A 106981-nucleotide genomic window follows, 5' to 3' on the forward strand; every position below is an offset into this window, starting at 1 on the left:
GTCTTGGCGTGGTCCGGGCTGCCGAAGCGCAGCGCGTTCATGTTCGCCACCGGCCGCGCGCCCATGGTGAACACGTCGCGCAGGATGCCGCCGACGCCGGTCGCGGCGCCCTGGTACGGCTCGATGAAGCTCGGGTGGTTGTGGCTCTCCATCTTGAAGATGGCGGCCTGGCCGTCGCCGATGTCGATCACGCCGGCATTCTCGCCGGGGCCGCAGATCACCCAGGGGGCGGTGGTCGGCAGCTGCTTCAGCCAGCGGCGGGAGGATTTGTAGGAGCAGTGCTCCGACCACATCACCGAGAAGATGCCGAGCTCGGTCAGCGTCGGCATCCGGCCCATGATCTGCTGAGTCAGGGCGAATTCGTCGGCGGTCAGGCCGAATTCGGCCGCCAGCGCCTGCGTGACTTCCGGTTCCGCTGGGAGGTTGGGGGCGGGGGCGTTGGACGGTGCGGTCATGAAAGGATCTGCGCCAGGCTTTCGAACATGGCGCGGCCGTCGGTGTTGCCGTGCTCCGGCTCCGCGGCGCGCTCGGGATGAGGCATCATGCCGAGCACCCGCCGGTTCTCGGACAGGATGCCGGCGATGTCGTTCAGGCTGCCGTTCGGGTTGCCGCGGCCGTCCTGGTCGGCGATGTAGCGGAAGGCGACGCGGTCCTCGTCCTCCAGCCGCTTCAGCGTGTCCGGATCGGCAAAGTAGCAGCCGTCATGGTGCTGGATCGGGATGCGCACCGTCTGCCCGGCATTGTAGCCGCGGGTGAACGGGCTGTTCGAGGTCTCGACCCGCATCGCCACCGGACGGGAGACGAATTTCAGCCCGGCGTTGCGCAGCAGGGCGCCGGGCAGCAGCCCGGCTTCGGTCAGGATCTGGAAGCCGTTGCAGATGCCGACGGTCGGCACGCCGCGGGCCACCGCCTGCCGGATCGCGCCCATGATCGGCGACTGCGCCGCCATGGCGCCGGAGCGGAGATAGTCGCCGTAGGAGAAGCCGCCGGGGATGGCGATCAGGTCGGTCGGCGGCAGCTCGGTGTCGCGATGCCAGACCATGTGGGTCGGCCGTCCGGTCGCGTGGGAGAGTGCCACGGCGAGGTCTCGGTCGGCGTTCGATCCCGGGAAGACGATGACGGCGGCTTGCATGCGCGGGATGTAGCGGTCCCGCCGGGCCTTGGCAAGGGCGCCGCGGGCTGTGCTGGCATGCAGGGCATCGCAATCTCGGACCGGTGCCGCGCGGGCAAGAAAAAACCGGCTCCGCAGGGGCGACGGAGCCGGCCGGCAGGCCAGTCGCAGGGACGAGGCTAGAGGCTACAGGCGGAGAGGCGCGAGGCGGAGAAGCAGGTCGCGTGGGTCATTGGCGGGAGCAGGCCCGTCGACGCCGATGTCGCGCAGCATGTGGTCGTCCAGCGCCTCCACCGGCAGCCTGGGGCGGCGGCGGGCGCGCAGCGTGGCCGCGGCGGCGCCGATCAAGGCCCGCAGCCCGGAGCGGCTGGTCGGCAGGCTGGCGCGATGCTGGATGTGGTCGGTGCAGGCGGTCGTCATGGCATTTCCCTTTCCGGCAGGGCGTTCGATCGGTCATCGGGAACACCATGAGGATCGCGTTCTGGAGAACAAACCGCAAACAGGATATTCTCGTGGATGGGATAAGAGAATCTTTCGACCCGGTGAGGGAACCATGCGCCGTCGCCTGCCGCCGCTGAACGGTGTCCGTGCCTTCGAGGCCGCCGCCCGCCACGAGAGCTTCACCCGTGCCGCCGAGGAGCTGGCGGTGACCCAGGCCGCCGTCAGCCAGCAGGTGCGCCGGCTGGAGGACTGGCTGGGTGCCAAGCTGTTCGACCGCACCGAGGGCGGGCTGGAGCTGACCGACACCGGCCGCAGCTACCTGCCGGTGCTGCGCGACGCCTTCGACGCCATCGCCGAGGCCACGGCCCGGATCCGGCCGCCGCCGCATTCCGGGATTCTCACCGTGTCGGCGATCCCGTCCTTCATCCGCAAATGGCTGGTGTCGCGGATGCCGTCCTTCAACGAGCAGCAGCCGGAGATCGACGTCAATCTCGACGCCGAATCCCGGCTGGTGGACTTCAGCCGCGACCGGGTCGACTGCGCCATCCGCTTCGGCAGCGGCGCGTGGGAGGGGGTGGTGGCGGAGAAGCTGTTCTCCGAGGACACCTTCCCGGTGTGCAGCCCGGCGCTGGTCGAGGCCGGGCTGTGCCAGCTGGAGGATCTGCGCCGCTTCCGTCTGCTGCACGACGAGACGCTGGTGCAGTGGAAGCACTGGCTCCGCGCGGCGGGGATGGAGGATCTCGGCTGGGTCCGCGGCCCGCGGACGCAGGATTCGGCGCTCCTGATCCAGATGGCGATCGAAGGCCAGGGCGTGGCCCTGGCGCAGCGGGTGCTGGTGATGGACGACCTGCGCGCCGGCCGGCTGGTGCGGCCGTTCTGGCTGTCGCTGCCGATCGACCATCTGAAGAGCGACTACGCCTATTATTTCGTGGCGCCGCCGAATGCCCTCAACCGGCCCTTGGTGCGGGCGTTCCGCGACTGGCTGTTCGCCGTGGCCGCGGAGGCCGAGGCGTCGCCGGAGGAGCCGATGGCGCTGCCGGCGGCGTGAGCGCCGCCGGCACGGGCTATGCCAGCGCCTCGTCGAAGAAGGTCAGCAGCCGCTTCCAGTGCCGCTCGGCGCCGGTCTCGTTGTAGACGCTGTGGTCGGGCACCGCCCAGCCATGGGCCATGCCGACATAGGTCTCGATGATGTGGTCGACGCCGCCGCGCCGCAGGGCTTCGGCCAGCCGGGCGGACTGCTCCGGCGGGAAGCTGTTGTCGACCTCGGCGACGCCGACATAGACGCGGGCCTTGATCCGGTCCGCCAGCAGATGCGGGCTGTCGGACGCCTCGCTGGCCAGATTGCCGCCATGGAAGCTGGCCGCTGCCCCGATCCGGTCGGCATAGGCGGCGGCTGCGGTCAGCGCGCGGGCGCCGCCCATGCAATAGCCGACGACGCCGATCGGGCCCTCGACCTTCTCCGCATCGAAGACGTCGAGGAAGGCGGCCGTGTCTCGCCGCGTCATCTCCTGGCCGGTCTCGCGCAGCATCGTCAGGATCTGGGCGCGCGCGGCCTCATCGCCGAAGGAGGCGCCGGTGAACGGCCCATACGAACCGAACCGGTAGAACAGGTCCGGCAGCAGCACGACATAGCCCGAATCGGCCAGCCGCTGCGCCATGCCCGCCAGCGACGCCCGCGGGCCCATCGCATCCATGTACAGGATGACGCCGCGCGGCGCCTTGCCCGGCGCGGCGGCGCCATCGGGGTGGAACAGCGCCGCCTTGGCCGTCCCGTCCGAGGTCTTGATCTGAAGGTCTCGCCTCATCTGCCGATCCCTGGTGGCTCGCCCCGGCCGCGGGAGCGCAATCGAGAGGGGCGGCCGTGCCGGGAGCATAGCCCTCATTCCCGCCAGAACGGCTTGCGGCGCATGGTCTCGACCTGGTCGCGGCGCAGGCCGAGGTCGAGCAGGGTTTCGTCGTCCATGCGCTGCATCCGGCCGCGCGCTTCGATCCGGGCGCACCACAGCGCCGGCAGGGCCGCGACGCGGCGGAGCAGGGACAGGATTGGGGAAGGCCGCTTGCTGGGTGCAGAACGGCGCTCGTCGATGCAGAAGCTGGTCATGATACGGTCCTGATCGAGGGTTGAAGATCAGGGGTCGACCCGTGCCTTCAAGATCGGTCCTGGCGGGCGCGGCCGCAAACGGGATAGTCTGGCCCTAGACCAACAAAAACTTGGCCTGGGAGCTCGGAATGGGATGGCGTCTGCCCCCGCTGAACGGCGTGCGGGCCTTCGAGGCGGCGGCGCGGCACCGCAGCTTCACCCGCGCCGCGGCCGAGCTGTCGGTGACCCAGGCGGCTGTCAGCCAGCAGGTGCGCCGGCTGGAGGACTGGCTGTCGGTCAGGCTGTTCCATCGCCGCGAGAACAGCCTGGATCTGACCGAGGCCGGCCGCATCTACCTGCCGCTGGTCAGCGGGGCCCTGGCCGGCATCGCCGACGCCACGACACAGATCGCGCCGGGCCGCGCGGCCGGCGTGCTCACGGTCAGCACCTCGCCGTCCTTCGCCGCGAAATGGCTCACCTCGCGCCTGCCGCAATTTTCCGCCGCCCATCCAGATGTCGATGTCAACGTCACTGCGTCGCTGGCCCTGGTCGATCTCGACGGCGGCGAGGCGGATTGCGCCGTCCGCTGGGGAAGGGGCGGCTGGGACGGGCTGGCGTGCGACCGGCTGTTCGCGGAGGACAGCTTTCCGGTCTGCAGCCCGGCGCTGCGCGACCAGCTGCGCACGCTCGACGACCTGCGCCGGCACACGCTGCTGCACGACCAATCCCTGGCGCCGTGGCGCGACTGGCTGCGCGCCGTCGGCATGGCGGATGTCGACTGGGTGCGCGGGCTGCGAGTCAGCGACTCCGCTCTGACCATCCAGGCGGCGGTCGAAGGGCAGGGAGTGGCGCTCGTCGTGTTCTCCCTGGTAGCCGACGATCTGGCGGCGGGGCGGCTGGTGCGGCCGCTCGATCTCTCCATTCAGAACCAGGCCAGCTACCACTTCGTCGCCACGACGCGGTCGCTGCGCCGGCCGATCGTCCGGGCCTTTCGCGACTGGATCGTCGCCGCCGCGGCCGAGACCACCCTGGCGCCGCGGGAACCGGTCGCGTCATCGCGCCCGGCCGATTGAGCCTCGCCCGGCCTTGTCGGGCGCCGTCGGCCGGACCATCTGCCTTCCGATACAACGATTGGAGGAGAGGCGCGTGATCGATCCGAAGAAGCTGTTCGAGGACTTCCTCGGCGGCGGTGCGAAGCAGCCTGGCGGCAAGGGTTCCGGCCTGTCCGGCAATCTCGGCACGCTGGCCACCGGCGCGGTCGGCGGCGGGTTGATCGGCCTCCTCCTGGGCTCGAAGAAGGTCCGCAAGTTCGGCGGCAGCGCGCTCGGCTATGGCGGTGCCGCGGTGCTCGGTGGCCTGGCCTACAAGGCTTGGCAGGACTGGTCGGCCAACCGGGCGCCGGCCCCGGCCCAGCCGCCGGCACAGCAGCCGCTGGCCCTGCCGCCACCGCGCAGCCCGTTCGACCTGGAGACGCAGAGCGCCGCCGGCGGCGGTGACGCGCGCATCGCCGTGGTGCGGGCGATGATCGCCGCGGCCAAGGCCGACGGCCATATCGACGCGACGGAGCAGCGGGCCCTGTTCGACCGCATCGGCCAGCTTGAGCTGGACACCGAGGAGAAGGCCTTCGTCATGGACGAACTGGCCAAGCCGCTCGACGTCGCGGCGATCGCGGCCCTGGCGGCGACGCCGGAGCAGGCGGCGGAGATCTGGCTGGCGTCGCGCCTGGCGATCGATGCGGACGACCCGCGCGAGAAGGCCTATCTCGACGACCTGGCGACGCGGCTGAAGCTGCCCGAGGGGCTGGCGGCCCATCTCGAGGCGCAGGCGGCCGCAGTCGGGTGACATCGTAGGTTGGGTTCGCGGCACGCGAACCCAACATCGATCCGCCGAAACGGCGCAAGCGTTGGGTTCGCGATGCGAACCCAACCTACATCGGGGGCGAGCCCCTCAGGCGACCAGATCGATCGTGTAGCTCTCGGTGACCGGGTTGGCCAGCAGCTTGCGGCACATCTCGTCGAGGCGCGCCTTGGCCTCGGCGGCGTCGGCGGCGGCGATCTCGACCTCGATCACCTTGCCCTGCCGCACCTCGCCGACCTCGCCGAAGCCGAGGCCCTGCAGGGAATGACCGATCGCCTTGCCCTGGGTGTCCAGGACACCGGGCTTCAGCATGACATGGATGCGCGCTTTCATGGGGCGACCTGGCTCTCACGGATGTCGACGACACTTCCCTCTGGCAGGATGCCGAGGCGCCGGGCCACTTCCTGATAGGCCTCGAGGACGCCGCCGAGATCCTGGCGGAAGCGATCCTTATCGAATTTCTCGTTGGTCTGCACGTCCCACAGGCGACAGTTGTCCGGGCTGATCTCGTCGGCCAGGACGATCCGCATCTCGTCGTTCTCGTCGTACAGGCGGCCGAATTCGAGCTTGAAATCGACGAGCTTGAGGCCGATGCCGAGGAACAGGCCGGTGAGGTAGTCGTTCACCCGCAGCGACAGCGAGACGATGTCGTCGAGGTCCTGGGCGTTGGCCCAGCCGAAGGCGGTGATGTGCTCCTCCGACACCATCGGGTCGTTGAGCTCGTCCGACTTCAGATAGTACTCGATGATCGAGCGCGGCAGCGGCGTGCCCTCGGGCACGTTGAAGCGCTTGGAGAACGAGCCGGCGGCGATGTTGCGCACCACCACCTCGAGCGGGATGATCTCGACCTCGTGGATCAGCTGCTCGCGCATGTTCAGGCGGCGCATGAAATGCGTCGGCACGCCGATCTCGGACAGCCGGGTCATCAGGTACTCGGAGATGCGGTTGTTCAGCACCCCCTTGCCCGAGATCACCGCCTTCTTCGTACCGTTATGCGCCGTCGCATCGTCCTTGAAGTACTGGACGATCGTGCCCGGCTCCGGCCCTTCGTAAAGGACCTTGGCCTTGCCTTCGTAGATGCGCCTGCGGCGGCTCATGTGGACGTGTCCATGGAAGGGTGATGCCAACAGCAAAAAAGGGTCGGGACGTCCTGGAGAGGTCGTCCACGCCCGCGCACATATAGCAAGCGCGGCTCTGGTAAACAATTGCGCGCTCCCGTCCGCCTCCGGGCGTGACCAAGGCGGCCGGAGACGCTATATCCTCCGCTATGGGGATACGTCCGCGATTGCGGGCAGGTGGAAGGACACGGGATGACGACGTTCGACTCGCGGGGCCAGGCATTCGAGGCGGAGTTCCAGCACGACCAGGAGCTCCTGTTCCGGATCCAGAACCGGCGCAACAAGCTGCTGGGGTTGTGGGCGGCCGAGCTGATGGGCCTGACCGGCGCCGACGCCGAGGCCTATGCGAAGGAGGTCGTCATGTCCGACTTCGAGAAGCAGACGGACGAGGACGTGCACGACAAGGTCTATGCCGACCTGAAGATCCACGACGTCGACCTGTCCGACCACCGGCTGCGCAAGAAGATGGACGCGCTTTTGGCCGTGGCGCGGCAGCAGATCATGACCGAGGCGACGCCGAAGTAAGCCGGTGTCCTCGATGAACGGAAAAGGGCGGCCTCGGCCGCCCTTTGTTTTTACCGAACGCTCGGTCAGCCTTTGACCGCCCCGGCCGTCAGCCCGCTGGTCATTGCGTTGCGGAAGACATAGTAGATCACCGCCGGCGGCACGGCGTAGATCAGCCCGGTCGCCATCAACAGGTTCCACGGGGAATCGTCGGCCGACAGGAACATGCCCAGCCCGACCGACAGCGGCGCCGCCTGCTCGCTCGACAGCAGCAGGAAGGCGTAGAGGTACTCGTTCCAGGCCAGAATCAGCGCGTAGATCCCGATCGCCACCAGCGACGGGCGCATCAGCGGCAGATAGACCATGCGGAAGATCTGCAGCGGCGTGGCTCCGTCCATGATCGCCGCCTCGTCCAGCTCGCGCGGCAGCTTGTCCGAGGCCTGCTTCAGCACCCAGATGGCATAGGGCGAAGCCAGCGCGATCATCGCCAGAATCAGCGCGGCCTGGGTGTTCAGCAGGCCGTAGGAGCCCATGGTCTTGTACATCGGCACGGCCAGGAAGGCGGCCGGGATCAGATACGTGGCCAGCGCCAGGTTCATCACCTGGCGGCCGCCCCGCGCCCGCAGCCGGCTGATGGCGAAGGCGGCGCAGGTGGCGACGAACAGGGTCGCGACCCCGGTGGTGACCGCGATGAAGAAGCTGTTGCCGAGCTGCAGCCAGAAATTGCTGAGATAGTAGTGCTGCTGCCGGAACACGGTGAGGAAGTTGGAGAAGGTCGGGTGCTCCGGCCACAAAGTGCCGGCCAGGACCGCGTCCTGCGGCGAGATCGCCAGGACGAACAGGTGGTACAGCGGCACCATCGTCCACAGCACCACCGGGACGGCGATCAGGACCAGCACCGCTTCGTTGAACCAGCGCTTCATGCCTCGCCTCCCTTGGACAGGCGCTTCACCATGACGAAGACCAGCGGCAGGACCAGCGGCATGGCGACGATGATCGAGGCGACGCCGAGGTCGAGCGCGTTGTTGCGCAGATAGCGGATGCCGAGCGTGGCCAGCACCTGGGTGCTGTCGTTCGGGCCGCCGCCGGTCAGCAGGTAGACGCTGTTGAAGTCGCCCAGCGTCCAGATCGTCGACAGGATGGTCGAGGTGACGTAGAGCGCCACCACCGACGGCCAGGTGACGAAGCGGAAGCGCTGCCAGCGCGAGGCCCCGTCGACCGCGGCGGCCTCGTAGAGGTCGCGGGCGATGGCGAGGCGCCCGGTCAGGAGGATCAGGGTCCAGAACGGCAGCGACTTCCAGATGTGGACCACGACCGTGCCGAAGAAGGCCAGCCACGGGTTGGTCAGCCAGGGCGGGCCTTCGAAGATGCCGAACAGCTGGAACAGCTGCTGGTTGATCATGCCGGTCTCGGGATTGAGCATCACCCGGAAGGACAGGATGGTCGGGATCGACGGCACCGCCCAGGGCAGGATGAACAGCACCAGCAGCAGCCGGATCCACCAGCGCGGCACGGCGAAGAAGCCCGACAGGCCGAGCGCGATCACCATCTTCACGTTCACCGCGATCAGCAGGAACAGGATGGTGTTGACCGCCGCGGTCGTGAAGATCGGGTCGGCGAACAGGCGCCGGTAGCTGGCCGGGTTGGCGCCGAGATAGAGGCCGTAGCCGACCGGATAGGCCACCAGCACCAGGAACACGGCGATATAGGGGGCGAGCAGGATCGCCCCCCAGGTCGCCCAGGTGCGGCGGTGGCTGCCGCCGGCGGCGGCCGGGATCGCATGGACCGTGGTCGCGGTCATCGGCTGGGTCCTCTCCGAAACGGGCTATGGCCCGGTTCCGCGCGCCGCACGGAACCGGGCCGGCAGGTCAGTCCTTAACCGGCGATTTCCTTGATCCGGGCGATCATCTCATCGACCGCCTGGTCGGGCGAGACCCCGTCCTGGACCACGCGGTTCAGCGCCTTGGCCCAGACGTTCTCCGCATTCACCGTGGTGAAGTGGTAGTTGTAGACGAAGGGGAAGGGCACGGTGCCCTCGGTGAACTGCTTCGACACCACGGCGCGGTGCGGGTCGCTGCCGTCGGTCCAAAACGGCCGGGCGGCGCCGGACTTGGTCACCGGGTACCAGCGCCCGACCGAGCCCTCGACGAAGGGCGTCAGATTCTCGTCCTTCATCATGAAGGCCATGAACTCCTTGGCCTGGGCCTTGTTCTTGGAATCGGCGAAGATCACCGCAGTCTTGGTCGCCGCCAGGTTCGGCAGCGTCCCGCCGTCCGGCTTCTTCGGGAACAGGGTGGTGCGGATGTTCTCCTCGTAGTTCTTCTTCGCCTGGGCCCGCTGCTCCTCGGTCAGCGACGGGTTGGTCGAATCGTCCAGATGCTTGCTGGGGATCGAGATCGTGGCGTTGTGGGTTAGGATCGTGGTCTTGTTGTGGAAGTTGACGTTGTTGTCGGTGTCGAGCCAGTTGACCGAGGAGGGCGGGGTGCAGCCGCGGGTGAAGATCGAGCTGTAGCCCTTCACCGCCTCGATCATCGCCGCCCGGTTCTCCGGCTGGTCGAGCACGATCTTGCCGTTCTCGTCGACGATCTTGACGTTGTAGGCGTTGGCCCAGGTCAGGAAGCTGAAGAAGGTGTCGGAGGCGGCGACGCTCATCGGATGGCCGATGGCGTAGATGCGCTTGCCCTTGGCACGCAGGCCGGCCTGAACCTTGTCGCACCAGAAATCCCAGTACTCGTTCCAGGTGCCGGGGATATCGGCCTCGCTGAAGCCGGCGTCCTGCAGCATGTCCTTCCAGTAGAAGATATGCATGGTCTGGCGTTCGATCGGGAAGGCGTAGTAGGCCTTCTGCCCGGTCTTGCCGTTCGCCAGGAAGGTGGTGGCCAGGGCGTCGGGCTGGAACTGGTCCTTGATCGGGGTGAGGACGTCGCTGACATCCTCCAGCCGGCCCTCATAGGCCCACTGGCCGGTGGTGCGGAAGTCGAAGGTGGTGCAGTAGCCGACATCCGGCGGCGTGCCGGCCTCGACCGCGGCGACCGACTTCACGATGCAGTCCTCGGTCGAGTACAGCGACAGCTCGACCTTGACGCCGGTCGCCTTCTGGTACCGGTCTATCAGGGCCAAGAGGGCGTCGTCCTCGCCCTTGTAGAAGCCCTTGGTGAACCAGACGGTGAGCGTGTCCTGCGCCTGGGCGGGCGCGACAGCGGCGAGGCCGAGGGCCAGGGCACAACCCGCCGTGAGATGGCGGAGACCGATCTTGGGCATGGAACTTCTCCCAGAACTGTGGATGGGGCGGCGGCTTGTGCCGTCTTGGTGGTGGCTTCCGGGCGGCCGGAAGCGGGCTGTCAGCCGGGGCGGGGCCTCCTGGCGGTGGAGCCTCGTTCGACGATCTCGAACCCGACATCGATCACCCGGGGCGGCGCCGGGGCGTCGCCCTCGGCCTCGAGGATGCGCAGCAGCAGCTCGCCGACCCGGCGGCCGATATCCTCGGCATCGATCCGCACGGTCGACAGCGCCGGCACGCATTGCCCGCCGATCTCGAAATCGCCGAAGCCCAGGATCGAGACCTGCCCCGGCACGGCGATGCCGCGGCGGTGGCACTCCATCAGGGCGCCGACGGCGGCGAGGTCCGAGACCGCGAACACGGCATCGATCGGCCCGGCGGTGTCGAGCAGCTGGGCCATGGCGGCGGCCCCGCCGGCGAAGGACAGCGGCACCTGGCCGCGATGGACGACGGTGTCGGCCGGCAGCCCGGCTTCGCGCAGCACCTCGGCGAAGCCGATCAGCCGGGCCTCGCCGCGGAAGTCGTGGGAGTCGCCGTGGATCGCCGGGCCGATGCCGCCGATGTGGCGGTGGCCCAACGCGATCAGGTGCCGCGCCGCGGCCCGCCCGGCCTCGATGTTGGAGAAGCCGACGGCCCGGTCGATCGGGGCGGCCGCGCCGCAGTCCCAGATCTCGACCACCGGGATGCCGGCGCTGCGCAGCATGGTCCGCGCCGCTTCGGTGTGGTGCATGCCGGCCAGCACGATCGCCTCGGGCCGGCGCTCCAGCATCGCCCGGACCAGCGCCTCCTCCTCGCTCATGCGATAGAGAGTATAGCCGATCAGCAGCTGATAGCCGGTCCGGCGCAGCGCCTCCGACAGCCCGTGCGCGGTGTCGGCGAAGTTGGAGTTGGTGATGGTCGGCACCAGCGTGGCGATGAAGCCGGTGCGGCGCGACGACAGGGCGGCGGCGACCTTGTCGTCGACATAGCCGAGCTGCTCGATCGCCTGGCGGATGCGGTTGCGCGTCTCCGGCGCCACCCGGCTGCTGCCGGCCTGCACCCGGGACACGGTCATCGGCGAGACCCCGGCGAGACGGGCGACGTCCCGCATGGTCGGCCGGAGGGAACGCTTGGGCATGGCTTGCCTCTCGATCGGCCGCGCGGCGGTCCTGCGCCCGGCCGCACGCCGGCGGGGCCGCGCATCCCGGCGCGTCCGGACCGCGGGGGCAGGGCAGGGCCGCGCGACAGCGCGGCAGGCCGCGAAACACGTCATCGGCGGGACCGGACGGTCCCTGCGCTCGGGCGGGTGAGATCGGTGGCAAGCATGGTGTCGGCCCTCCCCTGGCCTGAAATCGATTTGTCGTTCTTATTGATGTGACCGGTAACATGGACGGCCATGGGCGCGCAAGAGCAAGGCAGTGGAGGAGGGCGGTCCTCCCGGCGGTTGCATCCCGCCGCCCGATCGACGCAGAGTGCGGCGATGATCGAGACGCGCAGACGCCGGCCGGCCGCGGCCGAACCAGGGGCGGCCAGGCCGCGGACCAAGCCGTCCGAGGTGCGCCGGCGCGAGCTGCTGGACGCCGGCGAGGCCCTGGTGCTGAAGAAGGGCATCGCCGGCACCAGCATCGACGATATCGTCGCCGCGGCCGACGTGGCCAAAGGCACCTTCTATCTCTACTTCCCCGGGAAGGAGGCGCTGGTCGAGGCGCTGCGCGCACGCTTCGCCGAACGGTTCGGCGCCCGCATCGCCGCCGCCCAGGCGAAGCGCGACCCGGCCGACTGGTCCGGCCGGCTCGCCGCCTGGCTGGAGGGCGGCGTGCACGGCTATCTCGACCAGGTGGAACTGCACGACGTGCTGTTCCACACGCCGGACTTCCTGCCGCGCCAGCGCCGCGTCGACGGCCATATGGAGCCGGTCCGCGGCCTGGTCGATCTGCTGCGCGACGGCGCCGCGGCCGGTGCGTGGGAGGTGACCGATCCGGAGATGACGGCGGTGCTGCTGTTCTACGCCTTCCACGGCGGCGTCGATCACGCCATCGCCGACGGCCGCACGGGCGACGTCGCCGGGCTGGTGGCCGAGCTGCAGGCCTTCGTCCGCCGGGCGCTGGGGCTAAGTGCGTAGGTTGGGCTCGCCTCCGGCGAACCCAACAGGGTAACCGGCGGCCCTTACCGCTCGACCGTCCGGTTCCAGCGGTCGTTCCACTCCGGCCGGTGGGCGTTGATCTGGTCCCAGTCGACCGTGACCGCGTGCTCGAGATAGCCGCGCATCTCCTTCACCATCGCCGCCGTCTCCGGCGTCGGGCCGTCGACCTTGGCGTTGGACGGGATCTGGTTGCCGTATTGCAGCGCCTTGGCCTGCGCCTCCGGCGTCAGCAGGTACTGCGCCAGCTTCTGCGCCAGCGCCGGTTCGGAGTTCCCGGCGACGACGCATTCCGCCACCATCAGCACCACCGCGCCTTCCTTCGGCTGGGCATAGGCGACCGGGATGCCCTTGTCCTTGAAGCTGGCGACGGCGGTCGGCGTCAGCGGGAAGACCGCCGCCTCGTCGGTCTGCACCATCTCCGACAGCTTGGCCGAGCTCGGGATGTATTCCAGCACGTTCGGGCCGACGGTCTCGCCCCATTTGGCGAAGCCCGGGTCGACGTTCTCCTCGCTGCCGCCCTGGATGCGGTTGAACATCAGGAAGCCGTGCAGCCCGTAGGTGCTGCTGGACAGCGACTGGAACACGACCTTGCCCTCGTATTTCGAGTCCGCCAAGTCCATCCAGGAGGTCGGGGCGGTCCAGCCCTGCTCCTCGAACATCCTGGTGTTGTAGGCGAGGCCGGTCACGGTGACGGTGACGCCCAGCGCCATGTCGTCCTTGATCCGCGCGGCGGGGTAGAGGTCGGCCATCACCGGCGCCGTCTCGGTCTTCTGGCACAGCCCCATGCCGATGGCGCGGACCATGACGCCGTCGTCGAGGAAGGCCAGGTGCATCTGCGGGTTGTCCTTGGCCGCCTGCAACTTGGCCAGCACTTCCGAGGAGGTGCCGGGGACGACCACGACCTTGACGTCGTTCGCCTTCTCGAAATCCGGGAAGACGTACTGGCTGTAGGCCTTCTCCATGTCGCCGCCGTTCATGCCGATATAGAGGGTCTTGGTCTCCGCCATCGCCGCGCCCGAGGCCAGCAGCGCCGTCGTGGCCAGCAGCGTGATCCGTCCGTTCATGTCGCTCTCTCCTGTTGCCTGTTGTTGATGCTCAGGCCGCCGCTGTTGCGGTGAAGCGGCCGATGTCGAAGGCCTCGATCGGGGTGGGGCTGCGGCCGTCGCGCGCCAGCTCGGCCAGCACCTCGCCGACGGCCGGCCCGATCTGGAAGCCGGCGCCGGAGAAGCCGAAGCCGTGGATCAGCCCCGGCGTGGTCCGGCTCGGTCCCAAGACCGGGTTGCGGTCGGGCGTGTCGCCCTCGACCCCGCTCCAGAACCGGATGACCTGGGCGCTGCGCAGGGCCGGGAACAGCTCCGCCGCCTGGCGCAGCAGCGACCCGATGGCGCTGCGGCCGGGCCGGGCGCGGTCGGCGTCGAGCCCGATGCCGCGGCCGCCGCCCATGACGCAGTTGCCGCGCTCGACCTGGCGGGCGTAGATGCCGCCGCCCTCGACCCCGACATTGACGTCCATCAGGCGCGGCAGCGGCTCGGTCACCGCCATGTTGGGATGGGCCGAGACCAGCGGCACCGGCTCGCCGAAGTCGGCGGCGAAGCGGCCGGACCAGGCGCCGGCGCAGTTCAGCAGCAGGCGCGACCGGACCTCCAGCCCGTCGCCGGCCAGGAGACGGAAACCGTCGCCGTCGCGCATCGCCTCCTGCACCGCGGTATTCTCGCGGATATCGGCTCCGGCCTTGCGCGCGGCCCGAGCGAAGCCGGGCGACACCAGCCGCGGATTGGCATGGCCGTCGGCCGGGCACCATGACCCGGCGAGGGCACGGTCGCCCAGCCAGGGCCAGCGGGCGCGGAAGGCGTTGCCGGCGACGATCTCGAGCCCGAGGCCGAAATCGCGCACCCGGTCCTGGTAGGCCTCCAGCGTTGCCAGGTCGGCCTCGCTGCGCGCCAGCTTGAGGTGGCCGGAGCGGATGTATTCGCCGTCGATGCCGATCGTCTCCGGCAGGCGCTGCCAGATCGCATGGGCGCGCTGCGACAACGGGATCTGCTCCGGCGGCCGGCCCTGGCGGCGCACGCCGCCATAGTTTACGCCGCTGGCCTGGGCGCCGCAGAAGCCGCGCTCCAGCAGCAGCGCCGTCATCCCCATGCGGCGCAGGGCCAGGGCCGCGGCCGCGCCGGCGATGCCGCCGCCGATGATGGCGACATCGGTGTCGATCCGTTCGGTCGCGTTCATGCCGCTTCCTCCGGCGCGCCCTCGATCGCGACCGGGATCGGCTTGACCGGGGCCTGGCCGCGCAGCCGCCCCACCGCCTCGACCGGAACGCCGCGATGGGCGGCCAGGATCTCCGCCGCCGCGGCGCCGCACATGCGGCCCTGGCAGCGGCCCATGCCGACCCGGCACAGGGCCTTCAGCCGGTTCAGCTCCGGCGTGCCCCAGCGGGTGGCGGTGGCGCGCAGCGTGCCGGCCGACACTTCCTCGCAGCGGCAGACCACGAGGCCGTCCGGCGCCTGGGCGGCCCAGTCGGCGGGGAAGGGGAAGGCGCGCTCCAGCCCCTGGCGGAATTTTCCGATCGCGGCCAGCTTGGCCTCCAGCCGCGCGGCGCGGGCGCGGTCGACCGGCCGGCCGAGATCCTCGAGCAGGGCCAGGGCCGCGCGTTCGCCGGCCAGCTCGGCGGCATCCGCCCCGGCGATGCCGGCGCCGTCGCCGGCCAGATAGACGCCGGGCACGCTGCTGCGGCCGGCCGCGTCGCGCTCCGGCAGCCAGGCGCGGTTCAGCGGGTCGAAGCGGAAGCGGCAGCCGGCCAGGTCGGCCAGCTGGGTCTCGGACCGCAAACCGGTGCCGAAGGCGACGGCGTCGCAGTCGACCCGCTGTTCGCGCTCGCCGTCGTGCCAGGCCAGCCCCTCGACCCGCTCCGTTCCCAGGATGCGCAGCGGCCGGGCCCCGTGCCGCACCGGCATGCCGCCGGCCTTCAGCGCCGCCAGCAGGCGCAGGCCCTTGGCCAGGACGGCCGGGCCGCGCAGCAGCCCGGGCAGGGCCGCCAGCTTGTCGGCCAACCGGGCGGTGTCCAGGACGGCCACGACCTCCGCCCCGGCCTTCCGATACTGCGAGGCGACCAGCGGCAGCAGCGGGCCGGTGCCGATGAAGGCGACGCGCCGGCCGATGCCGCAGCCCTGGTATTTCAGCGCCACCTGCGCCGCGCCCAGGCTGTAGGCGCCCGGCAGGGTCCAGCCCGGGATCGGCAGGATGCGGTCGGTCGCGCCGGTGGCCAGGATCAGGTGGCTGCAGGGCAGGCGCTCCGCCTGGCCGTCGCGCAGCAGGTCCAGCGCCCCGGCCTCGATGTTCCAGACCAGGGTCTGCGGCCGGTGGTCGATGGCCAGCCCGTCGATGATCCGGTGCAGCGCCTCGGCCTTGGCCGCCTCGGTGCCGTAAAGGGTCTTGGCGTCGCGAGTGAAGCCGTCCGGCTGGCGGCGATAGATCTGGCCGCCGCCCTTGGCGGCCTCGTCCACCACCACCGGCCGCAGCCCGGCCGCCGCGAGGGCCTGGGCGGCGCGGATGCCGGCCGGGCCGGCGCCGACGATGACGGGACGGGCCTCGCCGCTCATGCTGCCTCTCCCGGGCCGGTGACCAGGCGCATGCCTTCGGCGATGGCGGTGGAGCAGGCGCGGAAGCGCTGCCCGTCCTCGGTCGCCACCCAGCAATCCTGGCAGGCGCCCATCAGGCAGAAGCCGGCACGAGGGCGGCCGCCGAACTCCGATCGCCGCAGCCGGTCGGCCGAGGTCAGGATCGCGGTCAGCACCGTGTCGCCGGCCAGGGCCGTGGCCGGGCAGCCGTCCAGGCGGAAGCGGATCTCGGGCCGGCCGGTCTCGGCCAGGCGGGTCAGGATGGGCATGACAGGGGTCCGGTCACTGGCGGCCGACCAGGATGCGGTCGAGGCCGTAGATGCGGTCGAGCACGACCATGGCGACGGCGGTGACGGCGACCATCAGGGCCGAGACGGCGGCCATCATCGGGTCGATCGATTCTGTCGCGTACATGTACATCCGCACCGGCAGGGTGACGGTGGCGGGCGAGGTGACGAAGATCGACATCGTCAGCTCGTCGAAGCTGTTGATGAAGGCCAGCAGCCAGCCGCCGGCGACGCCGGGCAGGATCATCGGCAGGGTGATGCGGCGGAACACGGTGAAGGCGCCGGCCCCCAGCGACGCCGCCGCCTGCTCGGTCGACCGGTCGAAGCCGACCAGGGCGGCGATCACCAGCCGCAGCGCATAGGGCGTGATCACCACGCTGTGCGCCAGCACCAGCCAGAAGAAGCTGCCGGCGGCACCGAGCCGCGAGAACAGCTGCAGCAGCGCCACACCCAGGACCAGATGCGGGATCAGGAGCGGCGACAGGAACAGCGCGTTCAGAGCGTCGCGGCCGCGGAACGCGTAACGGGTGGTGGCGATGCCGGCCGGCACGGCGAGCGCGGTCGACAAGGTCGCCGACAGGGTCGCCAGCCACAGGCTGTTCCAGAAGGACTGCAGGAAGTCGGGGTGGTCGAACACCGCCTCGAACCAGCGCAGCGAGATGCCGGCGGTCGGCAGGCTCAGCGTGCTCTCCGGCGTGAAGGCGACCAGGCAGACGATCGCCAGCGGCGCCAGCATGAAGATCACGACCAGCGTGTGGAAGACCAGGGCGAGGGGGCCGTTGCGGCTCATTTTCGCCTCACCCGAGGGTCTTCCGGTACCGTCCTTCGACGATCCGGTTGTAGCCGAGCATGATGGCCAGGTTGGCGACCAGCAGGATCACCGCGATGGCGGCGCCCAGCGGCCAGTTCAGCGAGCTCAGGTATTCGTCGTAGACCACGGTCGCGACCATCTTCAGCCGCCGCCCGCCGAGCAGGCCGGGGATGGCGAAGGAGCTGGCGGCGAGGCCGAACACGATCAGGCTGCCGGACAGGAGGCCGGGCAGGATCTGCGGCAGCACCACCCGGCGCAGCACGGTGGCGTGCGACGCGCCCAGCGACAGCGCCGCCTGCTCGGCCGCCGGGTCCAGCTTCTGCAGCGAGGTCCAGACCGGGATGACCATGAAGGGCAGCATGATGTGGACCAGCGCCACCACCACGGCGGTCTCGGTGTAGAGCAGCCGGACGCGGCCGAGGCCCAGCGCCTGCGTCGCCTCGTTCACCAGCCCGGTCGGGCCCAAGAGCATGCTCCAGCCGAAGGCGCGGACCACGACCGAGACCAGCAGCGGCGCCAGCACCACCAGCAGGAAGACCGACCGCCAGGGGCTGCGCATCCGGCTCAGCACATAGGCCTCGGGCGCGCCGACCACGATGCAGATCAGCGTGGTCAGGGCCGACAGGCGGAAGGTGCGCAGGAAGATCTCGTAATAGTAGGGGTCGGTCAGCACCGTCAGGTATTGGCCGATGGTCCAGGCGTCCTGCACGCCGGTGGCGTGGTCGTAGACAAGGAAGGACAGGATCAGGGTCAGCGCCAGCGGCGTCAGCACCAGCCCGGCGAACAGGACCGTCGCCGGCAGCACCATCGCCGCCGGGGCCAAGCGCCCCTCGGCGCTCATAGGATGGCCTCGGCGGCCTCGGCGTCACGCAGCACCCGGACCATGTCCGGCGCCCAGTCGATGCCGGCCCGGGCGCCCTCGGCCAGCGGCTCGCCGCCCAGGTTCGGCGCCGCCGCCAGAAGCTCGCCGGCCGGGCTGTCCAGGTGGTACAGCCACTGGCTTCCCAGGAAGTAGCGGCGCGATACGGTTCCGGGCAGCCGGCCGGTGCCGGGCGCGCCCAAGGCCAGCTTCTCCGGCCGCAGGCACAGCAGCACGCGGGCGCCGGCGGGCAGGCCGTCGCCCGGCACCTCCAGCGTCGCGGCGCCGACCGTTACCCGCGCCACCGCGCCGGCCTGGGCCACGACGCCGTCCAGCAGGTTGGCCTTGCCGACGAAGTCGGAGATGAAGCGGCTGCGCGGATGCTCGTACATCCGGTAGGGCTGGTCGATCTGGGTGATGCGGCCGCGCTCCATCACCACCACCCGGTCGCTGATCGACAGCGCCTCGGCCTGGTCGTGGGTGACCATGATCGTGGTGGTGCCGGTGCGGCGCTGGATCTGGCGCAGCTCGAACTGCATCGCCTCGCGCAGCTTGGCGTCCAGGTTGGACAGCGGCTCGTCCAGCAGCAGCACCGGCGGCTCGATCACCAGGGCGCGGGCCAGGGCGACGCGCTGGCGCTGCCCGCCGGACAGGGCGCGCGGATAGCGGCCGGCGAGGTGGTCGAGATGCACCAGCGCCAGCGCCTCCTCGACCCGCTTCGCCCGTTCCGGCTTGGCGACGCCGCGCATCTCCAGGCCGAAGGCGACATTGTCGGCCACGGTCATGTGCGGGAACAGGGCGTAGCTCTGGAACACGACGCCGAGGCCGCGGCGGTTCGGCTTCACCCGGGTCAGATCCTGCCCGTCCAGCAGGATCCGCCCGGCGGTGGCCGGGACGAAGCCGGCGACCATCTGCAAGGTCGTGGTCTTGCCGCAGCCGGAGGGGCCGAGCAACGACACGAACTCACCGCGCTCCACGGTCAAATCGAGATCGGCGACGGCCGCGACGTCGCCATAGAGCTTCGAGATCCGCTCGAGACGGAGGAAGGTCACTGCAGTCTCCCTGGCATCCCTGTCGATCGCCGTTCCGCGCTGCCGCGCATCGGCCCCGCCGGTCTTGCTTCCGTGGAACGGAAGGCGCCAGCGCGTCTCTTCACAACACCGTTTCGAAATGAGGAGTCAAGGAGACATTCCGTTTTGCCCGGAGTATTCTGATCAGAGTTCCGGAATACGGAATCGGAACGTGCAATATCGATCTGGAGCTTCCGGAAATGGCGAAAGAGAGCGAAGCCCCGGGCAAGAGCCTGCAGCGCGGCTTCGCCATCCTGCGGGCCCTGGCCGAGGCGGGCGGCGAGGGGGCGAAGCTGATCCGCATCGCCGAGGCCACCGGCCTGACTCAGGCGACGGTCCACCGGCTGCTGCAAGCCCTGCTGGCCGAGGGGGTGGTCGAGCAGGACGGGTGCAGCCGGCTGTACCGGCTCGGCATCGACTTCTTCGCCCTGGCGGCGCGGGCCGGGAACCCCGGCAACCTGCGCGACCTGTGCCGGCCGGTGCTGCAGCGCCTGTCAGCGATGCTCGGGGACACCGTGTTCCTTTTGGTGCGCAGCGGCTTCGATGCGCTGTGCCTGGACCGCTGCGAGGGGCCGTTCCCGATCCGCTCCTTCACCGGCGACATCGGCGGCCGGGTGCCGCTCGGGGTCGGGCAGGGGGCGCTGGTGATCCTGGCCTTCCTGCCGGAGGCGGAGCGTGAGGAGGTGATCCGCTTCAACGTCCCGCGCTTGGTCGGCCAGGGCTTCATGGACGAGGTCTATCTGCGCGCCGAGATGGCGAAGGCGCGGGAGGCCGGCTTCGCCGCCCGACGCGACTTCGTGCTGCCCGGCATGGGCGGCGCGGCGGTGCCGATCCTGGACCGGGAAGGCCGCGCGGTGGCGGCGCTCAGCATCGGCACGATCTCGGAGCGGCTGGGCGAGGACCGGCTGCCGACCGTGGTCGAGATCCTCAAGCGCGAGGCGGCGGCGATCGGTCCGCGCCTGAACCCCTTCGACCCGGCGCTGCGCCGGCCGGCGCAACTGCTGGGCAGCGCCTCGCGGAGCGGGTGAGGCTTCCGTTTTCGACGTCGATATGCCAGGGAGGGCCGGCATGACCGACGATCCCGCGCTCGACACCCTGTTCCTGCCGTTCCACAGCGGCACCTTGGCCTGGCCGGCGGAGGGCCGCGCCCTGGTGCTCGGCGCCCGCGCCGGTGCCGCCCTGGCCGAATTCGCCTCGCCGGCCCTGGTCTGCGAGCAGAGCTTCCGGCCGCGGGCCGCGGCGCTGGAAGCGGCGGGGTTGACCGTGTCGACCCGGGCCGAGGGCCGGTTCCCGCTGGTGCTGGTGCTGCCGCCGCGGCAGCGCGAGGCGGCGCGGGCGCTGCTGGCCCGGGCGCTGGGCCAGGCCGAGCCGGGCGGGACGGTGGTGGTCAGCCTGGCCAACACCGACGGCGCGCGCTCAGCCGAGGAGGATTTCTCGCGCCTGGCCGGTCCGATCGAGCGCCTGTCGAAGAACCGCTGCCGTGTGTTCTGGGCACGTGCCGGCGCCGGCGATCCGGCCCTGCAGGAGGAATGGGCGGCGCTGGACGAGCCGCGGCCGGTGGCCGACGGCCGCTTCCTCAGCCGTCCCGGCCTGTTCGCCTGGGACCGGGTCGATCCCGGGACGGCCCTGCTGGCCGCGCATCTGCCGGCGGATCTGAAGGGGCAGGGCGCCGATCTGGGCGCCGGCTTCGGTACCCTGTCGGCCGAGGTCCTGGATCGCTGCCCGGAGGTGGCGGCGCTGGATCTCTACGAGGCCGAGGCCCGGGCGCTGGAGCTGGCGCGGCGCAACCTGGAGCCCTATGTCGGTCGGGCCGAGCTCGACTATCTCTGGCACGATGTCGCCGCCGGGCTGCCGCCGGGCCGGCGCTACCATTTCGTCGTCACCAACCCTCCCTTCCACGAGGGCGGGCGGGCCGACCGGCACGATCTCGGCCGTGCCTTCATCGCCGCAGCGGCGGCGGCGCTGCGCCAGAAGGGCCGGCTGTTCCTGGTGGCGAACCGGCATCTGCCCTATGAGGCGACGCTGGAGAAGGCCTTCGTCATGGTCCGCCGCATTGCCGACGACGGCGCCTACAAGGTGATCGAGGCGGCGAAGGGCGTGCGATGAAGCTTGTCCGCTATCTCGCCAATCTCGGCTATGGCAGCCGCAGGCAGGTCGAGGCGCTGCTGCGCGACGGCCGCGTCATCGACGCCGACGGCGAGCCGCTCGGGCCCGAGGCGCAGCCGGAGCACGAGGCGATCCGGGTCGACGGCCGGCCGCTCGACCCGCCGCAAGGTGCCGTGCTGATGCTGCACAAGCCCGCCGGCTTCACCTGCTCGACCAGCGATCCCGGGCGGGTGGTGTACGAGCTGCTGCCGCCGCGGTTCCGCCTGCGCAACCCGATCATCGCCCCGGTCGGGCGGCTGGACCGCGACACCACCGGTCTCCTGCTGCTGACCGATGACGGGCCGCTGCTGCATCGGATCATCTCGCCGAGGAGCCGGATCCCGAAGGTCTACGAGGCCACGCTGGCGCGCGACCTGACCGGGGATGAGGCGGCGGTCTTCGCCTCCGGCACGCTGATGCTGCGGTCGGAGACAACGCCGCTGGAGCCGGCGGTGCTGGAACCGCTGGCGCCGCGGCGCGCCCGGCTGACCGTGACCGAGGGCCGCTACCACCAGGTCCGGCGGATGTTCGCGGCGGTCGGCAACCATGTCGAAGCCCTGCATCGGACCGGCATCGGCGGCCTCGGCCTCGACGATCTGGCAGAAGGCAAGTGGCGGCTGCTGGTCCCGGCGGAGGTGGCAGCAGTGTTCAAGCCGACGGCGTCGTGAACATATGTTCGGCCGGCCAGATCTCGCGGCGTCATAGGAATGTAATATTATATCAGCGTTGATGATTTTCCTTGTCGGGGCGTCCCTGCTGGCGCAGAGTGCCCACCCTGCAGGTCGGAGATCGACCGCGGGGCGTCGAGCGTGATTTGCCGATAGCCTCGCTGGCCCGTGTGTTTGTCGGTTTGGCATCCGTTCCCCGGTGCCGATGCGCTTCACAGGATCGTCGCATCGTCGATGAACATGCAGTGATCGATCTTCCCCTGCAGGAACCACGGCGCGCGGCGGGCCTCCTTGGCTGCCGAGGGCCGCAACGACAAAAGCCGCTGGAGGAACCGCCATGGCTGGTCAGCACCGCAGGCGTCCCAGGACGAGTCCGGCCCCGCTTCGGGCGGATGAACATAAGCCAACCCCGCTTCCGCCGAAGGCCGCGAACGACACCGACGCTGCGGTCCCGATGAGGGAGATCGCGGAAATGGACCTTTCGGCCGAGACCCCCCGTTCCGCCCCGCCCCGGACGTCCCGGGTTCAGGCGGCACTTCGGGCCGAGATGCTGTGCCGGGGGTTGCGCCTGTCCCAGGCGGAATTCGCCCGCCGCTATGGTCCCGCCAGCTCCGTCGTGCGCAACTGGGCGCCGCGCCAGGCGCAGCCGGGCGGCATCAAGCTATAGGTTTCTTCCAACGGTCCTGAGCGATCCGACCGGCGGCCGCCGACGCGGCCCGCCGGTCTTCGTTTGTCCGTAGGCCGGGACGTGCAGCGGCCGGACGAACGAGGGAAGCGAATATGTGGCGTCTTGCCCCCGGCTGAACCGCAGGCCACAGTCGGTTTCGGGGGTGAGGATGAGCGATTCCAGGCCGGACGCACCGGAAGACATGCGGAGCATCGGCGCTGCACGGCTGTTGATCGGCCTGTTGCAGGGCGTGGTCCTGTATCTGCTGTGGCGGGTCGCCGAGGACCGGCTGTGGGCGACCCTTATACGGCCCCAGTTCGCCGCGGCCGCCCTGGTGACCGCCTATGTGCCGTTGATCGCTCTCGTCGGCCTCGGGTCTGTTCGCCTCCGGACGTTGCTGATCTGGGCGGTCGCCGCGGCGCTGGTCCTCGCCGGGCTGGGTGTCCACGACGCGACCCGGGCGGTCGAAGCCCGCGGCGGTCCATGGCCGTCCTTCGGCCTCTGGGTCTTCGCGGCGGCGGTCCTCTTCATCGCCCATCATCTGATCGCTGCGGCAGACGCTGAGCGCCGGATCGTCGCGTCCTATCCGCGCTATTTCGAGATCGCCTGGAGGAACGGTGTCCAGTTGGCGCTGTCCTGCGCCTTCGTTGGCGTCTTCTGGCTGGTGCTCCATCTCGGCGCGGCCCTGTTCGATGCGATCGGCATCGGGCAGATGCGCGACGTCATCCGGGAGCGGTGGTTCGCCTTCCCGGCGACCTCGGTGATGGCCGCGGCGGCGATCCACCTGACCGATGTGCGGTCGGGGCTGATCCGCGGCATCCGCACCGTCGCCTTGACCCTGCTGGCATGGCTTCTGCCCCTGCTGACGGCCCTGGCGGCAGCCTTCCTGCTGGCCTTGCCCTTCACCGGTCTCGAGCCGCTGTGGCGGACGCGGAGCGCGGCCGCCTTGCTGCTGGGCGCCGCCGCGACCTTGATCATCCTGATCAACGCCGCCTACCAGGACGGCCAGCCGGACCAGCCGACGCCGGCGCCGCTGCGCTGGGGCGGCCGGCTGGCCGCAATCCTGCTGATCCCGCTGATCGGGCTGGCCGCCTACGCGATCTGGCTCAGGGTCGACCAGCACGGCCTGACGCCCGAGCGCGTCATCGGCATCGCCTGCGTCCTGGTCGGCGCCTGCTACGCGCTGGGCTACACCATAGCCGCGATGCGGGCCGTGCCTTGGCTCAAGGGGCTGGAGGCGACCAACATCACCGCGGGCGTGGCCGCGATCGTGGTGGTGCTGGCCCTGCTCACGCCGCCGGCCGATCCTGCCAGGCTGTCGGTCGCCGACCAGCTGCGGCGGCTGGAGAACGGAACCGTGTCGGCGGCCGAATTCGATTACGACTTCCTGCGCTTCGACGGCGGCCGCTACGGCCGGGCGGCCCTGGAGCGGCTGGTGGCGCAGGGCGGCGCGGCCGGCGAGCAGGCGGCCGAGGCGCAGCGGCGGGATAACCCGCGGCGCCGCGCCGAGATCGTCATGACGCCGGAGATCCGCCGGGCCAATATCAAGGTATGGCCCGATGAGCGGACGCTGCCGGACGGCTTTCTCCGCCAGGAGTGGAGCAATGCATGGGCGCTGCCGGCTTGCCTGAAGGCGAAGGCCCCGTGCGAGGCATTCTTTGGCGATCTCACGGGCGACAGCGTCGCGGAGATCCTGTTGTCGGCGAGCGGCACGATCACCGCTTATCAGGAGCAGGGCGGCCGGTGGGAGCTGATCGGCCGGCTGCAGCCGGGGAACTGCCCCGGGCTGGTGGAAGCGATGCGCGACGGGAACTTCGCCCCGGCGCCGTCTCGCTTCGCGGATCTCGACGTCGCCGGCCGGCGGCTGCGGCTTGACGCGAGCGTGGCGCCGCTCGCGCGCGCCGAGTGCGGCCGACCGTGAGCCGGGTGATCTGAATGCGCTGGGAGGGACGGACGGCGATGGCGCGGGCCTGGGTCCGGCTGCCGTCGGGCAAGCGGCTGGATCTGCTCAACCCCACGCCGTTCGACTGGGACGACCGCGACCTGGCGCTGGGCCTCGCCCGGACCTATCGCTGGGGCGGGCATTCGGCGTGGCCGCTGCCGCTCTCCGTCGCCCAGCACTCGCTGGCCGTGCTGGCGCTGTGCCGGGCCTGGGCGCCGGTGCCGCTGTCGCCGCTGGCCGAGCTGCGCGAGCTGCTGCACGACGCCGATGAGGGACTGCTGGGCTTCGATCCGCTGTCGGTGATCAAGCCCTTCCTGGGTCAGGAGTTCCGCGACCTGGCCGCGCGGCTCGAGGACACGGTGTTCCTGCGCTACGGCCTGCCGCGCTGGACGGCCGAGCAGAAGGCCTTCCACAAGCGGGCCGACCGGGTCGCCGCGGCCAGCGAGGCGATCCATGTCGTCGGCTGGACCCGCGACGAGGTCTGGAAGGTGCTGAAGATCCGGTTCCGGCCGGTCGACGACGACCCGCTGCTGCCGGTCTATGGCGGCACGCCCTGGGAGCCCTGGGCGCCCGACCTGGCGGCGGAGCGGTTTCTGCAGGAGCTGGGCCGGCTGAAATCGGCGGCCGGCTGAGCCGGCTATGACAGGTGCGGCGACCGCCGGGCGATGAAGCGCGCCACCGCCGGGCCCAGCAGCACCACCAGGAAGAAGCGCACGGTCTGCAGCGCCATGACGAAGGGCAGGTCGACATCGCTCGACGCGGCGATGATGGCGATCGAATCCATGCCGCCGGGGCTGGTCGCGAGATAGGCCGTCAGCGGGTCGACGCCGAGCGTCCGCACCAGCACATAGGCGAGGCCGCTGCAGAAGGCGATCAGCGCCGCGATCGAGGCCAGGATCTGCGGCAACGCCCGGGCGGCGTGCACCAGCACCGACCGGGTGAAGCCGAGGCCGATGTTCCAGCCGATCAGCGCGTAGGCGAGGGCGAGCAGCCATTCCGGCAGCTCGATCTCGATCAGGCCGAGGGCATGCAGCACCGACCCGACCACCAGCGGCACCAGCATCGAGCCGGCGGGGATGCGCAGCCGCCGCCCGGCCACGGCGCCCAGCCCGGCCAGGGCCAGCGTCGCCGCGAATGGGCCGGCATCGATCGGCGGGAACCAGTCGATCGCCGCCGGGCCTGCATCGCCCGTATCCACCCAGAACCGTGCGATCAGCGAGGCCGCGGTGGCGACGCAGACGACGCGCAGATACTGCATGAAGGCGACCAGCCGGGCGTCGGCGCCGAAGGCCTCGGCCATCAGCACCATCGCGGTGGCGGCGCCGGGGGAGGAGCCCCAGACGCCGGTGGTGCCGGGCAGCACCTGCCAGCGGCTCATCAGCCAGCCCAGGAGGCTGCTGGCGGCCAGCGTCGACAGCACGATCGCCAGGAACAACGGCCAGTCCTGCAGGAACGACACCAGGATCCCCGGCGTGATCGCCCCGGCGATCAGGCAGCCGATGATCGCCTGGGCGCCGAGATAGGGCTGGCGCGGCACCCGGATGGTGCCGCCGACGACGCCGACCAGGATGCCGGCCACCATCGGGCCCAGCAGCAGTGCCGCGGGCAGGGCGGCGGCCTCCAGCAGGCCGGCGACGACCGCCGACACGGCCAGCAGCACCGCCCATTGCCCGGCACGCGGCAGCCTGGCCAGGACCGGCAATGCCGGGCCGTTCACGGGAACCACTGCAGCCTCGCTTTCCGCCTCAGGGCCGGCCGAGCAGGATGTCCGCCGCCTGGGAGACGATTCCGATGCGGGGCAGGATAGACTCGACGGCGAAGCCGTGCATCTCCGTCGACAGGCTGGTCATCGCATCTTCGGCGAAGACCACGGCGTAGTTCAGCTCCCAGGCGTTGCGGGCGGTGGATTCGACGCCGAAATTCGTGGCGATGCCGGCCAGCACGATGGTCGTGACGGCGCGTCGGCGCAGTTGCAGGTCGAGCTCGGTGCCGGTGAAGGCGCCCCAGTGCCGCTTGGTGACGACGACGTCGCCAGGCGCGGCCACGCCCTCGGCCAGGTCGCTCCAGCCCGCGGGCAGGCCGCCGGCCGGGCGGGGCATCGGCCGGTCCACCGGCTGTTTCGGCGCGTCGGCGAAATCCGGCGCCCAGCCGACGCGGACCGGGACCACCAGGGCACCGGCGGCGCGGAAGCGCGCGGCCAGCGTCTTCGCCGTGGCCAGCACCTCCGCCCCGCCGCGGGGCGCGAGCGGCATGCCGAGGATGCCGTTCTGCAGATCGATCAGGACCAGGGCGGTGCTGCGCGGGTCGAGGGTGGGCATGGTCGTCGCCTTTCGCGGCAGGCCGCACCTCTCCGATGCCGCCGGCGGGCCGGGCGGATGGACGGAGGGCGGGCGCATGTGAAAATATGAGGATGGTCTCGCAAATAGTTTTATGAGCATGCCCTCACAAAAGTCAACCGCTTCCGACGCCACCGTGATGCGCGAGCCCCGGCGCCAGCGCGGCCGCGACCGCGTCGCCGCGCTGCTGCAGGCGGGGGCGGCCGTGTTCGCCGAGAAGGGCTACGAGGCAACGACGATGACGGAGGTCGCGGCCCGGGCCGGCGCGTCGATCGGCTCGCTCTACCAGTTCTTCCCGGGCAAGGAGGCGCTGGCCGATGCGCTGCTGGCCGGCTATGGCGAGCAGGTGTTGGCGGGGCTGCAGGCGGTCGAGGCGCAGGCGGCGCAGCTGGCCGTTCCGGCGCTGGCGGATGCGCTGATCGACCTGCTGGTCGCGCTGAAGGAGGAGCGCGCGGCGGCGCTAGCGCTGATCGAAGCGCGGCGGGACGTTGCCCAGCCGTTGCGGCTGCGTGATGCCCTGCGTGGGGGCGTGGCCCGGATCCTCGCCCGCCGCGCCCCCGGGCTGGCGCCGGATCGGGCCATGGCCATGGCGATCGTCGTGCTGCTGCAGATGAAGGCGGCGGCCGCGCTCGGCGTCGAGCCCGGCCTGACGTCGCGCGCCGCCGCCCTGGCCGAGCTGCGGCGGATGACCCGGCTGTACCTCGTCGAAGGGCTTGGTCAGGCCTGACGCGGCGGCAGGACGACCAGGCGCAGGGCGATCAGCAGCGCCGTCAGGGCCAGGGCGCCGATCATCAGGGTGACGCCGGGCCAGCCCCAGTCTGCCCAGGCCAGCCCGCCGAGCGAGCCGGCGACGCTGGAGCCGAGATAATAGAAGAACAGGTACAGCGAGGAGGCCTGGGCTCGGGCGTGCTGCGCCCGGCGGCCGACCCAGCTGCTGGCCACCGAATGGGCGCCGAAGAAGCCGAAGGTCAGCACCGCGACGCCGGCGACGATCGCCCATAGCGCGTCGCCGCGGGTCAGGGCGATGCCGGCCAGCATCAGCACGATCGGTGCCCAGAACACCCGGCGGCGGCCGAGCGCCCCGGCGAGATGGCCGACCCAGATCGAGGCGCCGATGCCGATCAGATAGACCACGAAGATCGCCGCGACCATGGTCTGGCTGAGCCCGTAGGGCGGCGCGAGCAAACGGAAGCCGGTGTAGTTGTAGAGCGTGACGAAGGCGCCCATCAGCAGGAAGCCTTCGAGGAACAGCCAGCGCAGCCCGGGGTCGCGCAGATGGTCGGCGAAGGCGGCCAGCAGCAGCCGCGGCCGCAGCGGCCGGGGCGTGAAATGCGCCGAGGGCGGCAGGCTGCGCCAGAACAGGACGGCGCAGACCAGGCCGGACAGGCCGACGACGCCGAGGCCGAGGCGCCAGGAGGCGAGGTCGGTCAGCACGCCGGCGATCAGCCGCCCGCCGAGCCCGCCGAGCGCGCTGCCGCCGATGAACAGCCCCATCGCCAGCCCGACCGAGCGCGGATGCATCTCCTCGCTGACATAGGCCATGGCGACGGCCGGCAGCCCGCTCAGCGTCAGCCCCATCAGCGCCCGCAGCAGCAGGAGGCCGTGCCAGGATGGCATCAGCGCCGCCAGCACGGTCAGCACGGCCGAGGCGAACAGCGAGGCCAGCATCACCGGCTTGCGGCCCCAGGCCTCGGACAGGGCGCTGGCCACCAGCATGGCGAAGGCCAGCGTGCCGGTGGTCAGCGACAGCGACAGGCTGCTCTCGGCCGCGCCGATCCCGTAGGCCTCGGCGAAGACCGGCATCAGCGGCTGCACGCAGTAGAGCAGGGCGAAGGTGGCGAAGCCGGCGGCGAACAGCGCCAGGTTGGTGCGGTGGAAGGCGGCGGTGCCGTGCTCGATATAGGCGACGACATCCTCGGCCGCGACCGTCCCGGCCGGCATGGTGCCGGCAACCGATGGAGGTGCGGAACGGCGCGGCAGCGACTGGGCCGATGATGTCACGAAATCTCTCCGGCCGGGCCTGCGGAGGGAAAGGCGCCCGACCCTCACGGAAAACATGGTCGTGCCGATTGATAGTGTCCAATATGTTTGACGGCATCTTTGATAGCTTTGGCGAATGATGGAACTGAGGCACCTGCGCTACGTCGTGGCCCTGGCCGAGGAGCTGCATTTCAGCCGGGCGGCGGCGCGGCTCGGCATCTCCCAGCCGCCCTTGAGCCAGCAGATCCAGGCGCTGGAGGAGGAGCTCGGCGCCCGGCTGTTCGAGCGCAGCAACCGGCGGGTGGCGCTGACCGAGGTCGGAAGGCTGTTCCTGGAGCAGGCGCGGATCGTGCTGGCCGCCGCCGACCGGGCGGCCGAGGTGGCCCGCCGGGCGCAGCGCGGCGAGATCGGCGAGGTCCGCATCGCCTTCACCGCCTCCGCCCCCTTCACCACGCTGATCCCGCAGACCATCTTCGCCTTCCGCCGCAGCCATCCGGACGTGCATCTGGAGCTGCAGGAGCTGCCGACCCGGCAGCAGATCGAGGCGCTGGCGGAGCGGCGGCTGCAGATCGGCTTCCTGCGCAACCCGACCTACCCGCCGGTGCCGGACGGGATCGAGGTGCGCGAGCTGTTCCGCGACCCGCTGGTGGCGGCGCTGCGCACCGACCATCCGCTGGCGGCGGGGGCGCCCGCGCCGCTGGCCCTGGCCGAGCTGGCCGGCGAATCCTTCGTCTGCTATCCGCGCGACGCCGGCACCAGCCTGTACGACCAGATGATCGGCCTGTGCCGCGATGCCGGATTCAGCCCGAGATTGGGGCAGGAGGCGCGCGAGGTCTCGACCATTGTCGGGCTGGTCGCGGCCGGGCTCGGCGTGTCGCTGCTGCCCGCCTCGCTGCAGCGGATCCAGGTCGAGGGCGTGGTGTTCCGCCGGCTGTCCGACCCCGGCGCGGTCACCACCATGTGGCTGACCTGGCGCCGGGACGAGACCTCGCCGGCGGCACGCGCCTTCATCGATATGGCGACGCAAGTCGATGCATCTTTTAGTAGTAGCCGCTAGATCTAGCCGCATCCCCGGCGCAGCCCGGCCACAATTGGTATGAATTTTCCGTGTCGGCCCTTCTTTTCGCTGGTGCAGCACGAAGCTTGGTGCGACGCTTCTCCCTGGCGACGTGATTTCCGTCGTCAGTGATCGGAAAGGCGACATGCGACGGGCAACGGCCTGGCATCACCATCCGCTTCCCGGCTCCGACCAGGGGCAGCATCAGCATCGGCACTCGTTCGAACGCCCCTTCGCAGGGGCGTTTGTCGTTTCCGGCCGCCCGTTCCGATCCCCGACCTGTCCTGTTCCACCCGACCCGACGGAGGGTTCCGGCGAATGAGATCTCCCGGTGAAGGGGGCCGCAACTGGGATCCCCTGTTCGAGGATGCAAGCGAGAGCAAAGGACGACGTTCCATGGCCAAACGCAGCGCTTCCACCGCCCGCATCGTCCCGATCAGCGAGGGCTACGACGACGATTTCCGGGAGCAGAGCTACCTGAAGACGGTCAAGCCGCGGACCGCCAATCAGGAGGTCCTGATGAAGGCGATCGAAGGCCATGCCATGACCCTGGCCCTCGGCCCCGCCGGCACCGGCAAGACCTATCTCGCCGTGTCCAAGGCGGTCGAGGCGCTGACCGCCGAGCGGGTCAGCCGCATCGTCATCACCCGGCCGGTGGTGGAGGCGGGGGAGAGCCTGGGCTACCTGCCCGGCGACATCAACGAGAAGATGGACCCCTGGATGCGCCCGATCTACGACGCGCTGTCCGACCGTCTCGGCGCCAAGCAGGTGCGCCAGATGACCAAGGAGGGGATCGTCGAGATCGCGCCCTTGGCCTATATGCGCGGCCGCACCATCTCGCGCAGCTTCGTCATCGTCGACGAGGCGCAGAACATGACCTTCCAGCAGCTCAAGATGCTGCTGACCCGCCTGGGCTGGCATTCGACCATGGTGATCACCGGCGATCCGGACCAGACCGACCTGCTGCCCGGCCTGTCCGGGCTGGAGGAGGCGGCGCGGCGACTGGAGCCGCTGGACGGCGTCGCCGTCGTCCGCCTGACCACCGCCGACATCGTGCGCCACCCGCTGGTGGCGGCGATGATGCCGCTCCTGGCCTGACCGGAACCCCGGGCCGCCCGCCGCCATTAGCTTGTATGGGGGCTGCCGCATCGTCGGCGGCCCTCGTCACCAGCAACAGCGAGGCCGGCCATGGCGACGAAGACGCTGCACGATCTGTTCCTCAATGAGCTGAGAGACATCTACAACGCCGAGAAGCAGCTGACCCGCGCGTTGCCGAAGATGGCGAGCGCGGCCACCAACCCGGAGCTGAAGCAGGGCTTCGAGCATCACCTCGAGCAGACCAAGGGTCAGGTCGAGCGCCTCGACACCGTGTTCGAGAGCCTCGACGCGTCGTCGCGCGGCCAGACCTGCGAGGCGATGGAGGGGCTGCTGGCCGAGGCGCATGAGCTGACCGAGCTCGGGCTCGAGCCCGACGTGCTCGACGCCGCGCTGATCGCGGCGGCGCAGAAGGTCGAGCACTACGAGATCGCCACCTACGGCACCATCTGCACCTGGGCCAAGGCGATGAAGCACGAGAAGGCCCTGAACCTCCTGCTGGAAACCTTGGCGGAGGAGAAGGCGACCGACGAGACGCTGACCAAGCTGGCGAAGACCGCGGTCAACATCGCGGCCGCCCAGCACGCCCACGCGGCCTGAGACGCGGCGTCCGGCCGGGCCGTCCGCGACCAACGGCGGCCCGGCCGGAATGCGCGATCCGGGACAAAAAAGGGCAGGCCCGGCCTGCCCCGATGACGCGAACTCAGCGCCGCGGCGTCAATGCGGCCCGTGGCCGGAGAGGCCGCCCTTGCGGCCCGCTTCGGCCGCGCGCTCGCGGTCATTGGCGAAGTTGCCGCCGCTTTCCTGCCCACCCTTGCGGCCCGCCGCCGCCGCCCGGGCCGGATCGTTCTTGAAGTTGCCGCCGCTGTGCTGGCCGCCCTTGCGGCCGGCGGCCGAAGCGCGGGCGGGGTCATGGGCGAAGTTGCCGCTGCTCATCTGGCCGCCCTTCCGGCCGGCCTCCGCCGCACGCTCCCGATTGTAGGCGAAGTTCCCGGCGCCGCCCCGGTGCGGAGTCTGGCTGCTCGCCATGGTCCAAGCTCCCTTGCTGTGGGCTCACGTCATGGGAATAGGCCGCAGCGAGGCGAGGTTCCCAATGAAAAATCCTTAACTTTCCACCGGTTCGCCAAGCTTCGCTTACGGGCCTTCGGCGCGACGATACGCCTGCGGCAACAAGGCGGTTCCGCTCAGGATTTCAGTTCCGATAGCATACCGTCGGGTTTTGTCGCGGCGGGCGGAGGAACCGGTCATGGTGGCGCGCGATATGGTGGACGGGGCGTTCCATCCCTGTCCGATCCGGGACGTGCTGGACCGGATCGGCGATCGCTGGAGCCTGCTGGTGCTGCAGACCCTGGCGCCCGGGGTGAAGCGCTTCACCGTGGTCAAGCGCGAGATCGGCGACATCTCCCAGCGCATGCTGGCGCAGACGCTGCGCCGGCTGGAGCAGGACGGCCTCGTCTCGCGCACCGTGCATCCGACCATCCCGCCGCGGGTCGACTATGCGCTCACGCCGCTCGGCCAGTCGCTGATGGAGCCGCTGGACGCGCTGGTGCGCTGGGCCGACCAGCATCACGACAAGGTGCGCGCCGCCCGGATCGCCTATGTGCCGCCGGCCGCGGAGGCCGCCTGACGATCAGGCGGCGGCCGGCTTCTGCACCGCCTTTTCGAGCGCCGCCGCGTCCAGCACCTGCAGCCGGCGGCCCTTGATCCGGAACAGCCCGTCGCGCTGCAGCTGCTTCAACGTCCGGTTGGCGTGCACCAGCGAGATGCCCAGCGCGTCGGCGACGTGCAGCTGGGTCAGCGGGAAGGGCATGCCGCCGTCCCGCACCATGTCGCGCGCCTCGGCCCGGCCGTACAGATCGAGGATCAGCGCCGCCACCCGCTCCGGCGCCGTGCGCTGGCCCAGCGACAGAACCTGTTCCTCCATCACCCGCTTCTGGTCTGCGGTCAGGGCCGCGAAGCGGAAGGCGATCTCCGGCTGGTCCTGGTACAGCCCGGCAATGTCCTGGTAGGGGACGACGCAGAGCGAGACGTCGGTGATCGCGTCGATCGAGGTGACGGCCCGGTCGAAGAACTGGGCCTGGAAGCCGATCACGTCGCCCGGCAGGATGAAGGACAGGATCTGCCGGCGTCCGTCCTTCAGCATCTTGAAGCGCATCGCCCAGCCGCTGGCGACGGTGTAGAGCGGCGGGTCGGGGTCGCCTTCCGTCATGATCCGGGCGCCGGCGGCGAAGGCGGCGTCTTCGACCCGGCGCCGCCGGATATAGTCGAGCAGCTCGGGATCAAGAATCTTGAGCTGCGGCATGTCGGCGTCGAGCTTCACGTTCAGGTCGTGCGGGGACATGGCGGATTCTCCGGTGCTGATGGGCCGGTGCCGATGGCGCCGTCGGGTGAGCGGCGCCGCCGTGAGACGGAGACGGGGAGAAGCGCTGGACGTACGGCACGGCTCGTGCCGTGGACATCACCAGCAACGTGCCGATGCGGCGGCCGGTTCCGAACGGCGCGGACCGGCGGCGCCGCGACGACGCGGACGCCCGATTGACCCCGCGGCGGCGGCGAGGCTATGTCGGGGCGGGGCGTTCCGGCCCCGCCGGAATGTCGGGAGCCCCCATGCTGCGTCGCCTGCCGCTCGCCCTTGCCCTTCTCGTCGCAGCCTGCGCCGTCCAGCCGGCCGGGCCGGGGCCGCGCACCGGTTATCAGCCGCAGACCACCGCGCATCTGACCGGGGCGATCGCGGTCAACCCGATGGATTACCGGCCGCGCACCGGCGTGGCGCCGCAGGGCAGCGTTCGCGACGTGCCGGGCTATGTCACCAACGCCTTGAAGGCCGAGCTGCGCCGCGCCGGCGCCGGGCTGAACTCGTCGCGTTGCATCCTCGACGGCACCATCCGCGACTTCAAGGTCGACCGGGCCGGGCCGGAGGAGCATTACGGCGTCGACATCCGCTACGTGCTGGCGGTCGGCGGCAACGTCCAGTTCGACCAGGCCTTCGGCACCACCGTCACGGTGGCCCGCGGCCAGCCGGTCGACCGCGCGGTGGACGACGCCATCGCCAAGAACCTGAACTTCCTGCTGAAGGACGACTGGTTCGCCACCCTGCTGCTGCGCGAATGCAGCGCCCGCACCTAGGGGCCGGGTGAGCCCAGCGACCGGAAGGGGTCGCGTACGCCTCGATCGCGAGGTCGGTCAGCCGGCCGGCCTCCGTCGCGCTATGCCTGTCTATCACAGGCGATGACCAGGAGCTTTGCCGCCGTGCCGACCGCAGCCGACCCGCCCGACATCCTCGTCGTCACCGGCATCATGGCGGCGGGCAAGTCGACCGTGGCCCAGGCGCTGGCCGAAAGGCTGCCGCGGGCGGTGCATCTGCGCGGCGACGTGTTCCGGCGCATGATCGTCTCGGGCCGCGTCGAGGTGACGCCCGACCTGCCGGCCGAGGCGATGCGCCAGCTCGACCTGCGCCACGAGCTGGCGGCGACGGTGGCCGGCCGCTATGCCGAGGCCGGCTTCACCGTGATCTGGCAGGATGTGATCCTCGGGCCCACCCTGGCGCGGGTCGTCGAGCTGCTGCACGGCCGGTCCTTCGGCATCGTCGTGCTGTGCCCGTCGCCCGAGGCGGTGGTCGGGCGCGAGGCGGGGCGGGCGAAGACGGGCTACGGCGCCTGGACGCCCGCCGATCTGGACCGTGGCCTGCGCGCCGACACGCCGCGGCTCGGGCTGTGGCTCGACAGCTCGGGGCTGACGGTCGGCGAGACCGTCGACGCGATCCTGGCCCGCATCGCCGAGACCCGGACAGGGCTGCCGTGATGGGCGCGGATCGACTGGCCACGGCGGCGCGGACGCTGCTGGCCGGATTCGACCAGCCGGAGCTGGCCCGGTTCCTGGAGGAATGGCCGGCGCCCGATGCCCCGCGAAGGACGGTCGAGCCCAGAGCCCTGCCGGTGCTGCGCTGGCTCGACCAGGCGCCGGCCGTGGCCGCGGCGGAGACCCGGCCGCTGGTCGACGGGGTCGTCGCCATGGCCGAGACCCTCGCCTGGGGCCAGACCTATGCGGCGGATGATTTCGGCGACCGCTTCCTCGAACGCTACGGCTGGAGCGAGCTGATCGGCCTGCGCGGCCCGATCGCCAGCGACCGGCTGGCCTGCGGCTTTCTCCTGCTGGGGCCGGAGATCGAGTATCCGGCGCACAGCCATGCGGCGGAGGAGATCTACCTGCCGCTGGCCGGCACCGCCGATTGGTTGCGGGGCCGGGAAGGGTGGCGACAACGCCGCCCCGGCGAGCTGATCCACCACCCGTCCCGCATGGCCCATGCGATGCGCACGGAGACGCAGCCGCTGCTGGCGCTCTATCTATGGCGCGGCGGCGACCTGGCGCAGAAATCGACGGTCATCGGCGCCGCCGACAGCCGAAGGGATGGAGGACATGATGACGACGCATGAACGCTTCCTGGCCCAGGCGATCGAGCTGGCGCGGCGCAATGTCGAGGAGCGGGGCGGCCGCCCCTTCGGCGCGGTGCTGGTGCGGGACGGTGCGGTGGTCGCGACCGGCGTCAACGAGATGGGCGCCCTCGGCGACCCGACGGCGCATGCCGAGCTGCAGGCGATCCGGGCGGCCGCCCATGCGCTCGGCGCGCTGCGGCTCGACGGCTGCACCGTCTATGCCAGCGGGCATCCCTGTCCGATGTGCCTCGCGGCGATGACCATGACCGGCGTCACGGCGGTCTACTACGCCCATTCCAACGACGAGGGCGCGCCCTACGGCCTGTCCACCGCCGGGGTCTATGCCGAACTGGCCAAGCCGCCGGCCGACCAGGCGATGACCATCCGGCATCTGCCGGTGCGCCTGGACGGGCTCGATCTCTACGCGCTGTGGCGCGACCGGCCGCAGGGCTGAACAGCGCTCAGGGCGACCGGACCCGGGTCATGACGATGTCGACGGCGCTGCCGCCGCCCTGGGTCAGCACCGGATGGCGGGTGTCGGTGACGAACAGCTGCTTGCCGCCGCGCTCGACCCGGGCCGAGACGGCGTAGCTGTGGCGCTGATCGATCTGCGCCGGGTCGTAGGACAGGGTGAAGGCGGCCGGCACGCGCACCGGGGCGATGCGCTGCTCCGCGATCACCGTCGACGGCGCGTCGGCCAGAGAGACATCCAGCAGTTGTACGATCAGCTCCGCATCCGCCGGCAGGGCGATGCGCTCGCGATAGGTCGCGGTGCCGGTGACACTGGCGCTGGCAACCGGGATAGGCGCCGGCGCGGCGGTCTCCGCGGTGGGGCCACAGGCGGTGAGAAGGAGGGTGGCCATCAGGGCGGTTGCTGGGAGGAACAGGTGGTTCATCGGTGATCTCTCAACCCGGGTGCTGCTCTGCATCACGACAACGTTCGATGGCCCGATCCGTTGCGCTCCAGTGAATAGGAGTATCATCATAAAACTTCAATAAGCGCTTGCCATAATTACAGATAATTTTTCTCTGCATTGTCTCGATCCAAGCATCGGGGGTATGGATAACGTCTCATACTGAGACGATTGACCTAGGGAGGGGATTTGACATGGCCTCGATTGTAGGAACCAGCGGCAACGACTTCATTCACGTGCCGGGGCAGGGTGGCACAGCCCCGGGCCTCAACGACATGCCGGTCGCGACGGACACCGGCGACACGATCGACGGCGCCGCAGGAAACGACCGCATCATTGCCGGCCTAGGCGCAGACACCATCACGGGCGGGATCGGCAACGACACGATCAGCGGTGGAGCCGGGGAGGACATGCTGCTCGGCGATGCCGGTGCCGACACGCTGACCGGTGGTGCCGGCTTCGACACGCTGAGCTACGCCGCCAGCGCGGCCGGCGTGTCACTGGTCACCAGCCTGACGCCGGGCAGCGGCGGTGACGCCCAGGGCGATCTGATCCTGCAGGATTCATCGATCGAGAAATTCGTCGGCTCCGCCTTCGACGACCACATCACCGCCGATGCCGGCGTCCTGGATGGCGGGGCTGGCAACGATGTGCTGTCGTTGTTCAACTACTACTATCGAGGGCCCGTCACCCTCATCGGAGGGGCCGGTGACGATACTCTGAGCGGCAACGGGCTTGATGCGACATTCATCGGCGGCACGGGCGCAGACCGATTCGTCGGTGCTGCGAGTGGTCCGGCAGCCGGCGTCGGCACCGTGTCATATGCCGACAGCTCGGCCGGCGTCCGGATCAACCTGACCGGTGGAGCAAATGGAGGGGCAGCCGGTGTCGGCGGCGATGCCGAAGGCGATATCTTCATCCGCATCAAGAGCGCGATCGGCAGCGCCTTCGACGACATCCTCACCGGCAACGATGGCGGCAATGTTCTCCGCGGCGGGGATGGCAATGATATCCTCCTGGGGCGGGGTTCAGATTCACCCGATTTCTTGGCTCGCGATATTCTCGATGGTGGAAACGGAATCGACACGGCCGATTATGGCGCCAGCACCGTGGGCGTTCATGTCGACTTGATCCAGGGAACAGGGGACGACGGGTCGTCTCTTGCGGATCAACTGATCTCGATCGAGAGCGTGACCGCCAGCAGCCATGACGACGTCGTGATCGGCAACGGTGGGGTCAACGGTCTCTGGGGATTCGCCGGCGACGATAGCCTGTCGGGAAATGGCGGAAACGATTCCCTGAAAGGCGGGGCCGGCCAGGACCTGCTCGAAGGCGGGTCGGGCGCCGACCGCCTCGACGGCGGCGATGGCATCGATACGGCGGTCTACACCCATTCGGCCCTGGCGGTCACTGTCGATCTCGGGACCAATAGCGGGCTGTTCGGCGAGGCGCAGGGCGACACCTTTGCCGGCATCGAGAACGTCGTCGGCTCCGCCGGCGGAGACACGCTGAAGGGCGGCGCCGGCGCCAACATGCTGTCCGGCGAGGACAGCAACGATCGGCTGACCGGGGCCGGCGGGGCCGATGTGCTGAACGGCGGTGCCGGCGGGGACCTGTTCACCTACCGCGCTATCGGCGACAGCACCGTCGCCGTCGCGGGTCGCGACACGATCCAGGATTTCAACAGCCTGGAGCAGGACAGGATCGACCTCGGCCAGATCGACGCCGACGGCAACGCCGGCAACGGCAACAGCACCTTCAGCTTCATCGGCACGGGTGCCTTCACCGGGGCGGGGGCCGAGGTGCGCTTCACCGCCGCGGGCGGCGACCTGCTGGTCCAAGGCGACGTGAACGGCGACAAGGTCGCCGACTTCGCCATCCTGGTGCAGGGGACCCTCACCCTCACCGCGGCCGATTTCGTGCTGTGACCGGGATGGGCGCCGGTCCCGCGGCATCGGCGCCCGCACTCCGGGTCAGTCGCGGAAATTCAGGTACTGCAGCGGCTGCTCGATCTTCAGGCCGCGGACCAGGGCGATGGTGGCCTGCAGGTCGTCGATCTTCTTGCCGGTGACCCGCAGCTCGTCGCCCTGGACCGCGGCCTGGACCTTCTGCTTGCTGTCCTTGATCGCCTTGATGATGGTCTTGGCCAGGTCGCGGTCGATGCCCTGCTTCACCACCACCTCCTGCCGCACCATGTTGCCCGAGGCCTTCTCCGCCGTCTTGAAGTCGAGGGCGCCGGCATCGAGCTTGCGCCGGGCGAAATAGCCGCGCAGCAGCTCGTGCATCTGCTTCAGCTTCAGGTCGTCGTCGGCCAGGATCGTCAGCGTGTCGTCGCTGCGCTCGATCGTGCATTTCGATCCCTTGAAGTCGAAGCGCTGCGCCACCTCGCGGGTGACGCCGGCGACGGCGTTGTCGACTTCGGTGAGATCGGTCTTGGAGACGATGTCGAAGGACGGCATGGGCTTCCGGAGATCTGCGGTGCGTGACCGAGGAGTCTAGCCGATTTCTCGCCGGAGGGGAGCCTCCGTGGCCGGGGTGGGGCCGTTGGCCGCCGCCGGCGCGCCGAAGGGTGCCAGCGTCGTGCCGTGCCGCCGCAGCGCGGCTGGGAAATCCGGCCCGGCGAAGTAGCGGTACTCCACCGCGCGCATCCCTGTGACCGGGTCGAGGGCGGCGAGCCTGGCGTCGACCAGGCCGGGATGGCACATGATCACTGCCCGGTCCGGCGCGGTCTCTAGCCAGCGCTCGAACAGCACGCCGTAGCCCCGGTCGACGAAGTCGTAGACGCCGCAGAAGCTGTCGTTCCGCCGCCCGGCCACGTCGGCGAGCACCGCGTCCGAGCGCAGGCTCAGCGCCTGCAGGGCCAGGGACTTCGCGGCGAAAGGGCGGCGCAGGATCCGTTGCGGCCGGTCGCCGCAGCGTCGGATCCAGCGCGGCCGCAGCCCGACGGAGCGCAGGGTCAGCGCCAGGGTCTCCGCGACGCCGGGCAGCAGATGGACATGCTGGTGCCCGTCGATGAAGTCCGGCGGCCGACCAAAGGCGGCGACGAAGGCGGCGTGCTGCGCCTCGATCTCGGCCGACAGGGCGCCCGTCGGCAGCCGCCGGGCGAGGCTGAGCCGGATCAGGGCGGCAAGGGTCGGGAAGCGGCGCCAGCCGGCATCGACCCGCAGCTGCGGCGACAGCGGGGCGAAGGGGCCGGTGAGGCAGAGATGCAGGCCGATCTCGACCGACCCGGCGGCGGGCAGGTCGCGCAGCGGGCCGGCCGCCTCCATCCAGAAGCTTCCGACGGTCAGGCAGCTGGTGCCGGACAGGCGGCCCTCGGCCAGCAGCTGCCGGATCGCCAGCGACACGCCGGGGGCGAGGCCGTAGTCATCGGCGACCAGAGTGATACGCCTGGAGGGCATGGCTCATCTCTTCCACGCGGTCGCGCCGCCTATGCTCGGCGACGACATAGAGGGGGCGGTCCTTCACCTCGTCGAGGATCTGGCCGAGATACTCGCCGAGGATGCCGAGATTGATCAGCAGCACGCCGCCGATCAGCACCAGGATGGCGATCACCCCGGGCACGCCGGGCAGGGCCACGCCGTGAACCAGGCAGACGATGGTGATCCACAGCCCGTAGGTGAAGGCGGTCAAGGCCATGGCGAAGCCGAGCAGCGTCGAGATCCGGAGCGGCATGCGGCTGAACGAGGTGACGCCGTTGAGCGACAGCAGCAGCAGCTTCCAGAACGACCATTTGGTGGTGCCGCCGATCCGCTCCGCCGGCTGGTAGTCGATCCGGCGCTGCTGGAAGCCGACCCAGACCGACAGGCCCTTGAAGAACCGGCCGCGCTCGCGAAGTCCGCGCAGCGCCTCGGCCGCCCGCGCCGACAGCAGCCGGAAATCGGCCGCGTCGGGCGTGATGCGGAAGGTGTTGCCGGAGTTCATCAGCCCGTAGAAGGACTTGACCAGCAGGCGGTAGACCGGTCCCTCCTGCCGCCGGCGGCGGACGGCGTAGACGATGTCGTCGCCGTCGACCAGCCAATGATTGACGAAGGTGTCGATCAGCTCCGGCGGGTGCTGGCCGTCGGAATCCATGAACACCACCGCGTCGCCCGTCGCGGCATCGAGGCCCGCGGTCAGCGCCGCCTCCTTGCCGAAGTTGCGGCTGAGCCGGATCAGCTCGACCCGCACCCGGCCCTCCGGCAGGGCGGCGACGATCCCGGGGCTGCCGTCGCGGCTGCCGTCGTCGACATAGATGGCCTCGACCGCCAGGCCATGGGCCTCGGCGAGCCGGGCGGCCAGGGCCTCGAGCTGCCGGTGCAGCGCCGCGATCGAATCCGCCTCGTTGTACAGCGGCACGACGATCGACAGGCGGCGCGGGGTGATGGTCGCGAGGGTGTGGTTCATCGCAGCCCTCATGCTCCAGGGCAGGTGACGGCGGGGGCGGCCCGGCCGGGCAGCACGGCGAGCCAGACGGTGCGGCTTTCGAGCGGCGTGCCGAGCGCCGTCCGCGCCGGCCAGGCGAAGGCGGTGACGTCCCGCGGACAGAGGCCGGCGATCGGGCGGCCCGGCACGGGCTCGCGGCGCGAGGCGTAGACGGCGCCGCTGCGCAGCAGGCGGTCCTGGTCGACCCAGGGCGACAGCGCCGGGTCCGCATCCTCGAACACCTGCGGCCGCGCGGTGCCGTAGAGGGAGATGGTCCCGGCCTCCGGGATGGTGCCGATCGCGGTCTCCGGCGCGCCGGGCTGGCTCTTCCGCCACAGGGCCTCGGCCGCCGCGGACAGGGCCGGGCCGTCGAGATTCATGATGTTCGGCCTGCCGGACAGGCCGGGCTTGACCAGCATCAGCACGATGAAGCCGATCATGAAGGTCGTCCCCAGGGCGAAGGCGGCGGTGCGGAAGCGCGGCGCCGAGAGGCCCGCGGCCGCGAGCGCCGGCAGGAGGAGGGCCAGGAGCGGCGGCGCCGCCAGCACGAAGCTCATGCCCCACATGGTCCGGATGCGGATGCCGGTGGCCGCGGAGGCGACGGCGAGGACGGCGATCGGGGCCAGGTAGACGAAGGCGAGGTAGAGCCCGGCCGGAGAACGGAGCCGCCGGCGCGCAAGGTGGAGGAGGGCCGCGGCCCGCTCCCGTCCCAGGGGGCTGAGCCCGATCATCGCCGCCAGCAGCATCGGGGCGATGGCGAAGGCCTGGTCGCCGAGGAAGGCGAGGGGGCCGATGAGATGGCCGGCCGGGCCGGTCATCGTGCCGTCGCTGCGTTCGGCCAGATAGCCCAGCGTCGTGAAGCCGTTCTGCACCAGCCACAGCAGATGCGGCGCGATCACCAGCAGGAAGGCGGCCAACCCGAGATAGAGGCCGGGCCGAGCGAAGTGCCGCCGGCCGGCGGGCGACAGCAGCAGATAGGCGAGCAGCGTGGCCAGCAGCACGCCGATCGAATACTTCGCCAGCATGCCCAGCCCGGCGGCGAGCCCGGTCAGGACCCACCAGATCGCACGGCCGCGGGTGACGGCGCGCCAGAACAGGGCCATCGTCCAGGCCCAGAAGGCGAACTGCACGGTGTTGGGGTTGAAGCGCGGCGCGGCGTAGGTGGTGTAGTGCGTCAGGGCCAGCAGCACCACCGCGACCAGCGCGGCGCGGCGCCCGGCGACGTCGCGCGCCAGCAGCCAGACGGCGGCGAAGGCGGCGGCGATGAAGGCCTGGCTCAGCGCGTAATAGGCCCAGTTGGCGCTGCCGAACACGGCATGCACGATCTCGGAGGACCAGGCGGCCAGCGGCGGATGCTTGTGATAGCCCCAGAGCCAGTGCTGCCCCCAGTAGAGTCCCTCGAGCGTGTCGGGATGCAGGTTGCCGGCCAGCCAAGCCGGCAGCAGGGTCCAGGCCAGGAAGCCGGCGCCGAGGAAGGCGGGAACCCAGAAGGGTTGGATAGCGCGGGCGGCCGAGCGCGTCGCTGTGGCCCCGGGGCCAGGATGCTGGTTCCCCAGGATGGCCAGGGAGTCGGTGACGGATGCGGATCGGACCGCCTCGGTGCTCACGATGTCGTCGCTGCTCTGGGAACGTTCAGCCTCGGCCCCGGCCGGAGGCGGTCGGGAGATGCGGCAGCATCAGAAATAATCACTCTCTCTCGGTTCCGGTATTTACAATTTGGTATATATTCGCGGCGACAATTTTTCCTGTCGGTGGGCGATAATGTAGAAGGCGAGGAGTGACTATGGATTTAGTATTGTGGAGAGAAGTTAATAACTTTGATTGTGTTCCGATGGCGTCTAATAGACGCCGCAAATTTCCTTATGAAGCGTGGCCTTCTCTGCTCGGCAGCCCGCAAAGACGAAGGCCCGCCGGCGGTTGCGGGCGGGCCTCGCTGGAACAGGGAGCGGGAAGCGATCGGTCAGTCGGCGCGTTCGGCGACCTGGGTGTTCGGCGCGTAGATGAAGCCGTAGGTCGGATAGACGGTCGTCCCCATCTGGCCGGTCGGCTGGTGCCAGAAGCGGGTCTGGCTCCAGTCGTTCTTGGCCGACACGTCGATCACCCGGGCCGGCTCGTTCACCCGGCCGCGCGGCGCCCAGTTGGCCTGGTCGACGATGATCTCGCGGGAGCTGACCACCCGGCGCACCACCGCGACGTGGCCGCGCCGCATCGAGCCGTAGCGCTTCAGCACGATCACCGAGCCGGCGACCGGCATGCGGCCGCGGTTGTAGCGACCGGCGGAAGCGTCCCACCAGCGCCACGCGTCGCCGGTGATCTGGAAGCCGGTCAGCTCGCGGGCGAAGGGGACGCAGGACCAGCGGCGGCCCTGGGCTTTCAGCGTTGAGACGCGCTGGATCTGCCGCTGCTCGGTGACGTTGCGGGCCGTCAGCTGGGCGCGCGGGATCGGCGCATCGGCCACGGCGGGAGCCTGAGGACGCATCCGGGGCGCCGGCGCGGCGGCCGTCTTCCGCTCGGTACGCGGCGCGGGGCTGGCTGCTTGGTCCGTCGCGGCCTGGCCGGTGGTCACGGCGTTGCGGACGGCGCCTTCGACCTGATCGCTGGGCTTGCCGGCGGCCGTGGCCGCTGCGGCATTCAGCTCGCGCGTCGTGCGCGACGCGGCGTGCGCGGCTTCGCTGAGGAGGGCGACGCTGCAGACGAGCGTCAACAGACTTGCGGTGAGGGTACTGAGAGGGCGCCTGGCCCGACGTTGAGGTCTGATTCTGAGATCATAGTCAGTGTCGCGGGTCATCACTGGCCCGTCCCCCCTGCGCTGTTCAACCGGACTTCACTCGCTCCCTTGGCGCTCCAAACGGATGCAGCGCCTTTCCGTCCGGCTCGTCCGGTGACCCCAGTCACCGCCCCCTCACCGGCAAGGACGTCTAGTAACATTCTGAAATATTCCCGCCAAGCGAAAATGACACGTTTTCGCCGGATTCCTGCCCGCTTTGGAGCGTCAATACAGAAGCCATCCGGGTTCATGTATTGCAGGTGGGCGTAAAAAAATTATTCGGCTTTTCTGGAATGCATAGGTCGTTTGGGTTGCCTATTCGCCCGGCCGAGAACACGATGCTGGAAAGTCGAGGGGTTCAATTGATTGGTAAGACTATTTAAGGGCAGGGAAACGAAGCGGCTGCTAACACATTCAACGTCCGACAAATCCGGGCGATGTTCCGGTTTTGGACCTTGCGGCGAAGCGGCGAGCCCCGCGTCCGGCGCATAGCAGATTATCCCGTGCCCTGGCAGCCCCCGGCCGGCCGCGCTACAACCTCCTTCGAGATCAGACGGCCGGATACGTCGAGAAGAGGGAGACCGAACCGATGCAGCTCACCGACTCGAAGCTTTTCCGCCAGCAATGCTACATCGACGGGCGCTGGGTGGAAGCCGATGACGGGCGGGTGATCGACGTCACCAACCCCGCCGACGGCGTCAGGCTGGGCATCGTGCCGCGCGCCGGCGCAGCCGAGGCCCGGCGCGCCATCGCCGCCGCCGACAAGGCCTGGCCGGCCTGGCGCGCCAAGACGGCGCAGGAGCGCGCGACCATCCTGCGCCGCTGGTTCGAGCTGATGATGGCGAATCAGGAGGACTTGGCGACGCTGATGACGGCGGAGCAGGGCAAGCCGCTGGCCGAGAGCCGCGGCGAGATCGCCTATGCCGCCAGCTTCATCGAGTGGTTCGCCGAGGAGGGCAAGCGGATCTACGGCGATACCATCCCGGCCCCGGCCGGCGACCGCCGCATCGTCGTGATCAAGCAGCCGGTCGGCGTCTGTGCTGCGATCACGCCGTGGAACTTCCCGGCCGCGATGATCACCCGCAAGGCCGGTGCGGCGCTGGCCGCCGGCTGCACCATGGTGGTCAAGCCGGCCAGCGAGACGCCCTATTCGGCGCTGGCGCTGGCGGAGCTGGGCGAGCGCGCAGGCATCCCCGCGGGCGTGTTCTCGGTCGTCACCGGCAGCGCCGGCGAGATCGGCGGCGAGATGACGTCGAGCCCGGTCGTGCGCAAGGTCACCTTCACCGGGTCGACCGAGATCGGCAAGCTGCTGATCCAGCAATCCGCCTCCACGGTGAAGAAGGTGTCGATGGAGCTGGGCGGCAACGCGCCCTTCATCGTCTTCGACGACGCCGATCTCGACGCCGCGGTGCAGGGGGCGATCGCCTCGAAATACCGCAACACCGGCCAGACCTGCGTCTGCGCCAACCGCCTGCTGGTTCAGGACGGGGTCTACGACGCCTTCGCCGCCAAGCTGGCCGAGGCGGTCGGCAAGCTGAAGGTCGCCGACGGCATGGCGGACGGCGCGCAGCAGGGGCCGCTGATCAACATGAAGGCGGTCGAGAAGGTCGAGGAGCACATCGCCGATGCCGTGGAAAAGGGCGCGCGCGTCGCGCTCGGCGGCAGGCGCCACGCCCTCGGCGGCACCTTCTTCGAGCCGACGATCCTGACCGGCGTGACATCGGAGATGAAGGTGGCGCGGGAGGAGACCTTCGGCCCGCTGGCGCCGATCTTCCGGTTCAGGACCGAGGAGGAGGCGATCCGCATGGCCAACGACACCGAGTTCGGCCTGGCCTCCTATTTCTACAGCCGCGACATCGGCCGGATCTGGCGGGTCGGCGAGGCGCTGGAATACGGCATCGTCGGCATCAACGAGGGCCTGATCTCGACCGCCGTCGCCCCCTTCGGAGGGGTCAAGGAGAGCGGCCTCGGCCGCGAAGGCTCGCATTACGGCATCGAGGATTATCTCGAGGTCAAGTACCTGTGCATGGGTGGGCTGAACAAGTGACCGAGGCGCTGTCGCCGCAGGAGCAGGGGAAGCGCGCCGCGGGCGAAGCCGCCGCGGCGCTGGTCGAGGACGGCATGCGGCTCGGGCTCGGCACCGGCTCCACTGTCCGCTGGGTGCTGGAGGCGCTGGGCCGCCGCATCCGGGCGGAGGGGCTGCGCGTCACCGGCATTCCGACCTCGGAGCAGACGGCCGAGCGGGCGCGCGCGCTCGGCATCCCGCTGACCGACTTCGCCGCGACCGAGGCGCTCGACCTCTGCATCGACGGAGCCGACGAGGTCGAGCGCAGCACGCTGCGCCTGATCAAGGGGCTGGGCGGGGCGCTGCTGCGCGAGAAGATCGTGGCCGAGGCCTCTTCCCGCTTCATCGCCGTGGTCGACGCCTCGAAGATCGTCGAGGTGCTCGGCGAGAAGGCGCCGCTGCCGGTCGAGGTCACGGCGTTCGGCTGGGAGGCGACGGCCCGTCGGCTCTCGGCCCTTGGTGGCGCCCCGGCGTTGCGGCAACGCGATGGCGCAGCGGTGCGCACCGACGGCGGCAACCTGGTCCTGGATTGCGGCGGCTTCGCGCCGATCCACGACCCGGACGGGCTGCAGCGGGCGGTCAAGTCGATCGCCGGCGTGATCGAGACCGGGCTGTTCCTCGGCGGTGCCGAGCAGGCGATCATCGGCCAGGCGGACGGCACGACGACCTCGCTGCGGCCCTCGCGCTGAGGCATCCGAACCGGGGCGGACATCGGCCTCTGCCTCGGCTATGGTCCTGCGCACCATCGCGATCAGGAGATCCGTATGACCATCCAGGCACGCTACGGCACCTGGCACGCCGACCCTGCGCGCGAAGTCGCCATGGCGGACGGCCACCGGCCCTATTGGCAGCATTTCATCGACCTGGTGCCGGAGACGGACCTGGCCGACAAGGATGTGCTCGACTTCGGCTGCAACCGCGGCGGCTTCCTGCAACTGCTGCATGCGCGGCGGCCGTTCCGCTGGGCGCTCGGCGTCGACATCGCCACCGACTCGATCGCCGCGGCCGAAGCCGCCAAGGGCGACCTTCCGGTCGAGCACCGCGTCGCCACCGACCTGTCGCCCTGGGCCGGACGCTTCGACATCGCCTTCAGCTACGAGGTCATCTACCTGCTGCCGGACATCGCCGGCCATGCAGCGCAGATCTTTCAGGCGCTGCGTCCGGGCGGCGTCTACTACGCCGTCACCGGCTGCCACACCGACAGCCCGCTGTGGCCACGGTGGCGCAGCCTGATCGGCGGCACCACCAACGCGCCGGTGCAGGACCGGTCGCCCGACGACTATGCCGAGGCCTTCGCCGCCGCCGGCTTCGCGGTCTCGGTCAGGAAGTTCGGCTATGACGGTTTCGTGCCGGCCGGCAAGGACCGGCGCTACTACCCGAGGCTGATCGATGCCGTGACCTATGGGGCGGAGCACAAGCTGCTGTTCCGCATGGCCAGGTCATAGCGGCCCCGCGGCCCGAACGGGCTTGCCTCGACCCGGGTCCGCGGCCCAAATGCACGTGAACCCCTTCCTGCGCGGCCGCTGTTCGGCCGTGCCGCTTTGACCGCGAGAGGCGGTCTGGACCTGCCATGACCGGATTCGATTTCGACTATTTCGTCATCGGCGGCGGCTCGGGCGGCGTGCGCTCGGCCCGCATCGCGGCGCAGCACGGCGCCCGCGTCGGCATCGCCGAGGAACGCTATTGGGGCGGCACCTGCGTCAATGTCGGCTGCGTGCCGAAGAAGCTGCTGGCCATGGCGGCGCATTTCTCCGCCGACTTCGAGGACGCCGCCGGCTTCGGCTGGACCGTGCCCGGTGCGACCCATGACTGGGCCACGCTGATCGCCCGCAAGGACGCCGAGATCGGGCGGCTGAACGGCATCTACCGCAAGCTGCTGACCAATGCCGGCGCCACCATGTTCGACGCCCGGGCCGTGCTGGTCGACGCGCACACGGTCGAGGTCGGCGGCCAGCGCGTCACCGCCGATCGCATCCTGGTCGCGACCGGCGGCTGGCCGGTGCTGCCGGACAAGCCCGGCGTGCGCGAGCACACCTTCACCTCGAACGAGGCCTTCCATCTGGAGCGGATGCCGCGGCGCGTGGTGATCGTCGGCGGCGGCTACATCGCGGTGGAGTTCGCCGGCATCTTCCACGGCCTCGGCGCCGAGGTGACGCTGGTGCATCGCGGCGACATGGTGCTGCGCGGCTTCGACGACGACCTGCGCGTCCACCTCGCCACCGAGATGGGCAAGGCCGGGGTCAATCTGCGCATCGGCTGCAATGTCGAGGGTATCGCCAAGGTCGGCGACGCCCTGGCGGTGACGCTGAGCAATGACGAGGTGATCGCCGCCGACGGGGTGATGTACGCCACCGGCCGCAAGCCGAACTCGGCGGGGCTGGGGCTGGAGACGGTCGGGGTTGCGGTCGACGCCGACGGCGCCATCGTGGTCGACGAGCAGTACCGGACCAGCGTGCCCAACATCTACGCGCTGGGCGACGTCACCGACCGGCTGAACCTGACGCCGGTGGCGATCGCCGAGGGCCATGCCCTGGCCGACACGCTGTTCGGCGGCAAGCCGCGGGTACCGTCCTACGAGAACGTGCCGACGGCTGTGTTCTCCAACCCGCCGATCGGCACGGTCGGGCTGACCGAGGCGGCGGCGCGGCAGCGCCATGGCGAGGTCGACATCTATCGCGCCGTGTTCCGGCCGATGCGCCACACCTTGTCGGGCCGCGAGGAGCGGACGCTGATGAAGCTGGTGGTCGATCCGGCGACCGACCGGGTGCTGGGCTGCCACATGGTCGGCCCGGACGCGCCGGAGATCGTCCAGGGCCTGGCGATCGCCCTGACCTGCGGCGCCACCAAGGCTCAGTTCGACGCCACCATCGGCATCCATCCGACCGCGGCGGAGGAGTTCGTGACCATGCGCAGCAAGGTCGAGCGTCCGGCCAGCCCGGGGCTGGCGTAATGACGGACGCGCCGCAGAACATCTATGACGACCCGACCTTCTTCGCCGGCTATGCGGCGCTGCGCGAGGCCGAGAGCGGGCTGAACGCGGTGCTGGAGCAGCCGGCGCTGGCGCGGCTGCTGCCGGCCTCGCTCGCGGGCTTGCGCATCCTCGATCTCGGCTGCGGCTTCGGCGACTTCGCCCGCAAGGCCCGGGCGCAGGGCGCCGCCTCGGTGCTGGCGGTCGACGTCTCGGCGAAGATGCTGGCCGAGGCCCGGCGGCGGACCGACGATCCGGCCATCCGCTACGAGCAGGCGGCGATCGAGACGCTGGCCGTGGAGCCGGGGGCGTTCGATCTGGCGATCTCCTCCCTCGCCCTGCACTACGTTGCCGACTATGCGGGCGCAGTCCGGACGATCGCCGCCGCCCTGGCGCCGAAGGGCCGCTTCGTTTTCTCGATCGAGCATCCGATCTGCACCGCGATGGCCGTCTACGAATGGCATCGCGATGCCGCCGGCGCCGAGCTGCATTGGCCGGTCGATCGCTACGGAGAGGAGGGGCGGCGCGACACGCATTGGTTCGTCGACGGAGTGGTCAAATACCACCGCACCGTCGCCAGCTATGTGAACGGCCTGATCGACGCTGGGTTGACGCTGGCGCGGCTGGAGGAGCCCGAGGCCGATCCGGCGGCGCTGAAGGCCCGGCCGGGACTGGCGCTGCAACGGCGCCGGCCTCCCTTCCTGCTGTTGGCGGCGGACAAGCCGGCATAGCGGCGGCCGCACGCCGTTCTTGTCATAAGTGGGCTGCGCTGCGACGCTGGCAAAGCCGGAGGCGCAGGCGTATAGCCTCACATCCGGTCCTGTCCGCAGGGGAGAGAGCGGGCGGGGGCGCAAGGTGCGGAGTGTACGGTGATGGCGGAACGGTGGACCCCTGACTCCTGGCGTTCGATGCCGGTGAGGCAGATGCCGCAGTATCCCGACGCGGCCAAGGTCGCGGCGGCGGAGCAGACCCTGTCGAAATACCCGCCGCTGGTCTTCGCCGGCGAGGCCCGCTCGCTGAAGGCTTCGCTCGGTCGGGTCGCGGACGGCCGCGCGTTCCTGCTGCAGGGCGGTGACTGCGCCGAGAGCTTCGCCGAGTTCCATCCGGACAAGATCCGCGACACCTTCCGCGTGCTGCTGCAGATGGCGGTGATCCTGACCTTCGGCGGTGGCCTGCCGGTGGTGAAGGTCGGCCGCATGGCCGGGCAGTTCGCCAAGCCGCGCTCCGCCGACATGGAGACGATCGGCGGCGTGTCGCTGCCCTCCTATCGCGGCGACATCGTCAATGCGATCGAGTTTGACGAAGAATCCCGCACGCCGAACCCGGCCCGCATGGTGCAGGCGTACAACCAGTCGGCCGCCACGCTGAACCTGCTGCGCGCCTTCGCCCAGGGTGGCTATGCCGACCTGCACAAGGTGCATCAGTGGAACCTCGGCTTCGTCACGCGGTCGCCGCAGGGCGAGCGCTACGAAGCCTTCGCCAGCCGGATCGACGAGGCGCTGGAGTTCATGGCCGCCTGCGGCGTCACCGCCGAGACCACGCCGGCGATCCGCGAGACCGATTTCTACACCAGCCACGAGGCGCTGCTGCTGCCCTATGAGCAGGCGCTGACCCGGATCGACAGCACCAGCGGCGACTGGTACGACGTCTCGGCCCATCTGCTGTGGATCGGTGACCGCACCCGCCAGGCCGACGGTGCGCATGTCGAGTTCCTGCGCGGGGTGAAGAACCCGCTGGGCCTGAAATGCGGTCCGTCGCTGGATCCTGACGACCTGATCCGCCTGATCGACGCGCTGAACCCGGACAACGAGGCCGGCCGGCTGACGCTGATCGTACGCATGGGCGCCGACAAGGTGGTCGACAAGCTGCCGGCGCTGCTGCGCCGGGTGCGCGACGAGGGCCGGACCGTGGTCTGGTGCTGCGACCCGATGCACGGCAACACCATAACCTCGCCCTCCGGCTACAAGACCCGGCCGTTCGACCGGATCCTGTCCGAGGTGCGCGACTTCTTCGACGTGCACCGAGCCGAGGGCACCCATCCCGGCGGCGTGCATTTCGAGATGACCGGTGAGGACGTCACCGAATGCACCGGCGGCGCCCAGGCGATCACCGACGAGGCGCTGTCGCTGCGCTACCAGACCGCGGTCGACCCGCGGCTGAACGCCAGCCAGTCGCTGGAGCTGGCCTTCCTGATCGCCGAGAAGCTGAAGCAGGAGCGCAGCGCCCAAGACGCGGCCCGCCGGGCCGCGGCAGCCGAATAAGGACATGCGGCCCGTCGTGCGGCGGCCGCGGAATAGCAACCCTTCCAGGGGAACGGCGTCCATGACCCCTTCGGTCGACGATCTGTCGCGCTGGACCGACAAGTACTTCCTGCGGACCAAGGGGATCGTGGAGCGCTTCGGCGACACCCGCGTCACCTATGCCGTGTTCATGCGCCGGCCGGTGGTGGCGGCGCCGCGGCTGGCGATCGAATGGCTGCAGCAGGTGGCGCAGGAGCGCGGCTTCGCGGTCGAGATCGACCTGCGCTACGCCGAGGGCAAATGGGTCGGGTCGGGCGAGCCGCTGCTCTATATCACCGGCCCCCTGCGCCACCTGGTCGACTGCGAGACGGTGCTGCTGCAGAAGCTCGGGCCCGCCTGCGTCGCCGCCTACAACGCCTACACCATGTGCGCCGAGCTGCCCCGCGCGGCGTTCCTGGCGATGGATGCGCGGCACTGCGCCGGCACCGAGATGGCGGAATCGATGGCCTATGCCGCCAGCGTCGGCTCGGCCCGCGCCAGGCGCAAGCACGCGGCCCTCGGCTTCGTCGGCAACGCCACCGACGCCACGGCGCATTTCTTCGGCCAGACCGCCGGCCTCGGCACCATGCCACACGCCCTGATCGGCTATGCCGGCTCGACCGTCCGCGCCGCGGAGATGTTCCATGAGGTGTTCCCGGACGAGGCGCTGACCGTGCTGGTCGACTACTTCGCCCGCGAGGTCACCGATGCGCTCGAGGTCTGCCGCCGCTTCCCGGAGATGGCGGCGGCGGGCCGGCTGTCGGTCCGCATCGACACCGGCGGCGGCCGCTACATGGAAGGGCTGGGGCCCGGCGAATCCTATGCGGTGCTGGAGCGCCACGTGCCCGAGGCGGTGCGCGGCTACCGCAGCGAGGAGGAACTGCGCCACCTGATCGGCACCGGCGTCTCGGCCGCGGCGATCCACCATCTGCGCGACAAGCTGGACGAGGCCGGCTTCGGCAAGGTGAAGATCATCGTGTCGAGCGGCTTCAGCCCGGCCAAGTGCCGGGTCATGGCGCTGGCCAAGGCGCCGATCGACGTGGTCGGCACCGGCAGCTTCCTGCCGGAGCGCTGGAGCGAGACCTACGCCACGGCCGACATCGTCGAATACGACGGCAAGCCGATGGTCAAGGTCGGCCGCGAATGGCTGCTGCGGCTGCGCCCGGACGGCAGCGCCCGGCCGGGACCGGACACCATGGCCGGCTCCGGGATCTGACGGCCGGCCTCAGGACGGGGACGGCTTGCGCCGCCGGGCACGGGCCGTTCTGTCTTCGGCGTCTTCATCGTCGTCGACCGCTCCCCGCTCGATATCCCGCTCGACCGAGGCGCTGAGCCGCTGGAACAGGCCGAGGCCCAGCATCATGCCGGTGCCGGCCACGATCAGCGCGGTCGGGTACAGCAGCAGGTTCACGTCGTCGCGCGCGACCTTGAAGATCACCACCAGGGCTTCGAGGAAGACGGCGATGATCATGGTCGAGATGAACTTGGTCAGGCTCTTGCGGACCTCGGAGGCGCGACGCCGCTCCTGGCCCCGCGCGACCTCCTCCTCCAGCAGGTATTTGGCGACGTCGAAGACGGCGGTGGCGATGATCAGGTAGCCGATGACGTCGAGCATCGCCGTGTCGGTCGCGGCGTGCGGGGTCTGGAAGGTCATCACCACCGAATAGATCGCATAGGCGGTCAGCCCGGCCGCCAGAAGCATCAGGATGACGCTGACGAGAAAGAAGGCCAGGCGGGAAACCAGTTCCATGGATGCCTCCCGAAGGCGCGGCGGTGTGTGCCGGCCCGCCGCATGCTAGCTTCGGGCTGCGCTGTCTTCGGAGCCCGCTCGATACGTGAACCACAGCTTGGCCACTCCGTTCCCTTCGCCCGTCGCCACGGCGCCGGAAGTCCTGTGCCGGCCAATTCCATGGCGCGACCCGGTCGACGCCTTCGCCGCGATCCGGCGGCGTTCCCGGCCGGTGCTGCTGGATTCGGCCCTGGTCGACGGCACCCGCGGCCGCTGGTCGCTGATCGCGGCCGATCCGTTCCGGTGGGTCGAGGTCGGGGCTGCGGAGGCGCCGGCCGACCCCTTCGGCGAGATCACGGCGCTGCTGGCCCGCTTTCGCGTCGAGCCCGATCCGGACCTGCCGCCGCTCGGCCCGGGCGCGATCGGCATCCTCGGCTACGAGGCCGGGCGGTTCGCTGACCGCATGCCGGCGCCGGCATCCGCCGGGCTCGACCTGCCCGACATCGCCTTCGGGCTCTATGACTGCGTCGCCGTGTTCGATGCGGTCGAGCGGCGCGCCTGGGTGCTGTCGACCGGCTGGCCCGAGGAGAATCCCATGGCCCGCCGCCATTGGGCGCAGGCGCAGGCCGACGACCTCGCGGCAGCGATCGCCGGCGCCCCGCCGCTGCCGCCGCCCGATGCCACGCCTCGCGGCGTCTGGCAGTCGGAGATGCCGGCGGACGGCTATCGCGACGGCGTCCGGCGGATCCGCGACTGGATCGGCGCCGGCGACATCTACCAGGCCAACCTGACCCAGCGTTTCCTGGCCGATCTGCCGGACGGGCTGGACCCCTTCATGCTGCATCGCCGCCTGCGCGCCCTGTCGCCCGCACCCTTCGCCGCGTTCCTCGACCTGGGGCAGGGGCGCTGGATCGCCAGCGCCTCGCCGGAGCGGTTCCTGGCGGTCGACCCTGCCGGGCGGGTCGAGACCCGGCCGATCAAGGGCACCCGGCCGCGTGGCGTCGATCCGGCGACGGATGCGGCGCTGGCGGCGGAGCTGCAGGCCAGCACGAAGGACCGGGCCGAGAACCTGATGATCGTCGATCTGCTGCGCAACGACCTGTCGAAGGTCTGCGCCGTCGGCAGCGTGCAGGTGCCGGTGCTGTGCGGGCTCGAGACCTTCCCCCGGGTGCACCACCTGGTCTCGGTGGTGGAGGGGCGGCTGGCGCCGGGCCGCAGCGCGGTCGATCTGCTGCGCGCCTGCTTCCCCGGCGGCTCGATCACCGGCGCGCCGAAGATCCGGGCGATGGAGATCATCCGGGAGCTGGAGCCGGCGCGGCGCGGGGCCTATTGCGGCTCGGTCATCCATCTCGGCTTCGATGGGGCGATGGATTCCAGCATCGTCATCCGCACGCTGTGCGGGGCACAGGGGCAGGTGGCGGCCCAGGCCGGCGGCGGCATCGTCCATGATTCCGATCCGGACGCCGAATACGACGAGGCGATGGTGAAGGTCCGGCCGCTGCTGCAGGCTTTGGCGGGGGCAGGGTGATGCCCTGGCTGAACGGCCGGCTGCTCGCGGCCGGGGAGGCGTGGATCGACCCGGCGGACCGCGGCTTCACCCTCGGCGACGGGCTGTTCGAGACCATCCGGGTGCGGGACGGCGCCGCGATCTGGCTGGACCGGCATCTGGCGCGGCTGGCCGCGGGCGGCGCCGTGCTCGGCATCCCGGCCCGCTTCGACGATGCCGCCCTGGCCGGGGCCTGTGCCGCGGTGATCACGGCGGAAGGGATCGAGGCCGGCGTGCTGCGCCTGACCGTCAGCCGCGGCACCGGCCCTCGCGGCGTGCTGCCCCCGGCGACGCCGTCGCCGACCGTGTTGATCGCCGGCCATGCCGGGCTGCCGCCACAGTCGCCGGTGACGCTGGTCGTCGCCCGCGGCACCTGCCGCAACCAGACCTCGCCGCTCAGCCGGGTGAAGTCCCTCAACTATCTCGACGCCGTGCTGGCGCGGCGCGAGGCGGCGGAGCGCGGCGCCGACGACGCGGTGATGCTGAACACCGCGGGCCGGGTGACCGAGACCAGCATCGCCAACCTCTTCGCCCGGATCGATGGGATCTGGACCACGCCGCCGGTGGCGGAGGGGGCCTTGCCCGGCATCATGCGGGCCGAGGTTCTGGCGCGGCTGGGAGCAGAGGAGCGGCCGCTCATGGTCGCGGATCTGCAGCGGGCGGAGGCGCTGCTGTTGACCAACGCCTTGTCGATCCGCGCCGCGAGCAGCTTGGAGGATCGGCATCCGCCTGCCGGCGAAGAAACGGCTTCCGGGTTGCGCCGGGAGATCGGCCTGCCGGCCTGAGGCGACGGCGCTACAGCCGCGGATGGTCGGCGAAGAAGCGCCAGATATGCGGCGTGGCCACGAAGCCGGGGGTGTCGGTGCCGTCCGGCCAGCCATGGATGCCGCCCTCGACCACGTCGAACCGCACGGCGGTCCCAGCCCGGCAATCGGGATAGTCCTCGGCCTCGATGCCCAGCACCGTCGCCCGCGCCACCGGCTGCGCCTGGCAGCCGTCGAAGGCCGCCCAGAAGGCGACCGAGTCCCGCACCGGCGGGAACTTGGCGCGGGCGTAGCTCTCCCGCTCGGCGGTGCCGTCGAACGGGACCGCAGTATCGTCGGTGCCGTGGATGTGGATCACCGAGACCGGGCGGCTCGGGGCGCAGGACGGCACCAGGACGGCACCCGAGACCACGGCGATTCCGGCGAAGATGTCGCCGGCCTCGCAGGCCAGGCGATAGGCCATCATGCCCCCGGCGGAGAAGCCGGCGGCGTAGATGCGGTGGCGGTCGACCGCGCGCTCCCGCTCGACCGTCGACACCAGGGTGCGCAGGAAGCCGACATCGTCGGCGTCCCGCCGCATCGCGGCGCCGCAGCAGTCGCCGGCATTCCAGCTGAACTGGCCGGCGGTCTCGGTGGTCGGCTTCGGGCGGCCGGTGCCGTTCGGATAGGCGACGATGAAGCCCTCCGCGTCGGCCTCGGCGCTGAAGCCGGTCAGTGCGATCGCGCTGTCGGCGTTGGCGCCGCCGCCGTGCAGCACCACGACCAGGGGCAGCGGGTCGCCGCCCGCCGCGGCCGGGGGCAGGTGCAGGGTGTAGCTGCGGGAGACGCCGTCGACCGGCAGCGTCGCCTCGACATCCGTGCCGGCGGCCCGGCTGGGAGCCGTCGACAGCAGGAGCGAGAGGATCGCGATCGGGAAGGCCAGAGCCTGGGAAAGCCGTCGTGCCATGGGTGCCGCTTCGGGTGGGTTCGCCGCAGGATAGCGTGCACGGTACGGCGGCACGCCCGCGATGAAGGGTCGCGGGTGATGCTATCCGCTGGCCCTGCCGCGGCGCCGGCCGGCGTCCAGCGCCAGCTGCTCGATCAGACCGACCAGCTCGTGATGGGCCGGGGTGGCGGGATCGCGCAGGGCGGAGCTTGGCTGGTCCTCGGTCAGATGGCTCAACCGCACCAGGGCACGGATGCGCTGCCGCCGGGTCTGCTTGAGCTCGGAGGAGCGGTGCCGGAACAGGATCCGGGCCAGCTCGCCGTCGCCGAACAGGGCGTTCAGCTCGGCGGCCGTCGTGTAGATCAGGAACAGCACCAGGATCCAGATCTGGATGAAGAGGAACCGGTGCCAGGAGAAGTTTTCGGCCAAAGCGGCGCCGAAGCCGCCGATCCGGCCGCTGTCGACGACATGATGGATGAAAGCCTCGATCAGCCGGGCGATGAAGACGAAGGCCCAGTAGACGAAGGTCTTGAACAGGATCGGCAGGATCAGCGGTGCGTGGTCGAAGCGGCGCAGGAACGGCATCTTGTCGGCGACCAGGACCGCCTTGCCGACCACCAGCGCCGCCGTGGTCGCGACCAGGAAGTTGATCGACCGGGCGAGGTATTCGGACAGCACCAGATTCTGCGTGAACACGATCAGGTTGAAGCCGACCAGGAAGAACAGGGTCGGCGGCAGCACGTGCCGGAGCTCGTGGCCGAGATGGCGGAGAACGCGGTGCAGACGGCTGTCCTGCGCCGCCGGGGAGGTGTCGGCCATCGGCCGTCTCCGACGATTGGGATCGCTCCGGAATCCTGGCGCCGAAACGGGGCGCGGCAAAGCATATTCCGCCGCGCCCCGCAGATCAGGCGGCGAGGGCAGGGGTCGGCGACTGCGCCTCGGCTTCCAGCCGGGCGATCGCCGCGGCCAGGGGCAGGGACTCCTGCCGGCCGTCGCGGAAGCGCAGCGCCACGGTGCCGTCCCGTGCCTCGCGCGCGCCGATCGCGGCCAGCACCGGCACCCCGTCGGCATGGGCGTCGACGATCTTGCGCGACAGCCGCTCCGGCCGGGCGTCGAGGGCGACGCGCAGCCCCGCCGCCTCGAACGCCTCGGCCACCCGGCAGGCCGGAACGACGTCGGCGGCGCCGATCGACGCGACCACCACCTGCTCCGGCGCCAGCCACAGCGGCAGCCTGCCCTCATGATGCTCGAGCAGGACGCCGATGAAGCGCTCCAGGCTGCCCAGCACCGCGTGGTGCAGCATCACCGGTCGCTGGTGGTTGCCATGCTCGTCGACATAGGCGGCGTCGAGCCGCTCCGGCATCACCCGGTCGAGCTGGATGACGCCGCACTGCCAGCGCCGGCCTCGGCTGTCGCGCAGGTGGAATTCCAGCTTCGGGCCGTAGAAGGCGCCCTCGCCGGGCAGGGTCTCGAAGTCCAGCCCGGCCTGCCGCGCCGCGTCCGCCAGCGCCGCCTCGGCCCGGTCCCAGACCTCGTCCGACCCGGCGCGCTGCGCCGGCCGCGTGGCGAAGGCGACGTCGAAGCGGTCGAAGCCGAAATCGGCGTAGATCCGGCGCAGCAGGCCGCAGAACCGCGCCACCTCGGCCTCGATCTGATGCTCCAGGCAGAACACATGGGCGTCGTCCTGGACGAAGCCGCGGGCCCGCATCAGCCCCTGCAGCGCGCCCGACGGCTCGTTGCGGTGCACGGCGCCAAACTCGAAATAGCGGACCGGCAGTTCGCGGTAGGAGCGCACGCGCTTGTTGAAGATCTGGACGTGCCCGGGGCAGCTCATCGGCTTCAGCGCCATGATCCGGCCCTCATCGGCCATGGCGAACATCTGGGCGCCGAATTTCTGCCAGTGGCCGCTGCGGTTCCACAGGCCCCGGGCCAGCAGCTGCGGTGTCCGCACCTCGCGATAGCCGGCCCGGGCCATGCGCCTTCGGACATGGTCTTCGACCACGCGGTAGAGCGCCCAGCCGCGCGGGTGCCAGAAGACCATGCCGGGGCCGTCCTCCTGCTGGTGGAAGAGGTCGAGGCGGTTGCCGAGGCTGCGGTGATCGATGTCGTCCATGGGAAGTCTCCGTCGCGTTGGACCGGCGCAGGGAGAGCCCAGAAAGACCAAGGGCCCCGTCCGTCGCCGGCGGGGCCCTTTGGGGATCAGAGGCGCTGTCCGATCAGCGCGCACGACCTCCGCACGACCCGCCCGTGGCGGTGGTCGTTTTGGTGGTCGCGGTAATGATCGAACGGATCGCGCTCATGGCGTCAGTGAGCCATGGCAGGGCGGCGGCGTCAATCGGGATGCCAAGAGCACCGTTGCCGGCTGAGTCGATCGCGCTGGAACCGTTTCAGCCACGAAACGCTTAGCACCCGGGGTCAGAAAATCCTCGATGCACTGGGAGACTTTCTCGCGAAGGAGGAGGAGGAGGAGAATGTATCGCATCAAAAGTGCGTTCGCTGGCAATGGGCGGAAGGCCTTGCCGACATCGTCGCCCGCGGCTCCTGCCAGAGAGGGCTCCTCTGAAATCACCCCTGTCGTGTATGAAAGCCAGATACATCACGGCTACGATCAGGAAGAATTCGCGATTTTCGATCGCTTTCGCCCCGTCCCAACGGCGGTAGCTCAAGATTTCGTGGCGGACTTTCTCAATGTCCGCACTCGCGTTTCCTTCTTCCCGGATGAACTCGAGCATCTCGACGGTGAGTATCTGGGCCGACCGATCCCCGGCGATTTCCGTGGTGAGACGATCGAGTGGCTCGGGCTGCTGCGCTCCGCCGCGGATGCGCGCGGCGAGTATGTGGCGATGGAACTGGGCGCAGGCTATGGCCCATGGCTCGTCTCGGGTGCCGCCGCGGCGCGCCATCTCGATATCGAGGCTGTGCGGCTTTATGCGATCGAGGCGGACGCTGATCACTTCGCCTTCATGCGTCAGCACTTTCTCGACAATGGTCTCGACCCTGACGAACACACGCTGCTCAATGCCGCCGTCGGGGCGGAGGCAGGCACGGCGCGTTGGCCCAGAGCGAAGAACACCCCCTTCGAATGGGCCGCGCGCCCTGCGCGCGAGCACAATGTCTCGGACGCAAGATACAATGGCAGCCGCCTGGAGCGTTCCGTGGAAGTACCGGTTCTCGCCGTGAGCGAGCTGATCGAGCGTGAGCCGCGGTGGGATCTCGTGCACATCGATGTTCAAGGCTGGGAAGGCGAGGTTTGCGCTGCGGCCGCGGAGGCAATGGATCAGCGGGTCCATCGAATCGTGGTGGGCCTTCATTCGCGCAAATTGGAGGGGGAGGTGCTGGCGCTGTTCCATTCCCTTGGCTGGGTGCTGGAAAACGAGAAGCCCACCAGGTTTGTCTATCAGGCCGGCGCGCCGACGGTGGAGAATATGGCGGTCCTCGACGGCGTGCAGGTGTGGCGAAATCCGCGCCTTACCCCAAGCACCCGCTAGGCCGCTCACCGGGGAGCGTCGTCCCTGAGGCGCTGAAAAGCCTATCGAACCTCCAGGATGATTCGCAGCAACTTGGACAAGGGCCTGCGCGTTGATCGGGTGGGCCTTGTCATGGGGCGATCGCTTGGCTATATTTGTCTCAAACGAGATCAAAAATCTCAAATGAGTTTGGAGAGAGGAGCGGTTCGATGATGGCGCAAGAGGCGGCGGTGGCGCCGCGCGGTGCCGAAGGGCGGCTGGCCCGAGCAGGCTTGAGCGCCTTCTTCAACATCGCCGAGGCCTGGGGGCTGAAGGACGAGGAGAAGCGCGTGCTGCTGGGCCGTCCGTCCAAGGCCACCTTCTATCGCTGGAAGGCCGGCGCGACCGGCCATCCCTCAGCCGACACGATGGAGCGGATCTCCTACATCCTCGGCATCTACCGGGCGCTGCAGATCCTGTTCAAGGACGCGAAGCTGGCCGATGGCTGGGTGCGGCGGCCGAACGCGGCCTCGCCCTTCGGTGGCCGCTCGGCGCTCGACCGGATGCTGTCGGGCAACGTCGCCGACCTGTTCGTGGTCCGCCGCTACCTGGATGCGGAGCGCGGCGGTTGGGGCTGATCCTGCCGGTCCGCCGGGTCGAATGGCCCGAATGCTGGCGCATCATCCCCAGCCGGTATCCGCCGATCGACCTGTTCGAGCGGGTGGCGCCGCCCGAGGATTGGGAGCTGCTGATCGAGCTCGAATCCCGGACCAACGACCGGCTGCGCGACCAGGTCGGGCAGATCTCACTGATCCCGCTGGAGGAGCGGATGAGCGGCCCGGGCACCAGCTTCATCATGGCGCCCTTCACCCATCTGCATCCGGACGGCAGCCGCTTCACCGACGGCACCTACGGCGCCTATTACGGTGCCGCGGCGCTGGACACGGCGGTGGCGGAGACCAGTTATCACCGCGCCCGCTTCTTCGCGGCGACGGCGACGCCGGCGACCACGATCGACATGCGCGTGCTGATCAACAGCCTGGCCGGCGACCTGCACGACATCCGCGGACTGGGCGACGAGCTGCCGGGCGTCTACGATCCGGTCGACTATTCGGCCGGCCAGGCGCTGGGGCGGCGGCTGCATGGCGACGGCTCCTTCGGCATCGCCTATGACAGCGTCCGCCATCCCGGCGGCCACTGCGCCGCGGCGTTCCGGCCGCGCAGCGTGCTGACCCCGGTGATCCAGGAGCGGCATTTGTCCTATCACTGGGACGGGACCCGGATCGCCGCGGTGCACGAGATCCGGGCGTTGCAGACCTAGGCCCGTTGCCCGCCGCATGGCCGATCTCCGTTCGTTGGGGCTGGGAATAACGGGGGCGCCCACCGATATTGTGCCCCACGGTTTCACGAGGTCGGTCGCGGCGCGGCCGTCGGGGTATTCGATGCAGGCACCGGTCGAGATCCGCACCACCGTCACCATCCCGATCCTGGACGGGGCGGGGCGGGGCGTGTTCCACACCTTCGGCGGCTTCGCCGACGGCGGCGAGCATTTCGCCATCGCGCTTGGCCCCCAAGGCCGCGACGTGCCGCTGGTGCGGGTGCATTCGGAATGCCTGACCGGCGACGTCTTCGGCTCGCAGCGCTGCGATTGCGGCCCGCAGTTGAACGACGCCTTGCACCGCATTGGAAAAGAAGGCGGTTTTGTCCTCTATCTGCGGCAGGAAGGGCGCGGCATCGGCCTCTATGCCAAGCTCGACGCCTATGTTCTGCAGGACCAGGGGCTGGATACCTACGAGGCCAATGAGCGGTTGAACTTCCCGCACGACATGCGGGACTTCACCCCGGCGGCGCAGATGCTGCTGGCGCTCGGGGTCAAGCGGATCCGGCTCTTGACCAACAATCCCGACAAGGCGAAGCAGCTCGAAGCCGCCGGGATCGAGATCGCCGAGATCGTGCCGACCGGCGTCTTCGTCACCGAGCACAACATCCAGTACCTCGAAGCCAAAGTCAGAAAACACGCGCATCGCATTGATCTGTCGGAGATTTCCGGGCAGGCCACGGTGCTGCCCTTGGCCGTCGGCGACACCCCGGGGGTGCGCCGCCTGGGCAAGCCTTGACCTTGCCGGCCGGGCTCTCGCTGCGGCCGGGCTTCGGCTTCGGCGGCGTCCTCCGCGACACGTTGCCGGAGCCGCTGCGCGACGCCGCGCCCCCGACCCGGACGGTGGGCGACGACGAAGCCTGGATGCTGGAGACGCTGCGGACGGCGATGACCCATAACGGACTGTCGGACCCGAACCCGGTGGTCGGCTGCGTCATCGTCCGCGAGGGCCGCGTGGTCTCGCGCGGCGCCACCGAACGGATCGGCGAGCGCCATGCCGAGCGCGTCGCGGTCGAGGCGGTGGCCGACCGGTCGGCGTTCCGCGGCGCCACGGCCTATGTCACGCTCGAACCCTGCAGCCATCACGGCCGCCAGCCGCCCTGCGCCGACCTCCTGGCCTCGCTCGGGCTGGCCCGCTGCGTGGTGGCGTTGCGCGATCCGTTCCCGCTGGTCGACGGCGTCGGCTTGGCCCGGCTGCGGGCCGCCGGCGTCGACGTCGGCGTCGGCACGCTGGCGCCGGAGGCGTCGGCCTGGCACGCGCCCTTCCTGCTGCGGCAGCGGCTCGGCCGGCCGCTGGTGGCGGCGAAATGGGCGCAGACGCTGGACGGCCAGCTCGCCTATGACGACGGCGCCGAGCGTTGGCTGACCGGCAAGGCGGCGCGCGCCCACACCCATTGGCTGCGCCAGAAATACGACGCCATCCTGGTCGGCGCCGGCACCGTTCTGGCGGACGACCCGGCCCTGACCGTGCGCGACGCCGCCGGCGACCGGCACCGCCATCCCCTGCGCCTGGTCTACGACCCGAACGGCCGGGCGCTGGCCGCCCTGCCGCAGCGGCTGGAGCGCTGGAAGGCCGGGCTGCTCTCCGCCGACGCCCCGACCGTGTTCCTGCTGGGCCCGGCGGCGGCGCGCCATGCGGCACCGCTGGAGGCCCTGCTGCCGCCCTCGGCGGCGATGCTGGCGCTGCCGGACGGGCCGCCGGTCGACGCCCTGTTCGACACCCTGGCCGGCCCGGCGATGGTGGCGCGGCTCGGCCGGCCGGTCGGCTCGGTCATGGTCGAAGGCGGCCCGCGCCTGCTCGGCCTGCTGCTGGAGGCCGGGCGCGTCGACCTGGCCCATGTCTTCATCGCGCCGGCGATCGGCGGCGGCGCGCGCAACCGCATCGCCTTCCCGGGCAGCGCCGCCGCCACCCGCGACTGGCGGCCGATCGCCACCGCCGCGCTCGGCCCCGACCTGCTGGCGGAATACGTCTCGCCGGCCGCGGCGGCGCATCTGGCGCGGCTTGTCGACGCCAGCGTCATCGAGTCGCCACTTCGCCATGGCTAAACGATCGCGCGCATTGTACCGTGCGCGCCCTGCGGTCCGGCACGCCGGTCCGGGTCCCATGACGTCTCGGCCGGGCCAGCCCGAACCGACCGAATTTTGAGAGCTTGCCGTCGATGATGTATTTCGCCCCGTGGAAGAAGGTCACCATCCTGGTGGTGTGCCTCCTCGGCGTGATCCTGAGCCTGCCGAACATCCTGCCGCGCAGCACGCTCGACGCGCTGCCGTCCTGGGTCCCGGCCCGGCAGATGAATCTCGGCCTCGACCTCAGGGGCGGTTCCTACCTCCTGCTGGAGGTCGACATGAAGGCGGTGATCGACGCCCGCCTCGCCAACATCCAGGATTCGATCCGCAGCCTGCTGCGGCGCGAGAACATCGCCTACAGCGACCTTTCGGTGAACGGCCATTCGGTCAATTTCACCCTGTCCGACGCCGGCCAGGCCGACCGGGTGCGCACGCTCCTGGCCGAGAACCTGTTGACCGGCGCTGTCGACCCGCTCGCCGGCGGGCAGCGCGACCTCGACATCAGCGTCGGCGGCGACGGCAAGGCCGGCCTGACCCTGACCGAGGTGGGCCTGCGCGACCGCGAGGCCCGGGCGGTCGAACAGTCGATCGAGATCGTCCGCCGCCGCGTCGACGAGAGCGGCACCCGCGAGCCGCTGATCTCGCGCCAGGGCAACAGCCGCATCCTGCTGCAACTGCCGGGCGAGCAGAACCCCGACCGCATCCGCCGCCTCTTGGGCCAGACGGCGAAGATGACCTTCCATCTGGTCAATCTCGACTACCAGCAGGGCCAGCCGGTGCCGCCGGACACCGAGGTGCTGCCGATCGAGAATCCGCGGCCCGGCGAGCGCACCTCGATCGCGGTGCGCAAGCGGATCGAGGTCGACGGCGCCAACCTGACCGATGCCCGCGCCGGCACCAACCCGCAGACCGGGCAATGGGTGGTGAATTTCGAGTTCGACAGCGCCGGCGCCCGCCGCTTCGGCCAGGTCACCCAGGCCAATGTCGGCAAGCCCTTCGCCATCGTGCTCGACGACAAGGTCATCACCTATCCGAACATCAACGAGCCGATCCTGGGCGGCCGCGGCCAGATCAGCGGCAACTTCACCGCCCAGAGCGCCAACGACCTGTCGGTGCTGCTGCGCGCCGGCGCGCTGCCGGCGCCGCTGACCATCGTCGAGGAGCGGACGGTCGGCCCCGACCTGGGCGCCGACGCCATCCAGGCCGGCATCATCGCCGTCGCCGTCGGCTTCGTCCTGGTCATCACCTACATGTTCCTGTCCTACGGCCTGTTCGGCCTGTTCGCCAACGTCGCCCTGGTCATGAACATGGTGCTGACGGTGGCGATCCTGTCGCTGCTCGAGGCGACGCTGACGCTGCCCGGCATCGCCGGCATGCTGCTGACCCTCGGCATGTCGGTCGACGCCAACATCCTGATCAACGAGCGATTGTACGAGGAGACGAAACGGGGACGGTCGCCGTTCTCGGCGATGGATGCGGGTTTCAGCCGGGCCTTCGGCACGATCTTCGACGCCAACATCACCTCGCTGATCAAGATGGCGATCCTCTACACGCTGACCACGGGCCCGGTGCGCGGCTTCGCCGTCACCACCGGGATCGGCATCCTGACCTCGATGTTCACCGCCATCGTGCTGGTGCGGTTCATGATGGTCAGCTGGATCCGTCGCAAGCGCCCCACCGTCCTGCCCGTGCTGAGGAAAGCGTGATGTTCTGGCTCCGTCTCGTCCCGGACGACACCAAGATCCCGTTCATGCGGGGCCGCATCGCCGGCCTCGCCACCTCGGCCTTCCTCAGCATCGCCTCGGTCGTCCTGTTCTTCCATCCCGGGCTGAACTACGGCGTCGACTTCAAGGGCGGCATCGCCATCGAGATCCAGACGCCGCAGCCGGCGGACTTCTCGGTGCTGCGCTCCGGGCTCGACGAGCTCGGCCTCGGTCAGGTCCAGCTGCAGCAGTTCGGCTCGCCCAGCGACGTGCTGATCCGGATGGAGGCGCAGCCGACCGAGCAGCAGCAGCAGGCGGCGCTCGACACGGTCAAGAAGACCCTGACCGACACCGTGCCGGGCACGGTGATCCGCAGCGTCGATTCGGTCGGCAGCACGGTCTCGGGCGAGCTGTTCCAGAACGGCATGCTGGCGCTCGGCCTCGCCCTCGTGGCCATGCTGTTCTACATCTGGTTCCGCTTCGAATGGCAGTTCGGCGTCGGCGCCGTGGTCACCATGATCCTCGACGTCACCAAGATGATCGGGGTCTATGCCGTCACCGGCATGCAGTTCAACCTGACCTCGATCGCGGCGCTGCTGACCGTCCTCGGCTACTCGGTCAACGACAAGGTCGTGGTCTATGACCGGGTCCGCGAGAACCTGCGGCTCTACAAGTCGCTGCCATTGCGGCAGCTGATCGACCTGTCGATCAACCAGACGCTGAACCGCACCATCGGCACCTCGCTGGCCACCTTCCTGGCCTGCCTGCCGCTGGCGATCTGGAGTGGCGAGGCCCTGCAGCAATTCGCCATCGTCATCCTGATCGGTGTCGTGGTCGCCACCACCTCCTCGATCTTCATCGCCGCGCCGATCCTCTTGTTCCTCGGCGAGGACAAGCTGTTCCGCAAGAAGGCGCCGCCGGCGGCTCCGGCGGACGGCAAGCCGGCGGGCAAGGGGGCATGATTCGGTCATGGCGGCGCGGCCGATCCTGATCGGCAGCGAGGTCTACCGGCATTCCAGCTACGGGCCGAAGCATCCGCTCGCCATCCCCAGGGTTTCGACCACGCTCGACCTGATCCGGGCGCAGGGGTGGCTGGCCGAGGGCCAGTATCGCGACGGTCCTCTGGCCGGGGTCGGGGCCCTGACCCGGTTCCACCACCCGGACTACGTCGCGGCGGTGCAGGATGCGGAGCGCGACCAGGACCTCGATCCGGCGCGCCGGCAGCGGCACAATCTCGGCGGGGTCGAGAACCCGATCTTCGGCGAGGTGTTCCGCCGCCCGGCCACCGCCTGTGGCTCGTCGCTGCTCGGCGCCGGCCTCGCGGCCGAGGGGGCGGTGGTCTACAGCCCGGCCGGCGGGCTGCATCACGGCCGGCCCGACCGCGCCTCCGGCTTCTGCTACTTCAACGATCCGGCGCTGGCGATCCTCGACCTGCTGGACCGCGGCGTCGACCGCATCGCCTATCTCGACATCGATGCCCATCACGGCGACGGGGTGCAGGATGCCTTCGTCGGCGACAGCCGCGTGCTGACCGTGTCGGTTCACGAGGCGCAGCGCTGGCCGTTCACCGGTGCGGTCGACGATCGCGGCGGCGGCAACGCCCGCAACCTGGCCATGCCGCGCGAGCTGAACGACGACGAGATGGCAGCGGCGCGCGACCAGGCGCTGCTGCCGCTGGTCGAGCGGTTCCGGCCGCAGGTCGTGGTGCTGCAATGCGGCGCCGACGCGTTGCACGACGACCCGCTGAGCCGCCTGTCGCTGTCCAACCGCGCCCTGTGGAGCGTGGTGGCGGCCGTGCGCGACGTCACGCCGCGCCTCCTGGTGCTCGGGGGCGGGGGCTACAATCCCTGGACCGTGGGCCGCTGCTGGGCCGGGGTCTGGGCGGTGCTCAACGGGTTCGACCCGGCGGCGCCGCTGACGGCGGCATCCCGCGCGGTGCTGGTCGGCCTGTCCTGGTCGCGCCGCCGCGGCACCCCGCCCGAGCCCGCCTGGTTCGACCGGATGGACGACGCGCCGCGGCCGGGCCCGGTGCGGCCGGAGGTCCGGGATGTGATCCGCGCCGTCATGGCGCCCTGACGAGATGGGACGATCGATGAAGACGCTCCTCGCCGCTTTCGCCCTGCTGCTGGTCGCCGCCGGTCCCGTCTCGGCGCAGGAAGCGGCCCAGCCCAGGACCAGCGACCTGACCATCGAGACCGCGGCGGGCAAGAGCTTCCACTTCACGGTCGAGCTGGCGCTGACGCCGGAGCAGCAGCAGCGCGGCCTCATGTTCCGCGAAAAGATGGCGCCGGATGCCGGCATGCTGTTCGTTTTCGACGGGGCCGAACCCCGGGCCTTCTGGATGAAGAACACGCTGATCCCGCTGGACATGATCTTCATCCGCACCGACGGGACGATCGCCAACATCCTCGAGAAGGTGCCGCCGCAGACCCTGGATCCCCGCGCCTCCGACGGGCCGGCCAAGGCGGTGCTGGAGCTGAACGGCGGCATCGTCCGCTTCCTCGACATCAAGCCGGGCGACCGGGTGGTCCATCCGCTGATCGCCGCGGCAAAGGGCTGAGGTCAGCGAGGCCTGGTGTTCTCGTCGTCCGGGATCGGCGGCGGCGGGGTCCAGCCGCGGCCGGCGGCGATCATGCAGGACTGGCCGTCCGGTCCGGTGTAGAGCAGGGTCCAGCTCCGCCCCTTCGGTGCCGTGAACAGCTCGACCCGGCCGCCGCTATTGGCGGTGCCGGTGCCCGCCGGCGTCTCCTGAAAGGCGCGCGCCAGATAGTCCACCACCACGTCGTGCGGGCCGCAGGATGCCGGCGCCGCCAGGGCCGGGGCCGCCAGGAGCAGGACGGAAAGCGCGATGGCGGCCACACGGGCCATGCTTCCTCGAAGCCGTGTCGGAGTCTCTGCGGCCGGAGGGCCAGGAAAACGATATAATCGGCTTGCCTCGGCCAGACCAGCCGGATCAGAGGCGGCCTCGCGCCGGAAATGTCCGGTCGGGCCGTGAAGGGGCGACACTAGTGCGGGCCGAGGGGAATGCCGGACACCAGGACTGAGATCGAGCCGAGGCTGCGGGAGGCGGCGCCGCCGCCCTTGCCCGGACCGACCCGAGCGGCGCGCGGCAGGACATCCCGCCGGCGCCGCTTCCTGCTGCTGGCGCTGCTGGTGCTCGGCCTGACCGTGGCCGGCGGCGCCTGGTACCGCTGGGGCCGGGCGGTCGCGCCCGACCAGCTCTGGGTCACCGCCACGGCGGAGCGCGGCGACATCGAGGACGCGATCACGGCGCTGGGGACGCTGCAGCCGCTCAGCTATGTCGATGTCGGCACCCAGGTCTCCGGCCAACTCAGGACCCTGCATGTCGCGATCGGCGACCGGGTCAAGGCCGGCGACCTGCTGGCCGAGATCGACCCCACCGTCTACCAGTCCCGGGTCGAGGCCGACCGGGCGCAGATCGCCAACCTCGCGGCCCAGCGGGCGGAGAAGGAGGCGCAGCTGCTGCTGGCCCGGCAGCAGGCCGAGCGGCAGCGCAGCCTGAAGGCGTCGCGCGCCACCAGCGACGACGCGCTGCAGGTGGCCGAGGCGGCTTATGCCGCGGCCCAGGCCCAGCTGGAGGCGATCGACGCCCAGACCCGCCAGATCCAGTCGACCCTGAAGGGCGACGAGGCCAATCTCGGCTACACCAAGATCTATGCGCCGATCGACGGCACCGTGGTGTCGCAGTCGGCGCGCCGGGGCCAGACCCTGAACGCCAACCAGTCGGCGCCGATCATCGTCCAGGTCGCGGACCTGACGACCATGACCGTCGAGGCGCAGGTGTCGGAGGCCGATGTCAGCCGGCTGCGGCTCGGCATGACCGCCTATTTCACCACGCTCGGCATGCCGGACAAGCGCTGGTACGGGGCGCTGCGGCAGATCCAGCCGACGCCGGAGGTGGTCAACAACGTCGTGCTCTACAATGCGCTGTTCGACGTGCCGAACCAGGACGGCTCGCTGATGACGCAGATGACGGCGCAGGTGTTCTTCGTCTCGGCCGCCGCCCAGGACACGCTGCTGGTGCCGGCTACGGCCCTGTCGGGCCTGTCGCCCGGCACATCCTCGGCCGCTCCGGGGCGGGCCACGGTCCGCGTGCTGAAGCCGAGCGGGTCGGTCGAGACCCGCGCCGTGACGGTCGGCGTCACCAACCGGGCGCAGGCGGAGATCCTGAGCGGGCTGGAGCCGGGCGAGCAGGTGATCACCGGCACCCGCCGTCCCAATGCCGCGCCCGAACAATCCGGCCCGGTCCGGCGCCCGAGGATCTGATGGACATCCGCGAGCCCCGGCCGGCGGCAGCCGGTGATCAGACGCCGATGACGCCCGGCCAGGCCGCCGTCCGGCCGCTGGTGTCGCTGCGCGACGTCACCAAGACCTATGTCAACGGCGACCTGGCGGTGGAGGTGCTGCACGGCATCTCGCTGGACATCCATCCCGGCGAATTCGTCGCCATCATGGGCGCCTCGGGCTCCGGCAAATCGACTCTGATGAACATCCTCGGCTGCCTCGACCGGCCGACCACCGGCACCTACCGGGTCGACGGCACCGATGTGGCGACGCTGGACGGCGACGCCCTGGCGCATCTGCGGCGCGAGACCTTCGGCTTCATCTTCCAGAGCTACAACCTGATCCCGTCGGCGACCGCGGCCGAGAATGTCGAAGTGCCGGCGATCTATGCCGGCATCGCCGCGGCCGAGCGGAGAGAACGGGCGGAGCAGCTGTTGAGCTCGCTCGGCCTCGCCGACCGTACAGGCCACCGGCCAAACCAGCTGTCGGGCGGCCAGCAGCAGCGGGTGTCGATCGCCCGCGCCCTGATGAATGGTGGCCGGGTGATCCTGGCCGACGAGCCGACCGGCGCCCTGGACAGCCGCAGCGGGGCCGAGGTGATGGCGCTGCTGAAGCGGATGAGCGAGGCCGGCCGGACCGTCATCCTGATCACCCATGACCGGGCGGTGGCGGAGCACGCCCATCGGCTGATCGAGATCCGCGATGGGCACATCGTCGGCGACAGCGGTGCGCGCGGGCCCGTCTTGGCCGCTTCTGGGGCCGAGGGAAGCCATGGCGGCGATGCCGGCGCGCTGGGCGTCGCCGACATGGCGGAGGCGGTGAAGATGGCGCTCAGGGCCCTGCGCGCGAACCTGTTCCGGACCATCCTGACGCTGCTCGGCATCGTCATCGGTGTCGGCGCCGTGATCGCCATGCTGGCGATCGGCGATGGCGCGAAGCAGTCGGTGGTCGACCGCATCTCGGCCATGGGCACCGACCTGCTGCTGATCCGACCGGCACAGAGCAACAACCGCACCGCCGACGGCGTGATCGCGACGCTGGTGCCGGAGGATGCCGAGGCGCTGGCGGAGGTGCCCAACGTCGCCGCCGCGGTGCCGGAGCTGACCGGCACCGTCACCCTGCGCCACGGCAACACCGACTATTCGACGCAGGCCGACGCCACGACGCCGGATTTTCCCAAGGCACGTAACTGGCCGGTCGAGCGCGGCAGCTTCGTGTCGCCGGAGGACCAGGCCAGCTATGCCCCGGTGATCGTGCTGGGGCAGACGGCGGCGCGGATCCTGTTCCCGGAGGGCATCGACCCGCTGGGCCGCTACGTCCTGGTCAACAACATCCCGTTCCAGGTGATCGGGCTGATGGAGGCGAAGGGCGCGACGCCCTATGGCGCAGATCAGGACGACATCGTCTTCATGCCGCTGTCGACCGGCAGCCTGCGGGTGTTCGGCAAGCGCTTCGTCCGCTCGATCACGGTGCAGGTCGAGGACACCACCCGGATCGACGAGACCCAGGCCGATGTGCAGGCGCTGCTGGAGGAGCGGCACCGCCGCCCGGACGTGCAGATCCGCAACATGTCGTCGCTGATCGAGACCGTCTCGGCGACGCAGAACACGCTGACCATCCTGCTCGGCTCGGTCGCCGCCATCTCGCTGCTGGTCGGCGGCATCGGGGTGATGAACATCATGCTGGTCAGCGTCACCGAGCGCACGCGCGAGATCGGGGTGCGGATGGCGACCGGTGCCCGGATGCGCGACATCCTGCAGCAGTTCATCACCGAATCCGTGGTGGTCTCGGCGATCGGCGGCGCCATCGGCGTGGTCGGCGGCCTGGGGGTGGCGGCGGCGCTGCGCGCCTTCGGCACGCCGATCGTGTTCTCGCCCGGGCCGGTGCTGCTGGCCTTCGGCTGCGCCTTCCTCACCGGCCTGGTCTTCGGCTATATGCCGGCGCGCAAGGCCGCCACCCTCGATCCTGTCGTCGCCCTCTCCGCTGAGTGACCATGCCGCGTCCGTTCCGCTTTCATCGCCCTCTCGCGGCGATCCTGATCCTCGCCCTGCTGGCCGGCTGCGCCGGGCCGGAGGACGACAAGCCCGCCCTCGACATCCCCGGCGGCTGGAAGGCGGAGGGGCGGGCCGGCACCACCTGGCCGGAGACGGGCTGGTGGCGCAGCTTCGGTTCATCCCAGCTCGACGGCCTGATCCGCACCGCCCAGCAGAACAACCAGGACATCGGCGCGGCCGTGGCCCGGGTGCTGCAGGCGGACGCCCAGGCCCGGATCGCCGGCGCGCCGCTGCTGCCCAGCGTCGGGGCCACCGGCGACGCCTCGCATTCGGTGTCGCCGGAGCGCGCCAGCAGCTTCGGCACCGGCTCGAGCCGGACGACCACCGACCAGCTCGCGGCCGGGCTTTCGGTCAGCTACGAGATCGACCTGTGGGGCCGGAACCGGTCGGCGCTGCAATCGGCGCAGGCCTCGGCGCTGGCCAGCCGCTACGACCGCGACACCGTCGCCCTGACCGTCACCTCGAGCACCGCCACCACCTACATGCAGGTGCTGGAGTTCCAGGACCGGCTGGCGATCGCCCGGGACAACCTGGCCAATGCCCAGCAGGTGCTGGACGTGGTGCTGGCGCAGGAGCGGGCGGGCGCCGCCTCGGCCCTCGACGTGGCGCAGCAGCGCACGGTGGTGGCGCAGCAGAAGGCCGCGATCCCGCCGCTGGAGCAACAGCGCCAGCAGACCGAGACCGCCCTGGCCCTGTTGCTCGGCGAGCCGCCGGAGCGGCTGTCGCTGCAGCGCCAGTCGCTCGACGATCTCGAGATCCCGGTGATCGCCGCGGGCCTGCCGTCCTCGCTGCTGGACCGCCGGCCGGACGTCCAGAACGCCGATGCGCAACTGCTCGCCGCCCGGTTCAACGTGAAGGAGGCCAAGGCGCAGCTGTTCCCGTCGATCCAGCTGACCGGCCAGGGCGGGGTCCAGAGCGCGGCGCTGGGCACGCTGTTCAACTCCGCCAGCACGCTCTACAGCCTCGCCGCCTCGCTGACCCAGCCGATCTTCGAGGGCGGCGCGCTGCGCGGCGCGGTGCAGCTCACCGAGGCGCAATACCAGGAGCTGGGGCAGACCTATGTGAAGACCGTGCTGGCCGCCTTCGGCGACGTCGAAAACGCGCTGATCGCGACGCGCCAGACCGGGCTGGCCTATCAGGCGCAGCAGGAGGTGGTGGCCCAGGCGCGCGAGGCGTTCCGCCTGTCCGACGCGCAGTACCGGGCCGGGGCCGTCGACCTGCTGACCGTGCTGAACGCGCAGCAGAGCTACTTCTCCGCCCGCGACCAGCTGGTTCAGGCCAAGTCCGACCGGCTGCAGGCCGCGGTCGCCCTCTACAAGGCGCTGGGCGGCGGCTGGTCGGTGGGCTCGGTGAAGGTGGCAGCCGGCAGCTAGCGGCCGAGATCGCCGCGGTCTACGGCGTCTCCCCGCTGCCCGAGACCCTGTTGGGTTCGCAGTCGCGAACCCAACCTGCTTCGGAGGGAAACCTCACCCCTCGTCCGGCCCCCGCTTCCGCGCCAGGGCCACGCCGTCGCCGATCGGGATCAGCGAGAAATCGACCCGCGGATCGTCGCGCAGCATGGCGTTGACCCGGCGGATCGCCTCGGTGCCCGGCGAGCGGTCGGCCGGGTCGGCCACCCGGCCGCTCCAGAGGGCATTGTCGACCAGCAGCAGCCCGCCCGGGCGCAGCAGGCCGATCGCGGCCTCGGCATAGGCCGGGTAGTTGTCCTTGTCGGCGTCGACGAAGACCATGTCGACCGTGCCGGCCCAGTCCGCGCGCGTCAGCTCGCCGAGCGTATCGAGGGCCGGCTGCAGGCGCAGCTCGATGCGGTCGGCGACGCCGGCCTCCTGCCAGTACCGCCGCGCGACCGACGTCCATTCGGCGCTGACGTCGCAGCATAGAAGCCGCGCCTCGGGCGGCAGCGCCAGCATCACCGCCAGCGCGCTGTAGCCGGTGAAGGTGCCGATCTCGACCAGTCGGCGGGCGCCGATCAGCCGGGCCAGCAGGGCCATGAACTGGCCCTGCTCCGGCGTGATCTGCATCCCGGCGCGGTCGGCCGCGACCCGGCGCGTCTCCTGTCGCAGCCGGGCCAGGATCTCCGGCTCGCGCAGCGAGGCGTCGAGCAGGTATTTCTGCAGCGCGTCGTTCAGGCCGATGCTCATGGCGTCACATGCACGCTGGGGTCGCGCCTGACCGGCACCGGCCGGCGCAGCTCGTTGCGGATCTTCATCGCCTCGAACACCGGGGCGGTGCCGGGGCGCGGCACGAAGCGGCCTTCGCCGCGCTGCACCTTCAGCTCCCTGTTCTCCCACACCACCTTGCCCTGGCTCAGGGTGATGGCGGGCAGGCCGCGCACCTCCATGCCCTCGAACACGTTGACCTCGATGTTCGAATGCTGGGTGGCGGCGCTGATGGTCCTGGTCGCCGCCGGGTCCCAGACCACGAGGTCGGCGTCGGCGCCGGGCGCGATCACGCCTTTCTGCGGGTAGAGGTTGAAGATCTTCGCGGCGTTGGCCGAGGTGACGGCGACGAACTCGCTCGGGGTCAGCCGGCCGGTGTTGACGCCGTGGGTCCACAGCACCGCCATGCGGTCCTCGATGCCGCCGGTGCCGTTCGGGATCAGGGTGAAGTCGTCGATCCCCATCCGCTTCTGCTCGGCCTTGAAGGCGCAGTGGTCGGTGGCGACGACCTGCAGGCTGCCGGCGGTCAACCCGTCCCACAGCGACTTCTGGTGGTCCTTGGAGCGGAAAGGCGGGCTCATCACCCGGGCGGCGGCGTAGGCCCAGTCCTTGTTGCGGTACTCGCTCTCGTCCAGGGTCAGGTGCTGGATCAGCGGCTCGCCATAGACCCGCTGGCCATTGGCGCGGGCCCGGGCGATCGCCTCATGCGCCTCGCGGCAGGAGGTGTGGACCACATAGAGCGGCACGCCGGCGGCGCCGGCGATCATGATGGCGCGGTTGGCGGCCTCGCCCTCGACCTCGGGCGGGCGCGACAGGGCGTGGCCCTCCGGCCCGGTGATGCCGGCCTCGAGCAGCGCCTTCTGCAGCAGCCAGACGATGTCGCCGTTCTCGGCATGCACCATCGGCAGGGCGCCGAGCTCGCGGCAGCGGGTGAAGCTGTGCATCAGCACGTCGTCATCGACCATCAGGGCGTTCTTGTACGCCATGAAATGCTTGAAGCTGTTGACGCCGTGCTCGGCCACCAGCGTGCCCATCTCCTCCCGCACCTGGTCGGACCACCAGGTGATGGCGACGTGCAGCGACCAGTCGGAGACGGCCTTCTCGCCCCATTCGCGCCACTGCCGATACCCGTCCAGCAGGCTCTGCTGCGGGCCGGGGATGCAGAAGTCGATGATCATTGTGGTGCCGCCGGACAGCGCCGCGGCGGTGCCAGTGTAGTAGTCGTCAGCCGCCACCGTGCCCATGAACGGGAACTGCATGTGGGTGTGCGGGTCGATGCCGCCCGGCAGCAGGTAGCTGCCCGAGGCGTCGATCACCCGGGCGCCGGTCGGGGCGTCGAGATCGGGGCCTACTGCGACGATCCTGCCGTCGTCGCAGATCACATCGGCGCGAAAGCTGCGGTCGGCGTTCACCACCGTGCCGCCCTTGAGTGCGATCGTCATGGCCGGCGCTCTCCTCTTGTCGCGTGCCTTGTTCCCTGTCGATGGGGAGAGTGGGACGGATCGCGAGGCGAGGCAAGGCCGATCCTGACCGTTTGGTCAGGCCGGCTGACATACAAAAAAGCCGGGGCGCGAAGGCCCCGGCGAGGTCAGGGAGGAAAGCGGCTCGTGCGAGCCGATAGATACGTTATGTATCTTTATTTCTCGTGTCAATACGTATTGTATCTCACCCCTCGTCGCGCATCACCCATTTGACCGGCACCGCCCATTCGATCGCGACGTCGGAGATCAGGGGCGCGTTGTAGCTGAACAGGGTGAACAGGCCGGGGCCGCTGCCGCGCATCAGGATCTTGACGAAGGTCCGGCCGTCGGCCAGGCGGATCACGCATTCCCGGCCGATCAGCTGCTCCGGCTCGGCCCGGACGTTGCGGTAGTAGATGACGTCGCGGTCACGGAAGGCGGGAGCCATCGAATCGCCGCGGACGATGACGGCGACGGTGTGCTCGTCGGCCGCCGGCGGGGCATCGGCCTCGTCGATCCGCTCGGTCGACTGGTCGCCCTCGAGCATATGGACTTCGGCCCCGGCGCCGACATGGCCGACCACCGGCACCATCGGCCGCAGCCCCGCCGGCGCACCCTCGCCGGTGAGCAGCCACGCCTCGGACACGCCGAAAGCGGCGGCATAGCGCCCGGCGGCATCGCGGCGCAGGCCGCGCAGCCCGGATTCATGGGCGCGATAGGTGATCGGGCTCCAGCCGAAGGCGCGGGCGGCGTCGGCCGCGGTCTCGTGACCGGCCTTGGTCCGCGCCAGCACCAGGCGTTGATGCGGTTCCAGCATGCATGGCATTTAGCACGTTTTGTAATCTGCGAACAATTCATTTCGTATTGCATTAACGGGATACGAAACGTATCGTCATGGCATGGACAAGACGATCGCGAACTTCGACGACCTGTTCACCCGGTGGCCGCGCCAGGGCCATCTCTCCGCCGATCTCGGCGTCTCGCCGCAGCATCTGCGGATGATGCGGGTGCGCCGATCGGTCCCGGTGCGCTTCTGGCCCCGCTTCGTCGCCGCCGCCGCCCGGCGCGGCATCGCCGGCGTCGACTACGACCTGCTGGTCCGGCTGCACATCCCGGATGAGCCGCGGTGACCCCGCCCGCAACCCGACATGGAGACTTCTATGAGCACCCTGCCGACCCTCGACCAGATCGAGGGCATGCCGATCGCCGCGGTCGCGGCGTTGCCGGCCGAAGCGCTGGCCCAGCTGGTCGACGACCTGGTCGTCCTGGTCGAGCACAGCCGCCGGCTGCAGACGGTGATCGCCGCCGCGCTGGCCCTACGCGCGGGCCGGCCGGCCCCGCAGGTCGCCGGCGGCCATACGGCCGAAGCGATGCGGTGGCTGCGATGAGCGAGCCGCGCGGCAGCTTGCCGCGGCACCGGCCGCACCCGCCGCTGGAGGCGGAGCGGCTGCACCGGATGCGGGAAGCGGCCTGGCAGAGCCAGGGCGTCGTGGTGATCCGGCCGGAGGATGTCGAGGACGACTGGATCCGCCAGGCGATCGTGAACGAGGCGGATCGGCTGTACGGCAAGCGCAAGATGGAGCCGTGACCGTGGCGGCCGCCGGCCGATCGGATCCGAGACCATGCCTTGCGGGATCATACAGGGCGCGCCGAGGCGGGCAGGGCGGCCCGGCATCAGGCAGCGGCGCCGGCCGGCGTATCGAGGAGCAGCTCCGACACGGCCCGGATGATGCGATCCGGTCGGGCCGTCGAGCCGGCCGGCAATCCTTCGCCCGTACCGTCGACCCAGATCGCATGGATGCCCAGGCGCTGCGGCGCCGTCACCTCCCATTCCAGGTTGTCGCCGACCATCCAGGCCTCACCGGGGGCGACCCCCAGCGCCTGCAGGGCATGGTGGTAGGCCCGCTCCTCCGGCTTGCCGAAGCCATGCTCGCCCTCGATCTGGATATGGTCGAACCGATGGGCCAGGTCGAAGCGCGCGATCTTGGCACGCTGGACCTCGGCCGCGCCGTTGGTGACCAGCGCCAGCCGGATGCCGCGCGCCCGGAAACCGTCGACCACGGCGTGGGCGTCGGGGAACAGGCGCATCTGCTCGTCGCGATAGGCCGTGAATCGATCGGCAAGGCGGTGGAGGACATCGGCGGCGGGCGCCGGTCGGCCGGCGGCGGCGAGGCTGTCGAAGGCGCCGGCCGCGATCACCCGCCGGGCCTCGCCGATCCGCTGGCGCCAGATCCGGTGGCGCTCCGCATCCGCCCAGAAGCCGCGGGCGAAGGCGGCGACCGCAGCGGCGACCTCGGCGGGGGACCAGGGGGCCAGCGCTTCGGAGAATTCGGCGGCGACGGCGATCCAGGCGGCCTCGGGCCGGCCATAGGCGGAGATCAACGTCTCGTCGAGGTCGAACAGGATGGCGCGCGGAAGCGGCATGGCGTGTCTACCGGTCTCCGGATCGAGAGACTGCATTTGCGCCGCGCCGGCCGTCCCGCGCAAGCATCCCGGCCGGATGGCCGGCCGCCTCGCGGTCAGGGCCGCGGCGGTTTCGCCCGCGGCGCCGGGTGGCTCCGGGCGGGGCGGTGGGGACGGTCCTCCTCGATCCGGATGTGCCGGTCCTGCGCGTCCGGCCGGCGGATCGAGGAGGCGAAGCGGCCGGCGGCATGGCGGGCGATCTCGACCCGGCTCTGCCGCTCGGCGATCTCGATCCGGCCGATCTCGGCCTTGGTGACATGGCCGCGGCGGCACAGGAAGGGCAGCAGCCAGCGCGGATCGGCGTTGTTGGCGCGGCCGACATTCATCCGGAACCAGACCGATTCACCGTCACCCTCGCGGGCCGGGCCGCCCTCCCGGGCGGGACGGGGCGGACGCCGATCGGCCGAGGCGGGCCGCCGCTCGGGCGGCGGCGACAGCTCCTCGGGCGCGGGAAGGAGGCTTCGATGCAGACGGATCAGGGCGACCGCGAGATCCTCCGGGCTGCGCTCGGCCAGCAGGGCGCGGGCGGCGGAAAGATCCTCCTCCGTCGCCGGTTCGGCCAGGACCGTGTCCTGGGCCAGCCGCGCCTGGTCGCGGGCGCGGATCTCGTCCGCCGCGGGCGGCGGCGACCAGGCCGCCTCGACCCGGGCGGCGCCGAGCAGCCGTTCGGCTTGGTGACGGCGATTGTACGGCACCAGCACGACGCTGACGCCCTTGCGCCCGGCCCGGCCGGTGCGGCCGCTGCGATGCTGCAGGACCTGCGCGTCATGCGGCAGCTCGGCATGGATGACCAGGCCGAGATCCGGCAGGTCGAGCCCGCGCGCCGCGACATCGGTGGCGACGCAGACCCGCGCCCGGCCGTCGCGCAGCGCCTGCAGCGCCCGGTTGCGCTCGACCTGGCTCAGCTCGCCCGACAGCGCCGCCACGGCAAAGCCGCGCTCGAGCAGGTTGCCCTGCAGGCGGCGGACCGCCTCGCGGGTCGAGCAGAACACGATGGCGCCGCGCGCCTCGAAGAAGCGCAGGATGTTGACCACGGCGCGCTCCGCCTCGTGCGGCGCGACCGGCATGGCCCGGTACTCGATGTCGCGATGCGGCTCGTCGCGCGACGACATGGCGATGCGCCGGGCGTCGGTCTGGTAGCGCCGGGCGAGGGCGGTGATCTCCCTCGGCAGCGTGGCCGAGAACAGCAGGGTCCGGCGCTCCGCCGGGGCAGCGTCGAGGATCGCCTCGAGATCCTCGCGGAAGCCGAGGTCGAGCATCTCGTCGGCCTCGTCCAGCACCACGGCGCGCAACCCCGAGAGGTCGAGCTGCCCGCGCTCGATATGGTCGCGCAGCCGCCCGGGCGTGCCGACGACGATGTGGCAGCCCGCGGCCAGCAGGCGCTGCTCGCGCCGGGCGTCCATGCCGCCGACGCAGGCCAGAACGCGGCCCCCGGCCGGCTGGTAGAGCCAATCCAGCTCGCGCTGCACCTGCAGCGCCAGCTCGCGGGTCGGGGCGATCACCAGGGCGAGCGGCGCCGCGCCCGGCCCGAGGCGTTCAGCATCGCCGAGCAGCGCGCCGCCGAGGGCCAGGCCATAGGCCACCGTCTTGCCCGAGCCGGTCTGGGCCGAGACCAGCAGGTCGCACTCCGCGTTCTCGGGCTGGAGCACCGCGGCCTGGACCGGCGTGGGTTCGGCATAGCCGCGCTCGGACAGGGCGCGCAGCAGGCTGGCGGGGGCGGGGGAAAACGGCATGTCGCACGAGACCCTTGGTTCGAGCCGTGGCGGACACTGCTCCTTGCGGGGAAATCCCGATCTTCTGCAATGCCGGCAACCGGCGGCCGCATCGCTGCGGGCCGGTCCAACGCACGAGATCTCCGGATCGTCGCGGGCATCGATACGCGACCCGGGCGCCGCGCACAAGGGCTGCGCTGCCGTCGGGATGCGACGGTTTCGCCCTGCCGCTCCTCGATCAGCGAGGACGTCATGGCCATTCCTCCGATGGCCGAGGTCCGGCTCGGGCCGTCGCGGACGCGGCTGATCGGCCATGACGCGCGCGACTCGCGCGCTCATACCGCTTGCAAAAGCGGGGCGTTCCCTCTAGGAAACCTGCGGCGTTTCGGGCCATCGGGGCGTAGCGCAGTCTGGTAGCGCGCCTGCTTTGGGAGCAGGATGTCGGGAGTTCGAATCTCTCCGCCCCGACCATCCCGATAGAACACAGAGGGTCGGCCGAGGCATGCAGGCGCGCATCTATCGTCGTTCCAAATCCGCGATGCAGAGCGGTCGGGGCAAGGTCCATGACTGGGTCCTGGAATACGAGCTCGCGACGCCGCGCCGGCCGGAGCCCCTGATGGGCTGGGTCGCCTCGGGCGACACGCTGAACCAGGTGCAGCTGACCTTCCCGAGCAAGGAGGAGGCGATCGCCTTCGCCGAGCGCAAGAGCCTGGGCTACTCCGTGCTGCCGGAGCAGGAGCGCCGGGTGGTGCCGCGCAACTACGCCGACAATTTCCGCCCGCGGCCGCGCTGAGCGCAGCCGCAGGATACGGCCCCGTAGCTCAGTTGGATAGAGCACCCGCCTTCTAAGCGGACGGTCGCTGGTTCGAGTCCAGCCGGGGTCGCCATCCTCTTGTGCTGCCGCGAAACCTCACGGTGGCTGCCATCGTCCAGTATCGAACGTGATCGGCACGCCTTCGAAGCCGAAGACGACCGAGCAGTCCGGGGCGAAGCGGAGCCGGTCGTCCTCGACCCGGAAGTCCGGAAGGCGTTCGAGGATCGCCTGCAGACACACGGCGATCTCCATGCGGGCGAGATGCATGCCGAGGCATTTGTGGCCGCCGGCGCCGAATGAGAGGTGCGGATTCGGCTGGCGGCGGAACTCGACCTCGAATGGGGAGGGGAAGCGCTCCTCGTCGAAATTGCCGCCGTGCCAGAGCAGCAGGACCTTGTCTCCCTTCCGCAGCCGCACGCCGTGCAGCTCGGTGTCGGCCATGACCGTCCGGCCCATGGCCATCTGGGCGGGGAAGACGCGCAGGAACTCGTCGACGGCGCCGGGCAGCGCCTCCGGCGCATCGATCAGCTCCCGCCGGCGGTCCGGATTCTGGCCGAGATAGACGACGGCGGTGCCGATCGAGGCCTGGGTGGTCTCGAAGCCGGCCATCAGCAGCGTGTTGACGATCCGGCCGATCTCGATCTCGCTCAAGGCTCGGCCCTGGAAGCGGGCGTCCAGCAGGCCAGCCAGCAGAGACCCGGGCACGGGCTTGTCGCGGAAGGCCCGGATATCGGTCTCGAGGCGTTTGCCCAGCGCGAGGAAGTCGCGCCAGGCGACGTCGCGGGGCACCAGCCGGTGGACGAAGTTGTGGATCGGTGCCGCATAGGCCTCCCAGCCGTCGGGATCCAGGCCGACGATCCGCAGCATCAAGGCCGAGATCGCCGGCCGGGCCACGTCGCCCACCACGTCCAGGCTGCCAGTCGCCAGCCTGGGCTCGATCCGGTCGAGCACGGATCGGCGGAACTCGGGGGCCCATGCGCGGACGGCGTCCGGGGAGAAATACCGGTTGAGGAGGCGCCGGTATTCCATCGATGCGGGCGGGTCGTAGTGGAACGGGATCAGCGTCGGTGCCGGATGCTCCGGAATCTCGAAGCCGCGTCCGGCCGAGAAGATCTCCGGCCGGCGGACCACCTCCATCAGGTCTTCATATTTGGTGACGACATAGAATCCATCGTGTCTTCGCGAATGGAAGATCGGGCATTCCCGGTGCATGAAGGGAATGAGGTTGTAGATGTCTTCCGTACATTCCGGGGAATGGTGATCGAAGCTGTCGATCCGTGATCGGTAGTGCTCGTCGGATGATCGAGGCTTGATCGGCTTCAGCATCGGCTGTTCCTTCCTCGCGGTACATGCATGGCGGGCTCATGACGGATCTTCGTCCCCGGCCCGCCCGAACGGCGCCAGCTGGTGCGAAATCCGGCGGAGGATCGCGGCACGCTGCTCCTCCAGGAACAGGTGGCCGCCGTCGAGCATCTGCAGCGTGAAGGCGCCGGCAGTGTGCCGGCGCCAGGCCGCGAGATCGTCGAAGCCGACGACCTGGTCGTCCAGCCCGCCGAGGACCGTGATCGGGCAGTCGAGCGGCGGCTCGGGCGGGAAGGGCAGGGACTCGTTCAGCTCGCTGTCGGCACGGAAGACGTGCAGGACACGGCGCAGCGCCTCGGGGTTGCCGCGGATCGTCGCCGGGACCTCGATCATGCCCGAGACATAGTCCAGGAACTCCGGGTCGCCCAGGCGATAGGGCGGAGGCTCCGGCGTGGGAACCCGGCCGGGCTCCTGGGTCGCCGCCAGGATCAGGGCGCAGGGCTGGGCCAGCCCCTTGCGGCGGAGATGGCGGGCGACGGCGAAGGCGGTGCGCCCGCCCAGGCAGTAGCCGAAGAAGGCGAAGGGCATGTCGCCCTGCATCGCGGCCAGCCCCTCGAACGCCTTGCAGAGCGGATCGATGCGGCGGATCGGCTCCTCCGCCAGCCGGGTCTCGCGCCCGGGCAGCTGGACCGCGCAGAGCTCGATCCGCGGATCGAGATGCCGCGCCCAGGCGGTGTAGGCGCTGGCGCCGCCGCCGCCATAGGGAAAGCAGTAGAGGCGGAGGGCCGGCGCCGGATGGATCCTCGGCCGCACCAGCCAGGGTGTCGCCGGCAGGGCCGAGGGACCGTCCGCCGGGGCCGCAGCCCTGTCCTGCCACCGGTGCAGCATCGGGAGGCCGCCGTCGAGATAGGCGCGGCGGCAAGCGCCCCGCGCCAGCTTGCCGCTGGTGGTCCGCGCCAGGAGGCCCGGCCGGACCAGCCCGAGCGCCGCCAGCGGCACGTCATGTGCTGCGCTCACGGCCCGGCGGATGGCGGCGCCGACTGCATCCAGATCAGGCGGTCCGCCGCGACGCTCGATCTCGGCGATCATGACCGGCCGCTCGACGCCGTCCAGGGTGACGGCGAAGGCCGCGGCCTGGACGATGGCGGGGTGGCTCGCCTGGGCGGTCCACTCCAGATCCTGCGGCGCGACGTTGCGGCCGTCGACGATGATCAAGTCCTTGCTGCGGCCGCTGATGAACAGCTCGCCCCCGTGCAGGAAGCCGAGGTCTCCGGTGCGCAGGAAGGCCCGGCCGGGCGCCTGCGGCAGCGTCGCGCCGAAGGTCTCGCGCGTCTCGTCCTCGCGGCCCCAATAGCCGGAGGCGAGGCCGGGGCCGCTGGCCCAGATCTCGCCGACCCTGCCGGCCCCGGCTTCTTCGCCGCGGTCGTCGACGATGCGGATCTCCGTGTCGGAGGCAGGGACGCCGCAGCCGACCAGGCGGCGCGCCGGCGTGACCCGGTCGGCGGGTCGCACCTCTCCCCGTTCCAGAGCCGCGGCGTCGAAATCGACCGCCCGCACCCCCTGGCCCGATCGCGCGCCGGAAAGGAAGAGGGTCGCTTCGGCCAGGCCATATCCGGGACGGAAGCCGGCGGGCAGGAAGCCGCTCGGCGCGAAAGCTTCGGCGAAGCGGTCCAGCGCGGCGGCGTGCACCATCTCGGCGCCGCAGAAGGCGATGCGCCAGCGCGACAGGTCGAAGGTGCCGCGCAGCGTCTCCGGCACCCGGTCGACGCAGTGCTGGTAGGCGAAGCTCGGGCCGCCGCAGACAGTGCCGCCGTAGCGCCCGACCGCCGCCAGCCAGCGCTCCGGCCGCTGCACGAAGGTCAACGGCGACATCAGGGTGGTCGCAGCGCCGATGTAGATCGGCAGCAGCAGCGTCGCCACCAGACCCATGTCGTGATAGAGCGGCAGCCAATTCACCCCGGCGCTCGACGGGCCCAGCTCATACGCCCTGCGGAGCTGGTCGAGATTGGCGAGCAGGGCGCGCTGGCGCACCATCACGCCCTTCGGGTTGCCGGTGGTCCCCGAAGTGTATTGCAAATGGGCCAGCGGATTCTCCTCATCCGGGGACACCACCGCGTGGCCGCCTTCCTCCGCGAGGGACTCGCTGGCCAGGATGGATGGCCCGGGTATCCGCGACCCTGTCCAGCGGCTGATCTGGTCATGGGTGAGGAGCAGCAGCCGGGCTCCGGCGTCCTGGGCAATGCGGTCGAGCCGCGCCTGATCCCGAGGACGGGGCGGGGCGACGGGAATGGCCACCATGCCGGCGTAGAGGCAGCCGAAGAAGGCCTCGACGAATGCGAGGCCGGGCTCATGCGCGAGAATGACGCGATCGCCGGGGGCGGCTCGCTTCAGCAATGCCGCGGCGACGGCGCCGGCACGGCGATCGAGCCGCGCATAGCTCAATGTCTCGAGCTGTTCCTGACCGTCGGGATAGCTGAGGAAGGAGACGGCCGGCGCATCGGGGCTGCTTCGCCCCCGAAGCCGCAGGATGCCTTGGATGGTTGCGGCATCGGTTGCCGGCCCGGCGATGGACGCGAGGTCATCCATGGCCGCTGTCCCGGGCATCGGCGGCTGGTGGCCCGAACAGTCGCTGCGTCAGCAGCCGGATGCTCGGGTGTTCCCAGAGCAGCACCGGATCGACCGCTCGCGAGAGATAGGTCTCCAGATCGGCGGTCAGCGCGATGGCCTGGCGCGACGTCAGGCCAAGGTTGATCAGATGCTCGTCGATATCGACGCTGGCCGGCGAGATTTCGAGGATTCCGGCGATCCGGGCCGCGAGCCACTGCTGGACTTCCTCAATCGACCTGTCTGTCATGCGATCCTCTTTGCTGTCTTTCCAGCAATGGCGTGAGAATGCTGCCGTTGAGCGACGCACATCGGACGTGGCGTCCGGCATTGACCGCTCGCGCGATGGCCTACACGCGCAGCTCCGTGTCCAAGGTGGCGACGACTTCCTCGCCTCGGATCACCCGAGAGGCGAAGATGCCCCTCGCACCGCTGTTCCGAAGTCCTTCCGGCTCGCCGAAGGCAGAGTGGGGCGGCTGAACAGCGATGCGCTCGCAAATTGTCGGAATATCCAACCTCTGCACGAATTCACCTCCGCGATGAAGTCATTGCACGGCCTGTCGGTGCTAACCCTTTATTATCGACGGCGCACGATGGTGCTTCTTGGGCGGCTTAAAAACTAGTTATTGTTTGATTCCGATTAACAGTAATGTGGATTGAATTATGTATCAATATCTATAATTATTCAGTAATGTTTTGAAATTTGTGCTGAAAATTAAATATCATGCGGTGTATTTCCTTAAAGTCCGGGCGCTCGCGGTCGATGGGGCGAGTGATGCCTTGATTTCGGGCTCGATGTCATCTGTTGGGATCCGGTAGCGGCGGTCGGCGTCTATTGGGCGGTAGCGCGTCTGCCCACCCCGTCGGAGGAACGCTCGTTGTTGACGATCCTCCTGCGCCGCGGTCGCGGCGATCCGCAACCGGCTGACGCGACCGTTTGAGAATGACCACGCCGAGTTCGAGGCGGTCCTGCCCGGCCTGCGCCGGACCAAGGGTGCTCGGCCGTCGGCGATCAGGCCGCGGCCGCCGCGGGAGTCAGAGCACGAAGTCGCCGGAGACGAGGGCAATGCTGCCGGTGAGCTGGATCTGGAAGTCGGAGACCTTGTCGCCATTGACGTCGCCGGCGATGGTGGTGACGCCGCCGGAGATGGCGTAGCGCAGCTGCCCGGCGACGCCGGTGTAGACGGCGGTGCCGATGAAGCCGAAGGCCTGGTCGCCGGCCGCGCCGGTGCTGGCGTCGATCGCCGACAGGTCGATGCGGTCGCCCTGGGCGTGGCTGAAGTCGGTGATCCGGTCCGCCCCGGCCCCGACCGGGCTCTGCGCCGTGCTGCTGGTGACGAAGCGGTCGAGCCCGGCGCCGCCGGTGAGCGTGTCCTTGCCGCCGGCCCCGGTGAGAATGTCGTTGCCGTTGCTGCCGCTCAGCGTGTTGGCGCCGCTGTCCCCGACCAGGCTGTCATTGCCCAGGCTGCCGGCCAGGTTCTCGATCCCGGTCAGGGTGTCGCCCTGCGCTTCGCCGCCGCTGCCGAGGCCGGTGACGAGGCTGACCACGACCCCGGTCGCGCTGCCGTAGTAGCTGGCGGTGCCGGCGCCGCCGTCGAGGTCGTCGGCCCCGGCGCCGCCGCGGAGGATGTCGTCGCCGTCGCCGCCGTAGAGCGCGTCATCGCCGTTGAGACCGTTGAGCACATCGTCGCCGCCGAGGCCGTTGATCTCGTCGGCGACCGAGTTGTGGCCGTAGAGCGCGTCGGCGCCCTCGTCGCCGGTCACCACCCCGTCGCGCGGATCGATGATCTGGATCCGGATCTCGTCGGTGGCGGAGCTGCGCCATTCCACCACCAGCCGGCCGTCGGCAAGGGCCGCGACATGCGGGTTGAACTGGCCGCTCGCGCCGTCGGTGCCGGTGTTGACGGTGAACTGGCTGCCGACCCGCTGGCCGAAGGCGTCGAAGACCTGGCCGACGATGTTGTAGTCGGCGCTGTTGACGCCCGAGGAGCTGTCGGACCAGACGGCGACGAAGCCACCATCCGGCAGGGCGACCAGATCGGGGAAGGCCTGGTGGTTCTTGAAGGTCGAATTGACCACGAACTCGGTGCCGACCTCGCCGCCGGCGGAGTTGTAGATCTGGGCGTGCACGCTGACGCCGCTGCGGTCCTCCAGCGCGGTCGAGAACTCGTACCAGGCGATGACGAAGCCGCCATTGGCCAGCCCGATCACGACGGCCGGGTGGTCGCCCGCAGCGCCGACGCCCGCCGTGTTGTTGACCTGGAGCGAGCCGGTGACGGCGGTGCCGTTCGATTCGAACACCCGATACCGGTAGTTGTGGCCGCCGTTGTGGTCGACCCAGGTGACGACATAGCGGGTGCCGCCGGCAATCTCGGCGATCGACGGCGCTTCCTGGATGCCGGTCGTCAGGTCGTTGTTGACGGTGTCGAAGCCGATGCGGATGTCGCCGCCGGACACGTAGACATGGCGGTAGTCGATGGCATCGGACGAGGTGATCGCCCCTTGCTCCTCACCGGCGGCGTTGGCCCACCCGTGTCCGATCATGAAGGCGCCGTCGGCGTCATACCGGTTCACCCAGGCATTGCCGTCGCCGGTGGCGCTGGTGAAGGCGACGGCGAAGCCCCCTTCCGCCAGTCCGACGACCTGCGGCTCACGGTAGGCCGTGCCAGCGCCTTCGCTGACGACCAAGATCTCGGTGCCGACCGGGTTGCCGGACGCGTCGAAACGCTGGGCCACGACACGCTGGGGCACGCTGTCGTCCTGCCACACCACGACATAGCCGCCATCCGCGAGGCCGGCGACATCCGCCTCCCGGATGTTGGAGTTGAACGTCGTTCCGACCACCCGCTCGCCGCCCCATTTCCGCACCGGCATGACAACCTCCCCCGTTCCACCTTTGTGGTGCCCGGCGACCGGCCGGGCATAGCGGGGTAAACCTGCCGCGAAACGGGGCGCCCGGCATCGCCAGGACGGGAGATGCGCGCTGGACGGATATTGTCTATATTGGTGGGTTTTTTGTCACAATCATTCCGGGCCGCGCTCCGGGCGCCGCGGCCGGGCCCTCAGTCCCGCTTCACCCATTTCACCGGCACCGCCCATTCGACCACCACATCCTCCATCGGCGGGGCGTTGTAGCTGTCGAGGGTGAAGTAGCCGGGGCCGGAGCCGCGGCGCAGCACCTTGACGAAGGTGCGGCCGTCGGCCAGGCGGACCACGACCTCGCGCCCGATCAGCCCGGCGGGGTCCACGGCGGCGTCGGCGCGGCGGTAGTAGATCGTCTCGCGCTCGAGATAGCGGGGGAACATGGAATCGCCCTCGACGATCACCGCCACCGTCATGTCGTCGGCGCCGGGCGGGGCCTCGACCTCGTCGATCCGCTCCGACGACGCGTCGCCGTCGAACAGATGCACCTCGGCGCCGGCGCCGACCTTGCCGACCAGCCGCACCGCGCGGGGCGTGCCCAGCACCTCCAGCTCGCTGGTGCCGAACGCCTCGGCCGCCAGCCGGATATAGTCGGCGGTCAGCCGCCGCTCGCCGCGCTCGAGCTTGATCAGCTGGCCGCGGGAGACGCCCATGGCCTCCGCCGCCTGTTCATGCGTCCAGCCCCGGGCCTGGCGCAGCTGTTTCAGTCCGTTCCCCATTCCGGGTATCTTGAAGGATCGAATCCGCGTTGTCATTCCCCATTTTGGGAAATATTGGCTTGACAATGTTCCCCGGAATGGGGAATTCTTTATCTCATGGTTCTGACCCTTTTGATCCCATCCGGCGGCCGAGCCGGGTGATCCCGCGGCCCGGCGCCGCCGGTTGAATTTCCCTTCCGCAACGGACCGTGGCGGCCCGGCTGACCGCCCTTCCTGTCCGGAGTTCCGTTCATGTCCTGCGCATCCGCGCTCGCCGGCCCGGCGGCCGGCCTCGCCCTCGCCTTGGCCGCCGCCTGTCCGGCCGCCGCCCAGGCGGCCCCCGCCCAGACGGAAAGCCCCTGCGCGCCCTACGAGATCGTCGCCGCGGCGCTGAGCCAGCGCTATCACGAGGCCCCGGTGGCGCGGATGCTGTCCGCCCGCGGCTTCGTCATCGAGATCCTGGCCTCGGCCGACGGGTCCAGCGTCACCGTGCTGGGCATCCAGCCCGGCGGCACCGCCTGCGTGCTGGCGACCGGATCGGCCTTCGACTTCGTCGACCCGGCGGCGACGCCGGCGCCGGGGACGGGCGCCTGATGAGCGACGCTGCCCCGATCCCGCTCAGCGACCGGACCCGGACGCTGTTCACCGTCATCGCCGCCGCGGCGGCGGCGGGGGCGCCGACGCCCTCGGCCCCCGAGCTCGAGGCGGCGCTGCAGGCCGCCGGGCACCGGATTACCGGCAACCCGGGCCTGATCGGCGGCGAGCTGCGGCGGCTGCAGCGCGCCGGCCTGATCACCGTCATCGGCCGCCAGGGCCGGCGCGTGTTCGAGATCGCCGGCACCGGCCAGCGCACGGTCCGGCGCCCCGTCGGGAGCAGCAGCCCGGCGCTGGTCCTGGCCCTGGCCCGGCTGAAGCTGCGGAACCGGGACGCGCAGGCGGGGTGGCCACGGCCGACCCGGGAGAGCGCCGCGGCCTACGACGCGGCGGTGCGGCGCCGGGAATTCGCTCGCCACGAGCACCCCGAGCTGGCCGGCCCGCTGGTCCGGCTCCACCCGCCGGTCCGGCATTCGCCGGCCGGGTGCGCCGCGGCGATGATGGCGGCCTGGTGAGAGACCGCCGGGAATGCGTCGGCGCGGCCGTCTGGAGGCGGTTTCTCCGCTTCCGGTGCTCACGCACCAAATGTGCGCTGCGCTCCGGTTCTCGAAACCACCGCCAGCCGACTCACGCCGGCGCATTCCCGGACGATCTCGGAGACCGTCAGATGCGGGAGGCGGCGGGGCCGCTGAAATGCGCGTCGCGGAAGGCCGCGAAGTCTCGCCGGAACTGCTCCAGCCCATAGGGCTCGGGCGGTTCCGTCGGCGTCCGGCGCATGATCGCGGCCAGGATGCAATCATGCACCCGGCCCAGGCTGCCGCCCTCGCGCGCGATCCGCATGGCGCGGGCGATCCATCCCACCTCCACTGCGGAGGGCCGATGGCCCTCCTGCCAGTTGAGCAGATAGATGCGCAGCCAAGCGTAGATCGCCTCGGCCTGCCGTGGGGACTCCGACATGCGACCTCCGGTCCTCCCTAGAGCAAGAGGACGACCCCGGACGTTGTTCCCGATCAAAGAGATGAGGCGGCATGCAGCCGCCTCCATCGCGATGTCTCGAACCGGCAGAGGACATATGATGGCGCGACACAGGATCCGACGCGGGCGGACGGCCGCGGCCGGGGAGGAGATGCGGGAGACGCCGGAGCGGGCCCGGCACGCGGCCGGGATCGTCGGCCGGCCGGCAGGCACCGCGATCGGCGCACCGGTCGGCCGCCTGGTGCAGGCGCCGATCGACCGGCTGGCGGCGCGCGGCTCGATCAGCCCGCGCATGCATTCGGCCGGACAGCAGCTGCGCCGCCAGTTCGAGATCGGCGTGCTTGGGGTGCAGGACCGCGGCAGCGGGTTGCCGCCCGGGATCCGCGGCACCCGCCTGGTGCTGACCCCGGGCGAGACGCAGCTCGGGATGCTGCGCGCCTACAGGGCGGCGCTGCGACGTCTCGGCCCCCATGTCGGGGCGGTGGTGGAGGCGGTGTGCTGCCACGAGCAGGACGTGGTGGAGGTTTCGGCCAGGCAGGGGCGCAGCCGCGACAAGGTGATGGGCGTGCTGGAGGACGGGCTGAAGACGCTGGCCGACCACTACCACCTGACCGGCCGGGACGACCCGGCGCCGGGAGGGGGCGAGGCGGGAGCGCGGCGGGGGGCCCGGCCGCGAGCGGTGGGGGTGCCGTGACCGGCGCCGTCGCGTCCGCTCCGTCGCCGCGCGGCGCGAGCGCCTTGCTCGAACGCGATACAGCCCGGGCAATCGGGTGAAGAGACGGAAACTCACAGTGCCTGTTATTTTGTTGCCATTGCCGCGCTGGCGTTCAAGTTTAGGTCAAGCACCAGTCGGGTTGGTCGAAGATGTCGCCAGGGGGATGGAAGGCACTCGGGCAGTGGGGTGAAGACGCAGCTCGCATCGAACCGCTCGCCGGCGGCGTTGCCAACGACGTGTGGAGCGTGCGCGTCCACGGGCAGCTCGCGGTCGGTCGTCTCGGTGCCAGGAGCGACGCCGATCTCGCGTGGGAGACCGAGCTCCTTCAACACCTCGACCGTGCAGGCCTGACCGTGCCGGTGCCGATCCCGACGACGGCCGGCCGGCTGTTCGCGGACGGCCTGGTGGTGATGACATATGTGGAGGGCGGACCGCCCGAGACGGAGGCCGACTGGCGTCGCGTGGCCGACACGCTTCGCCGGCTGCATCGGTTGACGCAGGGCTGGCCGCAGCGGCCAGGCTGGCGATCGTCGACCGACCTCCTGCACGCCGAGACCGGGACGAAGATCGACCTCGCCGCGATGCCGCCCGAGGGCGTTGCCCGATGCCGGGCGGCGTGGGCGCGGCTCATCGGACGTCGGACATGCGTCGTCCATGGCGACCCCAATCCGCGCAACATCCGCATGACCGCGGATCGGGTCGCGCTGATCGACTGGGACGAGTCGCATGTCGACGTCCCGGACCTCGACCTGGTGCTGCCCCACAACGCCGCCGGTCTCGACGGCGGCGCGCATGACATCGCCGCGCAAGCGTCGGCCGCATGGGAAGCCGCCGTCTGCTGGGACGACGAGTACTCGATCAAGCGGCTTGCCGAAGTCCGGGCGGTCTGAGCAGCGGCAGCGAGAGGCCGCACCGAATGCCGGATCCTCCGGCGCCGCCGCTCAACCGACGGGGTCTGTTGGCGTCATCGTGTTTTCCGGGCCGACGCGGCGAGCACTGTGGAGGCCAAGCGTCTCACCCAAGGTCTAGGGTGACTTTCCGGAAGGCGTGGAACGACCGGTAGGCCAGGTGGAAAGCGCCTGCTCGGCAACGGCCTCCAGCATGTCGCGGCTGAAGCCGGCTTTGGCCTGCACCGCCATGCCGTGAGTGACAGCCATCACGAAGGCCGCAAGGGCATCGGGTTTGGCCGTCTCCGGCAAGTCGGCCTCGGCCTTCGCCCGTTCGAAGCGGTCACGGAGCTGCGCCTGAGCAGCCGCGCGAAACTCTATCAGCGCTTGCCGCACAGGTTCCGCTTCATCCGATCCCGCCAGGGCCCCATTGATCCCGAAGCACCCCGGATGGTCGGGATAGCGTGTGTTGAGGTCGGCTGCATTGTACAGGATATGCGCAGCGACCTGGCGCGCCGTGGGCAATTGAAGCGCCTCCGGAACGTAGCCCAGATATCGCTCGGTATAGCGAGCCAGAGTTCGGCGGAAGAGCGCTTCCTTGTTGCCGAACGCGGAATAGAGGGCGGGTCGCTCGACGCCGGCAGCCTCGGTCAGGTCGGCGTAGGACGCGCCCTCGTAGCCCTTGCGCCAGAAGACGCAGAGCGCGGCGTCGAGCGCTTTCTCCACGTCGAATTCGCGGCGGCGCCCCATCAGCCCAGCCCGGTTTTTTTCATAATGGACGTTACTAAACCGCTTGACAGCCCTTGTCCAGATTTCATACCAAGCGTTACCGTAACATTCGTTACGAAAAGAGGCGGTCGCTCGCCGGGGTCGGGCAGCGCCCCTGATCGCATACCGAAAGGGTTCTCATGTCGAACATGTTGAAGGGCAAGGTCGCCCTCGTGACCGGCGGCTCGCGCGGGCTCGGCGCCGCCGTGGCGGAAGTCCTTGCCGACCAGGGGGCGGACGTCGCGATCAGCTATGTCGCGTCGGCCGGGAAGGCCGAGGCCGTGGTCGAGACGCTGAAGGCGAAGGGCGTCCGGGCCCTCGCGATCCGGAGCGACCAGGCCGACACGGCCGCGGCCAAGCCGCTGGTCGACACCGTGGTGGCGCATTTCGGCAAGCTCGACATCCTCGTCAACAACGCGGCGATCGCCGTGCAGGGCAGGACGGTCGACGATCCCGACCTCGACACGGTCAATCTCGATCGCCAGTGGCAGATCAACGTCATGGGCGCGGTGGCGACCACGCGTGCGGCAGCGCCGGTGCTGCCGGATGGCGGCCGGATCATCTTCATCGGCTCCCTCCTGGGCAGCCGCATCCCGTTCGCCGGCGTCGCCGACTATGCGGGAACCAAGGCGGCCATCGCCGGATATGCGAGGGGCGTCGCCCGCGATCTCGGCCGACGCAACATCACGGTCAACGTCATCCAGCCCGGCATCATGCCGACCGACATGGCGGCGGAGGTGCGCGACAAGCTGCCCGACTCGCTCATGGACCTGCACCCCATCCGCCGGATCGCGACGCTCGAGGAGGTGTCGGCCATCGCCTGTTTCCTGGCAGGACCGAACGCGGGCTACGTCACCGGCGGCGTGGTCGACGTGGCCGGCGGCCTGCAAGTCTGACAGACGTCTGGACATGCGCCTGGCGCGGCCGTTTGACGGGGGGCTCGAAGCTTCCGGTGCTCATCCGCTGCGCTCCGGTTCTCGAAACCACCGCCAGCCGACTCGCGCCGGCGCATTTCCGAACGGTCTCTGGGCGTCGAAGGTCAGCCCGAAGGTGAAGCTCCTGCACCGCCGATCGATGCGCGCATTGTTCCGCCAGGGGGGCGACGGTACGCTGCCGGATGGGCGGATCGAAGCCGGTCATCGAATTCGCGATCGAGGTTTTCGTGCGCGGCCACAGCGCCGGCAAGAGCCTCGTCTTTCCCTACGAGGCCAGCCGCGTCGGGCCTCTGTGGCTGATGCGCGACGCGCCGCGGAAGAGCCCCCGCGATTATCGCAAGGAGGAGTGGATCGCGCACGGCGTCGATCCCGCAGAGGTGGATGCGACGGCGCGGCGGCATGCGCGCGGGCGCTTTTTCGTCTGCGCCATGATCCCGGACGGCGAGCCGGACGGGGCCGTGCGAAGCGCATACAAGGCCCTGGGCTACCGGCTGCTCGGGACGGAGGGCTTCTTCGTCCAGGCGCTGGACCGGATCCCCATGCCGCCATCGCCCGTCCCGATCGAACGCGTGCGCACGCCCGGGCTGGCGTCGCGGCTGGGGACGGCCACCCGCACCCGGCCGATGCCGGACAGCCTGCTCGGCGACGGCGCCCCGTTCCGGCAGTATGTGGCGCTGGACGGGGAGGACATCGTCGGGCGGGTGCGGAGCGTGGATGCGGCGGGGGCGACATGGTGCGCGGACATGCATGTCGCGCCCTCGCACCGCCGCCGCGGCATCGGCCGGGCGCTGCTGTCGAGGATGCTGCAGGACGACAAGGCCCGCGGATCGAAAGCCTCGGTGCTGACCGCGAGCCATGCGGGGGCTCTCCTGTATCCCGGCATGGGATACGAGCGGATCGGGACGCTGTTCGTGTTCGCGCCGGACAGAGAGTCCCGCTAGCCCGGCGGCGTTCTCGTCCATCGTGTTCGCTTTTTGTTCTTGACGCGATGCCGCATCGCGTGGCATAGTTCAGGCACAGTCGAAGAGTTGCGCCTGCCCGGCACCGCCGCGGCGGGCGCTTTCGTTCCGGCAACCGGATGGGAGCGTGGGGCGGCATGGCGAAGACTCCGATCAAACCGAACCGAAGGCAGCGTCGCTTCGCCTGGTTGTCCGCTTCGGTCCCTTAGCGCTATCGCCACAAGGACCAGGCGGCCTCGCGATGGCGCTTGATCGCGTCGCGCAGGGCCGCCGGGCCCGGCCCCTCGCGGAGGACGGCGCGCGAGACGACCGGGAGGACTCTTTCGCGCGCCGAGCGGAACTTCGTCGCCACGTCCGTCATCGCCGCGCCCTGCGGGCCGATGCCGGGCGCCAGGATCAGCGATTGCGGCAGCCGGTCGACCAGGGCGGCCTCGGCCGGCTCGACCGTCGCGCCCACCACGGCGCCCAGCGGGCCGATGCCCGGCCCGCGGGCCGCGTTCCAGGCGGTGATCCCGTCCGCCAGGGCCTCGGCCACCGTGCGGCCGTCGGGATGGCGGGCCGCCTGCAGCGCGCGGCCTTCCGGGTTCGAGGACCGGACCACGACGAACACGCCGGTCCCGGTCGCCGCGGCGCGGTCGAAGACGGGCCGCAGCGCGTCGAAGCCGAGATAGGCGCTGACGGTCAGGGCGTCGCCGCCGAAGCCGCTGCCGGCCCCCAGCATGGCGGCGGCGTAGCCCGCCATGGTTCCGCCGACATCGCCGCGCTTGGCGTCGACCAGGCACAGCGCCCCGCGGCTGCGGATCTGGGCGTTGACGGCGGCCAGCTCGGCCATGCCGGCCGGGCCGAAGCGCTCGAAGAAACCGGATTGCGGCTTGATCACGGCGACCAGCCCGTCCGCCGCCTCCAGCACCCGTCCGCAGAAGCTGCGCAGCCCGGCCGGATCGTCGGCGAGGCCCCAGTGCCGCAACAGCTCCGGCGACGGGTCGAGGCCGAGGCAGAGCGGCGATCGGTGGGTCGAGAGGTCGGCGAAACGCTCGGCGAAGCTGGCCATCGGTGCGGCTCCTGCAAGGGAAGACCCGGATGTGATCGGGCCTTGGCCTTTGCGCGTCCATCGACTAAGCCGGTCGAGGATGTGAGCTGAGGTCACATGGTCAGACGACGGCTGCCATCGCTGAAAGCCCTGCAGGCCTTCGAGGCCTTTGCCCGCGCGGGCTCGATGGTGCGCGCGGCCGAGGAGCTCTGCGTCACCCATGGCGCCGTCAGCCGCCAGATCAAGGCGCTGGAGCGGCAGCTGGGCGCGACGCTGCTGACCGGCCCGCGTCACGGCCTGGCCTTCACCCCGGCGGGGCGGGAGCTCGCCGCCTGCCTGGGAGCGGCGTTCGACCAGATCGCGGCGGGGCTGCCCGGGGCCGGGGTGGGAGAGGAGCTGGTGGTCTCCTCGCCGGGCACCTTCGCCATGAAATGGCTGATCCCGCGCCTCGCCGGCTTCGTCGAGGCGCATCCCGGCATCCAGGTCCGGATCATCGAGGATGGCGGCCCGGTGGAGTTCGGCCGCGGCGGCGTCCAGGCCGCGATCCGGCCGCATCGCGGCGCGGCGCCGTCCGGCGTGACCGCGACGCCCTTCCTCGCCCATGCCTTCGGCCCGGTGCTGGCCCCCGGGCTGTTCGACAAGGCGGGCCGCGCCGGAGCCCTGCTGCTGCCGCGGCTGCACAGCGAGACCTTCGCCGAAAGCTGGCCCCGATGGGCGGCGGATGCCGGCATCGCCCTGCCGCGGCCGGCGGCCGAACGGTCGTTCGAGCACAATTCCTACATGCTGGAGGCGGCGGCGGCCGGGCTGGGCATCGCGGTCACGGCCTGGGCCTTCGCGCAGTCCGACATCGAGGCCGGACGGCTGGTCGCGCCCTGGGGATTCCGCCCCCTGGCCACGAGGTTCACCTGCCTGCGGCCGTCGCTCGCGAGCCACCCGGCAGCGGAGCTGCTGGCCCGCTGGCTGGTCACGGAAGGCCGCAGGGCCAAGCCGCCGCCGGCGCCGCTCTAAGTCCGGCTGAGGACACCCCGGAGCGGCCGGGGCTGGCGGTCGGGGTCGAGCGCGAGGACGAAGAGGCCGGCATAGCGCAGCTTCCGGCGCGCGCCCGCGCCGAGGAACCGGCGGAGCTGATCGACGAAGCCGGCGTCCCGCCACGCGGCCTGCCGCTGGAGCGTGCGAAACGAGGCGAGGTCGCCCTCTTCCGCCAGTATCGCTTCGATGGCGTCGGGCCCCACAGCGCGAATCAGCTCGTCTTCCAGGTCGCGGTCGCAGACGAAGAAGCCCCCGGCTTCGAGCTCGCTGCGCGACTCGGGCGGCGCGAAGCCGGCCCGCGCCAGCGCACGGCAGAAATGCCGCTCCTCGGCGGCATCGCACAGGCCGCAAACGCGCAGCCCGGCGCCGGCCGGCCCGAAGCGGGCCAGGAAGCTCGACACCGACCGGGCGCCGCCGACCGGCACCACGACCACGCCTTCCGCGGCCAGGTCCCTGGCCTCGAGGCTAGCCAGGGTCTCGACCGCGATCTGATCGCTGATCCCCTCGACCAGCACGATGGACCGGGCATGCCGGGCGCGGTCCAGCGCAGCCGCGGTGGCCCGGAGCGGAGCATCGGCCCCGCTGGCATATCCGGGAACGGAGATCTCCCGGCGACGGCGTCGCGCGCCGCGGCTTCCCGACCGCGCCGGCGCCGGATCTGCGGCTTTCTCGGCCAACCCAGCCACCCCCATGCCTTCCGACAGGCTCCGCAATCGTACAGATCCCGGAGGGCCCTGGCCACGGATGCGGGCCCGCCACACAGCATGTTCGCTTTTTGTTCTTGACGCGATGCCGCATCGCGTGGCATAGTTCAGGCACAGTCGAAGAGTTGCGCCCGTCCGGCACCGCCGCGGCGGGCGCCGTTGTTTCGGAATGAAGGCCGGCGATCCGGGCCGGCTCACGGACCTGATGTCCGCTGCGCGCCGGTTTTCGACACCACCGCCGGTCGACCCACCCCGTATGCAGTCTCGACCGGCCTCGGGAACGGGGTCCGTCCGCGACTCCCATTTCGGTTTTCGGAGGCCGCCTTGTTCCTGGACACGCTGACCAACGTCATCGCCGGGCTGTTCACCGCCAAGGACAAGCTGGCGCATGACCGCTTCGGCCTGGTGCTGCAGGACCGCGGGCAGCTCGACGCCGCCTATCGCGGCGACTGGATCGCCCGCAAGGTGATCGACGTGCCGCCCTTCGACATGACCCGGGAATGGCGGCGCTGGCACGCAGCACCGGACCAGATCGAGGCGATCGAGGCTGAGGAGGCGCGGCTCGGCGTCCAGCGCAAGGTGGCGCGGGCGCTGCGCCTGGCCCGACTCTACGGCGGCGCCGCCCTGGTGCTGGGCGCCGGCGACGGCGACCCGGCGCAGCCGCTGCCGCCGCTCGGCCGCGGGGCCCTGCGCTATCTGCACGTCATGCATCGCTGGGAGATCGCGCCCGGCGAGATCGACCGCGACGTGCTGTCGCCCGGCTTCGGCGAGCCGGGCTGGTACCAGGTCGCGTCGGCTCAGCAGGGGAGCGTGCGGCTGCATCCGAGCCGGGTGGTGCGGCTGCCCGGCGCCGAGCTGCCGGACGGGGCTGGCGCCGACGGCTGGGGCGACAGCGTGCTGCAGGCGATGATGGACGCGATCCGCCAAGCCGGCCTCGCCGCCCAGGGCGTGGCGACGCTGATCCACGAGGCCAAGCTCGACGTCATCCGCATCCCGCAGCTGACGCAGAGCCTGGCGCAGGACGACTACGCCCGGCGGCTGGTGGAGCGCTTCGCCTTGGCGAACACCATGAAGGGTCTCGTAAGCGCCCTGGTGATCGACAAAGAGGAGGAGTGGGACCGCAAACAGCTGAGCTTCGCCCAGCTGCCCGAGGTCATGCAGCAATACCTGCAGATCGCCGCCGGCGCCGCCGACATCCCGGCCACCCGCCTGCTGGGCCAGGCCCCGGCCGGGCTGAACGCCACCGGCGAGAGCGACATCCGCAACTACTACGACCGGATCGCGGCGGAGCAGCGGGTGACGCTGGGACCGGCGCTGCGCCGGCTGGACGAGGCGTTGATCCTGAGCGCGCTCGGCACCCGCCCGCCGGAGATCCGGTTCGAATGGGCGCCGCTGTGGCAGCTGGGGGCGGGGGAGGCGGCGGCGATCGGCAAGACCAAGGCCGAGACCAGCTCGCTCTACGCCGCGTCCGGACTGATCCCGCCCGAGGTGCTGGCCCGGGCCGTCCGCAACCAGATCGTCGAGGACGGCATCTATCCCGGCATCGAGGCCGCCTATGCGGTGGTCGGGGAGGGGGCGGCGGGCGCCTGACAGCCCCTTCGTCTCCCTTCTCTTTTGTCATCACCGGGCTCGACCCGGCAATCCAGTGGCGACCAGTGCCGGTCTCGACATTCTCTGGATCACCGGGTCAAGCCCGGTGATGACAGATGAAGAGCCGCAGCCGCTTTGCTCGCCCCCATTGCAATGGAGATTCCATGCTCATCACCGACACGGTGACGCTGGTCGGCGACCGGCGCACCACGCAGGACGGCTATCTGGTCGCGGCCGCCCGGATCGCCCGCACCGGCGTCCAGACCTACAGCGGCGCCGAGATGGGGCGCAGCGACCTCGCCGCCGTGCGGGTCTGGCGGCCGGAGGAGGAGGTGTTCGCCGCCGATGCCCTGGCGTCGATGGCGCACCGCCCGGTCACGCTCGACCATCCGGCCGAGCCGGTCACGGCGGCGAACTGGAAGGCGCACAGCGTCGGCCAGGTCGGCGGCGAGGTGGCGCGGGACGGCGACTATATCCGCGTGCCGCTGGTGCTGATGGACCGCGCGGCAGTCGACGCCGTCATCGCCGGCAAGCGGCAGCTCAGCGTCGGCTACGCTGCCGAGATCGACTGGACGCCCGGCACCACGCCGGCGGGCGAGGCCTATGACGCCGTGCAGCGCCGGATCCGCGCCAACCATCTGGCCGTGGTCGACGCCGCCCGCGCCGGCCCGGCCTGCCGCATCGGCGACGCCTGGAGCACCGCCGCGCCGATCGCCCCGGCCGCGCCGGCGGACGAGGTCGCGGCGCTGCGGACCGCGCTGGAGGCCAGGGACGGCGAGATCGCCGCCCTGACCGCCCGGCTGCGCGACGCCGAGCTGACCCCGGTGCGGCTGGACGAGGCGGTGGCGGCCCGCGCCGTCCTCCTGGCCGAGGCCCGGCGGATCGGCGGCCAGGGCCTCGCGGTCGACGGCCTCGGCGAGGCCGGGATCCGCCGCGCCGCCGTGGCCGCCCGGATCGGCGACGCCGCCGCCCGCGACATGAGCGACGCCGCGATCGAGGGCGCCTTCCGGGTGCTGGCCGCCCCGGCCGGCCCCGCGCGGCCCGACCCGCTGCGGCAGGTCCTGGCCGGGCGGCAGGTCGCCGGCGATGCCCGGGCCGAGGCGCTGCGCCGGCGCGACGCCCGCCTGGCCCAGGCCTGGCGGAGCACGATCGGTTCCCCCGCGGCCTGATCCGCCGCCCATCGCAGAAAGGAGAGACGGACATGGCCGTCGTGCAGAACAGCTACAGCGAGACCATGCGCCCGGCGACCGCCGGCATGGTCGCCAACCTGACCAATGCCGATGCGGACAGCCGCATCGTCGAGACCGCCGCCGGCATCGGCTTCGGCCTCGCCGTCGGCCAGGGCGGCGCGGCCCGCGGGGCCGTGCTCGGCGCCGCGGCGGCGGCCGGCTTCGTCGGCATTTCGATCCGTGACGTCGTGCTCGACCCGGCCGACGGCGACACCTACCGGCAGGGCGCCAGCATCGCGGTGCTGACCGAGGGCGACATCTGGGTCGTGACCGGCAGCGCCGTCGCGGCGGGGGACAATGTCGTGTTCGAGGCCGCGACCGGCATCCTGTCCAGCCTGCCGGCCGATGCCACCCATTTCGCCATCGCCGGCGCCCGCTGGATGACCGCAGCCGCCGGCAGCGGTCTCGCCGTCCTGCGCCTGGGCGGCGCGCTGCCGTCGGTGTGATCCACAGCTTCCGAACGCCCAGCCCTTCCAAGGAGCCTTCCATGTTCGCATTCGACGCCCAGCAGGCGCTGGGCTTCCTCGTCGCGCAGACCAGCCAGATCGAGGCGCAGGTCTACGAGATCCAGTATCCGGACATCCAGTATCCGGCCCTGGTTCCGGTCGACACCTCGGCCAATCCCTGGGCCAACAGCGTCACCTTCTTCTCCACCGACCGGTTCGGCCAGGCCGAGTGGGTCAGCCACCTGGCCAAGGACATCCCGCTGGCGGATGTCGAGCGCGCGCAACATGACCGGCCGATCGAGATGGCGGCGATCGGGTACCGATACACGCTGCAGGAGCTGGGCCAGGCGATGATGGTGCCGGGCACCAACCTGTCAGCGGACCGGGCGGCGGCGGCCGTCCGCGCCTATGAGGAGTTCATGGACGGCCTCGCCCTGCGCGGCGTGCCGCCGAGCGGCGTCGCCAAGGGCTGGACCGGCCTGATCAACGACCCGAATGTCACCGCGGGCTTCGTCGCCAACGACGGCGCCGGGGCCTCCACCCGCTGGGCGGACAAGACCCCCGAGCAGATCCTGCGCGACGTCAACGCGCTGCTGACCGGCGTCTACGAGGAATCGCTCACGGTTGAGCTGGCGGACACGCTGCTGCTGCCGATCGACCGGTTCACCCTTCTGGCCGACACGCCGCGCAGCGGCTCGAGCGATCTGACCATCCTCGACTATCTGCGGCGCAGCAACACCTATACCGCGATCACCGGCGCGCCCCTGACCATCCGCGCCATGCGCGGGCTGGAGACTGCCGGCGCCGGCAGCACCGCGCGCATGGCCGCCTATCGCCGCGATCCGCAGGTGGTGAGGCTGCACCTGCCGATGCCGCACCAGTTCCTGGCGCCGTCGCAGTCCGGGCCGCTGGCCTTCGACGTGCCGGGCATCTTCCGCACCGGCGGGGTCGAGATCCGGCGGCCGAAGGCCTTCCGCTACGGCGACGGCATCTGACCCGCCTGTCCGATAAGGCGCCCGGGGTGGCCGTCTGGCGGCGGTTTCTGCGCTTCCGGTGCTCACGGACCATAACGTCCGCTGCGCTCCGGTTCTCGAAACCGCCACCAGCCGACTCACCCCGAGCGCATTCTCGAACCGGCTTTGATCTTTCTTCAGGAGAAACGGCCATGCGCGTCACCAACATCTCGCCCGGGCCGCGCTTCCTCCATGCGCAGGGCCGGGTGCGGCTGCTCGAGCCGGGCGAGACTGCCGAGCTCGAGCTGAGCGCGGCGGAGGCTGCCAATGTCCGGCGGCAGGTCGAGGCCGGGGAGCTGGCCTGGGCCGAGCCGCCGGCGGCCGCCGGGCCGAGGGTGGTGCATCGGGGCTTCGGCCGGCACTACATCGTCGGCCCCGGCGGCGAGGACCTGGCCGGCCCGTTGCGGAAGGAGCAGACCGCGGCGGAACTGGCCCGGTGGCTGGGGCAGGAGGGCTGACGATGGACCATCCCATTCCTGCCGATCTCAAGGCCCGCTTTCCGGATTTCGCTACCGTGGCCGACGCCATCGTGCAGGCCGCGCTCAGCGAGGCGGCGCTGCAGATCGGTGATGACTGGGCCAGCGAGGCAGATGCCCGGCTCGGCCGGCTGCTCCTCGCCGCCCATGTCCTGACCCTGGACGGGCAGGGCAGCGGCGCCGAGGCCGCAGCGGCCGCCGCCGGCGGGTTCCGGCGGATGCGCAGCGGCGCGCTGGAACTGGAGCGGCCAGACACGGCCGATGCCGGTCCCGGTGCGCTGGATTCGACCGGCTACGGGCGCCGCTTCCTGGAGCTGATGCGGCGCAACGTGCCGGCCGTGACGGTGGTGTAGCCGCGGAAGGGCGGGTCCTGGAATCGTCGCTTCGGACTTCCCAGTTTCTCTGATAGTGATAGGCGGAGCCAAGTCAGGAGCGGATCATGGGCGCGCCCGCGACCAAGATCGGGAAGCCAAAGAGTGACGGGACCAAGATCGTCTATCCGGCCAAGCCCGGAAAGACGGAAGATCTCGCATCCGTGCGCAAGCGGGTGATGCGCATGACGAAGGACGCGCGTGCCGTCCTCGCCAAATGAGCCGATCTGGCTGACGGCCGACGATCTGATCGAGACCAACAAGGATGAAGTCTCGGAAACCGGAGAACCCCATCTTCTCCGGGACCGCGGGCTTGCGGAGATGGCGGCCCACAGACCCCAGAACATCTACTGATACGAGGGGGAGCGGGACATCGTCCGGTTGGGTCTGCATCTGCTGATGGGTGTCGCCCAGAATCATGCTTGTGAGCAGGGAACAAGCGCACTGCGTTGACGGCGGCGCTCATGTTCATCGAAGCCAACGGATACGCACTGGATCTCGGCGAGGATACCACCTGGCTCGGTGAACTGGTCCTGGCGGTGATCGAGCATTGCGCCGGTCTCGATCAGCTCGAGCAGGCGATCAGGGGCTGCATCGTCGATCCTTCGTAGCCGTAACCATCATCTCACCGCATGTGAAGCAGGGCCGCCTCTCGGGGCGGCCCTGCCCTTTCAGGGAGGCACCATGTCCCTGCTCGACGGCCCTCTCCGGACGGTGTTCGGCGCTGTTTTCGCGCCGCTGCTGCCGGACGGCACCCTGCATGTCGTGGCCAAGGATGCGGATGGCCAAGTGATCCTGCCGCCGACCTTCGCCGATGTGCCGGTCAAGGGCCATCGCGACCAGGCCGGTGACCGGCAGCGGGCCGATTGGGGGATCCCCGATCAGGCGGCGCGGCTGATCGTGCTGCAGGCCGGTGTCGTCGCGGCCCCGACCGTCGACGACGAGATCACCCTGGCCGGCGGCCGGTGGCGGATCGGCTCGGTCGAGCGCGATCCGGCCGGCGCGGCCTGGATCCTTACCGGAGTGCCCGCCCGATGATCCGCATCACCGGGGTCGACCGCCATCTCCGGCGACTGACGCTGCGGACCAAGACCCTCCACCGAGAGGTCGGCAAGGCCGTCGTGGCGGCGGCGAACCTGGTCGCGGCGGAGGCGGCGGCCAGCATCGCCGCCGGCTGGATCAGCGGGCCGGACCATGTCCCGTCCAAGCCGGGCGAGCCGCCGAATGCCGACACCGGCCGGCTGCACGGCGCGATCGACGTCGTGCGCCGGGGCGAGACGGCGGCCGAGGTGGTCTCGGCCGCGCCCTATGCCGCCGACCTCGAATTCGGCACCGCGCGCGTGGCGGCCCGTCCCTATCTTCGGCCGGCCACCGCGAAGAAGCGGCAGGACGCGGTCGCCCTGATCGTCCAAGCCGTCCGCCGAGGCCAGGCGGGCCAATAGGGGCCGCGATGTCGTATCGAGGAGAGATGACCATGCCCTGGTTCCATTTCATGGCCGATTTCGATTTCCGGCCGTCGCGGCGCCTTGTCCTGGCCTACCGGGCGGGAGCGACGCTGCTGGTCCCGGCCGCCGCGGCCGAGGCGGCGGAGGCCGCCGGCGCCGGCCGGCGCGTGGCCAAGCCGGGCCCGCGGGCCGGGGACGATCATGAGCGGCCGTGACCTGTCCGGCCCGCTGCGGCGCGCGGTGGTCGCGGCGCTGCAGGCCGACCCGGGCGTGGCCGCCCTGGCCGGCGGGCGGGTCTATGACCATGTCCCGGCCGCACCGGCCTATCCCTTCCTGCGCTGCACCACCACGATCGCATCACCGTGGGAGGCGACGGGCGGCGTGCAGGGCAGCCTGATCCGGCTGCAGGTCGACGCCTTCGCCAAAGGCTACGGCCGCGCCTCGGCCGAGCCGCTGGCGGCGGCCACGGTCGCGGCGTTGGACGAGGCCGATCTCGCCGTCCCCGACGGCTCGCTGGTGTCGCTGCAATGGCGGCAGACGCGGATGCTCGACGACCCCGCGGAGCAGGGTGTCGTCCACGCCGTGATCGAGTTCGACGGCATCGCGGCGCTGTAGCGCCGCGCCCCATCCATGCCGATGCCCGGCATGCCCGGCCCCGCCCTTGCGCGGGGTCTTTTCGTTCGAGGAGATCCCGATGGCCCAGGCCAAGACCTTCCGCTTTTCCGACGTCATGATCCTGCTCGGCGACGGGGCGACCCCGACCGAGGTCTTCGCCGCGCCCTGCGGCCTGACCGAGCTGGGCATGACCATCGCCACCGACACCAACGAGACCGTGATCCCGGATTGCGACAATCCCGACGACCCGGCCTGGAAGATCACCGACATCACCGCGCTGCAGATGACGCTGAGCGGCCAGGGCGTGCTCGACCGCGTGGCCCGCAAGGCCTGGGAAGACTGGGCCTTCAGCGGCAGCGAGAAGACCGTGCGCTGGGTGTACGACGTCACCGCGGCGGATTTCGGCGGCTACTATCAGGCGCCGGCGATCCTGACCAGCTATCAGGTCACTGCCCAGCGCGGGCAGCGGGCGACGGTGCAGATCGCCATCACCCTGAACGGCAAGCCGGCCTGGACGGCGGCCGTCTGATGCCGGGCCAGCCGAACATCGCCGCCGAGGTCGAGCTGAGATGGGCGGACGGAACCTATCTGTTCGCCCTCAAGCTGAAGCAGATCGAGGAGCTGCAGCGGCTGTGCAGTGCGGGGCTGGGCGAGATCGCCCAGCGCCTGCTGGTCCAGCGGCGCTGGTATGTCGCCGACATCGTCGAGACCATCCGACTGGGCCTGGTCGGCGGCGGCCTGCCGGCGGTGCGGGCGCGGGAGCTGATCGACACCTATGTCGAAGGGCATCCGCTGGCCGATCCGCGCGACCCGTCGAACCCCCTGGCGACGGCGCAGGCGATCATCATGGCCGCTTATTTCGGCGTCGCCGAGGCGGCGGAGGAGCCGGAGGGAAAAGCCGAGGCCGCGGCGGACGACGGGACGGATGGATCGACGTCGCGGCCTTCACCGGGCAGGCGCTCGCGATCGGCCTCTCGCCGCTCGACATCGGCCGCATGAGCCTGGCCGAGTTCCTGCTGGCCGGCCGGGCCTATGCCAGGATTGTGGATCCGGCCGGCGCCCCGGCCACGGCGGCGCCGCCCGACGAAGTCTTCGACGAGATGCTGGCCCGGGCGCGGGAGAGCGGGTTCCTGGCGGGATGAGGGCTTGACGGCGTCGCCGGCCGGCGCGGTCAGCGGCAGAGTTCGCCGACCACGGTGACGCTGTCGTTGATCACCTTCAGCCTGGCGTCGAAATCCCCAGTCAGCGCAGAGGAGACGCCGTCCAACCGGCCGCTCACGGTCTCGATGCCCCGGAAATCGTCATCGACGAACCTCTCGTACTTGGTCCTGAGGGCCAGAATCGCGCCGGCAAGAACCGCCGGTTGCGCCAGGAGCATCTTGCGCTGATCCAGCACCGTCCGTTCGAACGTTGCCGTGTTGTTGAGCAATGTCCTGAGAGTCGCACATTGCTGCGGCGTGGCGGCAGAGGCGGGGATGGCGATCGCCGTCGACAGAATGGCCAGGCAGACGGCGCCGGCACCAGCGAGCCTCTCCCTAAAGTTGATATTCATGAATTTCATCCCCTCAAAATAGAAATTCAGAGTCTCACGAATCCTGTGCGGTGTCGAGCCCGGTTCTTGCGGAGAAGCCATCATGCCCCAGACCGCCGATCAGATCGTCGTCGAGGTCACGGCCGTCACCGGCCCATACAACCAGGCGATGATCCAGGTTGCCAATATCACCATCAACAACATGAAGAAGGCCGAGGATGCGGCGGAGCAGGGCTCCGGCAAGATCGGAAAGGCCCTGGAGACGATTTCCGGGCGAGTGCCCGATCTGATCAGGAACCTGGCCGATGGCCAGAATGCGCTGCACCTGTTTCTGCAGGAAGGGGCGCAGATCCTGCCGATCTTCGGGCCCTGGGGGGTGGTGCTGGGCGGCGCGGTCGGGGCGATCGATGCGATCGCCGCCAGCATGGGAGCGTATGAAACGGCGGCCGATCGTGCCAAGGCGGCCCAGGACGAGTTCAATGCAGCAATCGAGGCCACGAGAGGGAGCTTCAGCGAGCAGGAACAGGACGCCATCGACGCTTCCCGGGCTCTCAGCCTTGTCGAGCGTGGCCTGCTCGGCATCGCCAGGACAAAGGTCGAGGAGGCCGTGAAGGCGCAGGCAGCCACGTTCAAGGATGTGCAAGCCGGTGCGATCGAGGCCGGTCTGGCCATTGCAAATACGATACGGGCCCAGCAGCAGGAACTGGGGCTCGCCACCGATGAGACTAGGCAGAAGGTCCTCGACCTCGCCACCGAGTTGCAGAACCCCAATCTGAGTTCCCGTCAGTACGATGCGATTGTCACCGCGCTCCGCGAGCTGGGACCGGCGGCCGAGCAGACGGGCATCAGCACCGAGAAAGCCGTGACGGCGGCCAGCAATGCCGGCGACGCCGCGGCGAAGCTGGAAGCGAACAATAAGGCGCTCGGCCTTACCCTCGAGCGCATCAACGAGTTGAACACGACCGGTGCCCGGTTGCTGCGGTCCCTTGGCTTCAGCGCGTCCGAGGCAGCGAACGGGATGGAGAGCCTTACCGGGGCAGTCCATGCGTTCATCAGCGAGAGCCTTCGGTCCGTTCGTGCCGGCGAACTCGCCAAAGGGGAGGTTGAGCGCCGTGTGGAGCAGATGGAGGCCGAAGCTGCTGCGACACTCAAGGGCGCAGACGCCAAGAAGGCCTACGACAATCAGCAGCGCATCACGACGGCGCAGCAATCTGCCTTCAATGATGAGCTGGAGAAGAGCGGAAACGTCTTGAAGGCGCTGGCGCTCAGCGAACGGGCCCGGATTGCGACACAGAGGCAGATCGAAGGAGAGGCGACGATCGAGACCCAGCGCAGCGTCCCGACCAGGGCTAAGCGCAGCGTCCCGACCGAGGCTAAGCGCAGCGTCGGCACGAGGAACGAAACATCGGAGAACGACCCGATAGCGGATCTGCAGCGGCAGGCCGGTCTCAACCAGCGGCTGATCGCGGTCTACCAGCTGGGTGCGGACGCCCAGGCGAGGGCGAGAGCCGAGGTCGATGCCCTCAACGCCGCACGACAGCGTGGGCTCGAGCTCGGCACGGCCGAGCACGCCCAGTATGTGCAGCGATACGAGGACGAGGCCGCCCGCAAGCGTCAGACCGACCAGCGGCTGGCGGACTATGCGAAGGCGGACCAGCTGGTCGAGGCCGCCATGACCAGCCAGGAGAAGTACGAGAATACCAAGGCCGAATACGAGAGGCTGCGCCGGGAAGGGGCGCTCACCGACGCCGAATACACGCGGGTGCTGGAGAAGCTGAACCTGGAGAACCAGGGCTATGTCGAGGGCATCCAGGCGATCGGGCAGGCGCTGCAGAACGGCATCCAGGGCGCGACCAGCTTCTCCGACGCCCTGACCAAGGTCGGGATCGCGCTGGCGCAGATGCTGCTGCAGGCGGCGCTGTTCGGCAACGGGCCGCTTGGCAAGGCCTTCGGGAGCCTGACCAAACTGGGCGGCGGCCTGCTCGGCGTCGGCATGGGAGACGCCGGCACGGTCTTCGGCGAGACGGTGACCAATGCCCTGACCGGGACGGGCGGCCTCTACGCCAAGGGCGGGAATCCGCCGGTCGGCATCCCCAGCGTTGTCGGCGAGGCCGGGCCGGAACTGTTCGTCCCGCGCGTGCCGGGCACCATCATCCCGACGCAGATGTCGCAGCGGCTGCTGTCCGGCCGCGACACCGGGGCGGGCCAGCCGATCACCTTCAACATCTCCATGGCCGGCGCCAACGGCGACCGCACCATCGCCGAGATCGCCGCCACGGCGGTGAAGAAGGGCCTGGCCAGCGTGCCCGAGATCAACCGCCAGCATCGGATCCGCTTCGCATGATCATCTACGACTGGCCACAGGTCCTGGTCGCCAATGCCGAGACCTTCCGGATCGACGCACGCACCCGCTCCGGCGGCGAAACCCTTTCCGGACGCGAGCAGGCCGTCGGATCGGGCCTCGGCCGCTGGGTCGCGCAGTTGACCGTGCCGCTGCACACGCCGGCGAAGATCCGCGCCATGCGGTCGCTGCTGGCCCGGCTGGACGGCCGCGCCAACGCCGTCCGCGTCGGGCCTTGCGACTGCCGCAACGGCAACCGGCTGATCCCGGTGACCGGAGACATCCCCTACAGGGACCGGGCGCTCCACAGCGACCGCACCGGCTTCAGGCAGGGCGGCGCCGCGCCGGCCATTTCCGCGGCCCCGAGCGCCGACGGCCTGCAGATCAGGATCTTCAACGGATC

At 70.3% G+C, this 106981-nt stretch carries 119 protein-coding genes and 2 tRNA genes (1 of these 121 cut by a window edge); 71 read left to right on the forward strand and 50 right to left on the reverse strand.

What is annotated here, in order from left to right:
• The 3 genes from ACFW16_RS08930 to ACFW16_RS08940 all read right to left on the reverse strand — a co-directional run.
• On the reverse strand, positions 1-455 hold a 455-nt coding region (locus ACFW16_RS08930), incomplete at its 3' end, for an AIR synthase related protein (RefSeq protein WP_380303951.1).
• Complete coding sequence (purQ, locus tag ACFW16_RS08935; RefSeq protein ID WP_380303953.1) at positions 452-1132, reverse strand: phosphoribosylformylglycinamidine synthase subunit PurQ; 681 nt, start codon at positions 1130-1132, stop codon at positions 452-454. The genes ACFW16_RS08930 and purQ, both read right to left, overlap by 4 nt.
• 165 nt (positions 1133-1297) lie before the next feature.
• Positions 1298-1531 (reverse strand): hypothetical protein, encoded by a 234-nt coding sequence (locus ACFW16_RS08940; RefSeq protein WP_380303955.1) that lies wholly within the window; start codon positions 1529-1531, stop codon positions 1298-1300.
• Positions 1532-1664: 133 nt separating this feature from the next.
• Here ACFW16_RS08940 and ACFW16_RS08945 point away from each other — a divergent pair, with 133 nt between their 5' ends.
• On the forward strand, positions 1665-2600 hold the full coding sequence (locus ACFW16_RS08945) for a transcriptional regulator GcvA (protein WP_380303957.1): 936 nt from the start codon (positions 1665-1667) through the stop codon (positions 2598-2600).
• A gap of 16 nt (positions 2601-2616) precedes the next feature.
• Here the strand turns inward: ACFW16_RS08945 and ACFW16_RS08950 are convergent, their stop codons facing one another.
• Complete coding sequence (locus tag ACFW16_RS08950) at positions 2617-3357, reverse strand: dienelactone hydrolase family protein (RefSeq protein WP_380303959.1); 741 nt, start codon at positions 3355-3357, stop codon at positions 2617-2619.
• 74 nt (positions 3358-3431) lie between these two features.
• Positions 3432-3653 (reverse strand): DUF1127 domain-containing protein, encoded by a 222-nt coding sequence (locus ACFW16_RS08955; RefSeq protein ID WP_380303961.1) that lies wholly within the window; start codon positions 3651-3653, stop codon positions 3432-3434.
• Between the two features lie 128 nt (positions 3654-3781).
• Here ACFW16_RS08955 and gcvA point away from each other — a divergent pair, with 128 nt between their 5' ends.
• Positions 3782-4705, forward strand: coding sequence for a transcriptional regulator GcvA (gene gcvA / locus ACFW16_RS08960; RefSeq protein WP_380303963.1), 924 nt, complete (start codon positions 3782-3784; stop codon positions 4703-4705).
• A gap of 73 nt (positions 4706-4778) precedes the next feature.
• On the forward strand, positions 4779-5474 hold the full coding sequence (locus tag ACFW16_RS08965; RefSeq protein ID WP_380303965.1) for a tellurite resistance TerB family protein: 696 nt from the start codon (positions 4779-4781) through the stop codon (positions 5472-5474).
• A gap of 105 nt (positions 5475-5579) precedes the next feature.
• On the opposite strand, the gene purS is transcribed toward ACFW16_RS08965, so the two are convergent.
• Positions 5580-5822: a phosphoribosylformylglycinamidine synthase subunit PurS gene (purS, locus tag ACFW16_RS08970; protein WP_380303967.1), complete on the reverse strand. Its 243-nt coding sequence runs from the start codon at positions 5820-5822 to the stop codon at positions 5580-5582.
• A complete protein-coding gene (gene purC, locus ACFW16_RS08975) occupies positions 5819-6586 on the reverse strand; it encodes a phosphoribosylaminoimidazolesuccinocarboxamide synthase (RefSeq protein ID WP_138891935.1) in 768 nt (255 codons plus the stop codon). The genes purS and purC overlap by 4 nt, the downstream gene beginning before the upstream one ends.
• A 213-nt stretch (positions 6587-6799) precedes the next feature.
• Between purC and ACFW16_RS08980 the strand changes: the two genes are divergently transcribed.
• Positions 6800-7132 carry a DUF1476 domain-containing protein gene (locus ACFW16_RS08980; protein WP_342240968.1) on the forward strand — a complete coding sequence of 111 codons (333 nt, stop codon included), beginning with the start codon at positions 6800-6802 and terminating at the stop codon, positions 7130-7132.
• Between the two features lie 65 nt (positions 7133-7197).
• Here ACFW16_RS08980 and ACFW16_RS08985 read toward each other — a convergent pair whose 3' ends face one another.
• From ACFW16_RS08985 to ACFW16_RS09000, 4 genes are all read right to left on the reverse strand, one after another.
• Positions 7198-8034, reverse strand: a complete 837-nt coding sequence (locus tag ACFW16_RS08985) for a carbohydrate ABC transporter permease (protein WP_380303969.1) — start codon at positions 8032-8034, stop codon at positions 7198-7200.
• A complete protein-coding gene (locus ACFW16_RS08990; protein ID WP_380303971.1) occupies positions 8031-8912 on the reverse strand; it encodes a carbohydrate ABC transporter permease in 882 nt (293 codons plus the stop codon). Before ACFW16_RS08990 ends, ACFW16_RS08985 begins: the two co-directional genes overlap by 4 nt.
• A 74-nt stretch (positions 8913-8986) precedes the next feature.
• Positions 8987-10372, reverse strand: coding sequence for an ABC transporter substrate-binding protein (locus tag ACFW16_RS08995; RefSeq protein ID WP_380303973.1), 1386 nt, complete (start codon positions 10370-10372; stop codon positions 8987-8989).
• 80 nt (positions 10373-10452) lie between these two features.
• On the reverse strand, positions 10453-11508 hold the full coding sequence (locus tag ACFW16_RS09000; protein ID WP_380303975.1) for a LacI family DNA-binding transcriptional regulator: 1056 nt from the start codon (positions 11506-11508) through the stop codon (positions 10453-10455).
• A 342-nt stretch (positions 11509-11850) separates the two neighbouring features.
• On the opposite strand from ACFW16_RS09000, the gene ACFW16_RS09005 reads away from it, so the two are divergent.
• The gene (locus ACFW16_RS09005) at positions 11851-12492 is read left to right on the forward strand and encodes a TetR/AcrR family transcriptional regulator (protein ID WP_380303977.1); all 642 of its coding nucleotides are present in this window, start codon (positions 11851-11853) and stop codon (positions 12490-12492) included.
• Between the two features lie 44 nt (positions 12493-12536).
• On the opposite strand, the gene ACFW16_RS09010 is transcribed toward ACFW16_RS09005, so the two are convergent.
• Genes ACFW16_RS09010 through ACFW16_RS09040 form a run of 7 tightly spaced genes read right to left on the reverse strand, consistent with a single transcriptional unit; the run spans position 12537 to position 19136 of the window.
• A complete protein-coding gene (locus tag ACFW16_RS09010; protein WP_380303979.1) occupies positions 12537-13577 on the reverse strand; it encodes an ABC transporter substrate-binding protein in 1041 nt (346 codons plus the stop codon).
• Positions 13578-13608: 31 nt separating this feature from the next.
• A complete protein-coding gene (locus tag ACFW16_RS09015; RefSeq protein ID WP_380303981.1) occupies positions 13609-14739 on the reverse strand; it encodes an NAD(P)/FAD-dependent oxidoreductase in 1131 nt (376 codons plus the stop codon).
• Positions 14736-16109, reverse strand: a complete 1374-nt coding sequence (locus ACFW16_RS09020) for an NAD(P)/FAD-dependent oxidoreductase (protein ID WP_380303983.1) — start codon at positions 16107-16109, stop codon at positions 14736-14738. Before ACFW16_RS09020 ends, ACFW16_RS09015 begins: the two co-directional genes overlap by 4 nt.
• The gene (locus tag ACFW16_RS09025) at positions 16106-16396 is read right to left on the reverse strand and encodes a (2Fe-2S)-binding protein (protein ID WP_380303985.1); all 291 of its coding nucleotides are present in this window, start codon (positions 16394-16396) and stop codon (positions 16106-16108) included. Before ACFW16_RS09025 ends, ACFW16_RS09020 begins: the two co-directional genes overlap by 4 nt.
• A 13-nt stretch (positions 16397-16409) precedes the next feature.
• Positions 16410-17204: an ABC transporter permease gene (locus ACFW16_RS09030; protein WP_380303987.1), complete on the reverse strand. Its 795-nt coding sequence runs from the start codon at positions 17202-17204 to the stop codon at positions 16410-16412.
• Between the two features lie 7 nt (positions 17205-17211).
• Complete coding sequence (locus tag ACFW16_RS09035; RefSeq protein WP_380303989.1) at positions 17212-18066, reverse strand: ABC transporter permease; 855 nt, start codon at positions 18064-18066, stop codon at positions 17212-17214.
• Positions 18063-19136 (reverse strand): ABC transporter ATP-binding protein, encoded by a 1074-nt coding sequence (locus tag ACFW16_RS09040; protein ID WP_380303991.1) that lies wholly within the window; start codon positions 19134-19136, stop codon positions 18063-18065. The genes ACFW16_RS09035 and ACFW16_RS09040 overlap by 4 nt, the downstream gene beginning before the upstream one ends.
• A gap of 218 nt (positions 19137-19354) precedes the next feature.
• On the opposite strand from ACFW16_RS09040, the gene ACFW16_RS09045 reads away from it, so the two are divergent.
• The 3 genes from ACFW16_RS09045 to ACFW16_RS09055 are packed head-to-tail and all read left to right on the forward strand — an operon-like array spanning position 19355 to position 21967.
• Positions 19355-20182, forward strand: a complete 828-nt coding sequence (locus ACFW16_RS09045) for an IclR family transcriptional regulator (RefSeq protein ID WP_380303993.1) — start codon at positions 19355-19357, stop codon at positions 20180-20182.
• Positions 20183-20222: 40 nt separating this feature from the next.
• Positions 20223-21260 (forward strand): class I SAM-dependent methyltransferase, encoded by a 1038-nt coding sequence (locus tag ACFW16_RS09050; RefSeq protein ID WP_380303995.1) that lies wholly within the window; start codon positions 20223-20225, stop codon positions 21258-21260.
• Positions 21257-21967, forward strand: coding sequence for a pseudouridine synthase (locus ACFW16_RS09055; RefSeq protein WP_380303997.1), 711 nt, complete (start codon positions 21257-21259; stop codon positions 21965-21967). The genes ACFW16_RS09050 and ACFW16_RS09055 overlap by 4 nt, the downstream gene beginning before the upstream one ends.
• Positions 21968-22179: 212 nt before the next feature.
• Here ACFW16_RS09055 and ACFW16_RS09060 read toward each other — a convergent pair whose 3' ends face one another.
• Positions 22180-22374 (reverse strand): hypothetical protein, encoded by a 195-nt coding sequence (locus tag ACFW16_RS09060; RefSeq protein WP_380303999.1) that lies wholly within the window; start codon positions 22372-22374, stop codon positions 22180-22182.
• Between the two features lie 429 nt (positions 22375-22803).
• Here ACFW16_RS09060 and ACFW16_RS09065 point away from each other — a divergent pair, with 429 nt between their 5' ends.
• Positions 22804-24555 carry a DUF4153 domain-containing protein gene (locus ACFW16_RS09065; protein WP_380304001.1) on the forward strand — a complete coding sequence of 584 codons (1752 nt, stop codon included), beginning with the start codon at positions 22804-22806 and terminating at the stop codon, positions 24553-24555.
• Between the two features lie 14 nt (positions 24556-24569).
• Positions 24570-25208, forward strand: coding sequence for a phosphohydrolase (locus ACFW16_RS09070; RefSeq protein ID WP_380304003.1), 639 nt, complete (start codon positions 24570-24572; stop codon positions 25206-25208).
• Between the two features lie 5 nt (positions 25209-25213).
• On the opposite strand, the gene ACFW16_RS09075 is transcribed toward ACFW16_RS09070, so the two are convergent.
• Complete coding sequence (locus ACFW16_RS09075; protein WP_380304005.1) at positions 25214-26302, reverse strand: AbrB family transcriptional regulator; 1089 nt, start codon at positions 26300-26302, stop codon at positions 25214-25216.
• Between the two features lie 19 nt (positions 26303-26321).
• Positions 26322-26894, reverse strand: coding sequence for a hydrolase (locus ACFW16_RS09080; protein ID WP_380304007.1), 573 nt, complete (start codon positions 26892-26894; stop codon positions 26322-26324).
• A gap of 157 nt (positions 26895-27051) precedes the next feature.
• Between ACFW16_RS09080 and ACFW16_RS09085 the strand changes: the two genes are divergently transcribed.
• Complete coding sequence (locus tag ACFW16_RS09085; RefSeq protein WP_380304009.1) at positions 27052-27639, forward strand: TetR/AcrR family transcriptional regulator; 588 nt, start codon at positions 27052-27054, stop codon at positions 27637-27639.
• On the opposite strand, the gene ACFW16_RS09090 is transcribed toward ACFW16_RS09085, so the two are convergent.
• Positions 27630-28913 carry an MFS transporter gene (locus ACFW16_RS09090; protein WP_380304011.1) on the reverse strand — a complete coding sequence of 428 codons (1284 nt, stop codon included), beginning with the start codon at positions 28911-28913 and terminating at the stop codon, positions 27630-27632. The genes ACFW16_RS09085 and ACFW16_RS09090 overlap by 10 nt on opposite strands.
• 115 nt (positions 28914-29028) lie before the next feature.
• On the opposite strand from ACFW16_RS09090, the gene ACFW16_RS09095 reads away from it, so the two are divergent.
• The 3 genes from ACFW16_RS09095 to ACFW16_RS09105 all read left to right on the forward strand — a co-directional run bounded on the left by ACFW16_RS09095 (position 29029) and on the right by ACFW16_RS09105 (position 31644).
• Positions 29029-29949, forward strand: coding sequence for a LysR family transcriptional regulator (locus ACFW16_RS09095; RefSeq protein ID WP_380304013.1), 921 nt, complete (start codon positions 29029-29031; stop codon positions 29947-29949).
• Between the two features lie 396 nt (positions 29950-30345).
• The gene (locus ACFW16_RS09100) at positions 30346-31047 is read left to right on the forward strand and encodes a PhoH family protein (protein WP_380304015.1); all 702 of its coding nucleotides are present in this window, start codon (positions 30346-30348) and stop codon (positions 31045-31047) included.
• A gap of 90 nt (positions 31048-31137) precedes the next feature.
• Complete coding sequence (locus tag ACFW16_RS09105; RefSeq protein WP_380304017.1) at positions 31138-31644, forward strand: ferritin-like domain-containing protein; 507 nt, start codon at positions 31138-31140, stop codon at positions 31642-31644.
• Between the two features lie 117 nt (positions 31645-31761).
• Here the strand turns inward: ACFW16_RS09105 and ACFW16_RS09110 are convergent, their stop codons facing one another.
• A complete protein-coding gene (locus tag ACFW16_RS09110) occupies positions 31762-32073 on the reverse strand; it encodes a general stress protein (RefSeq protein ID WP_380304019.1) in 312 nt (103 codons plus the stop codon).
• A gap of 217 nt (positions 32074-32290) precedes the next feature.
• Between ACFW16_RS09110 and ACFW16_RS09115 the strand changes: the two genes are divergently transcribed.
• Positions 32291-32671, forward strand: coding sequence for a winged helix-turn-helix transcriptional regulator (locus ACFW16_RS09115; RefSeq protein ID WP_380304021.1), 381 nt, complete (start codon positions 32291-32293; stop codon positions 32669-32671).
• Positions 32672-32674: 3 nt separating this feature from the next.
• Here the strand turns inward: ACFW16_RS09115 and ACFW16_RS09120 are convergent, their stop codons facing one another.
• Positions 32675-33385: a Crp/Fnr family transcriptional regulator gene (locus tag ACFW16_RS09120; RefSeq protein WP_380304023.1), complete on the reverse strand. Its 711-nt coding sequence runs from the start codon at positions 33383-33385 to the stop codon at positions 32675-32677.
• A gap of 266 nt (positions 33386-33651) precedes the next feature.
• On the opposite strand from ACFW16_RS09120, the gene ACFW16_RS09125 reads away from it, so the two are divergent.
• The 4 genes from ACFW16_RS09125 to ACFW16_RS09140 all read left to right on the forward strand — a co-directional run bounded on the left by ACFW16_RS09125 (position 33652) and on the right by ACFW16_RS09140 (position 35931).
• Complete coding sequence (locus ACFW16_RS09125; protein ID WP_380304025.1) at positions 33652-34170, forward strand: hypothetical protein; 519 nt, start codon at positions 33652-33654, stop codon at positions 34168-34170.
• 123 nt (positions 34171-34293) lie between these two features.
• Positions 34294-34845: an AAA family ATPase gene (locus ACFW16_RS09130; RefSeq protein ID WP_380304027.1), complete on the forward strand. Its 552-nt coding sequence runs from the start codon at positions 34294-34296 to the stop codon at positions 34843-34845.
• Entirely contained in the window at positions 34845-35477 is a 633-nt protein-coding gene (locus ACFW16_RS09135; RefSeq protein WP_380304029.1) for a dimethylsulfonioproprionate lyase family protein, read from the forward strand. The genes ACFW16_RS09130 and ACFW16_RS09135 overlap by 1 nt, the downstream gene beginning before the upstream one ends.
• A complete protein-coding gene (locus ACFW16_RS09140) occupies positions 35464-35931 on the forward strand; it encodes a nucleoside deaminase (protein ID WP_380304031.1) in 468 nt (155 codons plus the stop codon). The genes ACFW16_RS09135 and ACFW16_RS09140 overlap by 14 nt, the downstream gene beginning before the upstream one ends.
• Positions 35932-35938: 7 nt before the next feature.
• Here the strand turns inward: ACFW16_RS09140 and ACFW16_RS09145 are convergent, their stop codons facing one another.
• Positions 35939-36340 carry a YbaY family lipoprotein gene (locus tag ACFW16_RS09145; RefSeq protein WP_380304033.1) on the reverse strand — a complete coding sequence of 134 codons (402 nt, stop codon included), beginning with the start codon at positions 36338-36340 and terminating at the stop codon, positions 35939-35941.
• A 245-nt stretch (positions 36341-36585) separates the two neighbouring features.
• Between ACFW16_RS09145 and ACFW16_RS09150 the strand changes: the two genes are divergently transcribed.
• Entirely contained in the window at positions 36586-38319 is a 1734-nt protein-coding gene (locus ACFW16_RS09150) for a calcium-binding protein (RefSeq protein ID WP_380304035.1), read from the forward strand.
• Positions 38320-38364: 45 nt separating this feature from the next.
• Here the strand turns inward: ACFW16_RS09150 and ACFW16_RS09155 are convergent, their stop codons facing one another.
• From ACFW16_RS09155 to ACFW16_RS09175, 5 genes are all read right to left on the reverse strand, one after another.
• Positions 38365-38850: a YajQ family cyclic di-GMP-binding protein gene (locus ACFW16_RS09155; RefSeq protein ID WP_380304037.1), complete on the reverse strand. Its 486-nt coding sequence runs from the start codon at positions 38848-38850 to the stop codon at positions 38365-38367.
• A 36-nt stretch (positions 38851-38886) separates the two neighbouring features.
• Positions 38887-39792, reverse strand: coding sequence for a ChbG/HpnK family deacetylase (locus ACFW16_RS09160; protein ID WP_380304039.1), 906 nt, complete (start codon positions 39790-39792; stop codon positions 38887-38889).
• Positions 39758-40777, reverse strand: a complete 1020-nt coding sequence (locus tag ACFW16_RS09165) for a glycosyltransferase family 2 protein (RefSeq protein WP_380304041.1) — start codon at positions 40775-40777, stop codon at positions 39758-39760. Before ACFW16_RS09165 ends, ACFW16_RS09160 begins: the two co-directional genes overlap by 35 nt.
• An 8-nt stretch (positions 40778-40785) precedes the next feature.
• Positions 40786-42402, reverse strand: coding sequence for a glycosyltransferase family 39 protein (locus ACFW16_RS09170; protein ID WP_380304043.1), 1617 nt, complete (start codon positions 42400-42402; stop codon positions 40786-40788).
• Between the two features lie 353 nt (positions 42403-42755).
• Complete coding sequence (locus tag ACFW16_RS09175) at positions 42756-43499, reverse strand: CHAP domain-containing protein (RefSeq protein WP_380304045.1); 744 nt, start codon at positions 43497-43499, stop codon at positions 42756-42758.
• Between the two features lie 652 nt (positions 43500-44151).
• Here ACFW16_RS09175 and gabD point away from each other — a divergent pair.
• The 7 genes from gabD to ACFW16_RS09210 all read left to right on the forward strand — a co-directional run bounded on the left by gabD (position 44152) and on the right by ACFW16_RS09210 (position 52090).
• Complete coding sequence (gene gabD / locus ACFW16_RS09180; protein WP_380304047.1) at positions 44152-45609, forward strand: NADP-dependent succinate-semialdehyde dehydrogenase; 1458 nt, start codon at positions 44152-44154, stop codon at positions 45607-45609.
• Positions 45606-46316: a ribose-5-phosphate isomerase RpiA gene (gene rpiA, locus ACFW16_RS09185; protein WP_380304049.1), complete on the forward strand. Its 711-nt coding sequence runs from the start codon at positions 45606-45608 to the stop codon at positions 46314-46316. Before gabD ends, rpiA begins: the two co-directional genes overlap by 4 nt.
• Before the next feature lie 75 nt (positions 46317-46391).
• Positions 46392-47072: a class I SAM-dependent methyltransferase gene (locus tag ACFW16_RS09190; RefSeq protein ID WP_380304051.1), complete on the forward strand. Its 681-nt coding sequence runs from the start codon at positions 46392-46394 to the stop codon at positions 47070-47072.
• 125 nt (positions 47073-47197) lie between these two features.
• Positions 47198-48577, forward strand: coding sequence for a glutathione-disulfide reductase (gene gor, locus ACFW16_RS09195; RefSeq protein ID WP_380304053.1), 1380 nt, complete (start codon positions 47198-47200; stop codon positions 48575-48577).
• Positions 48577-49326 carry a class I SAM-dependent methyltransferase gene (locus tag ACFW16_RS09200; RefSeq protein WP_380304055.1) on the forward strand — a complete coding sequence of 250 codons (750 nt, stop codon included), beginning with the start codon at positions 48577-48579 and terminating at the stop codon, positions 49324-49326. Before gor ends, ACFW16_RS09200 begins: the two co-directional genes overlap by 1 nt.
• Positions 49327-49467: 141 nt before the next feature.
• Positions 49468-50856: a class II 3-deoxy-7-phosphoheptulonate synthase gene (locus ACFW16_RS09205; protein ID WP_380304057.1), complete on the forward strand. Its 1389-nt coding sequence runs from the start codon at positions 49468-49470 to the stop codon at positions 50854-50856.
• A 61-nt stretch (positions 50857-50917) separates the two neighbouring features.
• The gene (locus ACFW16_RS09210; protein ID WP_380304059.1) at positions 50918-52090 is read left to right on the forward strand and encodes a nicotinate phosphoribosyltransferase; all 1173 of its coding nucleotides are present in this window, start codon (positions 50918-50920) and stop codon (positions 52088-52090) included.
• A 9-nt stretch (positions 52091-52099) separates the two neighbouring features.
• On the opposite strand, the gene ACFW16_RS09215 is transcribed toward ACFW16_RS09210, so the two are convergent.
• Entirely contained in the window at positions 52100-52624 is a 525-nt protein-coding gene (locus ACFW16_RS09215) for a hypothetical protein (protein ID WP_380304061.1), read from the reverse strand.
• A gap of 85 nt (positions 52625-52709) precedes the next feature.
• Between ACFW16_RS09215 and pabB the strand changes: the two genes are divergently transcribed.
• Complete coding sequence (pabB, locus tag ACFW16_RS09220) at positions 52710-54131, forward strand: aminodeoxychorismate synthase component I (RefSeq protein ID WP_380304063.1); 1422 nt, start codon at positions 52710-52712, stop codon at positions 54129-54131.
• Complete coding sequence (locus ACFW16_RS09225; protein ID WP_380304065.1) at positions 54131-54934, forward strand: aminotransferase class IV; 804 nt, start codon at positions 54131-54133, stop codon at positions 54932-54934. Before pabB ends, ACFW16_RS09225 begins: the two co-directional genes overlap by 1 nt.
• A 10-nt stretch (positions 54935-54944) precedes the next feature.
• On the opposite strand, the gene ACFW16_RS09230 is transcribed toward ACFW16_RS09225, so the two are convergent.
• The 3 genes from ACFW16_RS09230 to thrS all read right to left on the reverse strand — a co-directional run bounded on the left by ACFW16_RS09230 (position 54945) and on the right by thrS (position 57951).
• Entirely contained in the window at positions 54945-55859 is a 915-nt protein-coding gene (locus tag ACFW16_RS09230) for an alpha/beta hydrolase family esterase (RefSeq protein ID WP_380304066.1), read from the reverse strand.
• Positions 55860-55940: 81 nt separating this feature from the next.
• Positions 55941-56657, reverse strand: a complete 717-nt coding sequence (locus ACFW16_RS09235) for a hypothetical protein (RefSeq protein ID WP_380304068.1) — start codon at positions 56655-56657, stop codon at positions 55941-55943.
• Positions 56658-56742: 85 nt separating this feature from the next.
• The gene (gene thrS / locus ACFW16_RS09240) at positions 56743-57951 is read right to left on the reverse strand and encodes a threonine--tRNA ligase (protein ID WP_380304070.1); all 1209 of its coding nucleotides are present in this window, start codon (positions 57949-57951) and stop codon (positions 56743-56745) included.
• 358 nt (positions 57952-58309) lie between these two features.
• On the opposite strand from thrS, the gene ACFW16_RS09245 reads away from it, so the two are divergent.
• The 9 genes from ACFW16_RS09245 (at position 58310) to ACFW16_RS09285 (ending at position 66992) form a co-directional block, all read left to right on the forward strand.
• A complete protein-coding gene (locus ACFW16_RS09245) occupies positions 58310-59326 on the forward strand; it encodes an FkbM family methyltransferase (RefSeq protein WP_380304072.1) in 1017 nt (338 codons plus the stop codon).
• 188 nt (positions 59327-59514) lie between these two features.
• Entirely contained in the window at positions 59515-59922 is a 408-nt protein-coding gene (locus tag ACFW16_RS09250; RefSeq protein ID WP_380304074.1) for an antitoxin Xre/MbcA/ParS toxin-binding domain-containing protein, read from the forward strand.
• Positions 59913-60605 (forward strand): RES family NAD+ phosphorylase, encoded by a 693-nt coding sequence (locus tag ACFW16_RS09255; RefSeq protein ID WP_380304076.1) that lies wholly within the window; start codon positions 59913-59915, stop codon positions 60603-60605. The genes ACFW16_RS09250 and ACFW16_RS09255 overlap by 10 nt, the downstream gene beginning before the upstream one ends.
• A gap of 16 nt (positions 60606-60621) precedes the next feature.
• Positions 60622-61401 (forward strand): GTP cyclohydrolase II, encoded by a 780-nt coding sequence (ribA, locus tag ACFW16_RS09260; protein ID WP_380304078.1) that lies wholly within the window; start codon positions 60622-60624, stop codon positions 61399-61401.
• Positions 61398-62708: a bifunctional diaminohydroxyphosphoribosylaminopyrimidine deaminase/5-amino-6-(5-phosphoribosylamino)uracil reductase RibD gene (gene ribD, locus ACFW16_RS09265; RefSeq protein ID WP_380304080.1), complete on the forward strand. Its 1311-nt coding sequence runs from the start codon at positions 61398-61400 to the stop codon at positions 62706-62708. The genes ribA and ribD overlap by 4 nt, the downstream gene beginning before the upstream one ends.
• 113 nt (positions 62709-62821) lie before the next feature.
• Positions 62822-64435 carry a protein translocase subunit SecD gene (gene secD, locus ACFW16_RS09270; RefSeq protein WP_380304082.1) on the forward strand — a complete coding sequence of 538 codons (1614 nt, stop codon included), beginning with the start codon at positions 62822-62824 and terminating at the stop codon, positions 64433-64435.
• Positions 64435-65394: a protein translocase subunit SecF gene (gene secF, locus ACFW16_RS09275; protein WP_380304084.1), complete on the forward strand. Its 960-nt coding sequence runs from the start codon at positions 64435-64437 to the stop codon at positions 65392-65394. Before secD ends, secF begins: the two co-directional genes overlap by 1 nt.
• 7 nt (positions 65395-65401) lie before the next feature.
• Positions 65402-66508, forward strand: coding sequence for an acetoin utilization protein AcuC (locus ACFW16_RS09280; protein WP_380304086.1), 1107 nt, complete (start codon positions 65402-65404; stop codon positions 66506-66508).
• A gap of 16 nt (positions 66509-66524) precedes the next feature.
• Entirely contained in the window at positions 66525-66992 is a 468-nt protein-coding gene (locus ACFW16_RS09285; RefSeq protein WP_380304088.1) for a DUF192 domain-containing protein, read from the forward strand.
• Positions 66993-66994: 2 nt separating this feature from the next.
• On the opposite strand, the gene ACFW16_RS09290 is transcribed toward ACFW16_RS09285, so the two are convergent.
• Positions 66995-67300, reverse strand: a complete 306-nt coding sequence (locus tag ACFW16_RS09290; protein ID WP_380304090.1) for a hypothetical protein — start codon at positions 67298-67300, stop codon at positions 66995-66997.
• Positions 67301-67456: 156 nt separating this feature from the next.
• Between ACFW16_RS09290 and ACFW16_RS09295 the strand changes: the two genes are divergently transcribed.
• Genes ACFW16_RS09295 through ACFW16_RS09305 form a run of 3 tightly spaced genes read left to right on the forward strand, consistent with a single transcriptional unit; the run spans position 67457 to position 72164 of the window.
• Entirely contained in the window at positions 67457-68719 is a 1263-nt protein-coding gene (locus ACFW16_RS09295) for an efflux RND transporter periplasmic adaptor subunit (RefSeq protein WP_380304092.1), read from the forward strand.
• A gap of 47 nt (positions 68720-68766) precedes the next feature.
• Positions 68767-70728 (forward strand): MacB family efflux pump subunit, encoded by a 1962-nt coding sequence (locus tag ACFW16_RS09300; RefSeq protein ID WP_380304262.1) that lies wholly within the window; start codon positions 68767-68769, stop codon positions 70726-70728.
• A gap of 2 nt (positions 70729-70730) precedes the next feature.
• Positions 70731-72164, forward strand: coding sequence for an efflux transporter outer membrane subunit (locus tag ACFW16_RS09305; protein ID WP_380304094.1), 1434 nt, complete (start codon positions 70731-70733; stop codon positions 72162-72164).
• 93 nt (positions 72165-72257) lie between these two features.
• Here the strand turns inward: ACFW16_RS09305 and ACFW16_RS09310 are convergent, their stop codons facing one another.
• The 3 genes from ACFW16_RS09310 to ACFW16_RS09320 form a co-directional block, all read right to left on the reverse strand.
• Positions 72258-72932 carry an O-methyltransferase gene (locus tag ACFW16_RS09310; protein WP_380304096.1) on the reverse strand — a complete coding sequence of 225 codons (675 nt, stop codon included), beginning with the start codon at positions 72930-72932 and terminating at the stop codon, positions 72258-72260.
• Positions 72929-74392, reverse strand: a complete 1464-nt coding sequence (gene hydA, locus ACFW16_RS09315; RefSeq protein ID WP_380304098.1) for a dihydropyrimidinase — start codon at positions 74390-74392, stop codon at positions 72929-72931. Before hydA ends, ACFW16_RS09310 begins: the two co-directional genes overlap by 4 nt.
• A gap of 223 nt (positions 74393-74615) precedes the next feature.
• Positions 74616-75227 (reverse strand): helix-turn-helix transcriptional regulator, encoded by a 612-nt coding sequence (locus tag ACFW16_RS09320; protein ID WP_380304100.1) that lies wholly within the window; start codon positions 75225-75227, stop codon positions 74616-74618.
• Between the two features lie 82 nt (positions 75228-75309).
• On the opposite strand from ACFW16_RS09320, the gene ACFW16_RS09325 reads away from it, so the two are divergent.
• The 3 genes from ACFW16_RS09325 to ACFW16_RS09335 are packed head-to-tail and all read left to right on the forward strand — an operon-like array spanning position 75310 to position 75998.
• On the forward strand, positions 75310-75540 hold the full coding sequence (locus tag ACFW16_RS09325; RefSeq protein WP_380304102.1) for a hypothetical protein: 231 nt from the start codon (positions 75310-75312) through the stop codon (positions 75538-75540).
• A gap of 30 nt (positions 75541-75570) precedes the next feature.
• Positions 75571-75798, forward strand: coding sequence for a hypothetical protein (locus tag ACFW16_RS09330; RefSeq protein WP_380304104.1), 228 nt, complete (start codon positions 75571-75573; stop codon positions 75796-75798).
• The gene (locus ACFW16_RS09335; RefSeq protein WP_380304106.1) at positions 75795-75998 is read left to right on the forward strand and encodes a hypothetical protein; all 204 of its coding nucleotides are present in this window, start codon (positions 75795-75797) and stop codon (positions 75996-75998) included. Before ACFW16_RS09330 ends, ACFW16_RS09335 begins: the two co-directional genes overlap by 4 nt.
• Positions 75999-76084: 86 nt before the next feature.
• Here the strand turns inward: ACFW16_RS09335 and ACFW16_RS09340 are convergent, their stop codons facing one another.
• Both ACFW16_RS09340 and ACFW16_RS09345 read right to left on the reverse strand, forming a co-directional pair.
• Positions 76085-76834 (reverse strand): HAD family hydrolase, encoded by a 750-nt coding sequence (locus ACFW16_RS09340; protein ID WP_380304108.1) that lies wholly within the window; start codon positions 76832-76834, stop codon positions 76085-76087.
• A gap of 95 nt (positions 76835-76929) precedes the next feature.
• Positions 76930-78606, reverse strand: a complete 1677-nt coding sequence (locus ACFW16_RS09345) for a DEAD/DEAH box helicase (RefSeq protein ID WP_380304110.1) — start codon at positions 78604-78606, stop codon at positions 76930-76932.
• Positions 78607-78979: 373 nt separating this feature from the next.
• Here ACFW16_RS09345 and ACFW16_RS09350 point away from each other — a divergent pair.
• The 3 genes from ACFW16_RS09350 to ACFW16_RS09360 all read left to right on the forward strand — a co-directional run bounded on the left by ACFW16_RS09350 (position 78980) and on the right by ACFW16_RS09360 (position 79472).
• Positions 78980-79056 (forward strand) — tRNA-Pro (locus ACFW16_RS09350).
• Between the two features lie 31 nt (positions 79057-79087).
• Entirely contained in the window at positions 79088-79378 is a 291-nt protein-coding gene (locus ACFW16_RS09355) for an ETC complex I subunit (RefSeq protein WP_380304112.1), read from the forward strand.
• Between the two features lie 17 nt (positions 79379-79395).
• Positions 79396-79472: transfer RNA gene (locus ACFW16_RS09360), tRNA-Arg, on the forward strand.
• A 23-nt stretch (positions 79473-79495) separates the two neighbouring features.
• Here the strand turns inward: ACFW16_RS09360 and ACFW16_RS09365 are convergent.
• The 5 genes from ACFW16_RS09365 to ACFW16_RS09385 form a co-directional block, all read right to left on the reverse strand.
• Complete coding sequence (locus ACFW16_RS09365) at positions 79496-80725, reverse strand: cytochrome P450 (protein ID WP_380304114.1); 1230 nt, start codon at positions 80723-80725, stop codon at positions 79496-79498.
• Positions 80726-80761: 36 nt separating this feature from the next.
• Positions 80762-83287, reverse strand: coding sequence for an AMP-binding protein (locus ACFW16_RS09370; RefSeq protein WP_380304116.1), 2526 nt, complete (start codon positions 83285-83287; stop codon positions 80762-80764).
• Positions 83280-83636 (reverse strand): acyl carrier protein, encoded by a 357-nt coding sequence (locus ACFW16_RS09375; RefSeq protein ID WP_380304118.1) that lies wholly within the window; start codon positions 83634-83636, stop codon positions 83280-83282. The genes ACFW16_RS09370 and ACFW16_RS09375 overlap by 8 nt, the downstream gene beginning before the upstream one ends.
• A gap of 704 nt (positions 83637-84340) precedes the next feature.
• Positions 84341-86179 carry a calcium-binding protein gene (locus ACFW16_RS09380; protein ID WP_380304120.1) on the reverse strand — a complete coding sequence of 613 codons (1839 nt, stop codon included), beginning with the start codon at positions 86177-86179 and terminating at the stop codon, positions 84341-84343.
• Positions 86180-86367: 188 nt separating this feature from the next.
• On the reverse strand, positions 86368-86946 hold the full coding sequence (locus tag ACFW16_RS09385) for a helix-turn-helix transcriptional regulator (protein ID WP_380304122.1): 579 nt from the start codon (positions 86944-86946) through the stop codon (positions 86368-86370).
• Between the two features lie 231 nt (positions 86947-87177).
• Here ACFW16_RS09385 and ACFW16_RS09390 point away from each other — a divergent pair, with 231 nt between their 5' ends.
• Complete coding sequence (locus ACFW16_RS09390; protein ID WP_380304123.1) at positions 87178-87519, forward strand: hypothetical protein; 342 nt, start codon at positions 87178-87180, stop codon at positions 87517-87519.
• Complete coding sequence (locus ACFW16_RS09395) at positions 87519-88034, forward strand: hypothetical protein (protein ID WP_380304125.1); 516 nt, start codon at positions 87519-87521, stop codon at positions 88032-88034. Before ACFW16_RS09390 ends, ACFW16_RS09395 begins: the two co-directional genes overlap by 1 nt.
• 148 nt (positions 88035-88182) lie before the next feature.
• Here the strand turns inward: ACFW16_RS09395 and ACFW16_RS09400 are convergent, their stop codons facing one another.
• Entirely contained in the window at positions 88183-88476 is a 294-nt protein-coding gene (locus ACFW16_RS09400; protein WP_380304127.1) for a hypothetical protein, read from the reverse strand.
• A gap of 118 nt (positions 88477-88594) precedes the next feature.
• On the opposite strand from ACFW16_RS09400, the gene ACFW16_RS09405 reads away from it, so the two are divergent.
• The gene (locus ACFW16_RS09405; RefSeq protein WP_380304129.1) at positions 88595-89188 is read left to right on the forward strand and encodes a DUF6456 domain-containing protein; all 594 of its coding nucleotides are present in this window, start codon (positions 88595-88597) and stop codon (positions 89186-89188) included.
• Between the two features lie 170 nt (positions 89189-89358).
• The gene (locus tag ACFW16_RS09410; protein WP_380304131.1) at positions 89359-90099 is read left to right on the forward strand and encodes a phosphotransferase enzyme family protein; all 741 of its coding nucleotides are present in this window, start codon (positions 89359-89361) and stop codon (positions 90097-90099) included.
• A gap of 135 nt (positions 90100-90234) precedes the next feature.
• Here ACFW16_RS09410 and ACFW16_RS09415 read toward each other — a convergent pair whose 3' ends face one another.
• Positions 90235-90846: a TetR/AcrR family transcriptional regulator gene (locus ACFW16_RS09415; RefSeq protein WP_380304133.1), complete on the reverse strand. Its 612-nt coding sequence runs from the start codon at positions 90844-90846 to the stop codon at positions 90235-90237.
• A gap of 158 nt (positions 90847-91004) precedes the next feature.
• Between ACFW16_RS09415 and ACFW16_RS09420 the strand changes: the two genes are divergently transcribed.
• Positions 91005-91760, forward strand: coding sequence for an SDR family NAD(P)-dependent oxidoreductase (locus ACFW16_RS09420; protein WP_380304135.1), 756 nt, complete (start codon positions 91005-91007; stop codon positions 91758-91760).
• Between the two features lie 266 nt (positions 91761-92026).
• Complete coding sequence (locus tag ACFW16_RS09425) at positions 92027-92740, forward strand: GNAT family N-acetyltransferase (protein WP_380304137.1); 714 nt, start codon at positions 92027-92029, stop codon at positions 92738-92740.
• A 229-nt stretch (positions 92741-92969) separates the two neighbouring features.
• Here the strand turns inward: ACFW16_RS09425 and pyrF are convergent, their stop codons facing one another.
• On the reverse strand, positions 92970-93809 hold the full coding sequence (gene pyrF / locus ACFW16_RS09430; RefSeq protein WP_380304139.1) for an orotidine-5'-phosphate decarboxylase: 840 nt from the start codon (positions 93807-93809) through the stop codon (positions 92970-92972).
• 96 nt (positions 93810-93905) lie between these two features.
• On the opposite strand from pyrF, the gene ACFW16_RS09435 reads away from it, so the two are divergent.
• Positions 93906-94796 carry a LysR substrate-binding domain-containing protein gene (locus ACFW16_RS09435; protein ID WP_380304140.1) on the forward strand — a complete coding sequence of 297 codons (891 nt, stop codon included), beginning with the start codon at positions 93906-93908 and terminating at the stop codon, positions 94794-94796.
• On the opposite strand, the gene ACFW16_RS09440 is transcribed toward ACFW16_RS09435, so the two are convergent.
• Positions 94793-95494, reverse strand: a complete 702-nt coding sequence (locus ACFW16_RS09440) for a TOPRIM nucleotidyl transferase/hydrolase domain-containing protein (RefSeq protein WP_380304142.1) — start codon at positions 95492-95494, stop codon at positions 94793-94795. The two genes, ACFW16_RS09435 and ACFW16_RS09440, sit on opposite strands and share 4 nt — an antisense overlap.
• 351 nt (positions 95495-95845) lie before the next feature.
• On the opposite strand from ACFW16_RS09440, the gene ACFW16_RS09445 reads away from it, so the two are divergent.
• The 15 genes from ACFW16_RS09445 to ACFW16_RS09515 all read left to right on the forward strand — a co-directional run bounded on the left by ACFW16_RS09445 (position 95846) and on the right by ACFW16_RS09515 (position 103848).
• Positions 95846-97111 (forward strand): DUF1073 domain-containing protein, encoded by a 1266-nt coding sequence (locus ACFW16_RS09445; protein ID WP_380304144.1) that lies wholly within the window; start codon positions 95846-95848, stop codon positions 97109-97111.
• Positions 97112-97275: 164 nt separating this feature from the next.
• Positions 97276-98280, forward strand: coding sequence for a DUF2213 domain-containing protein (locus ACFW16_RS09450; protein WP_380304146.1), 1005 nt, complete (start codon positions 97276-97278; stop codon positions 98278-98280).
• A 32-nt stretch (positions 98281-98312) separates the two neighbouring features.
• Positions 98313-98786: a hypothetical protein gene (locus ACFW16_RS09455; protein ID WP_380304148.1), complete on the forward strand. Its 474-nt coding sequence runs from the start codon at positions 98313-98315 to the stop codon at positions 98784-98786.
• A gap of 41 nt (positions 98787-98827) precedes the next feature.
• Positions 98828-99781: a DUF2184 domain-containing protein gene (locus ACFW16_RS09460; protein ID WP_380304150.1), complete on the forward strand. Its 954-nt coding sequence runs from the start codon at positions 98828-98830 to the stop codon at positions 99779-99781.
• Between the two features lie 170 nt (positions 99782-99951).
• Entirely contained in the window at positions 99952-100257 is a 306-nt protein-coding gene (locus ACFW16_RS09465) for a hypothetical protein (RefSeq protein WP_380304152.1), read from the forward strand.
• A 2-nt stretch (positions 100258-100259) separates the two neighbouring features.
• The gene (locus tag ACFW16_RS09470) at positions 100260-100628 is read left to right on the forward strand and encodes a DUF4054 domain-containing protein (protein ID WP_380304154.1); all 369 of its coding nucleotides are present in this window, start codon (positions 100260-100262) and stop codon (positions 100626-100628) included.
• An 86-nt stretch (positions 100629-100714) separates the two neighbouring features.
• Entirely contained in the window at positions 100715-100867 is a 153-nt protein-coding gene (locus ACFW16_RS09475; RefSeq protein WP_380304155.1) for a hypothetical protein, read from the forward strand.
• A gap of 243 nt (positions 100868-101110) precedes the next feature.
• Positions 101111-101257 carry a hypothetical protein gene (locus ACFW16_RS09480; protein WP_380304157.1) on the forward strand — a complete coding sequence of 49 codons (147 nt, stop codon included), beginning with the start codon at positions 101111-101113 and terminating at the stop codon, positions 101255-101257.
• Positions 101258-101330: 73 nt separating this feature from the next.
• Positions 101331-101684: a hypothetical protein gene (locus ACFW16_RS09485; RefSeq protein WP_380304159.1), complete on the forward strand. Its 354-nt coding sequence runs from the start codon at positions 101331-101333 to the stop codon at positions 101682-101684.
• Complete coding sequence (locus tag ACFW16_RS09490; protein ID WP_380304161.1) at positions 101681-102088, forward strand: HK97 gp10 family phage protein; 408 nt, start codon at positions 101681-101683, stop codon at positions 102086-102088. Before ACFW16_RS09485 ends, ACFW16_RS09490 begins: the two co-directional genes overlap by 4 nt.
• Before the next feature lie 32 nt (positions 102089-102120).
• Positions 102121-102306, forward strand: coding sequence for a hypothetical protein (locus ACFW16_RS09495; RefSeq protein ID WP_380304163.1), 186 nt, complete (start codon positions 102121-102123; stop codon positions 102304-102306).
• Positions 102293-102706, forward strand: coding sequence for a DUF3168 domain-containing protein (locus tag ACFW16_RS09500; protein WP_380304165.1), 414 nt, complete (start codon positions 102293-102295; stop codon positions 102704-102706). The genes ACFW16_RS09495 and ACFW16_RS09500 overlap by 14 nt, the downstream gene beginning before the upstream one ends.
• 79 nt (positions 102707-102785) lie before the next feature.
• Entirely contained in the window at positions 102786-103235 is a 450-nt protein-coding gene (locus ACFW16_RS09505; RefSeq protein WP_380304166.1) for a phage tail tube protein, read from the forward strand.
• On the forward strand, positions 103235-103705 hold the full coding sequence (locus ACFW16_RS09510) for a gene transfer agent family protein (protein WP_380304168.1): 471 nt from the start codon (positions 103235-103237) through the stop codon (positions 103703-103705). Before ACFW16_RS09505 ends, ACFW16_RS09510 begins: the two co-directional genes overlap by 1 nt.
• Complete coding sequence (locus tag ACFW16_RS09515; RefSeq protein WP_380304170.1) at positions 103702-103848, forward strand: hypothetical protein; 147 nt, start codon at positions 103702-103704, stop codon at positions 103846-103848. Before ACFW16_RS09510 ends, ACFW16_RS09515 begins: the two co-directional genes overlap by 4 nt.
• A 29-nt stretch (positions 103849-103877) precedes the next feature.
• On the opposite strand, the gene ACFW16_RS09520 is transcribed toward ACFW16_RS09515, so the two are convergent.
• Positions 103878-104258 carry a hypothetical protein gene (locus ACFW16_RS09520; RefSeq protein WP_380304172.1) on the reverse strand — a complete coding sequence of 127 codons (381 nt, stop codon included), beginning with the start codon at positions 104256-104258 and terminating at the stop codon, positions 103878-103880.
• Positions 104259-104340: 82 nt separating this feature from the next.
• Here ACFW16_RS09520 and ACFW16_RS09525 point away from each other — a divergent pair, with 82 nt between their 5' ends.
• Entirely contained in the window at positions 104341-106581 is a 2241-nt protein-coding gene (locus ACFW16_RS09525) for a hypothetical protein (RefSeq protein WP_380304174.1), read from the forward strand.
• A protein-coding gene (locus ACFW16_RS09530) for a hypothetical protein (protein ID WP_380304176.1) crosses the window boundary here: on the forward strand, positions 106578-106981 show its 5' portion. Its footprint extends 262 nt past the window's final position; only the first 404 of its 666 coding nucleotides appear in the window; it begins with the start codon at positions 106578-106580; its stop codon lies beyond the right edge, outside the window. The genes ACFW16_RS09525 and ACFW16_RS09530 overlap by 4 nt, the downstream gene beginning before the upstream one ends.

Origin of the sequence: Inquilinus sp. NPDC058860 (genome assembly GCF_042743185.1) — a bacterium.
Classification (GTDB): Bacteria; Pseudomonadota; Alphaproteobacteria; order DSM-16000; family Inquilinaceae; genus Inquilinus.

Excerpts from the sequence above, each read along its gene's own strand:
- ACFW16_RS09470 (WP_380304154.1), top strand. The coding sequence starts at position 100,260 with ATGGACCATCCCATTCCTGCCGATCTCAAGGCCCGCTTTCCGGATTTC.
- ACFW16_RS09465 (WP_380304152.1), top strand. The coding sequence starts at position 99,952 with ATGCGCGTCACCAACATCTCGCCCGGGCCGCGCTTCCTCCATGCGCAG.
- ACFW16_RS08950 (WP_380303959.1), bottom strand. The coding sequence starts at position 3,357 with ATGAGGCGAGACCTTCAGATCAAGACCTCGGACGGGACGGCCAAGGCG.
- ACFW16_RS09005 (WP_380303977.1), top strand. The coding sequence starts at position 11,851 with ATGATCGAGACGCGCAGACGCCGGCCGGCCGCGGCCGAACCAGGGGCG.
- ACFW16_RS09300 (WP_380304262.1), top strand. The coding sequence starts at position 68,767 with ATGACGCCCGGCCAGGCCGCCGTCCGGCCGCTGGTGTCGCTGCGCGAC.
- ACFW16_RS09415 (WP_380304133.1), bottom strand. The coding sequence starts at position 90,846 with ATGGGGCGCCGCCGCGAATTCGACGTGGAGAAAGCGCTCGACGCCGCG.
- ACFW16_RS09395 (WP_380304125.1), top strand. The coding sequence starts at position 87,519 with ATGAGCGACGCTGCCCCGATCCCGCTCAGCGACCGGACCCGGACGCTG.
- ACFW16_RS09330 (WP_380304104.1), top strand. The coding sequence starts at position 75,571 with ATGAGCACCCTGCCGACCCTCGACCAGATCGAGGGCATGCCGATCGCC.
- ACFW16_RS09365 (WP_380304114.1), bottom strand. The coding sequence starts at position 80,725 with ATGCTGAAGCCGATCAAGCCTCGATCATCCGACGAGCACTACCGATCA.
- ACFW16_RS09520 (WP_380304172.1), bottom strand. The coding sequence starts at position 104,258 with ATGAATATCAACTTTAGGGAGAGGCTCGCTGGTGCCGGCGCCGTCTGC.
- ACFW16_RS09250 (WP_380304074.1), top strand. The coding sequence starts at position 59,515 with ATGATGGCGCAAGAGGCGGCGGTGGCGCCGCGCGGTGCCGAAGGGCGG.
- ACFW16_RS08990 (WP_380303971.1), bottom strand. The coding sequence starts at position 8,912 with ATGACCGCGACCACGGTCCATGCGATCCCGGCCGCCGCCGGCGGCAGC.
- ACFW16_RS09410 (WP_380304131.1), top strand. The coding sequence starts at position 89,359 with ATGTCGCCAGGGGGATGGAAGGCACTCGGGCAGTGGGGTGAAGACGCA.
- ACFW16_RS09000 (WP_380303975.1), bottom strand. The coding sequence starts at position 11,508 with ATGCCCAAGCGTTCCCTCCGGCCGACCATGCGGGACGTCGCCCGTCTC.
- ACFW16_RS09095 (WP_380304013.1), top strand. The coding sequence starts at position 29,029 with ATGATGGAACTGAGGCACCTGCGCTACGTCGTGGCCCTGGCCGAGGAG.
- ACFW16_RS09495 (WP_380304163.1), top strand. The coding sequence starts at position 102,121 with ATGCCCTGGTTCCATTTCATGGCCGATTTCGATTTCCGGCCGTCGCGG.
- ACFW16_RS09100 (WP_380304015.1), top strand. The coding sequence starts at position 30,346 with ATGGCCAAACGCAGCGCTTCCACCGCCCGCATCGTCCCGATCAGCGAG.
- ACFW16_RS09335 (WP_380304106.1), top strand. The coding sequence starts at position 75,795 with ATGAGCGAGCCGCGCGGCAGCTTGCCGCGGCACCGGCCGCACCCGCCG.
- ACFW16_RS09325 (WP_380304102.1), top strand. The coding sequence starts at position 75,310 with ATGGACAAGACGATCGCGAACTTCGACGACCTGTTCACCCGGTGGCCG.
- ACFW16_RS09200 (WP_380304055.1), top strand. The coding sequence starts at position 48,577 with ATGACGGACGCGCCGCAGAACATCTATGACGACCCGACCTTCTTCGCC.
- ACFW16_RS09230 (WP_380304066.1), bottom strand. The coding sequence starts at position 55,859 with ATGGCACGACGGCTTTCCCAGGCTCTGGCCTTCCCGATCGCGATCCTC.
- ACFW16_RS09020 (WP_380303983.1), bottom strand. The coding sequence starts at position 16,109 with ATGAGCGGCGAGGCCCGTCCCGTCATCGTCGGCGCCGGCCCGGCCGGC.
- ACFW16_RS09500 (WP_380304165.1), top strand. The coding sequence starts at position 102,293 with ATGAGCGGCCGTGACCTGTCCGGCCCGCTGCGGCGCGCGGTGGTCGCG.
- ACFW16_RS09485 (WP_380304159.1), top strand. The coding sequence starts at position 101,331 with ATGTCCCTGCTCGACGGCCCTCTCCGGACGGTGTTCGGCGCTGTTTTC.
- ACFW16_RS09055 (WP_380303997.1), top strand. The coding sequence starts at position 21,257 with ATGAAGCTTGTCCGCTATCTCGCCAATCTCGGCTATGGCAGCCGCAGG.
- ACFW16_RS09305 (WP_380304094.1), top strand. The coding sequence starts at position 70,731 with ATGCCGCGTCCGTTCCGCTTTCATCGCCCTCTCGCGGCGATCCTGATC.
- ACFW16_RS09135 (WP_380304029.1), top strand. The coding sequence starts at position 34,845 with ATGGGCGCGGATCGACTGGCCACGGCGGCGCGGACGCTGCTGGCCGGA.
- ACFW16_RS09115 (WP_380304021.1), top strand. The coding sequence starts at position 32,291 with ATGGTGGCGCGCGATATGGTGGACGGGGCGTTCCATCCCTGTCCGATC.
- ACFW16_RS09285 (WP_380304088.1), top strand. The coding sequence starts at position 66,525 with ATGAAGACGCTCCTCGCCGCTTTCGCCCTGCTGCTGGTCGCCGCCGGT.
- ACFW16_RS08980 (WP_342240968.1), top strand. The coding sequence starts at position 6,800 with ATGACGACGTTCGACTCGCGGGGCCAGGCATTCGAGGCGGAGTTCCAG.
- ACFW16_RS09165 (WP_380304041.1), bottom strand. The coding sequence starts at position 40,777 with ATGAACCACACCCTCGCGACCATCACCCCGCGCCGCCTGTCGATCGTC.
- ACFW16_RS09310 (WP_380304096.1), bottom strand. The coding sequence starts at position 72,932 with ATGAGCATCGGCCTGAACGACGCGCTGCAGAAATACCTGCTCGACGCC.
- ACFW16_RS09035 (WP_380303989.1), bottom strand. The coding sequence starts at position 18,066 with ATGAGCGCCGAGGGGCGCTTGGCCCCGGCGGCGATGGTGCTGCCGGCG.
- ACFW16_RS09525 (WP_380304174.1), top strand. The coding sequence starts at position 104,341 with ATGCCCCAGACCGCCGATCAGATCGTCGTCGAGGTCACGGCCGTCACC.
- purQ (WP_380303953.1), bottom strand. The coding sequence starts at position 1,132 with ATGCAAGCCGCCGTCATCGTCTTCCCGGGATCGAACGCCGACCGAGAC.
- ACFW16_RS09295 (WP_380304092.1), top strand. The coding sequence starts at position 67,457 with ATGCCGGACACCAGGACTGAGATCGAGCCGAGGCTGCGGGAGGCGGCG.
- ACFW16_RS09355 (WP_380304112.1), top strand. The coding sequence starts at position 79,088 with ATGCAGGCGCGCATCTATCGTCGTTCCAAATCCGCGATGCAGAGCGGT.
- ACFW16_RS09050 (WP_380303995.1), top strand. The coding sequence starts at position 20,223 with ATGACCGACGATCCCGCGCTCGACACCCTGTTCCTGCCGTTCCACAGC.
- secF (WP_380304084.1), top strand. The coding sequence starts at position 64,435 with ATGTTCTGGCTCCGTCTCGTCCCGGACGACACCAAGATCCCGTTCATG.
- gor (WP_380304053.1), top strand. The coding sequence starts at position 47,198 with ATGACCGGATTCGATTTCGACTATTTCGTCATCGGCGGCGGCTCGGGC.
- ACFW16_RS09380 (WP_380304120.1), bottom strand. The coding sequence starts at position 86,179 with ATGCCGGTGCGGAAATGGGGCGGCGAGCGGGTGGTCGGAACGACGTTC.
- ACFW16_RS09045 (WP_380303993.1), top strand. The coding sequence starts at position 19,355 with ATGGCGAAAGAGAGCGAAGCCCCGGGCAAGAGCCTGCAGCGCGGCTTC.
- pyrF (WP_380304139.1), bottom strand. The coding sequence starts at position 93,809 with ATGGCCAGCTTCGCCGAGCGTTTCGCCGACCTCTCGACCCACCGATCG.
- ACFW16_RS09205 (WP_380304057.1), top strand. The coding sequence starts at position 49,468 with ATGGCGGAACGGTGGACCCCTGACTCCTGGCGTTCGATGCCGGTGAGG.
- ACFW16_RS09215 (WP_380304061.1), bottom strand. The coding sequence starts at position 52,624 with ATGGAACTGGTTTCCCGCCTGGCCTTCTTTCTCGTCAGCGTCATCCTG.
- ACFW16_RS09155 (WP_380304037.1), bottom strand. The coding sequence starts at position 38,850 with ATGCCGTCCTTCGACATCGTCTCCAAGACCGATCTCACCGAAGTCGAC.
- ACFW16_RS09450 (WP_380304146.1), top strand. The coding sequence starts at position 97,276 with ATGCTCATCACCGACACGGTGACGCTGGTCGGCGACCGGCGCACCACG.
- ACFW16_RS09345 (WP_380304110.1), bottom strand. The coding sequence starts at position 78,606 with ATGCCGTTTTCCCCCGCCCCCGCCAGCCTGCTGCGCGCCCTGTCCGAG.
- ACFW16_RS09145 (WP_380304033.1), bottom strand. The coding sequence starts at position 36,340 with ATGGCCACCCTCCTTCTCACCGCCTGTGGCCCCACCGCGGAGACCGCC.
- ACFW16_RS09370 (WP_380304116.1), bottom strand. The coding sequence starts at position 83,287 with ATGGATGACCTCGCGTCCATCGCCGGGCCGGCAACCGATGCCGCAACC.
- ACFW16_RS09280 (WP_380304086.1), top strand. The coding sequence starts at position 65,402 with ATGGCGGCGCGGCCGATCCTGATCGGCAGCGAGGTCTACCGGCATTCC.
- ACFW16_RS09290 (WP_380304090.1), bottom strand. The coding sequence starts at position 67,300 with ATGGCCCGTGTGGCCGCCATCGCGCTTTCCGTCCTGCTCCTGGCGGCC.
- ACFW16_RS08985 (WP_380303969.1), bottom strand. The coding sequence starts at position 8,034 with ATGAAGCGCTGGTTCAACGAAGCGGTGCTGGTCCTGATCGCCGTCCCG.
- ACFW16_RS08955 (WP_380303961.1), bottom strand. The coding sequence starts at position 3,653 with ATGACCAGCTTCTGCATCGACGAGCGCCGTTCTGCACCCAGCAAGCGG.
- ACFW16_RS09150 (WP_380304035.1), top strand. The coding sequence starts at position 36,586 with ATGGCCTCGATTGTAGGAACCAGCGGCAACGACTTCATTCACGTGCCG.
- ACFW16_RS09210 (WP_380304059.1), top strand. The coding sequence starts at position 50,918 with ATGACCCCTTCGGTCGACGATCTGTCGCGCTGGACCGACAAGTACTTC.
- ACFW16_RS08995 (WP_380303973.1), bottom strand. The coding sequence starts at position 10,372 with ATGCCCAAGATCGGTCTCCGCCATCTCACGGCGGGTTGTGCCCTGGCC.
- ACFW16_RS09435 (WP_380304140.1), top strand. The coding sequence starts at position 93,906 with ATGGTCAGACGACGGCTGCCATCGCTGAAAGCCCTGCAGGCCTTCGAG.
- ACFW16_RS09400 (WP_380304127.1), bottom strand. The coding sequence starts at position 88,476 with ATGTCGGAGTCCCCACGGCAGGCCGAGGCGATCTACGCTTGGCTGCGC.
- ACFW16_RS09455 (WP_380304148.1), top strand. The coding sequence starts at position 98,313 with ATGGCCGTCGTGCAGAACAGCTACAGCGAGACCATGCGCCCGGCGACC.
- ACFW16_RS09235 (WP_380304068.1), bottom strand. The coding sequence starts at position 56,657 with ATGGCCGACACCTCCCCGGCGGCGCAGGACAGCCGTCTGCACCGCGTT.
- ACFW16_RS09385 (WP_380304122.1), bottom strand. The coding sequence starts at position 86,946 with ATGGGGAACGGACTGAAACAGCTGCGCCAGGCCCGGGGCTGGACGCAT.
- ACFW16_RS09460 (WP_380304150.1), top strand. The coding sequence starts at position 98,828 with ATGTTCGCATTCGACGCCCAGCAGGCGCTGGGCTTCCTCGTCGCGCAG.
- secD (WP_380304082.1), top strand. The coding sequence starts at position 62,822 with ATGATGTATTTCGCCCCGTGGAAGAAGGTCACCATCCTGGTGGTGTGC.
- ACFW16_RS09420 (WP_380304135.1), top strand. The coding sequence starts at position 91,005 with ATGTCGAACATGTTGAAGGGCAAGGTCGCCCTCGTGACCGGCGGCTCG.
- ACFW16_RS09375 (WP_380304118.1), bottom strand. The coding sequence starts at position 83,636 with ATGCCGGACGCCACGTCCGATGTGCGTCGCTCAACGGCAGCATTCTCA.
- thrS (WP_380304070.1), bottom strand. The coding sequence starts at position 57,951 with ATGGACGACATCGATCACCGCAGCCTCGGCAACCGCCTCGACCTCTTC.
- ACFW16_RS09475 (WP_380304155.1), top strand. The coding sequence starts at position 100,715 with ATGGGCGCGCCCGCGACCAAGATCGGGAAGCCAAAGAGTGACGGGACC.
- gabD (WP_380304047.1), top strand. The coding sequence starts at position 44,152 with ATGCAGCTCACCGACTCGAAGCTTTTCCGCCAGCAATGCTACATCGAC.
- ACFW16_RS09490 (WP_380304161.1), top strand. The coding sequence starts at position 101,681 with ATGATCCGCATCACCGGGGTCGACCGCCATCTCCGGCGACTGACGCTG.
- ACFW16_RS09070 (WP_380304003.1), top strand. The coding sequence starts at position 24,570 with ATGCGCTGGGAGGGACGGACGGCGATGGCGCGGGCCTGGGTCCGGCTG.
- ACFW16_RS09390 (WP_380304123.1), top strand. The coding sequence starts at position 87,178 with ATGTCCTGCGCATCCGCGCTCGCCGGCCCGGCGGCCGGCCTCGCCCTC.
- ACFW16_RS08940 (WP_380303955.1), bottom strand. The coding sequence starts at position 1,531 with ATGACGACCGCCTGCACCGACCACATCCAGCATCGCGCCAGCCTGCCG.
- ribA (WP_380304078.1), top strand. The coding sequence starts at position 60,622 with ATGGCCGATCTCCGTTCGTTGGGGCTGGGAATAACGGGGGCGCCCACC.
- ACFW16_RS09505 (WP_380304166.1), top strand. The coding sequence starts at position 102,786 with ATGGCCCAGGCCAAGACCTTCCGCTTTTCCGACGTCATGATCCTGCTC.
- ACFW16_RS09140 (WP_380304031.1), top strand. The coding sequence starts at position 35,464 with ATGACGACGCATGAACGCTTCCTGGCCCAGGCGATCGAGCTGGCGCGG.
- ACFW16_RS09125 (WP_380304025.1), top strand. The coding sequence starts at position 33,652 with ATGCTGCGTCGCCTGCCGCTCGCCCTTGCCCTTCTCGTCGCAGCCTGC.
- ACFW16_RS09190 (WP_380304051.1), top strand. The coding sequence starts at position 46,392 with ATGACCATCCAGGCACGCTACGGCACCTGGCACGCCGACCCTGCGCGC.
- hydA (WP_380304098.1), bottom strand. The coding sequence starts at position 74,392 with ATGACGATCGCACTCAAGGGCGGCACGGTGGTGAACGCCGACCGCAGC.
- ACFW16_RS09085 (WP_380304009.1), top strand. The coding sequence starts at position 27,052 with ATGCGCGAGCCCCGGCGCCAGCGCGGCCGCGACCGCGTCGCCGCGCTG.
- ACFW16_RS09065 (WP_380304001.1), top strand. The coding sequence starts at position 22,804 with ATGAGCGATTCCAGGCCGGACGCACCGGAAGACATGCGGAGCATCGGC.
- ACFW16_RS09015 (WP_380303981.1), bottom strand. The coding sequence starts at position 14,739 with ATGAACGCGACCGAACGGATCGACACCGATGTCGCCATCATCGGCGGC.
- ACFW16_RS09480 (WP_380304157.1), top strand. The coding sequence starts at position 101,111 with ATGTTCATCGAAGCCAACGGATACGCACTGGATCTCGGCGAGGATACC.
- ACFW16_RS09245 (WP_380304072.1), top strand. The coding sequence starts at position 58,310 with ATGTATCGCATCAAAAGTGCGTTCGCTGGCAATGGGCGGAAGGCCTTG.
- ACFW16_RS09120 (WP_380304023.1), bottom strand. The coding sequence starts at position 33,385 with ATGTCCCCGCACGACCTGAACGTGAAGCTCGACGCCGACATGCCGCAG.
- ACFW16_RS09515 (WP_380304170.1), top strand. The coding sequence starts at position 103,702 with ATGAGCCTGGCCGAGTTCCTGCTGGCCGGCCGGGCCTATGCCAGGATT.
- ACFW16_RS09080 (WP_380304007.1), bottom strand. The coding sequence starts at position 26,894 with ATGCCCACCCTCGACCCGCGCAGCACCGCCCTGGTCCTGATCGATCTG.
- purC (WP_138891935.1), bottom strand. The coding sequence starts at position 6,586 with ATGAGCCGCCGCAGGCGCATCTACGAAGGCAAGGCCAAGGTCCTTTAC.
- ACFW16_RS09030 (WP_380303987.1), bottom strand. The coding sequence starts at position 17,204 with ATGAGCCGCAACGGCCCCCTCGCCCTGGTCTTCCACACGCTGGTCGTG.
- ACFW16_RS09010 (WP_380303979.1), bottom strand. The coding sequence starts at position 13,577 with ATGAACGGACGGATCACGCTGCTGGCCACGACGGCGCTGCTGGCCTCG.
- ACFW16_RS09340 (WP_380304108.1), bottom strand. The coding sequence starts at position 76,834 with ATGCCGCTTCCGCGCGCCATCCTGTTCGACCTCGACGAGACGTTGATC.
- gcvA (WP_380303963.1), top strand. The coding sequence starts at position 3,782 with ATGGGATGGCGTCTGCCCCCGCTGAACGGCGTGCGGGCCTTCGAGGCG.
- ACFW16_RS09160 (WP_380304039.1), bottom strand. The coding sequence starts at position 39,792 with ATGCCCTCCAGGCGTATCACTCTGGTCGCCGATGACTACGGCCTCGCC.
- ACFW16_RS08945 (WP_380303957.1), top strand. The coding sequence starts at position 1,665 with ATGCGCCGTCGCCTGCCGCCGCTGAACGGTGTCCGTGCCTTCGAGGCC.
- ACFW16_RS09320 (WP_380304100.1), bottom strand. The coding sequence starts at position 75,227 with ATGCTGGAACCGCATCAACGCCTGGTGCTGGCGCGGACCAAGGCCGGT.
- purS (WP_380303967.1), bottom strand. The coding sequence starts at position 5,822 with ATGAAAGCGCGCATCCATGTCATGCTGAAGCCCGGTGTCCTGGACACC.
- ACFW16_RS09025 (WP_380303985.1), bottom strand. The coding sequence starts at position 16,396 with ATGCCCATCCTGACCCGCCTGGCCGAGACCGGCCGGCCCGAGATCCGC.
- ACFW16_RS09405 (WP_380304129.1), top strand. The coding sequence starts at position 88,595 with ATGGCGCGACACAGGATCCGACGCGGGCGGACGGCCGCGGCCGGGGAG.
- ACFW16_RS09110 (WP_380304019.1), bottom strand. The coding sequence starts at position 32,073 with ATGGCGAGCAGCCAGACTCCGCACCGGGGCGGCGCCGGGAACTTCGCC.
- ACFW16_RS09105 (WP_380304017.1), top strand. The coding sequence starts at position 31,138 with ATGGCGACGAAGACGCTGCACGATCTGTTCCTCAATGAGCTGAGAGAC.
- ACFW16_RS09225 (WP_380304065.1), top strand. The coding sequence starts at position 54,131 with ATGCCCTGGCTGAACGGCCGGCTGCTCGCGGCCGGGGAGGCGTGGATC.
- ACFW16_RS09510 (WP_380304168.1), top strand. The coding sequence starts at position 103,235 with ATGCCGGGCCAGCCGAACATCGCCGCCGAGGTCGAGCTGAGATGGGCG.